Raw genomic sequence first — 111,757 nt, 5'->3', positions numbered from 1 at the left:
TCGAGGAGTACGAGGTCGACGCCCGCGACACCAAGCTCGGCAAGGAGGAGATCACCCGCGATCTCCCCAACGTCAGCCCGGAGCTCCTGGCCGACCTCGACGAGCGCGGCATCATCCGCATCGGCGCCGAGGTCCGCCCCGGCGACATCCTCGTCGGCAAGGTCACGCCCAAGGGCGAGACCGAGCTCTCGGCCGAGGAGCGCCTGCTCCGCGCGATCTTCAACGAGAAGAGCCGCGAGGTCCGCGACACGTCGCTGAAGGTGCCCCACGGCGAGCAGGGCACGATCATCGGCGTCAAGGTGTTCGACGCGCAGGACGGCGACGACGAGCTCGGCTCGGGCGTCAACCAGCGCGTGGTCGTCTACATCGCCCAGAAGCGCAAGATCACCGAGGGCGACAAGCTCGCCGGCCGCCACGGCAACAAGGGCGTCATCTCGAAGATCCTGCCGGTCGAGGACATGCCGTTCCTCGCCGACGGCACCCCCGTCGACATCGTCCTCAACCCGCTCGGCGTCCCCGGCCGCATGAACTTCGGCCAGGTCCTCGAGATCCACCTCGGGTGGATCGCGAAGCAGGGCTGGAAGGTCGAGGGTCAGCCCGAGTGGGCCGCACGCCTGCCCGAGCACGCCCGCGAGGCGGCGCCCGGCACCAAGGTCGCGACCCCCGTCTTCGACGGCGCGGCGGAGGAGGAGCTCGCAGGGCTCCTCGACTCCACCACGCCGACCCGCGACGGCGAGCGCCTGATCGGGTCCTCCGGCAAGACGCAGCTGTTCGACGGCCGCTCGGGAGAGCCCTTCCCGGACCCGGTCTCGGTCGGCTACATGTACATCCTGAAGCTGCACCACCTCGTCGACGACAAGATCCACGCGCGCTCGACGGGTCCGTACTCGATGATCACCCAGCAGCCGCTCGGTGGTAAGGCGCAGTTCGGCGGACAGCGCTTCGGCGAGATGGAGGTGTGGGCCCTCGAGGCCTACGGCGCCGCCTACGCCCTGCAGGAGCTCCTCACCATCAAGTCCGACGACATCCTCGGCCGCGTGAAGGTCTACGAGGCCATCGTCAAGGGCGAGAACATCCAGGAGCCGGGCATCCCGGAGTCCTTCAAGGTGCTCATCAAGGAGATGCAGTCCCTGTGCCTGAACGTCGAGGTCCTCTCGGCCGACGGCACTGCGGTCAGCCTGCGCGACACCGATGACGAGGTCTACCGCGCCGCGGAAGAGCTCGGCATCAACATCTCCTCCCGGTTCGAGTCGTCCTCGGTCGACGACATCTGATCCGCGCCTGCATCTGACGACCTCCCGTCTCTGACGAGACACCCTGTTTTCCGACAAGGAGAAAACATTGCTCGACGTAACAACTTTTGACGAGCTGCGCATCGGCCTCGCGACGGCCGATGACATCCGTCGCTGGTCGCACGGTGAAGTGAAGAAGCCCGAGACCATCAACTACCGCACCCTCAAGCCCGAGAAGGACGGTCTGTTCGGCGAGCAGATCTTCGGACCCTCGCGCGACTGGGAGTGCTCCTGCGGCAAGTACAAGCGAGTGCGCTTCAAGGGCATCGTCTGCGAGCGCTGCGGCGTCGAGGTCACTAAGTCCTCGGTCCGCCGCGAGCGGATGGGCCACATCGAGCTCGCCGCCCCCGTCACGCACATCTGGTACTTCAAGGGCGTCCCCTCGCGCCTCGGATACCTGCTGGACATGGCGCCGAAGGACCTCGAGAAGGTCATCTACTTCGCGGCGTACATGATCATCGATGTCGACGACGACGGCCGTCACGCCGACATGCCCGGTCTCGAGAACGAGCTCCGGCTCGAGATCAAGACCTTGTCCGACCAGCGCGACTCCCGCATCGCGGACCGTCTGGCACGCCTCGAGACCGACCTCGCCGCCCTCGAGGCGGAGGGCGCGAAGAGCGACCAGAAGCGCCGCACCAAGGACGGCGCCGAGAAGGAGATGGGCCAGATCCGCAAGTCCTTCGACGAGGACATCGCGCGGCTCGAGAGCGTGTGGGAGCAGTTCCGCACCCTCAAGGTCGGCGACCTCAAGCCCGAGGACGCGGTCTTCAACGAGCTCGTCGACCGGTACGGCGTCTACTTCGAGGCCTACATGGGTGCCGAGGCGATCAAGAAGCGCCTCGAGCAGTTCGACCTCCAGGCCGAGGCCGAGACCCTGCACCTGCAGATCGCCGAGGGCAAGGGTCAGAAGAAGATCCGCGCCATCAAGCGCCTGCGCGTCGTCAACTCGTTCCTCGCCACCGGCAACTCGCCGGCAGCGATGGTCCTCGACGTGGTCCCGGTCATCCCGCCGGAGCTTCGCCCGATGGTCCAGCTCGACGGTGGCCGCTTCGCCACCTCCGACCTGAACGACCTCTACCGTCGCGTGATCAACCGCAACAACCGTCTCCGCCGCCTGCTCGACCTCGGTGCCCCCGAGATCATCGTGAACAACGAGAAGCGCATGCTCCAGGAGGCGGTCGACGCCCTCTTCGACAACGGCCGCCGCGGTCGTCCCGTCACCGGTACCGGCAACCGCGCCCTCAAGTCCCTGAGCGACATGCTCAAGGGAAAGCAGGGTCGCTTCCGCCAGAACCTGCTCGGCAAGCGCGTCGACTACTCCGGCCGCTCGGTCATCATCGTCGGCCCGCAGCTCAAGCTGCACCAGTGCGGTCTGCCCAAGCAGATGGCGCTGGAGCTGTTCAAGCCGTTCGTCATCAAGCGCCTGATCGACCTGTCGCACGCGCAGAACATCAAGGCCGCCAAGCGCATGGTCGAGCGTTCGCGCCCGCAGGTGTGGGACGTGCTCGAGGAGATCATCCGCGAGCGCCCCGTCCTGCTGAACCGCGCCCCCACCCTGCACCGACTCGGCATCCAGGCCTTCGAGCCCCAGCTGGTCGAGGGCAAGGCGATCCAGCTGCACCCGCTCGTCTGCGCCGCGTTCAACGCGGACTTCGACGGCGACCAGATGGCCGTGCACCTGCCGCTGTCCGTCGAGGCCCAGGCCGAGGCGCGCATCCTGATGCTCGCGTCGAACAACATCCTCAAGCCCTCCGACGGCCGTCCGGTCACCCTGCCCACGCAGGACATGATCATCGGCCTCCACCACCTGACGACCATCCGCGAGGGTGGCGCCGGTGAGGGACGCGCGTTCTCCTCGGTCTCCGAGGCGATCCTCGCGAAGGACCAGGGCTCGCTGCACCTGAACTCCAAGGTGCGCATCCGGATGTCCGAGGTGTTCTTCGCCCAGGGTCAGGCGCCCGAGGGCGTCGAGATCGACGAGACCGGCAAGGTCACCGCGCCGGTCCTGCTCGACACGACGCTCGGCCGCGCCCTCTTCAACGAGGCGCTGCCGGTCGACTACCCGTACTTCGAGCAGGTCGCCGACAAGACGACCATCTCCGGGATCGTCAACGACCTCGCGGAGCGCTACCCCAAGGTCGAGGTCGCCGCCTCGCTCGACCGGATCAAGGACGCCGGTTTCTACTGGGCCACCCGGTCCGGAGTCACTGTCGCGCTCTCCGACATCCTCACGCCTCCGTCGAAGCCGCAGATCATCGCGGGCTACGAGAAGCGCGCGGCCAAGGTCGAGTCGGAGTTCGAGAAGGGTCTCATCACCCAGCCCGAGCGCCGCCAGGAGCTCGTGAAGGTGTGGACCGAGGCGACCGACGAGGTCGCCAAGGCCATGCGCGCGAACTTCCCGGTCGACAACACCATCAACCGCATGGTCACCTCCGGTGCCCGAGGCAACTGGCTGCAGGTGCGCAACATCGCCGGCATGCGCGGCCTGGTGAACAACCCGAAGGGCGAGATCATCGCCCGACCGATCATCTCCTCGTACCGCGAGGGCCTGTCGGTCGCCGAGTACTTCATCGCCACGCACGGCGCCCGCAAGGGTCTGGCCGACACCGCGCTCCGCACGGCGGACTCCGGCTACCTGACGCGTCGACTCGTCGACGTCTCGCAGGACGTCATCATCCGTGAGGACGACTGCGGCACCTCGAAGGGCCTCGAACTGCCGATCATGCTCCAGGACGCCACCGGCGCCTGGTCGCAGGACTCGAACGTCGAGAACTCGGTCTACGCCCGTTCGCTCGCCACCGCGGCGACGAACGAGGCCGGCGAGGTCATCGCCGAGGCCGGCGAGGACGTGGGTGACGTGCTCATCGAGAAGCTCGTCGGAGCCGAGGTGCGCCACATCAAGGTGCGCTCGGTCCTGACCTGCGAGTCCGCCGTCGGCGTCTGCGCGGCCTGCTACGGCCGCTCGCTCGCCACCGGCAAGCTCGTCGACATCGGAGAGGCCGTCGGCATCATCGCGGCCCAGTCGATCGGCGAGCCCGGCACGCAGCTCACGATGCGCACCTTCCACACCGGTGGATCGGCCTCGGCCGACGACATCACGCAGGGTCTTCCCCGCGTGCAGGAGCTCTTCGAGGCCCGCACCCCCAAGGGTGCGTCGCCGATCGCGGAGGCCGCCGGTCGCATCACGATCGAGGATACCGACCGTGCCCGCCGCGTCATCCTCCAGCCCGACAACGGCGACGAGGCGGTCATCTACCCGGTGCTCAAGCGCTCGCAGCTCCTCGTCGAGGACGGCCAGTCGGTCACCCTCGGCCAGCAGCTGCACGTCGGAACGGTCGACCCCAAGGAGGTCCTGCGCGTGCTGGGCGTCCGCGAGGTCCAGAAGCACCTGGTCGGAGGCGTCCAGGGCGTCTACCGCTCGCAGGGTGTGCCGATCCACGACAAGCACATCGAGGTCATCGTCCGTCAGATGCTCCGCAAGGTCACCGTCGTCGACCACGGCGACACCGACCTGCTCCCCGGTGAGCTCGTCGACCGCTCGCGCTACAGCGACGTGAACCGCGCCGCTCTGACCGAGGGCAAGCGCACCGCGTCGGCCCGCCAGGAGGTCATGGGAATCACCAAGGCGTCGCTGGCGACCGAGTCGTGGCTGTCGGCCGCGTCCTTCCAGGAGACCACCCGCGTCCTGACGCAGGCGGCCATGGAGGGCAAGCGCGACCCGCTGCTGGGCCTGAAGGAGAACGTGATCATCGGAAAGCTGATCCCGGCCGGTACCGGTCTCCCGAAGTACCGCAACGTGTCGGTCGAGGCGACGGAGGAGGCGAAGGCCGAGCGGTACCCCAACCGCATCTTCGCCGACGACGCCGCGTTCAGCGACGCCGACCTGTCGTTCGTCGACTTCGACTCGTTCTCGAGCGACGGCTACGAGCCGGGCAACTACAGCTAGGCACCGTCCACCACGGTGACGAGGGGCTCCTCGGACTTCGGTCCGGGGAGCCCCTCGTCGTCTCCGCGCCTGCGTCGTCCGAGGACGAGTGAGGGCTCCCTTACTGGGGGTGATCGAATCGTGATGTATGCTCCCAGCGCAGTCGTGCGGATGCTTGACTCGTCAGGCGCTCGCCGGGCCGGTACCCGTCCGTCCCGCCGGAATCGCAGCGGTGAGGAAACGCGCGGATGAGATTCGTGGTCGTCGTGCTGGCCGCCCTTCTCGCGGTGGTCGGTGCCGTCGTCGTGCCCGCGACCCCCGCCGAGGCTCTGACCGCGTCGCCTCCGGCCTCCTGCGGTGTCGCTCAGCTCGCCCCCGTGCTCGAGGGAGACGAGGTCGACCCGGCCCCCGCCGCCTCGGTCGTGCCGATCATCCTGCTGCACGGGTGGCTCGGCACAGCGACGCACGACGACTCCCGAACGGGCGCGTTCTCGCACCTGGTCGATCTCATCGCCCCGAACGGAGTCGACGAGCCCGTCACCACCTCGCAGCGCTCGATGATCGGGATGCTGCAGGAGATCGAGGGCACCGCCGTCTACACCTTCGACTACCGCGACCTGGCGGCCCGCTGGGTCACCGACCCGGGGATCGCCGACGCGCTCGCCTCCGCGCTCGACTGCGTCACCCGGGCGACCGGCAACCGGGCGATCGTCGTGGCGCACTCGATGGGCGGCCTGGCCGCCCGGCAGGCCCTGAGTCAGAGCGTCGACGGTGTCCCGGTCGAGTCGATGGTGTCGGACGTCATCACCTTCGGCACGCCGAACACCGGGTCCGACCTCGCGGCCCGGCTCGGCGAGATCATCGACTCCACCGGAGCGGTCAGCCCCGCGGTGGTCGCGGGGCTCGAGCCGCAGAGCCGCCTCGGGATCTCGGCCCTGCTCGCCTCGTGCGGCGAGGACGCCTCCGAGGACGCCTCGAAGGCGGGGGAGTGCACCGGCATGCCGATGATCGACGCGCTCTCGTCGCAGGCGGGCATCGCGATGCGCACGGGGTCGATCGAGCTCGGCGACCTCCCGCCCTGGCCCGCGGGCATCCACGTCGTCGCGCTCGCGGGCGACATCAAAGTGACGGTCGCGGCCGTGCTGGGCACCCGCGTCGGCGTGGTCGATCTGGGCGACATCATCGTCGGGAACCAGTCGGCCGAGGCGGGCGTCGACGAGTACTACGTCTCGACCTGCCGCTACACCCTCCTGTCGATGCCGGACGTGCCCGCGGTGATGGCCGAGCTGAACCCGCTCGCCCGCCTCGGAGACGCCCTCCGCTTCTCGGCGATGGTGGTCGCGATCGACGCGAGCCCGTGCCACCACGCCAAGCTGATGCGCAACGTCGAGCTGACTGAGCGGGCGGGCGCCGAAGCCGCCTCCGCCGTCGCTGCCACCCTCGCGCAGCCCCGGCCGGGTGCGGCGGAGGTGCCGACGCTGCGGCATGCTCCCGTAGCGGACGACGCGCGCCGACGGATGCTGCGCTGACCTTCACGCGACATGATGTCTCGAACTTTGACCTCGAGCACGATCCGTCCTACGGTCGAAGTGGCCGATGGGGCGGCCGCCTGGGGGACAGGCAGCGCGGCCCGCGCGGCTCTCGAGCCGGACGCGGGCCGCGCCCGTCACCGGTCCATCGCGCTCGCCGCTACGCTCCAAGGGACGAGGCCGCGCCGATCCGGCCTCCGCGCACCTTCCGGCGGAGACCGCATGAGCCAGAGCACCGAGCCCACCGACACTCCTCGGCGCCCGTCGCGCCTCAGTCGGGAGGAGGTCAGGACCCGGCTCCTCGACACCGCACTGGGCGTCGTCCGGTCCGAGGGCCTCCGAGTGGGCGTCTCGCACCTCGCCCTCGAGGACGTGATCCGCATGGCGGACGTCCCGCGGAGCACCGTCTACAGGATCTGGCCGACCCGGCAGGCCTTCTACGACGAGCTCGTGGCCGTCATCCCCGAGAGGATCCTCTCGACCCGGCTCGATCAGCCCGCGCTCGTCGTCGGCGACTCCTATCTGCATCGCCACGTCGAGGGGCCGCTCTCGCCCGAGAAGCAGCGCTCGATCCTCGTCGAGTCGGTCAGCGTGGCCATCAGTGCCAACTACGAGAACACGTTCGCGTCGCAGCACTGGCGCAACTTCGTCGCTCTCGCGGGTTCCGTCACGGCCTACGAGGAGCCGGCCCGCACCGCGATCTCGGAGGCGCTCCACAAGCGCCAGGTCCACTTCATCGACAACATGGCCAAGTACTACGAGCACACGTTCTCCGAGCTGGATCTGCGCGTCCGTCCCGGCCTGGGCGGCTACGCCGTGCTCGCCTCCGCGATCTCGTCGTACATCGAGGGCCTCTGCGTGGCACGGATCGCCGCTCCCGAGCTCGTCACCGGCCCCCTCGGCGGGGAGGGCTCGCCGTCGCTGGTCGTCGCGGGTGTCCTGATGCTGATCGACGGCTTCACCGAGCCGGTCCCGGCGAGCTAGTCGGCGACCGGCTCGAGCATCCCCTCGACGATCGAGCGGATCGTGTAGGCCGCGAGGTGCCACGGCACCGGCTCACCGTCGAGGCCCGGCGCGAGCACGACCGAGTCGAGCTCGTCGCCGAGCAGCCTGCCGCGATGGGCCAGCCCGTCGATCACGACCGAGGTCAGGTGGGCGAGCTGCAGGGTCGAGAATCCCGGTCGGAGGGTACCGCCGAAGGTCTCGAGCATCTCCGAGTAGAAGCCCTGCATGCGGTGCGTCAGCATCGTCTCGATCCGTCGGGCCGTCGCCTGCACGGCCTCGCGGGCCGGCCCCTCCTCCATCGAGAACGTGCAGGCCAGAAGTGCGTTGTACGACGCCCAGTCGACCGAGCTGCGCAGGGCCTCGATGTTCGAGTTCGCGCCGATCCGGATCATCTCCCAGACCACGGCGCGGCGTCCCGTCGCCGTCGCGAGTCGGTCGGAGTGGCGCTCGTGCACGTCGCGCATCACCGCCATCGCATCCGGATCCGCCCCGTCCGCGTAGCGGTCCCGCACGAACACCTCGCCGATGAGGTCGGCGACGAACTCCTCGCGGGTGGCCCAGATCCGGTAGACCGAGCTGCGCGGCACCTCGGCGAGGCGGATGTACTCCTCCATCGGCAGGTGGGCGAAGCCGACGGTGAGCCCGTTCGCGGCGATCACCTCGCTGGCGGCCGCGATCATGCGGGCGCGGACCTGGTCGGCGGGGATCCTCTTGGCGCGCGGGAGTCGGTCGTCTTCGTCCATGGTGAGAAGGAGACTATGCCTCCACCGAGGGCCCCGCACCGGTACCGTCGTGCGACCGCGTCGCCGGTACACCGGGGCTACGGGACTTAATGTCCTGAATTCCCCCATCGCGGCCGAGGGTCCGATATCTTCCCAACGGATGCGGACCCGAACCGCGTCCACGAGGGGTCACCGTGCCGGACAACGAGCGGTTCGCTCTGGCCGTCGTCGACGGCCTCTCCATCGAGCGCGCGGCCCTGCTCGCGCTGCTCGCCGCCGCGCTCCCGGAGTTCCCGGCGGTCGATCCGGCGATCGAGCCGCCGATCCCGGACGGCGAGACCGTCGCCCTCCTCGACCTCGATCGCGTCCCGCCCGACGAGCTGACCGCGACCCTGGCCGGACTCACCGGCCGCTACCGAGGAGTCGTCGCCCTCTCGTCGTCGAACGCGCTGGAGTCGATCAGGGCGGTGCTGCGCGTGGACCGCGCGGCCTTCGTCTGGAAGGGCGACGATCCCGGCGAGCTCGTCGCCGCGATCGTCTCGGTCGGCTCGGGGCGGCCGTGGATCTCGGAGGCGGCCCGCCGCCGCTTCCTGTCGGCCGGGGCCGACCGCCGTCCGATCCTCAGTCCGCAGGAGAGCCGGGTCATGCGCTCCTACGGGGCGGGCGCAGCCGTGAAGGCCGTCGCGGTCGAGATGCGCATCGCCGAGCACACCGTCCGCACCTACATCAAGCGGATCAAGACGAAGTACCTCGAGGCAGGCGTGACCCTCGACTCACGGGTCGACTTCTACCGCAACCTCGACGGTCACGACGTCGCGCGCAGGAACGGCGGCGACCGGGTGCGGTCCCGCGCGCAGCAGCCGGTCGGCCACCTCGGCGGCGATCCCACCGCGTGACGCCAGCAGGATCGCGTTGCCGGCGCTGCGGTGCTCCGCGAACGAGGCCGCTCCGACGGCGGCGGTGACCGGCAGCACCCGCAGGAGCGCCTCTCGGAGGCGGTCGAGCCGTCGGTGGTCGGCGTCATCGGCCACGTTCACCGCGAGGAGCCCGTCGGCGGCGACGCGCTCGGCGACGCGCCCGAGGACCTCGGTCCGGTAGAACGCCTCCGGGATCTCGTCGCCGTCGTAGACGTCGAGGACGACGAGGTCTGCGAGCAGCCCGGGAATCGGCGATGCGGCGTCGGCGGTGATCACCCCGAGCCGGGCGCCGCCGGGAAGAGGTGCGTGCGCGAGCACGAAGTCGACGAGGCCGGTCGCGATCTCGACGACCGTCTGCTCGGAGCCGGGTCGCGTCCACTCGGTGTACCGCGCGAGCGAGAGCGCCCCCGCGCCCAGGTGCAGGAGGCGGACGGGGACGCCGGCCGGTGCGATCGCGTCGACGACGCCGCCGAGCCTCGCCATGTACTCGAGATCGAGGGAGTCCGGAGTCCGCGGATCGATCAGCGACTGCTCCGCGCCGTCGATCGCGAGCACGAGCACACCCGGTCGGAGGGTGTCGGCCTCGAGCGACACGAGCCGTCCGTCGGGCAGGCGGGCGGAGGGCGGCATCCCGCCACGCTAGCGTCCGCCGCGCTGCTCCCGCCTCGCAGAGCCCGGGAGCCGCCGCTACGGTGGCAGGCATGGCCGCGCTCATCCTCCTCGACGTCGACGGCGTCCTGAATCCGACCGTCACGAGCGATCGCCAGAGCGGCGGTCATCGGCTCGGGCTCGATCCCGAGCGCGAAGCCCTCGTGCTGCGCCTCGCCGCCGTCGGGACCATCGTCTGGGCGACGACCTGGCCGCCCAAGCTCACCTCCGTCCTCGCGCGCGACCTCGGACTCCCGGAGGAGACGGAGGCGATCGTCTTCAGCGGGGGACTGCCGCGCGATCCGCGCTTCCCCGGCCAGACGGGCAAACTGCAGCCGGTCGCGGCCTGGCTCGAAGCGGCCCGCGAGCGGACGGAGATCGACGCAGTCGTCTGGATCGACGACAACCTGCGCGAGGACGCCTACGCGTGGGCGCGCGAGCAGGAGACGCCGTTCCACCTCGTCCGTCCCGACGCGGCGGCCGGCCTCACCTCCGACGAGGTGGGCGGCGCGGAGGACTTCCTCGCGGACTTCCCGGCGTCACGCGGCGACATCCGGGAATAGCGGCCACCCCCGTTCTGGTTGTCGTCACGGCGGGCCGATCTCGCGGCGCAGCCGTGGACGCGCCCGGACGACCTGCGGCGCCGCCCCCGGCGCCCTCCCTGCTCCGTGATGCACCGAAGGAAAGACACCGTGACGTACCTCCCCGCCCGCACCTCCCTGCGCCTGCTGTTGGGCACGACGGCGGCCGCCGCCGCGCTGGTCCTCGCCGGCTGCGCGCCCGCCTCCACCGACGACGTCGTGTCGGGTTCGAGCGACGCCGCGAGCACCGCGGCGAACTCCGGGCTGACGCTGGCCGAAGTCACGGAGTCGGGGAAGCTCACCATCGGCACCGAGGGCACCTACCAGCCCTTCTCCTACCACGCCGACGGCGGAACGGGCGATCTCACCGGCTACGACGTCGATGTGATCACCGCGGTGGCCGAGAAGCTCGGCGTCGAGCCGGAGTTCGAGGAGACCCAGTGGGACGCGATGTTCGCGGGCCTGGACGGCGACCGCTTCGATGTCATCGCGAACCAGGTCTCGATCAACGACGAGCGCAGCGCCAAGTACGACTTCTCCGAGCCGTACGCCGTGAGCCCCGGCGTCGTGGTCGTCCCCGCCGCCGACACCTCCATCACCTCGCTCGACTCGCTGTCGGGCAAGACCACCGCGCAGTCGCTCTCGAGCAACTGGTACACGCTCGCCCAGGACAGCGGCGCCACTGTCGAGGGAGTCGAGGGCTGGGCCCAGGCCGTCGCGCTCGTCGAGCAGGGTCGCGTGGACGCGACCATCAACGACCGCCTCACCTGGCTCGACTGGTCGACGACCTACCCCGACCAGGCCGCCGGCCTCAAGGTCGCGGTGACGACCGACGACTCGTCCTCGAGCGCCTTCACCTTCCCGAAGGGCTCCGACGACCTGGTCGCCGCGGTCGACGACGCTCTCGACGAGCTCCGCGCCGACGGCACCCTGGCCTCGATCTCGGAGCGCTACTTCGGCGCCGACGTCTCCCAGTAGCCCCACCGGGGGAAATGCGACCCTCGGAGCGCCCTCGCGCAAGACCTGAGCGATTCCTCGACATGCGTGTCAGCATGTCGAGGGACGCGGGCGTGACCCGCTCTGCTCATCGCGACCATTCACGACAGCCGACCGCGGTCTTTCCCGCCCCGGCGGGAAAGACGAGATGGACACCGATCTTCTCCTCCGGTCGTTCTGGCCGATCCTCTCCGGGGGGATCGTCGGCACGATCCCGCTGGCGCTCTCGAGCTTCGTACTCGGTCTCGCGCTGGCGCTCGCCGTCGCTCTGATGCGGCTGTCGCGCGTGCGCGTGCTGGCCTGGATCGCCCGGATCTACATCTCGGTGATCCGCGGCACCCCGCTCCTGGTGCAGCTCTTCGTGATCTTCTACGGCCTCCCCAGCCTGGGCATCAAGATCGACCCGTGGCCGAGCGCGATCATCGCCTTCGCCCTCAATGTCGGCGGCTACGCGGCGGAGGTGATCCGCGCAGCGATCCTGAGCGTCCCGAAGGGTCAGTGGGAGGCGGCGCACACCATCGGCATGAGCCGCTCCCTGGCGTTGCGGCGCATCATCCTCCCGCAGGCCGCCCGCGTCTCGGTGCCGCCGCTGTCGAACACCTTCATCTCGCTGGTCAAGGACACCTCGCTCGCATCGCTGATCCTCGTGACCGAGCTGTTCCGCCAGGCGCAGAAGATCGCCACCGCCTCGAGCGAGTTCATGCTCCTCTACCTCGAGGCCGCCCTGATCTACTGGCTGATCTGCCTGGTCCTCTCCAGCGGGCAGAGCCTCCTCGAGAAGCGATTGGACCGCTATGTCGCCCACTGACGCCCGGGAGACCGACGCCCCGACCGCCCGCCCGGTCCTGTCCGCCACGGGTCTGCGCAAGTCGTTCTCGGGCGTGGAGGTGCTCCGAGGCATCGATCTCGAGATCCGGCGCGGTGAGGTCATCGCCCTGGTCGGCCCGTCCGGGTCTGGCAAGACGACCGTCCTGCGCTCGCTCAACAGCCTCGAGATCCCCGACGGCGGAGTCGTGTCGCTGGCCGACGGGACGACGCTCGACTTCTCGGCCGGCGTCGGCAAGCGTGCTCTGACGACCCTGCGCGACCGCTCCGCGATGGTGTTCCAGCACTTCAACCTCTTCCCGCACCTCACCGTGCTCGAGAACGTCACCGAGGGCCCGCTCCGCGTGCAGCGCCGCACGGCGGCAGAGGTCGTCCCGGAGGCGGAGGCGCTGCTCGCGCGCGTGGGTCTCGGCGGTCGCGGCGGCGCCTACCCGTTCGAGCTCTCCGGGGGTCAGCAGCAGCGCGTCGGCATCGTCCGCGCCCTCGCGCTCCGGCCCGATCTCCTGCTGTTCGACGAGCCCACGTCGGCCCTCGATCCCGAGCTCGTCGGTGACGTGCTGTCGCTGATGCGCGAGCTGGCCGGGGAGGGCTGGACGATGCTCGTCGTCACGCACGAGCTCGAGTTCGCCCGGCAGGTCGCTTCCGAGGTCGTCTTCATGGCCGACGGCGTGGTGGTCGAGCGGGGCGCGCCGGCGCAGATCCTCCGGGAGCCGCGCGAGGCTCGCACCCAGCAGTTCCTCCGCCGCCTCCTGCACCCGCTGGAGTGACGTCCGGCTCGGGGCTCTTCTGCGTGGCCCCCTTCTGCGGGAGCCGCGCGCCGCACCCGGACTGCTGCGGAGGCGTGCTTATGCTGACGAAGTGACCTGGAACAGCGAAGCCGAGACCACGCGGATGCCCGCCGAGCCGACGGGTGGCACCGGACCCCAGCCGACCCGCGAGTACGTCTGGCCCGAGCCGCAGCCCGGTGGATCGCCTTCCACCGCCGAGACCAGGGTGGTGCCGGCCGCGGCTCCCACGGCGATCGGATCGGTCGAGCCCGACCCGGAGCCCGTGCGCCGGAAGGGGAACCGCCTCGCCGGCCTCGCCATCGCCCTCCTGGCGACCGCCGTCTTCGCCGCGCTGCTGTTGATCGCTCTCACCGCGATCCGGATCCTCCTCGACGAGGTCGCCGGAGACCCGCTCGCGATCGCTCTCGACCAGGGCCCGACGGCGGTCTTCCTCGCCCCGGTCGCGGCCTTCTTCCTGGGGCTCGCCCTGATCGTGCTCGCCGTCAATCGTGCGGGCTGGTGGGCGTATGTGCTCGGCGGCTTCTTCGTCGCCCTCCTCGCCGGTGCCGCCGCGCTGGTGGGCGCCTGGCTCCCCGTCGGAGGCGCCGCCGTCCCGTCCGACCGCACGCAGCTGATCGAGTTCCTCCGCGACCCGGCCGTGCTCGCCTCCGTGCTCGCGGCCGCGGTGCTCGCCCGCGAGGTGAGCGTCTGGGGCGGAGCCCTGATCGCCGGTCGCGCCCGTGGCGTCAAGCGCCGCAACGCCGAGCGCGAGGCGGCCGCGAAGTCGTGACCGCCGCGGGCGCGCCGGGGGAGCAGGGGCGGGCCTCCGGGCTCGGCTACGGGATCGCGCTGGCGGCGTTCGCCGCCTTCCTCTACCTCGCCCTGGTGGTCTGCGCTTTCGGAGTCCTCAGCCTCATGCTCGACGAGGACGTCGTGCCCGAGCGCGATGCCGGGCCCCTGCTCGGCCCGGTCTCGGTCGCGGTGTGCGTGCTGGCCGTCCTCCTCGTCATGATCACTCTCGCCGCCCGTGCGAGGGTGACCCGCGTGCTCGGGCCGTCGCTCCTGGCGGGGATCGCCGTCTACGTGCTGTTCCTGCTGACCGGAGGCGCGCTCTACGGACTCGGCGTCGGCGATCCGGCCGGGATCCTCGGCTACGTCCTCGACCACGCGGGCACGGTGTTCGCGCTCGCCACCGGCGTGCTGGCGGCCGCCGTCGTGGCGCTGTTTCTCCTGATGCTCGCCCGGCGCGACGCCGGCGGCTCCTCGCCGCACTGGGGCTGGGAGGGCGACGAGCGCGAGTGAGGCGTGCTCGGTGCAGTCGCCGCGCGGCTCCCGCTCCACTCGTCCCTGTGCGCGGACCCGCCTCGGTTGACCGGCCCCGTCACTCCCCGTAATATTGCCGAGGTGTGCGCTTTGGCGCGCGCTTGCGTCGTGCCTCCGGGTCCTCGCTCGCGCCGCGCCTCGCTCCACCGGGTCCGAGAGGGTCCGAGGGTTCGTCCGATCGGGCGGCCCCCACGGCATACCCGTCCTCCTCCCCAGCGCGTCGCTCGTCGGCGTGCGGGGTGCGTCGGGTCCAGACGAACTCGGCCGCGTCCGGCGACGGACAGGCCGAATGTCGACCATCGATCCGCTGTCACCGTGCAGCATTCAAGGAGCAAATCAGTGCCAACGATTCAGCAGTTGGTCCGCAAGGGACGCTCGCCCAAGGTCACCAAGACCAAGGCGCCCGCCCTGAAGGCCAACCCCCAGCAGCGCGGCGTGTGCACGCGCGTCTACACGACCACGCCCAAGAAGCCCAACTCGGCCCTCCGCAAGGTGGCTCGCGTGAAGCTCTCCAACGGCACCGAGGTCACCGCCTACATCCCCGGCGAGGGCCACAACCTGCAGGAGCACTCGATGGTGCTCGTGCGCGGCGGTCGCGTGAAGGACCTCCCCGGTGTCCGCTACAAGATCGTTCGCGGCGCCCTGGACACCCAGGCCGTCAAGAACCGCAAGCAGGCTCGCAGCCGGTACGGCGCGAAGATGGAGAAGAAGTAATGCCTCGTAAGGGCCCAGCTCCCAAGCGCCCCGTCGTCGCAGACCCCGTCTACGGCGCTCCGGTCGTCAGCCAGCTCGTCAACAAGATCCTCCTGGACGGCAAGAAGGGTCTCGCCGAGCGCATCGTCTACGGCGCGCTCGAAGGCGTGTCCACGAAGAACGGCCAGGACGCGGTCGTGACCCTCAAGAAGGCGCTCGACAACGTCCGTCCGACCCTCGAGGTCCGCAGCCGCCGCGTCGGCGGCTCGACCTACCAGGTCCCGGTCGAGGTCAAGCCCCACCGCGCCAACACCCTCGCGCTCCGCTGGCTCACCAGCTACGCGAAGGCCCGTCGCGAGAAGACGATGACCGAGCGTCTCATGAACGAGATCCTCGACGCGTCGAACGGACTCGGCGCCGCTGTCAAGCGTCGCGAGGACACCCACAAGATGGCCGAGTCGAACAAGGCCTTCGCGCACTACCGCTGGTAGCGCACCCCGCGGCCGCTCCCGAGCGACCGCGAACCCCCGGCCGGCAGTCCTCGCGCTGCCGGCCGGGGCCCGGCGGCGGATCGCCCGATCCACGCGGTCGGGCGACCGCCACCACCAGACCCAGCCGATCGGCCATGAACCCGTTGCGCTGGCTCCATCACCTATCGGAGGAACTCCGTGGCACAAGATGTGCTCACCGACCTGAACAAGGTCCGCAACATCGGCATCATGGCCCACATCGATGCCGGCAAGACCACCACCACCGAGCGCATCCTGTTCTACACGGGTATCACGCACAAGATCGGTGAGGTCCACGACGGCGCCGCCACGATGGACTGGATGGCGCAGGAGCAGGAGCGCGGCATCACGATCACGTCGGCCGCGACGACCTGCTTCTGGAACAAGAACCAGATCAACATCATCGACACCCCGGGTCACGTCGACTTCACGGTCGAGGTCGAGCGCTCGCTGCGCGTGCTCGACGGCGCGGTCGCCGTCTTCGACGGCAAGGAGGGCGTCGAGCCCCAGTCCGAGACCGTCTGGCGTCAGGCCGACAAGTACGACGTCCCGCGCATCTGCTTCGTCAACAAGATGGACAAGCTCGGCGCCGACTTCTACTACACGGTCGACACGATCATCAAGCGCCTCGGTGCGAAGCCGCTGGTCATCCAGCTGCCGATCGGTGCCGAGTCCAACTTCGAGGGCGTCGTCGACCTGGTCGAGATGCGCGCGCTCACGTGGCGCGGCGACTCCAAGGGAGACGTCGCGCTGGGCGCGAAGTACGAGATCGAGGAGATCCCCGCCGACCTCGCCGAGAAGGCCGCCGAGTACCGCCACAAGCTGCTCGAGACCGTCGCCGAGACGTCCGACGAGCTGCTCGAGAAGTACTTCGGCGGTGAGGAGCTGACCGTCGCCGAGATCAAGGCGGCGATCCGCAAGCTGACCGTCAACTCGGACATCTACCCCGTGCTCTGCGGCTCCGCGTTCAAGAACCGCGGTGTCCAGCCGATGCTCGACGCGGTCGTCGACTACCTCCCCTCCCCGCTCGACGTCCCGGCCATCGAGGCTCACGACGTCCGCGACGAGGAGAAGGTCATCATGCGCCACGCCGACTCGACCGAGCCCTTCTCGGCGCTCGCGTTCAAGGTCGCCGTGCACCCGTTCTTCGGTCGCCTGACCTACGTGCGCGTCTACTCGGGCAAGCTCGACTCCGGCGCTCAGGTCATCAACTCGACCAAGGGCAAGAAGGAGCGCATCGGCAAGATCTTCCAGATGCACTCCAACAAGGAGAACCCGGTCGACTCGGTCACCGCCGGTCACATCTACGCGGTCATCGGCCTCAAGGACACCACCACCGGTGACACCCTGAGCGACCCCAACGCGCAGGTGGTGCTCGAGTCCATGACGTTCCCCGAGCCCGTCATCGAGGTCGCCATCGAGCCCAAGACCAAGGCCGACCAGGAGAAGCTGGGCACCGCGATCCAGAAGCTCGCGGAGGAGGACCCCACCTTCCGCACCGAGCAGAACCAGGAGACCGGTCAGACGGTCATCAAGGGAATGGGCGAGCTGCACCTCGACATCCTGGTGGACCGCATGAAGCGCGAGTTCAACGTCGAGGCGAACGTCGGCAAGCCGCAGGTGGCGTACCGCGAGACCATCCGTCGCGCGGTCGAGAAGTACGACTACACCCACAAGAAGCAGACGGGTGGCTCCGGCCAGTTCGCGAAGGTCCAGATCACCATCGAGCCGATGGAGGTCGAGGCCGACAAGACCTACGAGTTCGTCAACGGCGTCTCGGGTGGACGCGTTCCCCGCGAGTACATCCCGTCGGTCGACGCGGGCATCCGCGACGCCATGCAGGTGGGCACGCTCGCCGGCTACCCCATGGTGGGCGTCAAGGCGACCCTGACCGACGGTGCGGCGCACGACGTCGACTCGTCCGAGATGGCGTTCAAGATCGCCGGCTCGATCGCGTTCAAGGAGGCGTCGCGCAAGGCGCAGCCCGTCCTCCTCGAGCCGCTCATGGCCGTCGAGGTCCGCACTCCCGAGGAGTACATGGGCGACGTCATCGGCGACCTCAACTCGCGTCGCGGGATGATCCAGTCGATGGAGGACGCCACCGGCATCAAGGTCATCCGCGCCAACGTGCCGCTGTCCGAGATGTTCGGCTACATCGGCGACCTGCGCTCGAAGACCTCGGGCCGCGCGGTCTACTCGATGACCTTCGAGTCCTACTCCGAGGTCCCCAAGGCCGTCGCCGAGGAGATCATCCAGAAGAACAAGGGCGAGTAACCCAGCCCTCCCACCCCCGCCGTCCGCGTGGACGGCGGGGGCCTGGTAGTGTCGTGCGGGTTTGCTGCGGTACTCGCGTCGAAACCCTCACGACCACTGCCGGTAACATAAGTACACAAAACCCCCGCAAGCCCTCTGTCCTCGTGCCGCCCCGTGCGGCGTCGGATGCGGATGCTTGCACCTAAGTCCTGAGGAGGACCCACAGTGGCTAAGGCCAAGTTCGAGCGGACCAAGCCGCACGTCAACATCGGAACCATCGGTCACGTCGACCACGGAAAGACCACGCTGACCGCGGCGATCTCCAAGGTTCTCGCTGACAAGTTCCCGTCCGCGACCAACGTTCAGCGCGACTTCGCGTCGATCGACTCCGCTCCCGAGGAGCGCCAGCGCGGCATCACGATCAACATCTCGCACGTCGAGTACGAGACGCCGAAGCGCCACTACGCGCACGTCGACGCCCCGGGTCACGCCGACTACATCAAGAACATGATCACCGGCGCGGCTCAGATGGACGGCGCGATCCTCGTGGTCGCCGCCACCGACGGCCCGATGGCTCAGACCCGTGAGCACGTCCTCCTCGCCAAGCAGGTCGGCGTCCCCTACCTGCTCGTCGCCCTGAACAAGGCCGACATGGTCGACGACGAGGAGATCCTGGAGCTCGTCGAGCTCGAGGTCCGCGAGCTGCTCGCTTCGCAGGGCTTCGACGGAGACAACGCTCCCGTCGTCCGCGTCTCGGGCCTCAAGGCCCTCGAGGGCGACGAGGCGTGGACCCAGTCCATCCTCGACCTCATGGACGCCGTCGACGAGTCCATCCCGGACCCGATCCGCGACAAGGACAAGCCGTTCCTCATGCCGATCGAGGACGTCTTCACGATCACCGGTCGTGGAACCGTCGTCACCGGCCGTGCGGAGCGCGGAACCCTCGCTCTGAACTCCGAGGTCGAGATCGTCGGCATCCGCCCGACGCAGAAGACCACGGTCACCGGAATCGAGATGTTCCACAAGCAGCTCGACGAGGCCTGGGCCGGCGAGAACTGCGGTCTGCTCCTCCGCGGCACCAAGCGCGAGGACGTCGAGCGCGGCCAGGTCGTCGTCAAGCCGGGTTCGGTCACGCCGCACACCGACTTCGAGGGCACCGCGTACATCCTGTCCAAGGATGAGGGTGGGCGTCACAACCCGTTCTACGCGAACTACCGCCCGCAGTTCTACTTCCGCACCACCGACGTCACCGGCGTCATCACGCTGCCCGAGGGCACCGAGATGGTCATGCCCGGCGACACCACCGACATGACGGTCGCGCTGATCCAGCCGATCGCCATGGAGGAGGGCCTCGGCTTCGCCATCCGTGAGGGTGGACGCACCGTGGGCGCCGGAACGGTCACCAAGATCGTCAAGTAGGTCTCCTGCTGATCTCCGAGAGGGGTCGTCCGCTTCGTGCGGACGGCCCCTTTCGGCGTTCCCGGCCCAGGGCGTGTCGAACACGATCCCGCGTGCTCCGCTCGGTCTGAGCGCACGGTCTGCGGCGTCGGTGATCTCGACCACTGCCCCGCAGTGGCCTTCGATCCCCTCCTTGCAGCCCGCACGACCAGACCGTGCTCGCGACGGCGATCTCCTGTCCGACAGGCCCTAACGTCGTGGTCATGACCTTCACGAAGAGCGATCCATCGGGGCAGCCCCGCTTCTTCGAGTGGGAGGCCGCGGGGCTCGACTGGCTGCGCGCCGCAGAGCCGAGTGGTGGCGCGCGGTGTGTGAGCGTCGTCGAGGTGGGTGTCGGGAGGATCGTGCTGGAGGACGTGCCGCAGGTCTGCCCGTCGACCGAGGCCGCCCGCGGGTTCGGCCGCGCACTGGCCCGGACCCATGTGGAAGGCGCGCGGGCATTCGGCTCACCGCCGGAGGGCTGGGACGGCCCCGCCTACATCGGCCGCCGGTCGATGCCCTGCCGGCCGGAGGACTCCTGGGGCCGCTTCTACGCCGAGCAGCGGGTGCGGCCGTTCCTCGAGACCGCTGTCGCCGCGGGCAATCTCCGATCCGATGACGCGCGACTCGTCGAGCGGGCTCTGGACCCGATCGCGTCGGGTGTGCTCGACGACGACGAGCCGCCCGCGCGCCTGCACGGCGACCTCTGGACCGGCAACGTGCTCTGGTCCGCGGAGGGCGCGGTTCTGATCGATCCGGCGGCGCACGGCGGGCACCGCGAGACCGATCTGGCGATGCTGGCACTCTTCGGGGCTCCCCACCTGGACGAGATCCTCCGCGGGTACGGCGAGGTGCATCCCCTCCGTGACGGCGCGGGGGACCGGGTGGCGCTGCACCAGCTGCACCCGCTCGCCGTGCACGCCGCCGGGCACGGTCCCGCGTACGGGCGAGCGCTGGCGGAGGCGGCGCAGCGCGTCCTCGATCTCGTCGGCTGAGGATCGCCCCGCATGGTTCGTCCAGCCGGAGCCGCGACACTGGGGCGCGCTCGAGCCGAGCGCGCCGATCAAGGAGGAGTCATGGTGGATCTCGGGAAGCTCGGACGTCAGGCGGGCGATCTGCTGAACAGCCGGAAGGCGCAGGAGGTGCTGCGCAGCGAGAAGGCCGAGGGGGTCTCGGATCAGGTGCTCGAGAAGTCGGGTGAGATCGCGAGCCGGTTGACGGGCGGCAAGTACGACGAGCGCATCGAGGATCTCAAGCGCCAGGCCGAGAAGCGCCTGGGCAACGAGTAGCGACCGACGCGGGGCGGTTCGTCAAGCCCGTGCCGGGCGCGACGGCCCCGCCCTAGCGTCGGAACGATGGCTGACGCACGCGAACGACGACTCCGCAGGACCGATTCGAGCGGCCGCGGCTACACGCGGGTCCGCGCGGGCTCCGGCTTCAGCTACCGCGACCCCCGTGGCGTCACCGTCACCGACCAGGAGCTGCGCGCCCGGTTCGACGGCCTCGGGATACCCCCGGCCTGGAAGGACGTCTGGATCGCGCCGTACCCGAACGGGCACATCCAGGCCATGGGCGTCGACGCCGCGGGCCGGCGGCAGTACATCTACCACCCGACCTGGCGCGAGCAGAAGGACCGGATCAAGTTCGACCGGGCGCTGCGCCTCGCGGAGTCGCTGCCCTCGGCCCGTCGCGGCGTCACGATCGATCTGCGTGGCCAGGGCGCGACCCGCGAGCGTGCACTCGCGACGGCGTTCCGGATGCTCGACACCGGGTCCCTCCGCGTCGGCAGCGAGCGCTACGCCAAGGAGCACGGCAGCATCGGGCTCTCGACGCTGCTCTGCGCGCACGCGACCACGCACGGCGACCGGGTGGCGCTCGCGTTCCCGGGCAAGAGCCACCAGGCGTGGACGAGCGAGATCCTCGACAAGGACCTCGCTCGCGTGATCCGTCTGATGAAGCGGCGCGGCCCCCACGCGCGCCTGCTCGCCTGGAAGGACGGTCGCCAGTGGCGACCGGTCTCGGCACCGGAGATCAACGACTACGTCCGGGAGCGCGCGGGCGACGACTTCACGGCGAAGGACTTCCGTACCCTGCACGGCACGGTGGCCGCCGCCCTCAGCCTCGCGAAGACCGGCCCCCAGGCCACCCAGCGCTCGCGCAATGCGGCGATCGCGCAGGCCATGCGGGACGCCTCCTCCGTCCTCGGCAACACCCCGACCGTCGCGCGCGCGAGCTACGTCGACCCGCGCGTCCTCGACCACTACCGGGCGGGGGAGACGATCGACCCGTCGCGCCCGAACTCCGCCGAGACCACCCTCCGCGCGCTGCTCTTCGAGTAGGCGCCGACCGTCGCGGAGCATCGCCGAAACCCGCGGAATCGCGCCCTGGGGGAGGAGCCCTGAGGGCGACACGCCCGGGTTGCACGGACGGCTCTTCTGTGGGAGACTCTCCTAGTTCAAATTTTCCGCCCGGCAGCGTGCTGCAGTGGGTGGGACACTGCCAGGCAGTGCCGAGACGGCGCCGCAGCGGCTCGACCCGAGAGGGCGGCCCCGCGGATGCGTCGTCGAGGCGGCGGGTAGCAGAACGAAACAACCGACAACTCAACGGGCTCTCCGTGCGTCGTGCGTTCTGCACGTCGCCGCAGCGCCCCGAGTGCGGTGCTTTTGACAGAAGAACACTGGTGCACTTCCCCGGTTCGCCGGAGTTCCTTCGCGAGCGCGTCCAATGCGAGGCGAGGCCGACAGGCCCGTCGCGTACGACGCAATAACAAGAGAGTGAGAGATCACACATGGCGGGACAGAAGATCCGCATCCGACTGAAGTCGTACGACCACGAGGTCATCGACACGTCGGCGCGCAAGATCGTCGACACGGTCACCCGTGCCGGAGCAACGGTCGTCGGCCCCGTGCCGCTTCCGACCGAGAAGAACGTGGTCTGCGTGATCCGTTCGCCTCACAAGTACAAGGACAGCCGCGAGCACTTCGAGATGCGTACCCACAAGCGCCTCATCGACATCATCGACCCGACGCCGAAGGCCGTCGACTCGCTCATGCGTCTCGACCTCCCCGCCGACGTCAACATCGAGATCAAGCTCTAAGGAGGAGTGCCACCATGTCTGTCACTGTTTCCCCCACGCTGAAGACCAGCAAGGGCCTCCTGGGCACCAAGCTCGGCATGACCCAGGTCTGGGACGAGAACAACAAGCTCGTCCCCGTCACCGTCATCGAGATCAGCCCCAACGTCGTGACCCAGGTCCGCACGGAGGAGAAGGACGGCTACACCGCCGTCCAGATCGCCGCCGGCGCCATCGACCCGCGCAAGGTGAACAAGCCCTCCGCCGGTCACTTCGACGCCGCGGGTGTCACCCCCCGCCGCCACCTCACCGAGGTCCGCACCTCCGACGCCGCCGACTACTCGGCCGGCCAGGAGCTGACCGTGGACGCCGTCTTCGAAGCCGGCACCAAGGTCGACGTCGTCGGCACCAGCAAGGGCAAGGGCTTCGCCGGTGTGATGAAGCGTCACAACTTCAAGGGCGTCTCGTCCTCGCACGGTTCGCACCGCAACCACCGCAAGCCGGGCTCCATCGGCGCCTCCTCGACCCCCAGCCGTGTCTTCAAGGGCATGCGCATGGCGGGCCGCATGGGTGGCGAGCGCGTCACCGTGCTCAACCTCAAGGTGCACTCCGTCGACGCCGAGAAGGGTCTGCTGCTCGTCAAGGGCGCCGTCCCCGGTGCCCGCGGTCGCCTCGTGTTCGTTCGCAACGCCGTGAAGGGAGCGTAGTTCCATGGCTACCTCTATCGACATCTTCGACGTCCAGGGCCAGAAGTCGGGCTCTTTCGAGCTCCCCGCCGAGCTCTTCGACGTCGAGACCAACGTCCCGCTGATCCACCAGGTCGTCGTGGCCCAGCTCGCCGCCGCGCGTCAGGGGACCCACTCCACGAAGAACCGTGGCGAGGTCTCGGGTGCCGGCCGCAAGCCGTTCAAGCAGAAGGGAACCGGTCGCGCTCGTCAGGGCTCGATCCGCGCCCCGCACATGACCGGTGGTGGCATCGTCCACGGACCGACCCCGCGCAACTACGCGCAGCGCACCCCGAAGAAGATGATCGCCGCGGCTCTGCTCGGCGCTCTCTCGGACCGCGCTCGTGGAGCCCGCCTCCACGTGGTCGAGTCGCTCGCCCTCGGCGACACCCCGAAGACCAAGGACGTCCTCGTCCTGCTCGACGCCCTCTCGGTGTCGCGCAACGTCCTCGTGGTCCTCGAGCGCGACGACTTCATCGCCGAGCTCTCCCTCCGCAACGTGCCGTTCGTGCACATCCTGCCGGTCGACCAGCTCAACGCCTACGACGTGCTCGTCTCGGACGACATCGTCTTCTCGAAGGGTGCGATCGAGGCGTTCGTCGCCCTCAAGTCCAAGAAGGAAGAGGTGAACGCATGAGCCAGTCCGCCGCGTTCAACAAGGACCCCCGCGACGTCATCATCTCCCCGGTGGTCTCGGAGAAGTCCTACAGCCTGATCGACGAGGGCAAGTACACCTTCGTCGTCGACCCGCGCTCGAACAAGACCGAGATCAAGCTCGCCATCGAGAAGATCTTCGGAGTCGAGGTCGCGTCGATCAACACCCTGAACCGTCAGGGCAAGACCCGCCGCACCAAGATCGGCACCGGCAAGCGCAAGGACACCAAGCGCGCGATCGTCACGCTGAAGTCCGGCTCCATCGACATCTTCACGAACGTCGGCTGAGCCGAAGAAGCGTAGAGGAAAACAGACAATGGCTATTCGCAAGTACAAGCCCACGACCCCTGGTCGCCGCGGCTCCAGCGTCGCCGACTTCGCCGAGATCACCCGATCGACGCCCGAGAAGTCGCTCCTTCGCCCGCTGTCCAAGACCGGTGGCCGCAACAACTCCGGCCGCATCACGACGCGTCACATCGGTGGTGGCCACAAGCGCCAGTACCGCCTGATCGACTTCCGTCGCAACGACAAGGACGGCGTCAACGCCAAGGTCGCTCACATCGAGTACGACCCCAACCGCACCGCGCGCATCGCGCTGCTCCACTTCGTGGACGGCACCAAGCGCTACATCCTGGCTCCGAACAAGCTCTCGCAGGGCGACATCGTCGAGTCCGGATCGGGCGCCGACATCAAGCCCGGCAACAACCTGCCGCTGCGCAACATCCCGACCGGTACGGTCATCCACGCGATCGAGATCAAGCCCGGCGGCGGCGCGAAGCTCGCCCGCTCGGCCGGGACCTCGGTCCGCCTCGTCGCCAAGGACGGCCCCTACGCGCAGCTCCGCCTGCCGTCGGGCGAGATCCGCAACGTCGACGCGCGCTGCCGCGCCACCATCGGCGAGGTCGGCAACGCCGAGCAGTCGAACATCAACTGGGGCAAGGCCGGCCGCATGCGCTGGAAGGGCGTCCGCCCGACCGTCCGCGGTGTCGCGATGAACCCGGTCGACCACCCGCACGGTGGTGGAGAGGGCAAGACCTCCGGTGGTCGCCACCCGGTCAGCCCCTGGGGACAGTCCGAGGGACGCACCCGTCGCCCCAACAAGGAGAGCGACAAGCTCATCGTTCGCCGCCGCACCGCCGGTAAGAAGCGCAAGTAGGAGTTGTAGAAGATGCCTCGCAGTCTCAAGAAGGGCCCCTTCGTCGATGACCACCTGCTCCGCAAGGTGTTCACCGCTAACGAAGCCGGCAACAAGAACGTCATCAAGACCTGGTCGCGCCGCTCGATGATCATCCCGGCGATGCTGGGCCACACCATCGCGGTCCACGACGGACGCAAGCACATCCCCGTGTTCGTGACCGAGACCATGGTCGGCCACAAGCTCGGCGAGTTCGCCCCCACTCGGACCTTCCGCGGTCACGAGAAGGACGACAAGAAGGGCCGTCGCCGCTGACGCGGCGACGAGAAGGAGGAGAGAAATGGTGGAGTCGATCGCACGCGTGCGACACATCCGCGTCACCCCCCAGAAGGCTCGCCGTGTCGTGAACCTGATCCGCGGCAAGCAGGCTCAGGAGGCCCTGGCCATCCTGAAGTTCGCCGAGCAGGGAGCTTCCGAGCCCGTCTACAAGCTCGTCGCCTCGGCGATGGCCAACGCTCGCGTCAAGGCCGATGCCTCGAACGAGTACCTCGACGACCAGGACCTGTTCGTGTCCCGCGCCTTCGTCGATGAGGGAACCACCCTCAAGCGATTCCAGCCCCGTGCCCAGGGTCGTGCCTTCCGCATCAACAAGCGCACCAGCCACATCACCGTCGTGCTGGCCACTCCTGAGGAGGGGACCAAGTAATGGGTCAGAAAGTAAACCCCTACGGTTTCCGTCTGGGAATCACCACCGACCACGTGTCGCGCTGGTTCTCCGACAGCACCAAGAAGGGCCAGCGGTACAGCGACTTCCTCGCTGAGGACGTCAAGATCCGCCGTCTCCTCGCCACGCAGCTCGACCGGGCCGGCGTCGCCCGCATCGAGATCGAGCGCACCCGTGACCGCGTCCGCGTCGACATCCACACCGCCCGTCCGGGCATCGTGATCGGTCGCCGTGGCGCCGAGGCCGAGCGCATCCGCGCCGACCTCGAGAAGCTCACCGCCAAGCAGATCCAGCTGAACATCCTCGAGGTCAAGAACCCCGAGGCCGAGGCTCAGCTGGTCGCCCAGGGCATCGCCGAGCAGCTCTCCGCCCGCGTGGCCTTCCGCCGCGCGATGCGCAAGGGTCTGCAGGGTGCTCAGCGCGCCGGCGCCAAGGGCGTCCGCATCCAGGTCTCCGGCCGCCTCGGCGGCGCCGAGATGAGCCGCTCGGAGTTCTACCGCGAGGGTCGCGTGCCGCTGCACACCCTGCGCGCGAACATCGACTACGGCTTCTACGAGGCGAAGACCACCTTCGGCCGCATCGGCGTGAAGGTCTGGATCTACAAGGGCGACATCACCAACAAGGAGCTCGCCCGCGAGCAGGCGAACAGCAAGTCGTCGCGCCCCGAGCGCAGCGACCGACCGCGTCGCGCCCCCCGCCAGCAGAGCGAGGCGCCCGTCGCAGCAGGAGTTGAGGCATAACCATGTTGATTCCCCGTCGAGTCAAGCACCGCAAGCAGCACCACCCGGGCCGCTCGGGCCAGGCCACCGGTGGCACCAAGGTGTCGTTCGGTGAGTTCGGCATCCAGGCCCTCACCCCCGCCTACGTGACCAACCGTCAGATCGAGTCCGCTCGTATCGCGATGACGCGTCACATCAAGCGCGGTGGAAAGGTGTGGATCAACATCTACCCCGACCGCCCGCTGACCAAGAAGCCCGCCGAGACCCGCATGGGTTCCGGTAAGGGCTCGCCGGAGTGGTGGGTCGCCAACGTCAAGCCGGGCCGTGTCCTCTTCGAGGTCGCCGGCGTCGAGGAGAAGCTCGCTCGCGAAGCTATGACTCGTGCCATCCACAAGCTGCCCCTGAAGGCACGCATCATCAAGCGCGAGGAGGGAGACGCGTAATGGCGATCGGATCCAAGGAGCTCGTCCCCACCGAGCTCGACACCTTCGAGGACGAGCGTCTCGTCACGGAGCTGAAGAAGGCCAAGGAGGAGCTGTTCAACCTCCGCTTCCAGTCGGCCACCGGCCAGCTGGACACCAACGGCCGCCTGCGTGCCGTCAAGCGCGACATCGCCCGCATCTACACGGTCATCCGTGAGCGCGAGCTGGGCATCCGCGCCACCCCCGCACCCGTCGAGGCTCCGGCCAAGGCGGAGAAGAAGCCGAAGACCAAGAAGGCCGCCAAGGCCGAGGTCGAGGCGACCGAGTCGAACGAGGAGGCCAAGTAATGGCAACCGTCAATGACAGCGCCGGCCACGAGTCGGCCGCCCACGACGTCAAGCAGGAGGGCGCTCGCGGCTACCGCAAGACGCGCCGCGGCTACGTGACCAGCGACAAGATGGACAAGACCATCGTCGTCGAGGTCGAGGACCGGGTGAAGCACCCGCTGTACGGCAAGGTCATCCGCCGTACGTCCAAGGTCAAGGTCCACGACGAGCTCAACTCCGCCGGTATCGGCGACTCGGTCGTCATCAGCGAGACCCGTCCCCTCAGCGCCACGAAGCGCTGGCGCCTGGTCGAGATCCTCGAGAAGGCCAAGTAGGCCGCGGCCTACTTGAGTTAGCAGGAGAGACACATGCTTCAGCAAGAATCCCGAGTCAAGGTCGCCGACAACACCGGCGCCAAGATGCTCCTCACCATCCGCGTCCTCGGCGGCTCCGGCCGCCGCTACGCCGGCCTCGGCGACATCATCGTCGCGACCGTCAAGGACGCGATCCCCGGCGGCAACGTCAAGAAGGGCGACGTCGTCAAGGCGGTCATCGTCCGCACCATCAAGCAGACCCGTCGTCCCGACGGCTCGTACATCAAGTTCGACGAGAACGCCGCCGTGATCCTGAAGAACGACGGGGACCCCCGCGGCACCCGCATCTTCGGACCGGTCGGTCGCGAGCTCCGTGACAAGAAGTTCATGAAGATCGTCTCGCTGGCACCGGAGGTTATCTAGTCATGGCCAAGATCAAGAAGGGTGACCTCGTCCAGGTCATCTCGGGCGCTACCCAGGCCCGCGGCGGAGACCGCGGCAAGCAGGGCAAGGTCCTCGAGGTCCTGGTCGAGCGCAACCGTGTCGTCGTCGAGGGTGTGAACTTCGTCAAGAAGCACAACCGCGTCGGCCAGTCGCAGCGCGGCTCGAAGGAGGGCGGAATCGAGACCATCGAGGCCCCCCTCCACATCTCGAACGTCGCGGTCGTCGACCCGAAGACCAAGAAGCCGACCCGGGTCGGCCACCGCAACGTGGCCGTCACCAAGGACGGCGTGACCAAGACCGTTCGCGTGCGCTACGCGAAGGCGTCGGGTGAGGAACTGTAATGACTGACACCACCGCAGTGGCTGCGAAGGTTCAGCCGCGGCTCAAGGCCAAGTACCAGGCCGAGATCATCAGCACGCTCAAGGAGCAGTTCGGCTTCACGAACGTCCACCAGGTCCCCGGACTGGTCAAGGTCGTCGTGAACACCGGAGTCGGAGAGGCTGCCCGCGACGGCAAGATCATCGACGGCGCTATCAAGGACCTCACGGCCATCACCGGCCAGAAGCCGCAGGTCACCAAGGCCCGCAAGTCCATCGCGCAGTTCAAGCTGCGCGAGGGTCAGGCCATCGGCGCGCACGTCACCCTCCGCGGTGACCGCGCGTGGGAGTTCCTCGACCGCCTGCTCTCGGTGGCGCTGCCCCGCATCCGCGACTTCCGCGGACTGTCGGACCGCCAGTTCGACGGCAACGGCAACTACACCTTCGGCATCACGGAGCAGTCGATCTTCCACGAGATCGACCAGGACCGCATCGACCGCGTCCGCGGCTTCGACGTGACCGTCGTGACCACCGCGAAGACCGACGACGAGGGTCGCGCGCTGCTCAAGCAGCTCGGGTTCCCGTTCAAGTCGGCGGACAACGCGTAGCAAGAACCCTGAGCCGGGGAGTGGTGAGAACCGCTCCCCGGCTGTTCTGTTCCCGCCGGGCAGGGCACGTCGTGCCTGACCGGCGGAGAATCGGTCCTCGACCGCAGACCCTCTGCCATGTACCATGGTTCGTTGGCCTGCGCACGCGCGGCCACATGGGCGTCGACGTCGTCGGCGCCGTCCCACACCACAGGTCGTCACTCTTGTAAAGGGTGCCGAAACCAGGCGAGAAAGGCACCATCAGCCATGACCATGACTGATCCGGTCGCAGATCTGCTGACCAGAATCCGTAACGCGAACTCCGCGCACCACGACTCCATCGCCCTCCCCGGCTCGAAGCTCAAGGCGCACATCGCCGAGATCCTCAAGCGCGAGGGCTACATCGCCGACTGGAAGGTCGAGGAGGCGCGCGTCGGCACGACGCTCTCCATCTCCCTCAAGTACGGCCCGAACCGCGAGCGCTCGATCGCCGGCATCAAGCGGGTCTCGAAGCCGGGTCTCCGCGTCTACGCGAAGTCCTCCGAGATCCCCACCGTCCTCGGCGGACTCGGCGTCGCGATCCTGTCCACGTCGAGCGGTCTGCTGACCGACCGCCAGGCCGAGAAGAAGGGCGTGGGTGGGGAAGTCCTCGCCTACGTGTGGTAATCCCTCATGTCGCGTATTGGAAGACTCCCCATCGAGATCCCGGCGGGCGTCGACGTCTCCGTCGCCGGATCCGTCGTGACCGTCAAGGGCCCCAAGGGTGAACTGACCGTCTCGATCGCCAGCCCCATCCAGGTGTCCGTCGAGGGCACCCAGGTGCTCGTCTCGCGTCCCGACGACGAGCGCGAGTCGCGCTCGCTCCACGGCCTGACCCGCACCCTCATCGCGAACGACATCATCGGTGTCACGCAGGGCTACTCCAAGGGCCTCGAGGTCGTCGGCACCGGTTACCGCGTGCTGGCCAAGGGCTCGGACATCGAGTTCGCGCTCGGCTTCTCGCACCCGGTCGTCGTCACCGCGCCCGCGGGCATCTCGTTCACGGTGGAGGGCAACAACAAGCTCACCGTGCACGGCATCTCGAAGCAGGCCGTCGGTGAAGTGGCCGCCAACATTCGTAAGATCCGCAAGCCCGAGCCCTACAAGGGCAAGGGCGTGCGCTACGCCGGCGAGGTCGTTCGCCGCAAGGCCGGAAAGAGCGGTAAGTGATCATGGGACTCGGAACCAGAGGAAAGAGCAAGTCCGCTGCGCGCGGTCGTCGTCACGACCGCCTGCGCAAGAAGGTCGTCGGATCCGCCGAGCGCCCCCGCCTCGTCGTCAACCGCTCGGCCCGCCACGTCTTCGTGCAGGTCGTCGACGACGCGCAGGGTCGTACCCTCGCGTCCGCGTCGACCCTCGAGGCCGACCTCCGCGTGTTCGACGGTGACAAGACCGCCAAGGCCCGCAAGGTCGGCGAGCTCGTCGCCGAGCGCGCCAAGAACGCCGGTGTCGAGGCGGTCGTCTTCGACCGCGGAGGCAACAAGTACGCCGGTCGCGTCGCCGCGATCGCCGATGGAGCACGAGAGGCAGGGCTCAACCTGTGAGCGCGGCAGAGAACAAGGAACCCGAGGTCGCCGCTGTGTCGGAGGCCCCCGTCGAGACCGCTGCGTCCACGCAGCCGCAGCAGGAGGCTCGCGAGCCTCGCCGCGGCGGCCGTGACCGCAACCAGGGCGGCCGTGACCGTGGAGGGCGCGACTCCGAGAAGAGCCAGTTCCTCGAGCGCGTCGTCACCATCAACCGCGTGTCGAAGGTCGTCAAGGGTGGTCGTCGCTTCAGCTTCACCGCTCTCGTCGTCGTCGGCGACGGCAACGGACTGGTGGGCGTCGGCTACGGCAAGGCCCGCGAGGTCCCGACCGCGATCTCGAAGGGCGTCGAGGAGGCGAAGAAGAACTTCTTCCGCGTTCCCCGCGTCGGCTCGACCATCCCGCACCCCGTCCAGGGTGAGGCCGCTGCCGGTGTCGTCCTCCTGCGCCCCGCGTCGTCGGGTACCGGTGTCATCGCCGGCGGTCCCGTCCGCGCCGTGCTCGAGTGCGCCGGCATCCACGACGTCCTGAGCAAGTCGCTCGGCTCGTCGAACACCATCAACATCGTCCACGCGACCGTGACTGCTCTGCAGCAGCTCGAGGAGCCGCGCGCCGTCGCCGCTCGTCGTGGTCTCGACTTCGACCAGGTCGCCCCGCCGCGCCTGGTTCGTGCCGAGGCCGATGCACTCGCCGCCGCGTCCAGCGCGAAGGCAGGTTCCTGATGGCCCAGCTCAAGGTGACCCAGGTCAAGTCGAAGGTCAGCGAGAAGCAGTACCAGCGCGACACGCTGCGCTCGCTCGGCCTCAGGAAGATCGGTCAGAGCGTCGTCCGCGAGGACAACTCTCAGAACCGCGGATACGTGAAGACCGTCGCCCACCTGGTGAAGGTCGAGGAGATTGACTAATGGCTGACAAGAACCAGGCCGTCGCGGAGTCCACGACTCCCGCGCAGGCCTCCACGAAGAAGGGTGCCTCCGAGGCGCCCGCCACCCGCGAGCAGGTGCTCAAGGTCCACCACCTCCGTCCCGCCGTCGGCGCGAAGAAGGCGAAGACCCGAGTCGGCCGCGGTGAGGGCTCCAAGGGCAAGACCGCCGGTCGCGGCACCAAGGGCACCAAGGCCCGCTACCAGGTGCGCGTCGGCTTCGAGGGTGGGCAGATGCCGCTGCACATGCGCACCCCGAAGCTGCGCGGGTTCAAGAACCCGTTCCGCGTCGAGTACCAGGTCGTCAACCTCGCCGCTCTCGCGGAGCTGTACCCCCAGGGCGGTGACGTCACCATCGGTGACCTCGTCGCCAAGGGTGCCGTTCGCAAGAACGAAAAGGTGAAGGTCCTCGGCGACGGCGACATTGCGGTTAAGCTGAACGTCGCGGTCGACAAGGTCTCCAGCTCCGCTGAGCAGAAGATCGTCGCTGCGGGCGGATCCATCAAGTAGCACCAGCAGCTTGTCGGTCGAGCTTGCCACTGCGACTCCCCCCGGGTCATTTCCTCCGGGGGAGCGCGTGGCAAGCTCGACCTGTATCCCGCACCAAGAACTGAGCAGGAGACCTTAGGTAGTGTTTGGCGCCGTTGCGCGGATCTTCCGCACCCCCGACCTCCGCCGCAAGATCGGCTTCACTCTCGCGATCGTGGCGATCTTCCGGCTGGGATCCTTCATCCCTGCTCCGTTCGTCGACTTCGAGGCCGTCCAGGCCTGTCTCGCCGGCAACCAGGGCACCTCCGGTCTCTACGAGCTCGTGAACCTCTTCAGCGGTGGAGCCCTGCTCCAGCTGTCGATCTTCGCGCTCGGGATCATGCCCTACATCACGGCGTCGATCATCGTGCAGCTTCTGCGTGTGGTGATCCCGCACTTCGAGACCCTCTACAAGGAGGGTCAGTCCGGCCAGGCGAAGCTGACGCAGTACACGCGCTACCTCACCATCGCGCTCGGCGTCCTGCAGTCGACCACCCTGATCACGGTCGCCCGCTCCGGCGCCCTGTTCGGCAACTCCGGCGTTCCCGAGTGCTCGGCGCTCATCATCACGGACGAGTGGTACTCGATCCTCCTCATGGTCATCACCATGACGGCGGGTACCGGCATCATCATGTGGATGGGCGAGCTCATCACCGAGCGCGGCATCGGCAACGGCATGTCGCTGCTGATCTTCACCTCGATCGCAGCCCAGTTCCCCACCTCGCTCTGGTCGATCGCACAGTCGCGCGGCTTCGAGACCTTCCTCCTGGTACTCGGGATCGGCCTGGTGCTCGTCGTCGCGGTCGTCTTCGTCGAGCAGTCGCAGCGGCGCATCCCGGTGCAGTACGCCAAGCGGATGGTCGGACGGCGCACCTACGGCGGCAACAACACCTACATTCCGATCAAGGTGAACATGGCGGGCGTCGTGCCCGTCATCTTCGCCTCGTCGCTGCTCTATCTGCCCGCGCTGATCGCGCAGTTCAACCAGCCCGCGGCCGGACAGGAAGCGCCCGCCTGGGTCACCTGGATCACGAACTACCTGACGCAGGGCGACCACCCGCTCTACATGGCGCTGTACTTCCTGCTGATCGTCGGGTTCACCTACTTCTACGTCGCGATCACCTTCAACCCCGACGAGGTCGCCGACAACATGAAGCGCTACGGCGGCTTCATCCCCGGCATCCGCGCCGGACGACCCACCGCCGAGTACCTGAACTACGTCCTGACCCGGGTCACGCTGCCCGGCTCGATCTACCTCGGTCTCATCGCCCTCGTGCCGCTCGTCGCCCTCGCGCTCGTCGGCGCGAACCAGAACTTCCCCTTCGGCGGCACGTCCATCCTGATCATCGTCGGAGTCGGACTCGAGACGGTGAAGCAGATCGACTCGCAGCTCCAGCAGCGCCACTACGAAGGGCTCCTCCGATGATCTCGAACCCGGTGGGCTTCCGGCTCCTGCTGATCGGCCCTCCCGGAGCCGGCAAGGGAACCCAGGCCTCCCGGCTCTGCGAGATCCTCGAGGTGCCGGCCATCTCGACCGGCGACATCTTCCGGATGAACGTCGCGAACGAGACCGAGCTCGGCCTGCAGGCCAAGGCCTACCTCGACGCGGGCAAGTACGTCCCCGACGAGCTGACGAACGCGATCGTGCACGACCGTCTCCAGGAGGCGGACGCCTCGACCGGCTTCCTGCTCGACGGCTACCCGCGGACGACCGAGCAGGTCGACGAGCTCGACCGCATCCTCGCCGCCGACGGCAATCGTCTCGACGCCGTGGTGCAGCTCACGGCCGACCCCGACGAGGTCGTCGGTCGCCTGCTCAAGCGCTCCTCGGAGCAAGGCCGCAGCGACGACACCGAGGACGTCATTCGTCGCCGCCTCGCCCTGTACGAGGAGCAGACCGCGCCGCTCATCGATGTCTACGCCGCCCGCGGGCTGGTCGTGGTCGTCGACGGTCTCGGACCGGTCGACGAGGTGACCGACCGCATCGTGACGGCCCTCGAGGGCCACCGCGTCGGCGGACTGGTCGACGACCCCTCGGCCGCCTGAGCCGTGGCACTGCGCTCCTCGCTCTACAAGACCCCTGACCAGCTGCGGTCGATGCTCGCCCCCGGGCTGGCCACCGCCGCGTCGCTCGACGCCGTCCGTGCGATCATCCGGCCGGGAGTGACCACTCTCGAGCTCGATGCCGCAGCTGAGGCGGCGATCGTCGCCCTGGGCGGGCACTCGAACTTCAAGCTCGTGCCGGGTTACCGGCACACGATCTGCGCGTCGGTCGACGACGAGGTCGTGCACGGGATCCCGGGGGAGCGCGTGCTTCGAGCCGGCGACATCGTCTCGATCGACAGCGGCGCCGAGATCGACGGCTGGAACGGCGACTCGGCGATGACGATCGTCCTGGACGACCCCGATCGCCCCGACGAGGTCGCCGCGCGCACCGAGCTCTCGCGGGTGACCGAGGGGTCGCTCTGGCGCGGGATCGCGGCCCTCGCCTCCGCCCGCCACCTCAACGAGGTCGGCGCGGCGATCGAGGAGTACGTGGAGGACGAGGCCGAGAGGACCGGTCGCGTGTACGGGATCCTCACCGACTACATCGGCCACGGGATCGGCCGTACGATGCACGAGGCCCCGCCCGTCTTCAACTACCGCGTGCGTCAGCGCGGCCCCGAGGTGAAGCCCGGTCTCGTCGTCGCCATCGAACCGATGGTCACGGCGGGCAGTGCCGAGACCCTCGTGCACGACGACGAGTGGACGGTCGCCACCGTCGACGGCAGCATGGCGGCGCACTGGGAGCACTCGGTCGCCGTCCACCGCGATGGCATCTGGGTCACCACGCTCGCCGATGGCGGAGCGGCGGGTCTCGCGCCCTACGGGATCACGCCGACCCCCTTCGCCTGACCTCCGGGTCGCACACCGCTCCTCCAGATCGCATCCGACCCGCTGACTGTCCAAGCGGTGGCGGCGCCGGGACGGCGACCGGAACGGGCGGGGTGCCTCGTCACGGCTCCCTCCCGAGCGCCTGCGGCGCTCCCGCCAGACCCGAGCCAGGAGCCGCGACGAGGCACCCCACCCGCTCCTCGAGTTCAGTGGGGGAGCGGCACTGGAGGGGGGCGGAGCGGATCCCGGCTGAAGCGGAGGGAGCGTGCTGTCGTCTCCGCACGCCTGGCTCGGGTCTGGCGGGCGCCCGAAGGGCGCGGGATGGCGGGCGGAGACGACAGCACCCTCCCGATCCCCCGCAGGAGGAGGAGCGTGAGCGGTCAGCTGTCGAAGACGCGGACCAGCTCTTCGATGAAGCTGGTGAAGTCGGTGGAGCGGCGGATCAGGCGCTGCACCTCGGCGCGCTCGGCGAAGACCTCGACGAACTGGTCGAAGACCGACTGGAAGGTGCTGCGGCCGGCCGAGGCGAACGCGATCATCGCGATCACGTTGACGCGCTGCTCGCCCCACTCCATGGGCACGTCGTTCACGACGATCGCGATCGAGGTGCGCTCGGCGCTCATCGCCATCGCGTGCGGGACGGCGAGGTTGTCGGTGAACGCCGTGGAGCTCATACGCTCGCGCTCGATGGCACCGTCGACGTAGTCCTCGTCGATGATGCCCTGGGCGATCATCCGCTCGCCGAGGAGGCGGATCATGGCCGACTCGTCGCGCGCGTGCAGGTTGCGGAAGAACAGAGCCCCGTCGAAGAACTGCAGCAGCTCGTCCTTGATCTGGGCGCGGCGGCGGTGACGGCGGACGCGGGCGATGGCACGGCGCACCGCCTCCACATCGTGATCGGTGAGGAACGGCTGCACGACGACGACCTCGTCGGAGTAGGTCCGCTCGTCGATGGTCGTGATGACGATGTCGGCGGTGAGGCGGTCCCAGTCGACGTCGCTCCGCGTGATGAGCGAGCGCACCTCGACCTCGGTGCCGAGCGAGCGCTCGACCCGCAGGCGGAGCATGTGCGCGAGGTCGTAGTAGTTCGGGCAGACGATCACGCACGAGAGGCGCTCCTCGCGGCGCGAGACCCGCTCGAGGAACGAGCCGACGTGCAGAGCGATGTAGGCGATCTCGTCCTCGTTGACCACGATGCCGCGGCGACGCTGCAGCCCGCTCGCGAGGAACACGGCGATCTCGTAGGTCATCGGGAAGCTGGTCTTGATGGAGCGGGTCAGCGGGTTGCGGGAGTAACCGCCCTCGGACGCGCGAGCGATCAGGTTGCGCACGTGCAGGGCGAGGCGGACGATGAAGCCCTCGTCGTCGAGGTCGACGAGGTACTCGCTGTTCACCTCGGCGACGAGCTCGCGCACGACGGCGAGGTCGGCGGGGTCGACGTAGTTCTCGACGACGGTGGCGACGGGCTCGTTCTGTCCCGGAGTAGCGACGCGGGTCGTCATCAGGATCGCGAGCTGCGCCAGCTCCGCATCGGTCAGGCGGGTGGCGAAGTGCCGCTCGACCAGCTCGGCCAGCACGGCTGCGAGCTCGCCGTGGACGGCGGGGGAGGGGCGGGCGCCCGAGGGGTCGCCGATGCCGCGCGAGACGCGGTCGACGGCGATGGCGATGTGCAGGAGCACGCTGTTCACGCCGTAGTCGTTGATGTAGTAGCCGCGCGTCTCGAGCGCCGCGAGCAGCTCGGTCTTGAAGGCGCCCAGCCCGGGCGAGGCGAACTCGCGTTGCACGTCGTCGAGGGTGAAGACACCCTGGGCGCTCTCGTCGCGGAACATCCGCGAGATGAGCCTCCGGCGTGCTTCTTCGCTGCCCTCGAGACGCACGGAGGAGGCACGACGCGCGAGGGCGAGGCCTGCCTCGTCGGCGAGGGTCTTCACGCGGCGCAGATCCGCCTCGACCGTCGACTCGCTGACCGACAGCGCCGCGGCAAGCGCGACCACGTCGAGTCCGTCGTCGGAGTCGACCAGGCGCCGGACGATGCTGTAAAGCCGGTCGCGGGGGGTGTCGGGCTCGACCTCGCGCAGGCGCTGGGCCTCGACGAACGCCGCGTAGGCGTCGCGAGCGAGCCGGTAGCCGTTCGCCGAGGACTCGACGGGCTCGAGCGGGGCGGCCTGCGCCTTGACCGCGGTGACGTAGCTGCGGACGCTCCTCGTGGTCACTCCGAGCCGGTCGGCGAGCTCGTGCGCCGTCACCCAGCCGTCCGCGCGCGAGAGGTACTCGAGCAGGCGTTCGCGGTTGTCAGGCATCCAGAGCTCCAGGCGTGCGGATCGGTTCGTCGCGAGAAGCGCCACCGCCCCGCTCCTCGCAGGATCCGCGAGTCGTCGTCCCCGCAGTCAATCATCTCGGCGCGGCGCGGGGGACCCCCGCGCCGACGGCGGGGAATCCGTGCTTCCTGCCCCGCGGAAGATTGTCTGCGGGGCGGGTGGCCGCCACCTTCGTGATGCTTCAATGAAGACGTTGTGCAGTGAGGCAGGCCCGGGCGCGAGGAGGCGGACGTGGTGCAGAAGATTCTGATCGTCTGCGGCGCAGGCGCGTCGAGCACGTTCCTGGCCCACCGGCTGCGAGCGGGCGCGAAGGAGCGGGGCATCACCGCCTCGTTCCGGTCCGAGAGCCTCCCGGGGCTGGCGGACTCCCTCCCGGGATCCGATCTGCTCCTCGTGGGTCCTCATCTCGAGTCCCGGTTCGACGAGCTCCGCCACCAGGCGGCGCGCGTGGGAGTCGGGGCGGCTCTCCTCCCACACGACGTCTTCGGAGGGCACGGTGCCGATGCCGTGCTCGATACCCTCCCGATCCTCCTGTCCGCTCGCGCGGTCGCGGCGGAATCGGGCGGGGACACCTCCGTCCAGACGGCACTCCCGGGTGCCGAGCCCGACTCCGGGCACCACTGACGCGGTCACGGCGACCGCAGATTCCAAGGAGACACGTTCATGGTCGAGCGCACGATTCAGGTCGCATCCTCGAAGGGCCTCCACGCCCGCCCCGCCTCGCTGTTCAGCCAGGCCGCGGCGAAATCGGGCCAGAAGGTCCTCGTCAAGAAGGGCGAGTCGACCGCGGTCAACGCCGCCTCGATCCTCGGGATCATCTCGCTCGGCATCGAGCACGGTGACGACCTCACCCTCACCGTCGAGGGCGACAACGAGCAGGCCGTGCTGGACGAGCTGGCTGAGTTCCTCACCACCGACCACGACGCCTGAGTCCCGGCGCTGAGGATGTCAGCGCCACTCCCGGTCGCGTGCGACCACCCCCACTCGACACCCCGCTCCCCGTCTCATTGACGAGACCGAACGACAGGAACCGAGCACTCATGACGCTGTCCACTCCCTCGACCGCCTACGCCTCCGCGAAGCTGCAGGGCACCGGTGTCGGGCGCGGCCTGGCCCTCGGGCCCATCCTGCGCATGCCCGACCCGCTGCCCGAGCCCGAGGACGTCACGAGCACGCGCTCGGCCGTCCAGGAGGAGGAGCGCGCGGTCTCGTCGCTGTCGGCGACCGCCGCGACCATCCGCCACCGCGGTGAGCGCGCGGGCGGCTCGGCGAAGGACGTCCTCGACGCCCAGGCACTGATGGCCGAGGACCCGTCGCTGGCCGACGATGTCAAGGCGCGGATCGCCGGCGGCAAGACCGCCGAGCGCGCGGTGCACGAGGCGTTCGCGGGCTTCCGTGACCTGCTCGTGGCGATGGGCGGCTACATGGCCGAGCGCGCCACCGACCTCGACGACGTGTCGCAGCGGGTCGTGGCGCACCTCCGCGGCGTCGCCGCTCCGGGTGTCCCGGAGTCGGACGAGCCGTTCGTGCTCGTCGCCCGCGATCTCGCTCCGGCCGACACCGCGCTGCTCGACCTCGACAAGGTCCTCGGGCTCATCACGAGCGACGGAGGCCCGACCTCCCACACCGCGATCCTCGCCCGCGAGAAGTCGATCACCGCCATCGTCGGCACGAGCGGCGCGCTCGATCTGCGCGACGGCCAGCTCGTGATCCTCGACGCCTCCTCCGGTGTCGTGACCGTGAACCCCTCCGACTCCGAGATCGGCGAGGCCAAGTCGACCATCGCGCAGCGCGCCGAGATGCTCGCCGCCCCGGTCGTCCCCGGGGCGCTCGCCGACGGCCACGCCGTCCCCTTGCTCGCGAACCTCGGCTCGGCCGACGGCGCGGAGCAGGCCGTCGAGCTGGGAGCGGAGGGTGTCGGCCTCTTCCGCACCGAGTTCCTCTTCCTCGACGCGAAGGAGGCGCCGACGGTCGCCGAGCAGCAGGAGCAGTACACGCGACTGCTCGCCGCGTTCCCCGGCCGCAAGGTCGTGGTCCGCGCGCTCGACGCCGGCGCCGACAAGCCGCTCGCGTTCCTCAACGACAACCACGAGGAGAACCCGGCGCTCGGTCTGCGCGGCCTCCGTGCGCTCCGCGCCAGCGAGCAGATCCTCCGCGACCAGCTGACCGCCCTCGCACAGGCCGATGCGGCGACCGACGCCGACCTCTGGGTCATGGCGCCGATGGTGGCGACCGTCGACGAGACCCGCTACTTCACGGCGATGGCGAAGGAGCTCGGCATCCGCACCGCCGGCGTCATGGTCGAGGTACCCTCCTCGGCGCTGCTCGCCGACCGGATCCTCGGAGTCGCCGACTTCGCGTCGATCGGCACCAACGACCTGACCCAGTACACCCTCGCGGCCGACCGGATGCTCGGCACCGTGTCGGCGTACCAGGACCCGTGGCACCCCGCCGTCCTCCGCCTCGTCGGCGAGGTCGGCCGCGCGGGCGCCGCGCTGGGCAAGCCCGTCGGCATCTGCGGCGAGGCCGCGGCGGATCCGCTGCTCGCCGTCGTGCTCGTCGGTCTCGGCGCGACGAGCCTCTCGATGTCGCCGTCCGCTCTCGCCGACGTGCGCGCTGAGCTGGCCGAGCACACCCTCGACGACGCGAAGCGCTTCGCCGAGCTCGCGCTCGCGGCCGACAGCGCCGCCGCCGCCCGGTCCGCCGTGACCGAGGCGATCGCTTCCTCCTAGACCACGGTCCCCCGGGACCGTCCCCCGAAGACAGCACCACCCCCCACAGCACCACCCCCCACAGCACCACCACCCTTCACGTCCCGCGGGACCCGGCGGCCTCAGGAGCCACCGGACTCCCACCCCAAGAAATCGGAGAACACACCACATGACAACGACGTCAGCGACGGCGACGCGCGGTGGAGCGCGCGTCCACGTCCAGCGCTTCGGCACCTTCCTCTCGGGGATGGTCATGCCGAACATCGCGGCCTTCATCGCGTGGGGTCTCATCACCTCGCTCTTCATCGCCGCGGGCTGGCTGCCCAACGGCATCCTCGGCGGCTTCGGCGACCAGGCCCAGATCGGCTGGGAGGGTGCCCGCACCACCCTCGCCGCAGGCGAGGACGGCGCCACCTTCCAGCAGTACATCGGCCTCGTCGGCCCGATGATCACCTACCTGCTGCCCCTGCTCATCGCGAACACCGGCGGCCGCATGGTCTACGGCGCTCGCGGAGGAGTGGTCGCCTCGATCGCCACCATGGGTGTCATCGTCGGCGCCACCATCCCGATGTTCCTCGGCGCCATGATCGTCGGCCCGCTGTCCGCGTGGCTGATGAAGAAGGTCGACGCGATCTGGGACGGCAAGATCAAGCCCGGCTTCGAGATGCTGGTCAACAACTTCTCGGCCGGAATCCTGGGCATGCTGCTCTCGCTCGGAGCGTTCTTCGGCATCGCGCCGATCATCTCGTTCCTCACCGCGGTCCTCGGCAACGGCGTCGACTTCCTCGTCAACGCAGGCCTTCTGCCGCTCACCTCGATCTTCATCGAGCCGGCCAAGATCCTGTTCCTCAACAACGCCATCAACCAGGGCGTCCTCACCCCGCTCGGCACCGTCATGGCGCAGGAGACGGGCAAGTCGTACCTGTTCCTCCTCGAGGCGAACCCCGGCCCCGGCATGGGCGTCCTGCTGGCCTTCGCGATCTTCGGAGTCGGCATCGCCCGCGGTTCCGCCCCCGGCGCCGCACTGATCCACTTCGTCGGCGGCATCCACGAGATCTACTTCCCCTACGTGCTGATGAAGCCCGCGCTGGTCGCGGCCGTCATCCTCGGCGGCATGACCGGAGTCGCGACCAACGTCGCCTTCGATTCGGGTCTCGTCGCTCCTGCCTCGCCCGGATCGATCATCGCGGTGCTCCTGCAGACGTCGCGCGACAGCTATCTCGGAGTCATCCTCTCGGTGCTCCTGTCGATGGCCGTGTCGTTCCTGGTCGCCTCCTTCATCATCCGGGGCAGCCGCAAGCGCGACCTCGAGGCGATGGAGGCCGGCGACGACAAGCTCGCCGCCGCCGTGGCCGCCAACTCGTCCAACAAGGGCAAGGACAGCGCCGTCGCTGGTCTCCTCGGCCAGAGCGGGGCGACCGGCCAGGACGGCGCCTCGGCGACGACCACCGCGACCCAGGTGCGCAACATCGTGTTCGCCTGCGACGCCGGCATGGGCTCCTCCGCGATGGGCGCCTCGGTCCTCCGCAACAAGATGAAGAAGGCGGGCTTCGAGGACGTCACGGTCACCAACAAGGCGATCGCCTCCCTCGAGGACGACGTCGACCTGGTGATCACCCAGGCCGAGCTCACCGAGCGCGCCCGCCAGCGCACCCCGGGCGCGATCCACGTCTCCGTCGACAACTTCATGAACTCGCCGAAGTACGACGAGGTCGTCTCGCTGGTCGCGGAGCAGCACGGCAAGTAGTACGGACTCCACTCCGAGGGAACCCGTAGGGTGCGACAGGGCGAAAGCTCGGCCCTGCGGGTTCCCTCGCCGTTTTCCACCCCCTCGGAAGGACAGAAGACATGAGCGACGTGCTCACCATCGGACAGATCAACGCCTCCGGCACCGCGACCAGCAAGGAGACCGCCATCAAGGAGGCGGCCGACATGCTCGTCGGCGTCGGAGCGGTCACCCCCGCGTACCACGAGGCGATGCTCGCCCGTGAGGCCACCGTCTCGACCTACATGGGCAACCTGCTCGCCATCCCGCACGGCACGAACGACGCGAAGGACGAGATCCGCTCCTCCGCGCTGTCCTTCGTCCGCTATGCGCAGCCGATCGACTGGGACGGCAACGAGGTGCGCTTCGTCGTCGGCATCGCCGGCGTGAACAACGAGCACCTCGAGATCCTCTCGAAGATCGCGATCATCTTCTCGGAGGAGGACGAGGTGCAGAAGCTCCTCGACGCCCCCGACGCGCAGGCTCTCTACAGCCTGCTGGGCGAGGTCAACTCCTGATGCCGACCGCCGTCCACTTCGGAGCGGGAAACATCGGTCGCGGCTTCGTCGGACTGATCCTGCACGGCGCCGGATACGAGCTCGTCTTCGCCGACGTCAACGCCGGACTCATCGGCCAGCTCGCGGCCGCCGACAGCTACGAGGTGCACGAGGTGGGGGAGGAGGCGACGACGCACGTGGTCGACCGCTTCCGCGCGATCGACTCGGCCGCCGACGAGGAGGCGCTCGTGCGCGAGATCGCCTCGGCGGACATCGTCACGACGGCCGTCGGCCCGAACATCCTGCGCTTCGTGGCGCCCGTCATCGCCAAGGGCCTCGCCGCCCGTGCGGAGTCGGCACCGCGCCTCGCGGTGATGGCGTGCGAGAACGCGATCAACGCGACGCGGCTGCTGCAGACCGAGGTCGCGGCGAGCCTCGGCGCCGACGAGTGGGAGCGCCTGCGCTCGCGCGCCGTCTTCGCCGACACCGCGGTCGACCGCATCGTCCCCAACCAGGAGGCGGGTCAGGGCCTCGATGTCACCGTCGAGAGCTTCTTCGAGTGGGTCATCGACCGCACGCCCTTCGAGGGCGGCGAGCCGACCCTGCCCGGAGCGACCTGGGTCGACGACCTCGAGCCGTTCATCGAGCGCAAGCTCTTCACGGTGAATACGGGGCACGCCACCGCGGCGTACGTCGGCTTCGCCGCCGGGGCGCACAAGCTCTCCGACGCGCTCGCGCTGCCCGAGGTCCACGACGCGGTGAAGGCCGCCCTGGAGGACACCAAGACGCTGATCGTCGAGAAGCACGGCTTCAGCGACGCCGAGCAGCAGGCCTACCTCGAGAAGACGCTGAAGCGCTTCGCCAACCCGTACTTGACCGACACGGTCGACCGGGTCGGGCGCCAGCCGCTGCGCAAGCTCTCGCGGCACGAGCGCTTCATCGGCCCCGCGGCCGAGCTCGCCGAGCGCGGGAGCACTCCGTCGGGCCTGCTCGCGGCCATCGGAGCAGCGCTCCGGTTCGACGTGCCGGAGGACCCGCAGAGCGTGGAGCTGAAGGAGAAGCTGGCGACCCTCTCACCGGAGGAGTTCGTCGCCGAGGTGACCGGCCTCGCCGCGGAGCACCCGCTGTTCCCGCAGGTCGTCGCGGTCGTGCGCGGCTGAGCCGCCCGCACCGCACCGGAGAACGGACGCGCTCGATCGCCACGGCGACGAGCTCGTCCGTTCTCTGCGTTCGGCGGCTCTCAGAACAGGCGCCAGCGGGTGAGCGGCCAGGCGACCGCGAAGACCCGGCCGACGACGCGCTCGAGCGGCACCGTCTTGACGCACGAGTCGATGGGGCCGGGAGCGCCGCGGCAGCTGCCCATCGAGTCGTTCGAGTTCGAGCGGTGATCGCCCATCACGAAGAGCGTGTCCTCGGGGACGGTGTACTCCTGGAAGCACCGCGTCGACGCGGGCTCGGTCGTGCAGTCGAGCGATCCGGGCCCGAAGGGGAAGTCCTCGAAGACGTAGGGCTCGTCCACCGGCTGCCCGTCGACGAGCACGTGCCCCTCGGCGTCGCAGCACGAGACGGTCTGGCCGCCCACGGCGATCACGCGCTTGACGAGGAACTCCTCGTGCGAGGGACCGATGCTCGTGACGTCGCCGAAGTACTTGACCGCCTCCGACAGCGGGTTGCCGGCCACGTCGGTCGCACCCCACTGCTCGTCGCGGGAGAAGACGACGATCTGGCCCGACTCCGGCTCGCTCTGGAGGGCCAGGGTGCGGTCGACCAGGATCCGGTCGCCGAAGAAGCCGCCGCCCTGCAGGGTGTTCTCCATCGACCCGGTGGGCACGGTGTACACCTTCACGAAGAACGTCTGCACGAGGGCGATCACGACGATCGCGACGACCACCGTGACCAGCGGATGGGAGTACCACCGGCGCTCGCTCGGTGCCGACTTCTTCGTGCGGGCCATGCGCACTCCCTCCGTGTGACGGGGAAAGCCTAGGCGGCGCCGGGGCGGCCCCCGACGGAGGCGCGGTTCGCACGGCGGTGCTCCCGGTGCTCACCCCTGCGGCGACACGCCCGAGCTGGCGGAGAGGCGGGTCTTCGCGTAGTATCGACCCTTGGTGTTTTGCGTGTGCTTCGGCACGCCCGCGCACCGCGTCCTGGGCACTCGCCCGGGGGTGGATCGTCGCGGAAACATTCGCACGACCAGTACACACACTACTTCCGAACGACAGTGAGGCTATGGCCAAAAAAGACGGTGTCATCGAAATCGAAGGTGCGGTTGTCGAGGCGCTCCCCAACGCGATGTTCCGCGTGGAGCTGACCAACGGACACAAAGTTCTCGCCCATATCTCGGGCAAGATGCGTCAGCACTACATCCGGATCCTCCCCGAGGACCGGGTGATCGTGGAGCTGAGCCCCTACGACCTGACCCGCGGCCGGATCGTCTACCGCTACAAGTAGACGTTCGCTCCGCTGAAGTTCGCCCAGTGCGTGTTCTGTAAGGAACGGCCCCGGCATCCGCCGGGAGCACGAGGCCAGCGAAATCAAGGACAAGAACAATGAAGGTCAAGCCCAGCGTCAAGCGCATCTGCGACCACTGCAAGATCATCCGCCGCCACGGCAACGTGATGGTCATCTGCAGCAGCAACCCCCGCCACAAGCAGCGCCAGGGCTGATCCCACCGGGATCGATCTGCCGCTCCGGTAGGAGCGCAGGGGCGGTCCGCCGCCCCGAGAGCACGACAGCACCACACATCGCAACGTCAGAAATCGCGCAGCATCCCCGCGACGGGGATGGACGGCGAGGACACCTTCGGTCGGAGGCCGAGGCACCGACGTTGCATCACACCTCCACTCACTCACAGGAGAAGCCACAATGGCACGTCTGGCAGGAGTAGACATCCCGCGCGAGAAGCGCGTGGAGGTCGCACTGACCTACATCTACGGTGTCGGCCGCACGAGCGCGCTGAAGACGCTGAGCGACACCGGGATCGACGGCAACATCCGCGTCAAGGATCTCACCGACGACCAGCTCGTCGCGCTCCGCGATTACATCGAGGGCAACTACAAGGTGGAGGGAGACCTCCGCCGCGAGGTCGCCGCCGACATCCGCCGCAAGGTCGAGATCGGCTCGTACGAGGGCATCCGCCACCGTCGCGGCCTCCCGGTCCGTGGACAGCGCACCAAGACGAACGCTCGCACCCGCAAGGGTCCCAAGCGCACCGTCGCCGGCAAGAAGAAGGCCGGCCGCAAGTAACGCGGGCGACACGGACCTAGAGGAGATAAAGAATTGGCTACCCCCAAGTCGGCCGCGCGCAAGCCGCGCCGCAAGGAGAAGAAGAACATCGCAGTGGGCCAGGCCCACATCAAGTCGACGTTCAACAACACCATCGTCTCGATCACCGACCCCGCAGGGGCCGTCATCAGCTGGGCCTCGTCCGGTGGAGTCGGCTTCAAGGGCTCGCGCAAGTCGACCCCCTTCGCCGCCCAGCTCGCCGCCGAGTCGGCTGCGCGTCAGGCGCAGGAGCACGGCATGAAGAAGGTCGACGTCTTCGTCAAGGGACCGGGTTCCGGTCGTGAGACCGCGATCCGCTCGCTCCAGGCCGCAGGCCTCGAGGTCGGCTCGATCAACGACGTCACTCCGCAGGCGCACAACGGGTGCCGCCCGCCGAAGCGTCGTCGCGTCTAGCACCAGCACTCGCAGCCGTCGGTCGGCCGCACGAACCGCCCTCGGGCGGGGAGTGGGGCCGGCCGGCGGATCGCGCATTTCTTTCACAACTTCATACCTCGCACACGCACGTGTCATATAGCGGACACGTGACGGAAAGGAATCATCAGTGCTTATCGCACAGCGCCCGACGCTCACCGAGGAGAACATCTCGGAGTTCCGTTCCCGCTTCGTCATCGAGCCCCTCGAGCCCGGCTTCGGCTACACGCTCGGCAACTCGCTGCGTCGCACCCTGCTGTCCTCCATCCCCGGCGCCGCTGTCACCAGCATCCGGATCGACGGAGTGCTGCACGAGTTCACGACGGTCCCGGGTGTCCGCGAGGACGTCACCGAGATCATCCTGAACATCAAGGGACTCGTCGTCTCGTCCGAGCACGACGAGCCGATCACCGCCTACCTGCGCAAGCAGGGCGCCGGTCAGGTCACCGCCGCCGACATCTCGGCTCCGGCCGGTGTCGAGATCCACAACCCGGAGCTCGTCATCGCCACGCTGAACGACAAGGCGAAGTTCGAGCTCGAGCTCACCATCGAGCGCGGCCGCGGATACGTCTCGGCGACCCAGAACCGCAGCGAGTTCTCCGAGGCCGGCCAGATCCCGGTCGACTCGATCTACTCGCCCGTGCTCAAGGTCACCTACCGCGTCGAGGCCACTCGTGCCGGTGAGCGCACCGACTTCGACCGTCTCGTCGTCGACGTCGAGTCGAAGCCGGCGATCACGCCCCGCGACGCCATCGCATCGGCCGGTCGCACGCTGACCGAGCTGTTCGGTCTCGCCCGCGAGCTGAACAACGCGGCCGAGGGCATCGAGATCGGCCCCGCGCCGGTCGACGCCGTCCTCTCGACCGAGCTGTCGATGCCCATCGAGGATCTCGACCTCTCGGTGCGCAGCTACAACTGCCTCAAGCGCGAGGGCATCAACAACGTCAACGAGCTCGTCGCCCTATCGGAGACGCAGCTCATGAACATCCGCAACTTCGGACAGAAGTCGGTGGATGAGGTCAAGGAGAAGCTGACCGAGCTGGGCCTGTCGCTGAAGGACTCGGTTCCCGGGTTCGACGGTGCCCACTTCTACAGCTACGACGACGAGAGCATCTAGGTCTCCGCAACCGGAGCCTGCGGCTCTTCGCGATCGACCTGCTGACACCCCTTTAGTACTGGAGTAAACCCATGCCCAAGCCCACGAAGGGCCCCCGCCTCGGAGGCGGTCCCGCACACGAGCGTCTGATGCTCGCGAACCTGGCCGCGGCCCTGTTCACGCACAAGAGCATCAAGACGACCGAGACGAAGGCCAAGCGCCTGCGTCCCCTCGCCGAGCGTCTCGTCACGTTCGCCAAGCGCGGCGACCTGCACGCTCGTCGTCGCGTCCTCGCGACGATCGGCGACAAGTCGGTCGTTCACGAGCTCTTCACCGAGATCGCGCCGCTGGTCGCCGAGCGTGAGGGCGGCTACACCCGCATCACGAAGATCGGCCCGCGCAAGGGCGACAACGCGCCGATGGCCGTCATCGAGCTCGTCCTCGAGCCCGTGACCCCGAAGGCGAAGAAGTCGCGCACCGGCTCGGCGGCGCCCGTCGCCGCCCCGGTCGACGACGCTCCTGCTGAGGACACCACGGTCGACGAGACCGCGACCGATGAGACGGCCGTCCAGGACGCGCCCGTCGAGGACGCGCCCGTTCAGGACGCTCCCGCCGAGGAGACCGGCACCGAGACCAAGTAGTCCCGCGCCCTCCTCGAGAGCCCCTCGTTCCCACCGGGACGGGGGGCTCTCGTCGTCTCCGGAGTGGCGCGAGACGTCACCTAAGCTGGCGTGAACGTTGCCCTTCGGCAATCGCGATCGCGTCACGACCGGCGCTCCCGGGGCCGCCGCCTCGTCGATCCCTGAAGGGGCTCCGTGCGCCTGCGTCTCCCGGTTCTCGTCTCCGCCGTCGTCCTGCTGCTGAGCGGATGCGCGTCTGCTGCGGTGATCGACGTGCCGGACTCGGCGGGATCGGCCCCGGCGTCCTCGACATCGGCTGCTGCACCGCCGGCGACGCCCGCCGCGTCCGCGACGCCCACTGCTGTCGCGCCGGCCGCGCTCGACTGCGACGCGGCACTTCCGGCCGGCACGGTCGAGGACCGCGTCGGACTCCCGCGCGGCACCGCCACCCCGGCGGTCGTGGACGGCGACTGCACGTACTCGATCGCGGGCAACCCCTCCGCGGTGGTCGTGTCCTTGACGCCGGCGCGGCTCACCGACACCTTCACGGGGGAGGGCGACTCCCGCGGAGCCGTGTCCGTCCCGCTCGGCACGGCCGGGTACTGGGTGCAGGGCAGCGCGGCGACTCCGTCCGAGTTCGCCGTCGTCGCGGGCGGGCAGGAGCTGCACATCGTCTCGTTCGTGGGGGACCAGGGCGCCCTGATCGACTGGGCGGTCTCGGTGCTCGCCTCTGTCGGCGTCGACCTCCCGGTCGCCTGAGGGTCCCGACCCGACGACCTAGACTCGACGGATGCTTCACCGCGTCCGCCTCGATCTGGCCTACGACGGCACGCACTTCGCGGGATGGGCCAAGCAGCCCGGCCTGCGGACGGTGCAGGGGGTCCTCGAGGACGCCCTCGCGGTGCTCCTGCGATCGGAGGAGCGGCCCGTCGTCACCGTCGCCGGCAGGACCGACGCCGGAGTGCACGCGAGCGCGCAGGTGGCGCACCTCGACCTGACGGACGAGCAGTGGCAGCGGCTCAGCGGGCCGCGTCGAGCCACCGACGAGACCCTCCTGCCCGCGGCGGCGCTGGAGCGACGTCTGCGTGGGTACCTGGGGCAGTACTCCGATGTCTCGGTGCACCGGATCTCGTCGGCGCCGGAGGGGTTCGACGCCCGCTTCTCCGCGCGGTGGCGCCGCTACGAGTACCGCCTCGCGGATGCCTCCTCGATGCGGCACCCGCTCGAGCGGACCTTCACCACCTGGATCACCGAGTCGCTCGACGAGGGGGAGATGGCCCGCGCGGCGCAGTCGCTGCTCGGGCTTCACGACTACGCCTCGTTCTGCCGGGCGCGAGTGGGAGCGACGACGATCCGCAGCCTCCTCGACTTCGAGTGGGAGCGCGACGTGGACGGGGTGCTGCACGCGCACCTGCGTGCCGACGCCTTCTGCCACAGCATGGTGCGCGCCCTGGTGGGCGCTTGCGTGGCGGTGGGCCTGGGCAAGCTCGACGCCTCCGAGGTCACGGGGCTGCGCGACGCCGCCGCCCGGACGAACGCCTTCGGGGTGATGCCCGCCCGCGGCCTCATCCTGCGCGAGGTCGACTACCCCGACGACGACTTCCTCGCAGAGCGCGCCGTGACCACCCGCGCGAAGCGCTCGGTGGCTACGGTCGAGACCGATGGGAAGGACCTCGCATGATCCGCATCCTCCGCACCGCCGTCCCGATCGTGGTGCTGGCCGCCGCTCTCGCAGGATGCTCGTCGTCGACGATCGACATCCCCGAGGGCGCGCAGGTCACTCCCGCGCCGGTCGCGACTCCGGCCGTCACGGCCGCGGTCGAACCGGCTCCCGAGGCGACCGTGCCCATCGAGACCGTGCCCGTCGAGACGACTCCCGCCACCGCCTCGCGGGCGCTCGAGTGCACCGCGGTCCTCCCCGTCGAGACGATCGAGACCGCGCTCGGGCTCCCCGCCGGTTTCGTCACCGCCTCGGAGCAGACCGACGGCTGTGCCTGGGCGATGGCGGGCAACCCGTCGGCGCTCACGCTGCAGGCGCTGACCGGAGCGACGGAGGACACGGTCGCGCAGCAGGAGGCGTCCGGCTCCGCCGCCTCGAGCACGCTCGGTGATCGTGCGTTCTACCGCGGCGCAGACGCGGCGGCGGATCCGGCCGCGACCCTGGTCGTGCTGGTCGGCGACGAGATGATCACCGTGCGCTCCTACGTCGGCGACCAGGCGTCGCTCGAGGAGCTCGCGAGCGACGCGCTGACCGCGCTGGAGCTGGACCCGTCCTGACGGCGACTCGCGCGCACAGGCAGGGAACCGCGCTTCCGCTGATGAGCTCCGTGCTGTAATGTCGACCCTTGGTGTTTTCGGCCGTGTGCCGAGCGCCCGAAGTTGAGCCCTCCACCGGTTCGGTTCGCCCGCCTCGCGGGTCGAACGGCCACGGAGCGGGATTCACGAACACCTCACTCCGACCAGAAAGCAGCACTCACGTGACTCGCACTTTTTCTCCGAAGCCGGCTGATGTCCAGCACGACTGGATCGTCATCGACGCATCCGACGTCGTGCTCGGCCGTCTGGCCACCCACGCCGCGGCGCTCCTGCGCGGCAAGCACAAGGCGACCTTCGCGCCGCACATGGACATGGGCGACTTCGTCATCATCGTCAACGCCGAGAAGGTGGCCCTCACCGGTCAGAAGCTCCTCCAGAAGAAGGCCTACCGCCACTCCGGCTACCCGGGCGGCCTCACGGCCACCACGTACGCCGAGCTCCTCGAGAAGAACCCGGCTCGCGCGGTCGAGAAGGCCATCCGCGGCATGCTCCCCAAGAACTCCCTCGGTCGTGCGCAGCTGCGCAAGCTGAAGGTCTACACGGGCTCCGAGCACCCCCACGCGGCGCAGCAGCCCCAGGCGTACGTTTTCAACCAGGTCGCCCAGTAGGCTCCGGCCCTCCCCGACACCTCAGACTTCGAAGACAAAGGATCACCTACACCGTGGCGAAGATCGCAGACCAGCTCGACGTGGCTCCCGAGAGCTACTCCACCGAAAGCACGGCTCCCGAGGCGTCCTCGACGCCCCGCGCCGTCCTCAACGTCTCCGGCGCAGCCGTGGGCCGACGCAAGCAGGCCATCGCCCGCGTGCGCCTCGTGCCCGGCTCCGGCGGACTGACCGTCAATGCCCGCGAGTTCGCGGAGTACTTCCCCAACAAGCTGCACCAGCAGCTCATCACCGACCCGTTCAAGGTCCTCGACCTGATCGGCTCCTACGATGTGGTCGCCAAGATCACCGGTGGCGGCCCCTCCGGTCAGGCCGGTGCGCTCCGCCTCGCGATCGCGCGTGCGCTGAACGAGATCGACCGCGAGAACAACCGCGCCATCCTGAAGAAGGCCGGCTTCCTCACCCGCGACGCTCGCGTCATCGAGCGCAAGAAGGCCGGCCTCAAGAAGGCCCGCAAGGCGTCCCAGTTCTCGAAGCGCTAGTCGCGGCGGCCTCTGTGCCGCTCGACCAGTAGCTCGAGAAGTGGTCTGCGCTATGCCGCGCCTTTTCGGAACCGACGGCGTCCGTGGCCTCGCGAATCGCGATGTCACGGCCGACCTGGCTCTCGGCCTCGCCCAGGCGGCCGCCCGTGTACTCGGAGCGGCCGCCCGGGCCGACGGTCGACGGCCCGTCGCCGTCCTCGCCCGCGATCCCCGCATCTCCGGTCAGTTCATCGGAGCGGCGGTCGCCGCGGGTCTCGCCAGCGCGGGAGTCGACGTGCTGGACGCGGGCGTCATCCCGACGCCCGCCACCGCGTACCTCATCGCCGACGAGCGCGCCGACTTCGGCGTGATGATCTCGGCCTCGCACAACCCCGCCGCCGACAACGGCATCAAGTTCTTCGCAGCGGGCGGCCGCAAGCTCCCCGACGAGCTCGAGAACCGCATCGAGGCGGCTCTCGGCGTCCCGCCGCTCACACCGACCGGGGCCGACGTCGGCCGTATCCGCCGCTTCGCCGACGCCGAGGACCGCTACGTGGTCCACCTCCTCGGCTCCCTCGGCAGCACCCGGCTCGACGGGCTGCACGTCGTCATCGACTGCGCCCACGGCGCGGCGGCCGGCATCTCGCCCGACGTCTTCACCGACGCGGGCGCGACCGTCACGGTGATCGGCAATGATCCCGACGGTCTCAACATCAACGACGGAGTGGGCTCGACCCACCTCGACAACGTCGCGGAGGCGGTCCGCGCGGCGGGCGCCGACATCGGCATCGCACACGACGGCGACGCCGACCGCTGCCTCGCGGTCGACGCCGACGGCCGCGTCGTCGACGGCGACCAGATCATGGCGATCCTCGCGACGTCGATGGCCCGGCGCGGAGTCCTCCGTGACAACGTCCTCGTCGCGACGGTCATGAGCAACCTCGGGCTGAAGCTCGCGATGGCGGAGGCGGGCATCCGCGTCATCCAGACCGGCGTCGGCGACCGCTACGTCCTTGAGGCGATGAACGAGGGCGAGTACTCGCTCGGCGGCGAGCAGTCGGGCCACGTCATCATGAGCCGCTACGCCACGACCGGCGACGGTGTCCTCACCGGCCTGCAGCTGGCCGCCGAGATGGCGCGCACGGGGAGGACGCTCGCCGAGCTGGCCTCGGTCATGAGCGTGTTCCCGCAGACCCTGGTCAACGTCCGCGGAGTCGACCGCGAGGGCGTGCACGACGACGAGGTCATCGCCGCCGCGATCGCCGAGGCGTCGGCCGAGCTCGGCACCGACGGCCGGGTGCTGCTGCGCCCCTCCGGCACCGAGCCGATGGTGCGCGTGATGGTAGAGGCGAAGACGCAGGAGACGGCCGACCGGCTCGCGGAGTCACTGGCCGCCGTCGTCCTCGCTCAACTGCGGTCCGCCTAGGACGTCTCTCTCCTCCTGAAACGGCGACTCGACCTGCAGCCTGCCGGGCCTCCCCGCCGGCGGTCGCTGCCGCCCCCGCGTCAGATCTTGCGGAGGAGGACCGAGGAGACGGAGTGGTCGGGCTGCTTGCGCAGGACGAGGCTCGCGCGGGAGCGGGTCGGGCGCACGTTCTGCACGAGGTTCGGCTCGTTGATGGTCGACCAGATGCCGCGGGCGCGATCGCGCGCCTCGTCCGGGGTCAGCGCGGCGTAGCGGTGGAAGTACGAGTTCGGATTCGCGAACGCGCCCTGCTGCAGCGCGAGGAAGCGCTCCTCGTACCAGCGCGCGATGTCGCTCGTGCGCGCGTCGACGTACACGGTGAAGTCGAAGAGGTCGCTCACCGCGAGGCCGTGGCCGGGCACCGGCGGCTGGAGGACGTTCAGCCCCTCCACGATGAGCACGTCCGGCCGCCGCACCACGATCTCGGCGTCCGGCACGATGTCGTACGACAGGTGCGAGTAGAACGGCGCGCGCACCTCCGCGGCGCCGCCCTTCACCTCCGAGACGAAGCGCAGCAGCGCCCGGCGGTCGTACGACTCCGGGAACCCCTTGCGGGCCATCAGCCCGCGGCGCTCGAGCTCGCGGTTGGGCAGCAGGAAGCCGTCGGTGGTGACCAGCTCGACCCGCGGAGTGTCGTCCCACCGCGCGAGCAGCTCGCGCAGCAGCCGCGCGATCGTCGACTTGCCCACCGCGACCGAGCCGGCGACTCCGATCACGAACGGCGTCGCCTGCGCGCGCTCACCGAGGAACGTGCTCGTCGCCCGGTGCAGCTGCCGCGCGCCGCCCGCGTACAGCGTGAGCAGGCGCGACAGGGGCAGGTACACCTCGGCGACCTCGGTGAGACTCAGCCGGTCGCCGAGTCCGCGCAGCTGCACGACCTCGGTCTCGGTCAACGGGAGCTCGGTGCTGCGGGCCAGCTCCGCCCAGTCGGATCGGGAGATCTCGACGAACGGAGAGGGGTGCGCCTCGCGCCCGGGATCACGAGCTGACGACGGCATGACCCCCGATCCTACTGTCCGCGGCGGCCGGACCCGACGGGATCGAGCCCCTGCCGGATTCCGGATCGACCGCCGTTTAGGATCGAGCACATGTGTGGAATCGTGGGATACGTCGGTGAGCGGGACAGCCTGGCCGTGCTGCTCGGGGGCCTGAAGCGTCTGGAGTACCGCGGCTACGACTCCGCGGGTGTCGCCGTGATCGACGCCGACGGGCAGCTCGACAGCCGCAAGCGCTCGGGGAAGCTCAGCGTCCTCGTCGACGACCTCGCGGCGCGTCCGCTGGCCGAGGGCACGACCGGCATCGGGCACACCCGCTGGGCCACCCACGGCGGGCCCACCGACCGCAATGCGCACCCGCACCTCGCCGACGACGGCAAGCTGGCCGTGATTCACAACGGCATCATCGAGAACTTCCAGCCGCTCAAGGAGGAGCTCGAGGCCGAGGGCGCCGTCTTCGAGAGCGAGACCGACACCGAGGTAGCGGCGCACCTGATCGCCCGCGAGTACCGCCGCACCGGCGATCTCGTCCTCGCGTTCCAGGCGATCGTCGCCCGTCTCGAGGGCGCCTTCACGCTCCTCGCCCTGCATCAGGATCAGCCAGGAGTCGTCGTCGGCGCGCGCCGCAACTCGCCGCTCGTGATCGGTCTCGGCGACGGCGAGAACTTCCTCGGCTCCGACGTCGCCGCGTTCGTCGAGTTCACCCGCCGCGCGGTCGCGATCGGCCAGGACCAGATCGTCACGATCACCCCCGAGCTCGTCACCGTCACCGACTTCTTCGGCAACCCTGTCGAGACGGAGCCGTTCGAGATCGCGTGGGACGCCTCCGCCTCCGAGAAGGGCGGCTGGTCGAGCTTCATGGCGAAGGAGATCACCGAGGGCCCGGAGGCGGTCGCCAACACGCTGCGCGGCCGCATCCACGACGGCGTGATCACCCTGCCCGAGCTCGAGAGCCTCGACGGGATCCTCACCGAGATCGACCGCATCACCGTGATCGCCTGCGGCACCGCCGCCTACTCGGGCATGGTCGCGAAGTACGCGATCGAGAAGTGGGCACGCGTGCCCGTCGAGGTCGAGCTGAGCCACGAGTTCCGCTACCGCGACCCGGTACTCTCGCCGCGCACGCTCGTGATCTCGATCAGCCAGTCCGGCGAGACCATGGACACGCTGATGGCGGTCAAGTACGCCCGCGAGAAGGGCGCCAAGACGCTCTCGGTCTGCAACACGCAGGGCGCGACCATCCCGCGCGAGTCCGACGCCGTCCTCTACACGCACGCGGGGCCGGAGGTGGCTGTCGCCTCGACGAAGGCGTTCGTCGCCCAGATCGCGGCGCTCTACCTCTTCGGACTGCACCTCGCGACGGTGCGCGGCGCCGCCTCCGCGGAGCTCGTCGCCTCGCAGGCCGCTCAGCTGGCCGCGATCCCCGAGAAGCTCTCGCGGGTGCTGGACGCCTCCGAGGACATCGCGCAGCTCGCCGGCTGGATGGCCGACACGCGCGCCGTGCTCTTCCTCGGTCGCCACGTCGGCTACCCGGTCGCGCTCGAGGGCGCGCTCAAGCTCAAGGAGCTGGCGTACATCCACGCCGAGGGCTTCGCCGCGGGCGAGCTCAAGCACGGACCGATCGCGCTGATCGAGCCCGGGCAGGTCGTGTTCGTGATCGTGCCCAGCCCGAGCGAGTCGTACGAGCTGCAGCGCAAGGTGATCTCGAACATCCAGGAGATCAAGGCGCGCGGAGCGCGTGTCATCGCGATCGCGGAGCAGGGCGACACCGCCGCGATCCAGATCGCCGACGAGGTCGTGCCGATCCCGCTGGCCGATCCGCTCTTCGAGCCGCTGCTCGCGGTCACGCCGCTGCAGATGTTCGCGATGGAGCTCGCCGCGGCGAAGGGTCTCGACGTCGACCAGCCGCGCAACCTGGCGAAGTCCGTCACGGTCGAGTGACCGCGTCGTGATCGTGGGGATCGGCGTAGACGTGGTCGACCTCGCGCGCTTCGAGCGGGCGATCGCCCGCACCCCGCGTCTCCGCGATCGCCTGTTCGCCGAGAGCGAACGTGATCTGCCGGTGGCTTCTCTCGCAGGACGCTTCGCGGCCAAGGAGGCGCTCATCAAGGCCCTCGGCGACTCGGTCGGCGCTCGCTGGCACGACATGGTCGTGGTGCGCGACGAGCACGGCAATCCGTCGTTCGCGCTGCACGGGCCGGCCCGCGCCGCCGCCGAGGCCCGGGGGATCGCGCGCTTCCACCTCTCGATGACGCACGATGCCGGCATCGCCTGCGCGTTCGTGGTGGCCGAGTCGTGATCGCCCCGCTCTCGTTCCGCGAGGCCCTGATCGACACCGATGCGATCGCCGCGAACGTCGCGCGCCTGCGCGAGCTGACGGGTGCCCGGCGCCTGATGGCCGTCGTGAAGGCGAACGCCTACGGACACGGAGCACTGGTCGCCGCGGAGTCCGCGCTCGCCGGCGGGGCCGATGCGCTCGGCACCGCGGATCTGGCGGAGGCGGTCGCCCTGCGGGAGGCGGGCGTTCTCGCGCCGATCCTCTGCTGGCTGCACGACCCGGGTGAGGACTTCGACCGCGCCGTCGAGCACGGCATCGATGTCGCCGTCTCGTCGCAGGTGCAGCTCGACGCGCTCGCGCAGGCGGCGGAGGACCGCGGGGTCCGTGCCGCCGTGCAGCTCAAGGTCGACACCGGTCTCAGCCGCAACGGCGCTCCGGAGCAGGAGTGGGAGTCGATCGCGCTGGCGCTCGCCCGGCACACCGCGCGCGGCGTCCTGCAGCTCACCGGGCTGCTCTCGCACCTCTCGAACACCTCGCGCGACGACGACCTGGCCCAGCTCGTCGTCCTGCAGCGCGCCGGAGCACTGCTCGGTCGCCACGGCCTCGCCGGCCCGACCGTGCATCTCGCGGCCACCGCCGGTGCGCTGCGGCTGCCCGAGACCCGGCTCGACCTCGTCCGCACCGGGATCGGCGTCTACGGCCTCTCCCCGTTCGAGGACGAGACCTCTCTCGAGCTCGGGCTCACCCCCGCGATGACCCTGCAGGGCCGCGTCGCAGGAGTGCGCCGGGTGGCCGCCGGCACCGGGGTCAGCTACGACTACGCCTACCGCGCCTCGGGTGAGACGACCCTCGCGCTCGTCCCGTTCGGCTACGCCGACGGGATCCCGCGCAGCGCCTCCGGCGTCGCGGAGGTCTCCATCGGCGGGCGCCGGCACCGCATCGCCGGGCGCGTCGCGATGGACCAGTTCGTGGTCGACGTGGGCGACGCCTCCGTCGCGGTCGGCGACCAGGTGGTCCTCTGGGGCGACCCGACGGCGGGTGGCGTGCCCTCGGTCGACGAGTGGGCGCGCTGGTGCGGCACGATCAACTACGAGCTCGTCACCCGGATCGGACCGAGGGTGCAGCGCCGGGCCGTGGGCGGATCGGGCGGGACCCGTGCCTGAGCGCGAGTGGTTCGCCGACCGTGCCGTCGAGGTCGCGGACCCGGAGGCGATGGAGGAGCTCGGCCGCTCGCTCGGCCGGGTGCTCCGGGCGGGCGACCTCCTGGTGCTCACCGGCCCGCTCGGCGCCGGCAAGACGACCTTCACGCGGGGCCTCGGCGAGGGTCTGGACGTCCGGGGGCCCGTGACGAGCCCCACCTTCGTGATCGCGCGGACGCATCCGCCCCTCCACGACGGGCCGCCGCTCGTGCACGTCGACGCCTACCGCGTGGGGTCGCCGGTCGAGCTCGACGACCTCGACCTCGACCTCGAGCACTCGGTCGTGGTCGTGGAGTGGGGGGCGGGGATGCTCGACGGGGTCGCGGAGTCGTGGCTCGACATCGTCATCGAGCGCCCGACCGCGGGATCCGACGCCGAGGAGGGCGAGGAGCCGATCGAGCCCCGCTCCGTCCGCTTCCACGGCACCCGCTGGGTCTGAGACCGGCGGGTACCCTGTCAGGGTGCTGCTCGCGATCGACACCTCCTCCGGTACCTCTGTCGCCGTCGTCGACGAGAACGGCGAGGTCCGGTCGGAGCGCACCGAGACCGACACGATGAGGCACGCCGAGGTCGTCGGCTCCCTCCTCCGCGATGCGCTCGAGGCCGCCGGAGTATCTCCCGCCGCGATCGAGGCCGTCGCGGTCGGCATGGGTCCCGGCCCCTTCACCGGCCTCCGGGTCGGGATCGCCGCCGCCCGCGCCTTCGCCTTCGGCCGCGGGATCCCCACCGTCCCCGTCGTCTCGCACGACGCGGTCGCCCTCGAGGCGCTCCGTCACGGCCGTAGCGGCGGCTTCCTCGTCGTCACCGACGCGCGTCGCCGCGAGCTCTACTGGAGCGCGTACGCCGGGCTCGACGCCGCCGGGATCCCCGAGCGCCTCGCCGGCCCCGGGCTCGACAAGCCGCCCGCGCTGCCGTTCCCCGACCTCCCGAGGCTCGAGGCCGCGACCGTGTCGGCCGCCGAGCTCGGAGTCGTCGCGGTGCGCACCCGAGCCGCCGGCCGCCCGCTCGCCGCCGACGAGCCGCTCTACCTCCGCTCGCCCGATGTCACGCTCTCGGCCGGACCGAAGCGCGTGACCGGATGACCGAGGCCGCGATCCGCGAGGCCGCGGCCTCGGACCTCGACGCGATCATGGCGATCGAGGAGTCGGAGTTCACCAGCGACGCCTGGTCGCGCTCGATGATGGCCGCGGAGATCCGGAGCCGGCACACCCGCTACCTCGTCGCCGAGCTCGGCGGTGCGGTCGTCGGCTACGCGGGTCTGCTCTGCCCGGTCGGAGCGCACGAGGGCGACGTCCAGACGATCGCCGTCGTCGCCTCCGCTCGCGGCGCAGGGCTCGGTCGCCGCCTCCTGCGGCACCTCCTCGAGACGGCGTCCGAGCGCGGCGCCCGCGAGGTGTTCCTCGAGGTGCGCGCCGACAATCCGGTTGCACAGGCGCTCTACCTCTCGGAGGGCTTCGTCGAGATCGCCGTCCGCCCCGCCTACTACCAGCCCGACGGAGTGGACGCTCTCGTGATGCGCCTGCCCCTCGCTCCCCAGGAGACGCCATGACCACCGGCCCGCTCGTGCTCGGCATCGAGACCAGCTGCGACGAGACGGGGATCGGCATCGTCCGCGGCACGACCCTGCTCGCGAACACGATCGCCTCGTCGATGGACGAGCACGCGCGCTACGGCGGAGTCGTGCCCGAGGTCGCCGCCCGTGCCCACCTCGAGGCCCTCGAGCCGACCCTGCGCACCGCGCTCGCGGAGGCGGGGGTGACACTCGATGAGCTCGATGCGATCGCGGTCACCTGCGGCCCCGGACTCTCGGGCGCGCTGATGGTCGGCGTGGGGGCGGCCAAGGCGCTCGCCGTCTCGCTCCAGAAGCCGCTGTACGCGGTGAACCACCTCGTCGGGCACGTCGGAGCGGACGTCCTCCGTGCCGACGGCACTGCCGGCAGTCCCGTGGAAGTGCCGACGATCGCGCTGCTGGTCTCGGGGGGTCACACCTCCCTCCTGCACGTGCGCGATCTGGTCTCGGACGTCGAGCTGCTCGGTGAGACGATCGACGACGCGGCGGGGGAGGCGTTCGACAAGGTCGCGCGCGTGCTCGGACTGCCCTACCCCGGAGGCCCGCAGATCGACCGCGTCGCCGCCGAGGGCGATCCGAGGGCGATCCGCTTCCCGCGCGGGCTGACCCTGCCCAAGGACAGGGAGAAGCACCGCTACGACTTCTCGTTCTCGGGGTTGAAGACCGCCGTGGCCCGCTGGGTCGAGAAGCGCCAGGACGCGGGCGAGGAGGTGCCGATCGCCGACGTCGCGGCGAGCTTCCGGGAGGCTGTGGCCGACGTGCTCCTGACCAAGGCGGTCGCGGCGTGCGTCGACCGCGGGGTGCCGCGGCTGCTGCTCGGCGGCGGAGTCGTCGCGAATGCCAGGGTGCGGGCGCTCGCCGAGGAGCGCTGCGCCGCGGCGGGCATCGCGCTGCGCATCCCTCCGCTCTCGCTCTGCACCGACAACGGCGCGATGATCGCCGCGCTCGGGGCTCAGCTCATCGAGGCCGGACACGCACCGTCGAGCCTCTCTTTCGGCGCCGACTCGACGCTCCCGGTCACGGAGATCCAGGTGCGCTGAGTCCCTACCCGGATTCCGTATCGAGCCACAAGTGGCACCCAGGCTTTTGACAGTCGGTCGAGCCTCCTGGCACCCTGATCGCATCCGCTCGTTCCTGATCAAGGGGGATCCCATGACCACTCCGTACACTCCGACCACCGATCGCTACAACGTCCTGGCGATCATCGGCTTCATCGCCTCGTTCTTCGTCTCGATCGTCGGCATCGTGCTGGGCTTCATCGCCCTGTCGCAGATCAAGCGCACCGGAGAGAAGGGGCGCGGCCTCGCGATCGCCGCGATCATCATCGGCTTCGCGGCCATCATCATCACGATCTTCCTGTTCATCGGACTGTTCGCCGTGGCCGCGACGGTCCCCACGACCGGGTACTGATCCTGCTGCGCCCCCTCCGATCCCGGAGGGGGCTCCGATCCTCGAGGGAGACATCGTGAGCGACACGAGCGAGCCGGCTCCGGCGTACGCCGCGCCCTCCGGAGCGCCGGCGGCGCTGTACCCGCCGCCCTCCGAGCCCTCCGGCTCCGCGCCGGTCCCCGTCCGCCCGCCGCTCAACGGACTCGCCGTCGCGGCGCTGATCTGCGGACTGCTCGGGCTCGCCCCCGCGGCGATCGTCCTCGGCCACGTCGGCTTCGCGCAGGCCGGGCGCTCCGGTCAGCGCGGCCGAGGGATCGCCGTCGCCGGTCTCGTGCTCGGGTACCTGGTCGTGGTCCTCGCCGTCGCGGGGTGGTTCGCCTACACGGCGTTCGTCGGCGCCCTCCGGACCGGCGGGTACCTCCCCGCCTGAGCGTCGCGCACGCCCTAAGCTCGGCGGCATGAGCGACAGCACCCAGCCCGGCTCCGACGACCGACCCGGCTCCGTCCCCGTCCCGCCCGCGCCCCCGGCGCCTCCTGTCCCGCCCGCGCCCCCGGCGGCGACGCAGCCTCCCGCGACGCAGGCTCCCACCGCGCCGCAGGCACCGTCGTCGTACGCCGCCGACGTCCCGCCGGCGCCGCCCGCCTACGGCGCCCCGGCCTACGGCTCGCCGGCCGGCGCGGTCCCGCCGGGCTACGCCTACGCTCCCGCGCCCGCCGCCCCGCCGCGCACCCTCAGCCTCATCGGGATGATCCTCGGCATCGCGGGCCTCGCGATCACGATCTTCGCCTGGGGCTTCGGCTTCATCCTCTCGGCGCCCGCCGTCGTGCTCGGATTCCTCGGGCGCCGCCGCGAGCCCGCCGCGCGCGGCTTCGCGCTCACGGCGATCATCACCGGGTTCGCCGGGATCGCCGTCTCGCTGATCTACCTCGCGATCACCATCGTGATCTTCGCGGTCGCGCTGGGCGCCGCGGGTTCCTCCTCCGGATACTGACCCGGCTCAGGCGGCGCGCTCGGCCAGCAGAGCGCGGTGCCGGCCCTGTACGCGCGTGAGGATCAGGACGGCGCTGCCGGTGCCCTTGAGGGCCAGCTTCCTGCGGAAGAGCGCCGGATCGACATCGACTCCGCGCTTCTTGATCTCGAGCACGCCGATCCCGCGGCCCTTCAGCTCGCGGGCGAGGGTGCGCTCGTCGAGGGGCAGCTCGGCGAGCACACGGAAGCTGCGCAGGAACGGCGTCGTCGACGGCTCGTCGCCGGTGAGGTAGGCGATGCCGGGGGAGAGCATCCGCGACCCGCTCGAGCGGGCGAGCTCTCCGAGCAGGCGGGCCCGGATGGCCGAGCCGTCGGGCTCGTGCACGAAGGCGCCCAGCTCGCCGACCTCCTCGTCCTCGCTGTCCGCTGCGGCGACGAGCTCCGAGGCGCCGCCGGAGCCGAGCAGCAGCGCCGACCGGCGGACGCCGGGGCGGGCCAGGGCGCCGAACCACAGGCCCGTCTCGACCAGTTCGCCGTCGACCGAGACCCACTGCGCCTCCGCGTCGGCCGGGATGCGCTCGCGATCGAAGCCCGGACCGAGCTTGATGCCGGTCGGCCGGTGCTCGGCCAGCCCGAAGGCGAACTCGAGCGACGGGGAGTAGTCGTCGGGATCCTCCAGCCTCCGGGTCTCGCGATGCCCCGCTGTCCGCCGCGCCGGGTCGAGGTAGACGGCGTCGAAGCCGTCGAGGCTGAAGGTCTCGGCGTCGGCGTGCACGGCGCGGGCCGAGGGGAACGGGGCGAGGTTGAAGCTCGCGAGGGTGGCGGTGATCTCGTCGGCGTCGACCGCCGTCACCTCGAGGTCGATGGCGGCCAGAGCGAGCGCGTCACCGCCGATGCCGCTCCCGAGGTCCGCGATGCGCGTGAGTCCGGCCGACGCGAACCGCCCGGCGTGCAGCGCGGCGACGCGGAGTCGCGTGGCCTGCTCGAGCCCCGCATCGGTGAAGAGCATCGAGCGAGCGAACTCACCGAACTTCGAGGCGGCGCGGGCACGAAGGCGCGCCTGCGTGAGGACGGCCGCGACGAGTCCCGGGGAGTGCCCTGCGGCACGGAGCGACGCGACGGCGCGCACGAGGTCGTCGGAGCGGTAGCCGTCGAGACCGTCGAGGAGCCGGAGGCCCTCGGGGGAGAGGAGCTCGACCAGCTCGTCGCGTTGCATCCGGCCATGCTAGGCCACTGGTTCACCGAGCTCCGCCGCCCGTCTTGGCACTCTGATTGCACGAGTGCCAGCCTTGCCTCTACAGTGGATCTAGCACTCTCGGAGCGTGTCTGCCAATGACCGCGCTCCGTCCCAACGTCGTCAAGAAAGAGGTCAACCGTGTCGGTGTCCATCAAGCCGCTCGAAGATCGCATCGTCATCAAGCAGGTCGAGGCGGAGCAGGTGACCGCTTCCGGTCTCGTCATCCCCGACACCGCCAAGGAGAAGCCGCAGGAGGGCGAAGTCGTCGCCGTCGGCCCCGGTCGCATCGACGACAAGGGCAACCGCGTCCCCCTCGACATCGCCGTGGGTGACAAGGTCATCTACTCCAAGTACGGCGGAACCGAGGTCAAGTTCTCGGGCGAGGACCTCCTGGTCCTCTCCGCGCGCGACGTCCTCGCGGTCGTCGTCCGCTAGGACGGAACTCGCGAAGGGCCCGGTGACTGCGGTCGCCGGGCCCTTCGTCGTCCCCGGGGCGGTCCTCCTCGAGACCGGTGGCCTGATCCGGGTGACGAGTGGCCGTTCCGAGCCGTTCGGCGTCGGAGCGCCTGCGTAGCATCGGAGGAGTGTCCGCCTCCCGCACCCCGCCCGACTCCCTCGAGCCCTCCACCGCCGGTGTCCCGGTCGGCGAGGGCGTGGAGGCGCTCGCCGACGATCGTGCCTCCGGCGCCATGTCGTCGACCGGTCTGTGGTTCGGTTTCGGCGCGTACCTGCTGTGGGGCGCGATGCCGCTCTACTTCATCGCGATGGCGCCCGCGTCCCCGTTCGAGATCGTCGCCTTCCGGGTGCTGTTCTCCCTCGTCTTCTGCGTCGTGCTGCTGACCGTCGCGCGCAGCTGGCCCGGCTTCCTCGGCCTGTTCCGCGAGCCGCGTCTGCTGGCGGTGATGGCCCTCGCCGGGGCGCTCATCTACGTCAACTGGCAGGTCTACGTCATCGCGACGACGACCGGACACGTGATCGAGGCGGCCCTCGGCTACTTCATGAACCCGCTGGTCACCGTGCTGCTGGGCGTGATCGTGCTGCGCGAGCGCCTCCGGACGGCCCAGTGGGTCGCGATGGCGATCAGTGCCGTGGCCGTGCTCGTCATCGCCATCGGCTACGGATCCTTCCCGTGGGTGTCCCTCGCCCTCGCGTTCTCGTTCGGTCTCTACGGCCTCGTCAAGAGCCGGGTCGGCGGGCGGGTCGACGCGGTCGGCGGCCTCACTCTCGAGACGCTGTGGCTGACTCCGCTCGCTGTCGTGCAGCTCGCCGTCGTCGGCTCGCTGGTCGGGCTGACCTTCGGCACGGAGGGGACGGGCCACGCCCTCATCCTCGCCTCGGCGGGCATCGTGACAGCCGTGCCGCTGCTGCTGTTCGCCGGTGCCGCGCGCCGGCTGCCGCTCTCCATCGTCGGGTTCATCCAGTACCTGACGCCGATCCTGCAGTTCCTCGTCGGAGCCTTCGTGCTGCAGGAGGCGATGCCGCCGGAGCGCTGGGTCGGCTTCGCTCTCGTCTGGGCCGCCCTGGTGATCTTCTCAGTCGACCTGGTCGCGGCGGAGCGTCGGAGGCGCCGAACGGCGGCGTGAACTGCGGATCACGTTGCAGAGAGCGGTTCCCGCTGTCGAAAGTAACGATCGGGTCGCGAAACCCGTTCGTAACACCGCCGTATTGTTCACGGCTGCTCCGAAGGTTACGTTTGCCCAGCGGTTGCCTCCGGCGCCGCTCTGACGACAACCACATCTCAAGGAGCAACATGGGCGTATACGCGAAGGCCGGTTCGGCCTCACGCGCGCGGACCCTCCGGGCAACCCTCGGCGGAGTCGCCATCCTCGGCGCCAGCGCACTCGTCCTGGCCGGCTGTGCCGGCGGCGGCGACAGCGGCGATTCGGGCAGCGACGGCGGAGCCTCCGGCGACCTGTCCCTGAAGATCGGCACGATCCTGCCGCAGACGGGCACCCTCGCCGTCCTCGGCCCGCCCGAGATCGCGGGCGTCGACCTCGCTGTCGCCGACATCAACGAGGCCGCTGCCGGCATCTCGATCGATGTCGAGCAGAAGGACTCCGGCGACACCTCGACCGACATCGCGACGCAGTCCGCGACCTCCCTCATCGCCGACGGCGTGTCGGCGATCGTCGGCGCGGCCTCCTCGGGTGTCTCGAAGACCTTCATCGACCAGGTGACCCAGGCGGGCGTCATCCAGATCTCGCCGGCGAACACCTCGCCCGACTTCACCACCTACGAGGACGACGGCTTCTACTGGCGCACCGCTCCCTCGGACGTGCTGCAGGGCCGCATCCTCGGCAACAAGATCCTGGGCGACGGCAAGACCAACGTCTCGATCCTGTACATGAACGACGCCTACGGCACCGGCCTCGAGTCGAACATCAAGGAGACCCTCGAGGCGGGCGGCGCGACCGTCGCCGCCGAGGAGATCTTCGAGCCGGCCTCGACCGACTTCAACTCGGCGCTCACCACGGTGCTCGCACCGAACCCCGACGCGCTCGTGGTGATCTCGTTCGACGAGATCAAGACCATCGCCGAGCAGCTCGCGGCGAAGGGCTTCGACTTCTCGAAGCTCTACGGCACGGACGGCAACTACGGAGTCATCGGCGAGGCCGACACCAACGTCGACATCGCGGGTGCTCAGTTCACCAACCCGGGTGTGCAGGCGTCGGACGACTTCCAGTCGAAGCTCCAGGCTCTCGTCACCGAGCAGGGCAACGACGAGCTGACGGTGTTCAGCTACGCCCCCGAGTCCTACGACGCCACCGTCCTGCTCGCCCTCGCGGCGCTGCAGGGTGGAGCGACGGACGGCGCGACCATCCGCGACAACCTCGAGACGGTCTCGAAGGACGGCACCGAGTGCACGACCTTCGCCGACTGCGCGGCGCTGCTCGCTGACGGCACCGACATCGACTACAACGGTCTCTCCGGCCCGATCTCGTTCGACGAGAACGGCGACCCGAGCGAGGCCTCGGTGTCGATCTACAAGTACTCGGCCGGCAACGTCACCTCGTTCGAGGAGACCGTCGACGGCTCGCTCGAGTAGCGATCACGTGACACGACCTCGGTCGTGACACCAGGGGCTCGGTCTTCGGACCGGGCCCCTTCGTCGTCCTACGGCTGTACGGTGCGACGGTCGCTGCGACCGGGCACGACGAAGCCCCGCCGGACCAGGGGGTCGGCGGGGCTTCAAGGGTCGTATGCGACAGCGCAGGCGGCGCGAGGGGGCGTCGGCCGCCCGGACCGGTCTAGGAGGCGCGGAGCAGTTCCGCCTCCTGCGCGAGGCGGTAGGTGACGAACGAGCGGCTGTAGTTGCGGCGCTTGCCCCCGGTGGTCTCGGCGATGACGACCTGCGCGTAGACCCCGACGACCGTCCAGCGGTCGTAGTCGCCGATCGCACCCGTTCCGAAGGTCGCACCGAGGTCGACGGGGGCGGGGGTGTAGCTCTTCATGGCGGCTCCTTCGAGGGCGTGCGGCGCCGGGCGCTCTGCGCGCCCGCTGTCTGACCGATCCGCCTCCCCGTGCAGTGGCGATTCCGCCTCCGATCAGGAGGAAAAGGCCCGCGCAGCCTGCCGGGAGCGACGTCTCGTGTCACCAAAATTACGGCAAACCGGCACCGACCCTGTCCCTCGCAAGCGGGACGCAGAGCCGGAGAGTTCCTCGGCTCGATCCGGTCACCACCGGCAGTAGCCGGCGGCGATGTAGTCGTACAGCGCTCCGCGCACGGCATCGCTCACGCCGATCGGGACGATTCCGGAGGCGCCGTCGGCGACCCCGACCGAGACCGGCAGGAAGGTGCCGCGCTTGTCCTCCGAGACCGTGTGCGTGTTGCAGTTGTTCGGCACGATCGCCAGATCAAGGACGACCGGCGCGGACGCCGCGTCGAGGCGGACGCCGGCGGGCCAGGAGTCGGCGCCCGAGGCGGGGCGCAGCAGGATCGTCCGCGCGATGCCGTCGATGCTCACCGCTCCGGGCCCTCCGGTCGGAGTGAGCGTGAGGGTCAGGTGAGCGACGGCCTCGCCGTTCTCCTGCCCGACGACGACCGCGTCGCCCGGCACGATGTCGACCACGTCGGCCACTCGCGCTGCGAGGCAGTCCTCGTCGTGGATCCGCGCGACACTGCCGAACGGATCGTCGGGGGTGAGGGAGACGGTGCCGGAGACGGCCCCCTGCGTGAAGGCGAGGCGCACGGCGGCATCGGGCTCGCCCGAGCAGTCGGGCGGGGGCAGCTGGAGGCGCAGCGCGGTCGTCGCCCCCGCGCGGATGGTCGTCGGCTCGGCCGTCACGACGGCCTCCGTGAAGGCGGAGGAGTCGAACCGCGCCTCCCAGACATCGAGCGGCGCGGCAGTGTCGTTCCGGACCAGCACCTCCAGGCGCCGGGGGCCGTAGTCGTCCCGGTTCTGCCGGATGCCGACGCTCACGCCCTCGGGCATCTCCGTCACCGGTCCGGGGCCGCAGCCGGCCAGGAGCGTCGCCAGGACGGCGGGCACGAGCACTGACGCGATGCGGCGCATCCGGCCCTCCTGAGGGACGCAGAGGGTCCGCCGCCGCCTCACGGCGGACGACGGGCCCCGGACGGTGCGGTGGACTCAGCCGCCGACGGTGGGCGTGCTCGTGGTGACCTCGTTGGTCGTCGCGAGCGTGCCCAGGTAGAGCTCGATCACCTTGGGGTCGTTCATGAGCTCGCGCCCCTTGCCCTCGTAGGCGTCACGGCCCTGGTCGAGCACGTAGCCGCGGTCGCAGATCTGCAGAGCGCGGCGGGCGTTCTGCTCGACGATCATGATCGAGACTCCGGCCCGGTTGATCCGCTGGACGTTGACGAACGTCTCGTCCTGGCGCATCGGCGAGAGACCGGCACTCGGCTCGTCGAGCAGCAGCATCGACGGGTCCATCATCAGGGCCCGCGACATCGCCACCATCTGGCGCTCTCCGCCCGAGAGCGATCCGGAACGCTGCTTGAGGCGCTTGGACAGCTCGGGGAAGAGCTCGGTCACGAACTCGAGTCGCTGACGGTAGGTCTTCGGCTTCTGGTAGACGCCCATCTCGAGGTTCTCCTCGATGGTGAGCGACGGGAAGACGTTGTTGTTCTGCGGCACGAAGCCGACGCCCTTCGAGACCAGCTTGTCGGCCTTCTGCCCGGTGATGTCCTCGCCGTTCAGGATGACCGTGCCCTGGCGGATGTTCACCAGCCCGAACATCGCCTTCAGGAGCGTCGACTTGCCGGCGCCGTTGGGACCGATGATGCCGACGAGCTCGCCCTTCTTCACGTAGACGTTCGAGCCGTTGAGGATGTTCACCCCCGGCACGTACCCCGCGTGGAGGTCGTGGGTCTCGAGGGTGTTGGGCGTGTCGACGCTCATTCCTTGTCCTTCCCGAAGTCGACCGTCGGCGAGGCCGGCGCCGCGGTGGGCGGCGCGATGCCGGCCTCCGCCGCCTGCCTCTCGACGTCCTCGCGCACGAGGTCCGACTCCATCTCCTCGGCGATCTCGAGCTGCCCTTCGACGGTGCCGAGATCGGTGTCGTGGTGGGCGCCCAGGTAGGCGTCGATGACGGCCTGGTCGTTCATGACGGTGGAGGGCGGACCCTCCGCGACGACCTTGCCCTCGGCCATCACGATCACCCAGTCGGCGATGGTGTTGACCATGTGCATGTCGTGCTCGACGAAGAGGACGGTCATGCCCTCGTCCTTCAGATTCACGATGTGACCCAGGAGCGACTGCGTCAGGGCCGGGTTCACGCCCGCCATCGGCTCGTCGAGCATGACCAGCTCGGGCTCCGACATCAGTGCCCGCGCCATCTCGAGCAGCTTCTTCTGCCCGCCCGAGAGGCTCGAGGCGTAGTCGTCCTTCTTCGTGTCGAGCTTGAACTTCTCGAGCAGGCGGATCGCGCGCTCCTCGATCGACTCCTCCTCCTTCGACCACAGCGGGCGGATGAGCGAGGTGAAGATGTTCTCGCCCTTCTGCCCCTTGGCCCCGAGGAGCATGTTCTCGAGCACCGTCATGCCGCCGAGGGCCTTGGTGAGCTGGAACGTGCGGACCATGCCCATCCGCGACACCTTGTAGGCCGGGACGTTGGCGAGGTTCTTCCCCTTGAAGTTCCAGCGGCCCGTGTTGGGCTTGTCGAAGCCCGTCAGCAGGTTGAAGAACGTCGTCTTGCCGGCGCCGTTCGGGCCGATCAGGGCCGTGATGGAGCCGCGGGGGATCTCGACGTGGGCGACGTCGACCGCGGTCAGGCCGCCGAAGCGCCGGCTGACGCTGTCGGCGACGACGATGGGGTCCTTCTTCTTGACCCCGGGGACGATCTCGTCCTCGGTGATGTCCGAGACAGGCGTTTTAGGCAAAGTGGAGATCCTTCTTCTTGCCGAAGATCCCCTGGGGTCTGAAGATCACCAGGAGCATGAGCGCGACCCCCACCACGATGAACCGGATCGGGCCGGTCTGCACGGTGGTGAGGCGGATGAGGTCGTTGTTGAGGACCCCGGTGTCGATCCCGAGCGTGAGGAGACCGTCGGTCAGGCCCAGCACGACCCAGAAGATGATCGAGCCGACGACCGGTCCGAAGACCGTCGCAGCACCGCCCAGCAGCATGATCGTGTAGAGGAAGAACGTGAGCTGGGTGCCGTAGTTGTCGGGCTGCAGCGAGCGGGGCAGGATGAACAGCGCTCCGGCCAGGCCGCCCAGCACGCCACCGAGGATCAGCGCCTGGATCTTGTACGAGAAGACGTTCTTGCCGAGCGAGCGAACGGCGTCCTCGTCCTCGCGGATGCCCTTGATGACGCGTCCCCAGGGGCTGCGCATCAGGAGGAACACCAGGAGGCAGGCGAGCAGGACGAGGGTCCAGCCGACGATGCGCACCCACCACTGGTCCTGGCTGTAGGTCAGGACGCCGATGCCCCAGCGCCCCTCCGGGAGCGGGTTGAGGTCGTTGAAGGCGCGGGCGGCGCCGTTGATGCCCTCCGAGCCTCCGGTGACGGCCGAGAACTCGGGTGTCTTGACCGAGAGCCGGATGATCTCGGCCGCCGCGATGGTCACGATCGACAGGTAGTCGGCGCGCAACCGCAGTGTCGGGATGCCCAGGATCAGTGCGAACACCGTCGCCGCGACGATGGTCGCGAGGAGGGAGCCCCAGACGGGCCACTCGAACTTGACCGACGTGATGGCGAAGGCGTAGCCGCCCACCGCCATGAAGCCGGCCTGTCCGAAGTTGAGGAGACCGGTGAATCCGAAGTGGATGACCAGGCCGATCGTCGCGAGGGCGTAGGCGGCGACGGTGGGGTCGACGATCTGCCCGATCGCCAGCCAGATGAAGTTGAGGTTCATGGTGTCAGCCGATCCGTTCCTTGCGACCGAGGATGCCCTGCGGCCTGACCAGCAGGATGATGATCATGAGGACCAGCGGAGCCACGTACTTGAGGTTCTCCGGGATCCAGATCGTCGAGATGTTCATCATCAGGCCGATGATGAGCGAGCCGACCAGTGCGCCGTAGGCCGAGCCGAGCCCGCCGAGCGTGATCGCCGCGAAGATCAGCAGCAGGATCGATGCTCCGGTGTCCCAGCGCAGCGACTGGTAGTAGCCGATGTAGACGCCTGCGAGTGCGGCGAGCGCACCCGACATGACCCAGACGACGCGGATGACGCGCTCGACGTTGATGCCCGAGGCGGAGGCGAGTGCGCGGTTGTCGGAGACGGCGCGCATCGCCTTGCCGATCTTCGTCTTCGTCAGCACGAAGGCGACACCCACGATGCAGATGACACCGATGACCGCACCGACGAGGTCGGTGAACTTCAGGCTGATCCCGAGCTCGGGGACCGTGAAGAACGGAGCGGTGCTGTTGGGGAGCGAGAGTCGGTCGGCGCCGAAGAAGAACACGAACGTGTAGCGCAGCGCGAGGGACAGGCCGATCGTGACGATCATCAGCGGGATGAGCTGGATGCCCTTCTTGCGCAGCGGCTTCCAGAGCAGGCCGTCCTGCGCGAAGCCGAAGGCGCCTCCGAGGATCACCGCTATCGGGATCGCGAGCAGCGCCGGCAGCCCGAAGACCCCGGAGAAGAGGTAGGCCATCAGGGCGCCGAAGGTGACGAGCTCGCCGTGCGCGAAGTTGTTCAGCCCCGTCACGCCGTAGATCAGCGAGGCGCCGATCGCCGCGAGGGCGATCAGGAGTCCGAAGATCAGGCCGGTGACGACCTTGGGCCAGAAGATGATCCAGAAGGTGTCGGCCGACACCGGCGGGGTGATCGCGTTCGACGTGCCGTCGGGGTTGGTCGCGCCGTTGCCGGTCGTGCCCTCGGTGGCGGGAGTCGTCGGAGCAGCGGAGTCGGAGGGGACCGGAGCCGTTGCTCCGGAGCCGATCGGATTCGCCGTCGAGACGATGAAGTTCACGATCTGGTTCTGCGAGGCGACGATCTTCACCTCCTTCGGGTTCTGCCCGGCGGCCGGGTAGCCCTTGTCGGCGGGGAGCGTCTGCTCGTCGACGGTCACGGTGTACGTGCCGGCGGCGTCGAGCGGGAAGGTGGCCCGGCCGTCGTCGCCGGTGGTCACCGTCGCGGTGGCGTCACCCGCGATCTCGACACTCACTCCCGCGAGGTTCTCGTTCGTGCCCTGGACGCGGACCCAGGCGATGATCGACTGGTCGGCGCTGGTCGCGGCGAGGGCTGCCGGCGCGGCGGCGGCGATCCCCGTGAGGGTCGCGGCGAGGAGGCCGAGCGCGAGCAGGCGGTCGCGGAGACGAGCGGATCTCGGAGGCCTCCTATCCACGGGGTGCCTCCCGGTCCGTCGGATGCAGGGTCGTCGCGCGCTTGTGGCGCGTCGAACGGCTGGCTGTGAGCAAGACGTCTACCTCTCGTCAGGGTGCACAGACGGATGGGGTCCTCGAGCAGGCCCGAACGGGCAGGCGCGAGTCGCCGTCGTCAAACAACGTTGGTTGACCATACGTTCCGCATGTGTCGGCGGTGTTTCCCCGTCGGCACGTGTGCGTGACGACATTATGCGGGGCGTGGAGCGCTCCCGCGCGCTCCCGGCGCAGTGCTTGCGCTCCGACCGCCCCGTCCGGACGGAATAGACGGCCCGCCCCGACGCTTAAGATTGAGCATCCGGGCACTCGGGACCGGACGCCCTCCCTCCACTCTCCCGGGCACCCGCAGTCGACAATGTAAAAGGGGCCTTGATGGACCAGCCGGATCCCTTCGGATTCCTCGGACTCACCTACGACGACGTCATGCTCCTCCCCGGGCACACCGACGTCATCCCGAGCGAGGCCGACACGACCTCCCGGCTGACCAAGCGCATCACCGTCGCGACCCCGCTGCTCTCGGCGGCGATGGACACGGTGACCGAGGCGCGGATGGCGATCGCCATGGCCCGCCAGGGCGGCATCGGCATCCTGCACCGCAACCTCTCGATCGCCGACCAGTCCGATCAGGTCGACCGCGTCAAGCGCAGTGAATCCGGGATGGTCTCGAACCCCGTCACCACGACTCCCGACGCCACCGTCGCCCAGGTCGACGACCTCTGCGGGCAGTACCGCATCAGCGGACTCCCCGTCGTCGACTCGACCGGTGTCCTCGTCGGCATCATCACCAACCGCGACATGCGCTTCGTCTCGCCGTTCGAGAAGGCGTCGACCCTCGTCCGCGACGTGATGACCAGCTCCGGCCTGATCACCGGCCGCGTCGGCATCCCCGACAGCGAGGTCATCGCGCTGTTCGCGCAGCACAAGATCGAGAAGCTCCCGCTCGTCGACGAGCAGGGCAAGCTCGCCGGGCTCATCACGGTCAAGGACTTCGACAAGTCGGAGCAGTACCCCAACGCGACCAAGGACGCCTCCGGGCGCCTGCGGGTCGGGGCGGCCATCGGCTTCTTCGGCGACGCCTGGCAGCGCGCCACCGCGCTCCTCGAGGCCGGAGTCGACGTGATCGTCGTCGACACCGCCAACGGCGACTCCGCCGGCGTGCTCGACATCATCCGCCGCCTCAAGTCCGACCCCGCGTTCGCCGGAGTGGACGTCATCGGCGGCAACGTCGCCACCCGCTCCGGCGCCCAGGCGCTCGTCGACGCCGGAGCCGACGCCATCAAGGTCGGAGTCGGACCCGGCTCGATCTGCACCACCCGCGTCGTCGCCGGCGTCGGAGTGCCCCAGGTCACCGCTGTCTACGAGGCATCCCTCGCCGCCCGCGAAGCCGGCGTCCCGGTCATCGCCGACGGCGGACTCCAGTACTCCGGAGACATCGCCAAGGCCCTCGTCGCCGGCGCCGACACGGTCATGCTCGGCTCGCTCCTCGCCGGTTGCGAGGAGAGCCCCGGCGACCTCGTCTTCCAGAACGGCAAGCAGTACAAGAACTACCGCGGCATGGGATCGCTCGGGGCGCTCCAGACGCGCGGCGAGCGCACCTCCTACTCGAAGGACCGCTACTTCCAGTCGGACGTGCCCTCGGACGACAAGCTGATCGCCGAAGGCATCGAGGGGCAGGTCCCGTACCGCGGGCCGCTCGCGAACGTGGCCTACCAGCTCGCGGGCGGGCTGCGGCAGTCGATGTTCTACGTGGGGGCGCGGACGATCTCGGAGCTCAAGGAGCGGGGGAGGTTCGTGCGGATCACGCCGGCGGGGTTGAAGGAGTCGCATCCGCATGATGTGCAGATGGTGGTGGAGGCGCCGAACTACCGGCGCTGAGTCGTCGGTCGTCCGGTGAGGGCCGGCACCGGATCGTGATGGTGCCCCCTCTGCCCGATGGGCCTGCGGCCCATACGCCCACCACGCCGGAGGGGGCACCATCACGATCCGGCGCCTCTCGAGGCAGCACAGCAGTCTCTGGTGGCCGAGCGACGCAGCGCGAGCGGGCTTCGCCCACCGCGACTGCGCCTTCGCCTACGTGCAGACTCATGCGCGGGCGGCTTCGACGCTGCGACCTCGTGAGGGGGGAGCGGTGATCGGCGATCCGCGTTCGAGCGGATCGTCGTGCCGCGGGCGGCGGGACGCTTTCTGAGACGCAACCGCCCTGCCTGGCCGACTGCGGCCGTGCGACGAGCGCAGCGAGGAGCGCGGCTCGAGAGCACCGTGCGGATCGTTGTGGCGCGGACGCGGGACGCTCTCTGAGAAGCGACCAGCTGCCGGGGCCGACTGCGGCCGAGCGACGAGCGAAGCGAGGAGCGAGGCTCAAGTAAACTGCTGCCCATGGAGATCGAGATCGGGCGTGCCAAGCGCGCGCGCCGTGCCTATGCCTTCGACGACATCGCTGTCGTCCCGAGCCGGCGCACGCGCGACCCCGAAGTGGTGTCGGTGAAGTGGGCGATCGACGCCTACCAGTTCGCGACGCCGATCCTGGCGGCGCCGATGGACTCGGTGGTGTCGCCGACGACGGCGATCACGCTGGGCAGGCTGGGAGCGCTCGGCGTGCTCGACCTCGAGGGGCTGTGGACGCGATACGAGGACCCAGAACCGCTGCTGGCCGAGATCCGCGAACTGCCCGCCGAGCGGGCGACGCAGCGCATGCAGGAGATCTACTCGGAGCCGATCAAGCCGGAGCTGGTGACGGCGCGGCTCAACGAGATCCGTGCCGCAGGCGTGACGGTCGCCGGGGCGCTCTCGCCGCAGCGCACGGCCGAGCTCTACCAGACGGTCGTCGATGCAGGAGTCGATGTGTTCGTCATCCGCGGCACCACCGTCTCGGCCGAGCACGTGTCGCGCGACACGGAGCCGCTCAACCTCAAGAAGTTCATCTACGAGCTCGACGTCCCGGTCATCGTCGGCGGGGCCTCGACCTACACGGCCGCCCTGCACCTGATGCGCACGGGCGCTGCGGGCGTCCTGGTCGGCTTCGGAGGCGGCGCCGCCTCGACCACGCGCGCCACCCTCGGCATCCAGGCTCCGATGGCCACCGCGGTCGCCGATGTCGCCGGCGCTCGCCGCGACTACCTCGACGAGTCGGGCGGACGCTACGTGCACGTCATCGCCGACGGCGGCCTCGGCACCTCGGGCGACATCGTCAAGGCGATCGCCGTCGGCGCCGACGCCGTGATGCTCGGCTCCGCGCTCGCCCGCGCGACCGACGCGCCGGGCGGCGGCTGGCACTGGGGTCAGGAGGCGCACCACCCGCAGCTGCCCCGCGGACGCCGCGTGCAGGTCGGCACCGTCGGCACCCTCGAGCAGGTCCTCAACGGCCCCGCGACCGACGCGAACGGCACCGCCAACCTGATCGGTGCTCTCCGCCGCTCGATGGCCACCACCGGCTACTCCGACCTCAAGGAGTTCCAGCGCGTCGAGGTCGTCGTCGCCCCGTACCAGCCCAGCTGAGCCTCACCGAACCGGGGTTCCCTCGGCGTTCCCCTCCGGCGAACGGCCGCAGGGGCGAGGTGCGGCGCACCTAAGCTGGGAGGGTCCCCCGAGGTAGGAGCGCCGTCCGGCGCGGATGGAGCACGCATGGTCGAGGTCCGCAGGGTGAAGCTGCCCGGAGTCGGGGTACTGCACACGTTCCTGACGGCCGACGGCGGCAAGGTCGGCGTCATCGCCCACCGCTCCGGTCACAGCGACCTGATCACGTTCGCCGAGGGCGACCAGGACGGCGCGAAGGTCTCCCTCCGTCTCAGCGACGACGAGGCGCACACGCTGGCCGAGCTGCTCGGCGGCACCCAGATCACCGAGTCGCTCACCGCGCTCGACCAGATCCCCGGCCTCTCGATCGACTGGTTCACGGTCGACTACGACGACCACATCGCCGGGCAGCAGCTCGGCAAGCCCGCCGACCGCGGCATCGTCGGCCTGACGGTCGTCGCCGTCGTGCGGGGGGACGCGGCCAACCCGGCACCCGCCCCCGACTTCCGTGTGTTCCCCGGCGACACCCTCGTCGTCGCGGGCAGCCCGGAGAAGGTCGCGAAGGCGTTCTCCTTCTTCCGCTCCGGCGTGTTCGCCAAGGCCCCCGAGACGCCGCCCGGAGTCTGAGGATGCACCACGGCGAAGACCTCATCGTCCTGGGCATCCTGTTCGTCGTCGCCTACGTCCTCGGCCGCCTGGGGCGGACGATCGGACTCCCGGCGATCCCCATATACATGGTCGTCGGGCTGCTCGCGAGCCCGAACTTCCACTGGTTCCCGCTCGACTTCGACTCCACCTACATCGAGCTGACGGCCGTCTTCGGCCTGATCCTGCTGCTGTTCAACCTCGGTCTCGAGTTCGACCAGGACGAGTTCTTCGGCAACGCAGGCCGGCTCATCCTGTCGGGCGGCACGTACATCGGCGTCAACATGGCGGCGGGGCTCGGCTTCGGCTTCCTGCTGGGCTGGGGGAGCCAGGAGGCGCTCGTCGTGGCGGGCATCACGGCCACCAGCTCGAGCGCCATCGTCACGAAGCTGCTGATCGAGCTCAAGCGGCTGGCGAACCCCGAGACGCCGATGATCCTGGGCGTCACGGTCGTCGAGGACATCTTCATCGCCGTCTACCTGGCCATCGTGTCGGTCGTACTCTCGGGCGAGACCGAGCCGTGGCCGGTGATCCTCAAGCTGCTGATCGCGTTCGCGTTCCTGGTCGTGATGTTCTCGGTGGCGCGCTGGGGCGGGCGAGTCGTCTCGCGGCTGTTCCGCACCCGCGACGACGAGCTCTTCACCATCCTCTTCTTCGGGCTGGCGCTCCTCTTCGGCGGCATCGGCGAAGTGCTCGGAGTGACCGACGCGATCGGCGCGTTCCTGATCGGGCTCGTGATCGGGGCGACGCGGTTCCGCTCGCGGGTCGAGCACATCGCCATCCCGCTCCGCGACGTCTTCGGCGCGTTCTTCTTCGTGAACTTCGGCCTCGGGCTCGATCCGAGTGCGTTCCCGGCTGTCGTGGTGCCCGTGATCGCCGCCTCCGCGATGACCATCGTGCTGAACCTCGGCGCCGGTCAGTTCGTCGCATGGCTCAACAAGCTCGGGCCGAGGGCGGGGCTCAACGCGGCGTTCATCCTGCACAACCGCGGCGAGTTCGCACTGATCCTGGCGACGCTGTCGCTCTCGGCCGGGCTCGACGAGCGGATCCAGCCGTTCGCCGGTCTCTACGTGCTCGTCATGGCGATCATCGGGCCGATCCTCGCGTCGCGCTCCGAGAGCATCGGTCTCTTCCTCTCGCGCCGTCGCCACCGGCCCGCCCCCGCCGCGCGCGCCGCGATGGCGGAGGAGGACTTCGCTCTCGTCGAGGCGGCGATGGCGGCGCCCGCTCTGCAGGAGGACACCGACACCTCCGGCACGTCGATCACCCCGGTACCGAAACGGCCCGTCGAGCGGGACGAGCTCGACGACGAGTTCCCTGATCCGATGCGCCAGGCCCTGATCGATCAGGCGATGCAGCAGTCCGACGGTGTCGGGTCGGACCGCCCGCGCCGCCCCGTCGAGCCCGACTACTGATCCCCGGGAGCTCTCACCCTCACGGGCTAGGCTCGTCGGGTCCGCGCTCCGGTGCGGATTCCGGTACGAACGAGGGACGCATGGCGCAGAGCACGGTCTGGCAGATCGCTCGGCGTCCGCGCTGGATCGGCGCCCTGCTCCTGGCGCTCCTGATCGCCGCGCTCTTCGCCGCGCTCGGCCAGTGGCAGATCGGGCGGGCGGTCGACGCCGCGGCTCCCGACTCCGGAGTCTCCGAGTCGGTCCTGCCCCTCGACCAGGTCGCGAGCGCCTCGAGGCCGATCTCGGCGACCGCCGACGGTCAGCGGGTCGAGGCGTCCTCGACGCTCGTCCCCGGCGGGGCCGAGGTGGTCGGCGGACGCCTGAACCGCGGCGACGAGGGCTGGTGGGTGATCGCGCGCACGCGCACCGACTCCGCCGACCTGGTCGTCGCCTACGGGTGGACGCAGGACGAGGGAACGGCTCGCGACGTCGCCGACCGACTGAACAGCGGGAGCGAGGCGGCGCCCACGTCGTTCGAGGGCCGCCTGGTCGCGAACGAGGCGGCCGAGGCGCCCGCCGCGGGCGTGGATCCGATGACCCTCACCGCCGTGTCGATCCCCGCGCTGATCAACCGCTGGCCCGATCCTCCGCAGGACGTGTACCAGGGCTACGTCGTCGTCGACCAGCCGGTCGAGGGACTCGAGGCCATCGACTCGCCGGCCCGGCAGACCGATGTCTCGCTCAACTGGCTCAACGTCTTCTACGCGATCGAGTGGGTGGTCTTCGCGGGCTTCGCGCTCTACCTCTGGTACCGCCTGGTGCGGGACGCCTGGGAGCGCGAGATCGAGGAGGCCCTCGACGCCGAGGAGCTCGCCCGCGCCGCCGCCCCCTCCTCCGCGTCGTAAACTGGACCCCATGCCCCTCGAGCCCAAGCCCGCGCAGTTCCCTGCGATCCGGAGCGCGCTGCGCTTCTACCGGGTGACCTCGATCATCACCGGCGTCATGCTCCTCCTGCTCTGCGCCGAGATGCTGCTGAAGTACGTGTTCCACCTCGAGCTGTTCGCCTTCGGCCAGCAGGGTGTGCTGCACTTCGCGCCGATGTACGAGGTGCCCGGAGGCGAGTTCAAGTCGAGCGGCACGGGCGCGAACGTGTCGACCGGCATCCTCATCGCGCACGGCTGGTTCTACGTCGTGTACCTCTTCTCGGACTTCCGCCTGTGGAGTCTGATGCGCTGGCCGTTCAGCCGCTTCATCCTGATCGCGCTCGGCGGAGTGATCCCGACGCTGTCCTTCTTCGTCGAGGGGCGCATCGCGCGCGAGGTCGAGCAGTACCTGGCCCGCCGCAGCGCCGACCCGAAGACACCCCGTACCCCGACCGACTCCGTGGAGGCCCCCCATCAGTGAGCAGCAGTCCGGCCCCGAGGCGGCGTCGCCGCATCTCGCCGCCCAGCCCGTCCTCGTCGTCGACTTCGGCGCCCAGTACGCGCAGCTGATCGCGCGGCGCGTCCGCGAGGCGAACGTCTACTCCGAGATCGTCCCGTCGAACACCACGGCCGCCGAGATCGCGGCGAAGTCGCCCGTGGGCATCATCCTCTCCGGAGGCCCCTCCAGCGTCTACGAGGACGGGGCGCCGCAGCTCGACCCCGCGATCTTCGACCTCGGCATCCCCGTTCTCGGCATCTGCTACGGCTTCCAGGTGATGGCGAAGACCCTCGGCGGCGAGGTCGCGAACACGGGCCTCCGCGAGTACGGCGCGACCGACGCCGCGCTGTCGACCGAGGGTGGCGTGCTGCTCGGCGATCAGCCGGCCGACCAGACCGTGTGGATGAGCCACGGCGACTCCGTCGCGAAGGCACCGGAGGGCTTCGAGGTCCTCGCGTCGACGACGTCGACCCCGGTGGCGGCGTTCGGCAGCGACGAGCGGCGCCTCTACGGCGTGCAGTGGCACCCCGAGGTGAAGCACTCGGCCTACGGCCAGGCCGTCATCGAGAACTTCCTCCACCGCGCGGCGGGCATCCCCGCCGACTGGAACTCGTCGAACGTCATCGACGATCAGGTCGCGCTGATCCAGGAGCAGGTCGGCTCGGGCCGCGTCATCTGCGGTCTCTCCGGAGGCGTCGACTCGGCCGTCGCGGCCGCGATCGTGCACCGTGCGGTCGGCGACCAGCTGACGTGCGTCTTCGTCGACCACGGCCTCCTGCGCAAGGACGAGCGCCGCCAGGTCGAGGAGGACTACGTCGCCGCGACGGGCGTCCGCCTCGTCACCGTCGACGCTCGCGAGCAGTTCCTCGACGCCCTCGCGGGAGTCAGCGACCCCGAGCAGAAGCGCAAGATCATCGGCCGCGAGTTCATCCGCAGCTTCGAGGGTGCCGCCGAGGCGCTCGTCCTCGAGGCGCAGGGCGACGGCGCGTCGATCGACTTCCTCGTGCAGGGCACGCTCTACCCCGACGTCGTCGAGTCGGGCGGAGGCACCGGCACCGCGAACATCAAGTCGCACCACAACGTCGGCGGCCTGCCGGAGGACCTGCAGTTCGCGCTCGTCGAGCCGCTGCGCACCCTCTTCAAGGACGAGGTGCGCGCCATCGGCCGCGAGCTCGGGCTGCCCGAGACGATCGTCGGGCGCCAGCCCTTCCCCGGCCCCGGCCTCGGCATCCGCATCGTCGGCGAGGTGACGCAGGAGCGACTCGACCTGCTCCAGGAGGCCGACGCGATCGTCCGCGCAGAGCTGACCGCCGCGGGCCTCGACTCCGAGATCTGGCAGTGCCCGGTCGTGTTGCTGGCCGACGTCCGCTCAGTCGGAGTGCAGGGCGACGGACGCACCTACGGGCACCCGATCGTGCTGCGACCCGTCTCCTCCGAGGACGCGATGACGGCCGACTGGACGCGGCTCCCCTACGACCTGCTGGCGCGGATCTCCAACCGCATCACCAACGAGGTGAGCGGGGTGAACCGCGTGGTCCTCGACGTCACGTCGAAGCCCCCGGGCACCATCGAGTGGGAGTAGCGGCGGCGACGCTGCGCTGACGGACGGGCCTCTTCGCGGGGCCCGTTCTGCGTTGCGGAGTGGTGCCGGTGCGATCTGCAGGAGATCGCTGTCGAGAGGGGCGTTCTGCCGCACGTTCTGGTCCGGATGACCCGCAACTCCTGCGAACCGCACGTGGTCCTGCGAACCGCACGTGGTCCCGCGAACCGCACGTGGTCCTGCGAACCGCACCGGGTCTTGAAGGTTGCTTGGCGTCGCGGTGCGATCTGCAGGAGATCTCTGCCGGGAGGGGCGTTCTGCCGCATGTTCTGGTCCAGGGCCACCCTCAGCTCCTGCGAACCGCACCGGCTCCTGCAGATCGCACCTGAACCGGAGAGTCGGGCTCCGGCCCTCAGACGGGGGTGTCGAGGACGCCGACGAAGCGCGTGCCGATGCCGTCGTACTCGTCGCGGCGGTGCGCCTCGGGGTGGTGCGGCCACTCGTCGGGGGAGTGGTCCTCGCAGACGAGGAAGGTGAAGTCGGGCCACCACTTCTTGGGCCGCGCGGCTTCCGAGCGGCCGCAGACGGCGCAGTCCAGTGTCACCCACACGGGCCGCCTGCCCGTGCGGTTCTCACGCGACTGCACGAGCCAGGGTGGCGGCTCCTGCTCGAGGGCGGCGAATTCCTCCTCGGAGAGGCGGTTCGGCAGCCCGTGACGCGTCGCCATCTCGACGGGGATGTCGAGGCGCTGAGCGGCCTCGCGTCGCGTGATCATCGAGCCACCCTAGCCCAGCGCTCCTGCGACGACGGGGCGCGGGGGCGGAGGGACGCTCGCGCCAGCAGCCACTCGAGAGGTCCCTGCCCGACGAAGCGGCGCCAGAGCAGCGCGAAGACGACCGAGCAGACCACGAAGGACGCGAGGAGGCTCCAGCTGCGCCACGCGTCGAAGTCGAACGGCTCGTAGGGCAGCAGGTAGACCGCGAGCGCGACGAGCTGCACCGAGTAGATCGTCAGCGGCATGGCGCCGACAGCCGCGAGGGGAGCAGTGATGGTGCGGAGCGCGGCGACCCGAGCCGTGAGGGCCGTGAGCGAGCCGATGGCCACCGCCGCGACTCCGCCGGCCCCGAGGATCTCGGCGGTGGTGCTCGAGTGGGCCTCGACGCTCTCGGGGCCGCCGAGGGCGACGCCGACGCCGTAGCCGAGGACGGCGGCCGCGAAGCCGCCGAGGACCAGCCAGCGCTGCGTCAGAGGCGAGCGGATGTCGCAGCGGGCGACCAGCAGGCCCAGCACGACGTACGCGAGCCAGGAGGGCACCGGGTAGTACTGCGTCAGCCAGGTGAGCGGCGTCGCGGCGAGGAGCGCCTGATCCGGAGTCAGACCGCTGACCCAGGCGCCTCCCGAGACGGTGAGCTCGTCGACGACGACGGGGCCGATGACGGCGAAGAGCACGACGAGGGCCGCGAGGGCGGCGCGGGGGAGGAAGAGGAGCAGCGCGGCGACCGCGAACATCACTCCGTAGTGCGGCAGGATCACGGCGATCGGCGTGCCGAGCAGGGTCAGCAGGACGCCGATGACCAGCAGGTAGAGACCCCGCAGCAGGATGGACGCGGTGTCGCGGAGGCGATGCGAGGAGCGGCCGGCGCCCCCGGTCATCAGGCCGATGGAGACTCCGGCAAGAACCGCGAACAGCACGGAGCTCCGGCCGTCCCACGGCATCTCGCGGCTCGAGGGCGCGAGATGAGCGGCGAACATCCCCAGCACCGCGAGTCCGCGCGCGACGTCGAGACCGACGATGCGGGAGGGGGACGCGGTGGCGGTCACGGGTTCCATGGTCTCAGGTGCTCCTGGCATCGGGGGGGAACGACGACGGGCGCCCGACCCGGAGGTCGAGCGCCCGTCGGACGTGGAGCGGAGGACTACTCGCGGAAGATCGCGACGAGTCGCAGGATCTCGAGGTACATCCACACGACGGTGACGAGGATGCCGTAGGCGCCCGTCCAGCCGTAGATGCGCGGGGCGCGGTTGCGCACGCCCTGCTGGATGAACTCGAAGTCCATCACGAGCGAGTAGGTCGCCAGCGCGATGGCGATGAGGCCGATCACGATGCCGATGAAGCCGGTGCGGAGACCGAAGCCGCCGCCGACTCCGAAGAGGCCGAGCCCCAGGTTGACCAGCGAGAAGACCGCGTAGCTGATCATCCCGATGAAGAAGATCTTGTTCAGCTTCGGCGAGGTGCGGATCTTGCCGTTCATGAACAGCGCCAGGGTCACGCCGATCACGATGACCGTCGCGAGGAGGGCCTGGACGACAGCGCCCTCGTAGACGTTCTCGAAGATGCCCGAGATGGCGCCGACCGCGATGCCCTGCGTCGCGGCGTAGCCGAGGATCAGGGCGGGCGAGGGCACCTTCTTGAAGGCGTTGACGATGCCGAGGACGAGCGCGACGAGCACGGCCGGGAGCATGAGGCCCGGGATGAACCAGCCGACAGCCGCACCCGCGAGGAGCACGACGAAGGCGAGGGCCGTCTTCGCCAGGGTGTCCTCGACGGTCATCCGGTCGGTCTCGACCGAGCTGGCGGCCGGACGGTTGTACATCTGGTCGAGAGCGTCGGGCGAGACGTCCGGGACGTCCTGCACGCGGCCGGCGTAGCCGCGGTTGCTGAACTCCGGGCGTCCGAACGCCGGGTTGCTGCTTGCCATGGTTCCTCTTCTCTCAGGTGCGCTTGTGTGAGGCGGACTGGGTGTGATCGATCGGCCCGACGGAACTCGCGGTTCTGAGTCGCTGTGTGTACGGGATCCGCCGGTTCCCTCTCGGGACCTCCGACGGTGGGTCAACAGTATCTGAGAACCTCTCTCAGAGTCTGGCTATTCCCCAAGAGGGAACCTCGCCTTCGCCCGGAGTCGCGCGGCACCGCCCGTAGGATCGCCGCATGCCCGCGCGTCGCACTCCGCTCGTCATCGGCCACCGCGGAGCGAGCGGCTATCGGCCCGAGCACACCCGCTCCGCCTACGACCTCGCGCTCGCCCTCGGAGCCGACGCGGTCGAGCCCGATCTCGTTGCCACCCGCGACGGCGTGCTGGTGCTGCGGCACGAGAACGAGATCTCGGGGACCACGGACATCGAGCGGCGGCCGGAGTTCGCCGACCGCCGGACGACCAAGCGGATCGAGGGCGCGGACGTCACCGGCTGGTTCACCGAGGACTTCACCTGGGCCGAGCTGTCGGAGCTGCGCGCCCGTGAGCGGCTCGCGACGGTACGCCCCGCGAGCGCCACCTTCGACGGGCAGTTCCCGCTGCTGCGCTTCAGCGACCTGCTGGCTCTGCTCGACCGGGCCGCCGAGGACGCGGAGGAGGCGCCCCCGGGGCTCGTCGCCGAGATCAAGCACGCCGACTACTTCGACTCGATCGGCTTGCCGCTCGACGTGCTGGTGCAGCAGGAGCTCGCCGCGGCCGGCTGGGGTCCGCGCGACCCGCGCCTCACGATCGAGAGCTTCGAGAAGACCGTGCTCGAGCGCCTCGCGGTGCGGGGTGTCGGCACGCGGAGGGTGTTCCTGATCGAGTCGCGCGGGTCCCCGCCCGATCTGGTCGCGGCGCACGGCTCGCGGGCGACTCCGTACGCCGACTTCGTCACTCCGGCGGGCCTGCGCGGACTCGGCCGGACGGTGGATGGCGTGAGCGTCGACAAGAGCATGCTCTTCGCGCGCGACGGCGCCGGGCGCGCGACGGGGACGAACTCGCTGGTCGCCGACGCCCACGCGGTCGGCCTCGAGGTCTACTGCTGGACCCTGCGCGCCGAGAACCGCTTCCTCGAGAAGGTGCACCGCCGCGGCAAGGACGGGGCCGCGTTCGGAGACTGGCAGGACGAGTTCCGCGCGATCCTCCGCACCGGCGTCGACGGCGTCTTCGCCGATCAGCCGGATCTCGCGCTCGAGATCCGCGCCTCCGAGGACGGCGCCTGGGGCTGATCGGCCCGGTCCCGGCGCTGATCGGCCGCCTCGCGGCGCGTGCGGAGGCAACGGGGAGGCTCCGCTGGCATCATCGGGCCGACTGCGTCGCCGGCGCAGCCACACGAGGGAGAGGAGCCCGCCCGTGACGACCCGTGCGCGCATCACCCGTCGGTGGATCACCTTCGCCGTCCTCGCGGCCCTGGGAGTCGCGGCCGTCTACTGGCTCGCCGTCCTCACACCGCAGGGCCAGGCGGCCGAGAACTCCGGGCTGCGCGGCGCCGATCTCGTCTTCGGTCGCGCGACGGGCACCGCGGCGGGTGCGCTCGCCGACGTCACTCCCGCTTCCATGCTCGGCGGCGCGGTCCTGGTGGCCGCGATCGCTCTGATCCGGAGGCGCCCCGCGCTCGCACTGGCCTCCGTCGCCTCCATCGTGCTCACGGCGGGCCTCACGCAGCTCCTCAAGAACGTGGTTCTCGACCGGCCGATCCTGGTCGAGACGGACGCCTGGTACACCGGCGGCAGCTTCCCGAGCGGGCACACCGCCGCCGCGATCTCGGTGGTGTTCGCGCTGGCGATGGTGGTGCCGGCCCGTGCACGCACGGTGGTCCTCCTCCTCGGCGGGGCCGTCGTGGTGCTCGTCGGGAACCTGACGATGGCTGCGTCGTGGCACCGCGCGAGCGATGTCCTCGGGGCCGATCTGGTGGCGCTGGCGTCCGCCTCCGTCGCGTGCGCCTGGCTCTCGGGGCGGGCGCAGGTGGGCCGGGCCCCTCGGCGCTCGACCCGGCGCGGGGTGAACCGGCTGCTCGTCGTCTGCTCGGTCGTCGTCGTGCTCGTGCTCGGTGCGCTCGCCGTCCAGGGGATCCAGTACTACCCGGATGACACCAAGGATCTGACCGCGTTCGCGCTTCTCCAGCTGCTCGCGGTGTCGACCTCGACGGTCGCCGTCGTCGGCTTCTCGGTCGCCTGGCGCGGGATCGACGTGGGCGGGTCGCTGACGGCCCCGATCACGCGCCCGCGGTCGGCCTGACGCCGCCTCCGGTGTCGGAGGTCCGATCTACACTCGAAGGGCCATGAGCTTCCTCTTCGATCCGAGCGATTCCCGCGCCACCCCCGTCGTCGTCGGCGTCCCCGCGCGCCGCGAGGGCGACGCTCCGCGCACCGACCCCGCTCACGAGAAGCTCGTCGCGGGGCTCAACCCGCAGCAGCGCGAGGCGGTCGAGTACCGCGGCGACGCGCTCCTGATCGTGGCCGGCGCGGGGTCGGGCAAGACCAGCGTGCTCACCCGGCGCATCGCGAGCCTCCTCGGCAATGCGGAGGCGTGGCCGAGCCAGATCCTCGCGATCACCTTCACCAACAAGGCCGCCGCCGAGATGCGCGAGCGCGTCGAGAAGCTGGTCGGCGCGAGCGCCGAGGGGATGTGGATCTCGACCTTCCACTCCGCGTGCGTGCGGATCCTGCGCCGCGAGGCAGAGAACTTCGGAATGACCTCGTCGTTCACCATCTACGACTCCGGCGATCAGCGTGCGCTGCTCAAGCGCATCGTGAAGGACCTCGAGGCCGACTCTCTCGGGATCACCGTCGCGAGCGCCTCCGCCAAGATCTCGAAGCTCAAGAACGAGCTCGCCGATGTCGACTCGTACGCGCGCACCGCCAACATGAGCGACCCCAACGAGGAGATGTTCCTCCAGGTCTTCCGCGCCTACTCGCGTGCCCTCGAGAGCGCGAACGCGTTCGACTTCGACGACCTGATCGCGCAGACCGTCTACCTGTTCCGCGCCTTCCCGCACGTCGCGGCCAAGTACCAGCGGCGCTTCCGCCACGTGCTGGTCGACGAGTACCAGGACACCAATCACGCGCAGTACTCGCTCATCCACGAGCTCACCCGGCCGGTGCCGCGGGCGACGATGGACGCCGCGCAGTTCGACCGCCCGTACCGCGGCCCGGTGACGGCCGACGGCTCGATCCCGGGAGCCTCGCTCACGGTCGTGGGCGACTCCGACCAGTCGATCTACGCGTTCCGCGGCGCCGACATCCGCAACATCGTCGAATTCGAGCGCGACTTCCCCGGGTGCCGGGTGATCCTGCTCGAGCAGAACTACCGCTCGACCCAGAACATCCTCTCGGCGGCCAACGCCGTGATCTCGAACAACTTCGACCGCCGTGCCAAGAACCTCTGGTCGGCCAGCGGCGACGGCGAGAAGATCATCGGCTACACGGGCTACTCCGGGCACGACGAGGCCCAGTTCGTCGTCGACGAGATCGCGCGGATCCACGCGGCCGGCACCGGCTACGACGAGATCGCGGTGTTCTACCGCACCAACGCTCAGACCCGTGCGCTGGAGGAGATCTTCATCCGCTCGGCGCTGCCCTACCGGATCCTCGGCGGCACCAAGTTCTACGAGCGCGCCGAGATCAAGGACGCGCTCGCCTACCTGATCACCGTCGCGAACCCGGCCGACGTGCTGGCGCTGCGGCGCATCATGAACACGCCCAAGCGGGGCATCGGGCCGGCGACGGAGGCGCAGCTGCAGTCGTTCGCCGACACCAACGCGGTCACGCTGCGCGAGGCGATGCGCAACGCCGGCTCGCTGGGCATGGGTCCGAAGGTGACGAAGGCGATCGTCGACCTGGCGACCCTCCTCGACGAGTGCGCGCTGATGCTCGACCCCTCGCGGCCCGAGGGTGAGGCGAAGGTGCACGAGGTGCTCTCGTCGCTGCTCAGCCGCAGCGGCTACATCGACATGCTGCGCGCCAGCCGCGACCCGCAGGACGAGGCGCGGGCCGAGAACGTGGACGAGCTCATCGCCGTGACCAAGGAGTTCGCGCGCAACAACCCCGATGGCGGTCTGGTCGACTTCCTGACCGAGGTGTCGCTCGTCGCGGCGGCCGACGATCTCGACGACGACTCCGGCACCGTGTCGCTGATGACCCTGCACACGGCCAAGGGCCTCGAGTACGACGCCGTGTTCCTCACCGGGATCGAGGAGGACCTGCTGCCGCACCGCATCTCGGCGAACGAGCCGGGTGGCCCGGCAGAGGAGCGGCGGCTCTTCTACGTGGGCATCACGCGGGCGCGCAAGCGCCTCTACCTCTCGCTCGCGATGACGCGTGCGCAGTACGGCGAGACGTCCGTCGCGATGCCGAGCCGGTTCCTGCAGGAGATCCCGGCCGAGCTGATCCAGTGGCGGCAGTCCCCGGGGGCGGCGACGTCGCGCGGCGGGACCCAGCCGCGGGCGCTCAACGCGCAGCGGCCCGGGTTCGGCAAGTCGCGCTCGAACGCCGAGTTCCGCGAGGCGCTCGCCGCGGCCCCCAAGGCCAAGGGCGAGTTCCCCAACCGCATCACCGGGATGGTCCGCGACAACGGAGATCTCGAGCTGATCGCGGGCGACCGCATCCGCCACACCGACTTCGGCGAGGGCCGCGTGAACGCGGTGACCGGTGAGGGCAGCAAGCGGGTCGCTCACGTGCTGTTCGACCAGGTCGGTGCGAAGAAGCTGCTGATCAAGGTCGCGCCGATCGAGAAGCTCTGAGTTCGCGAGAGGCTCTGAGCTCCCGAGAAGCTCTGAGCTCCCGAGAAGGTCGGAGCCCGTGGTCGTGCCGCCGATGAGCGGTGACACCCGCGGGCCGCTCGCGGCGCGGATCGCGACGGAGGTGTTCGCGCCGCCGGTGCTGGCCGTGCTCGTGCCGGTCGTCGTCGGTGCCAGGGTGGCGGATCCTCCGCTGCTCGGCGTTGCGTGGGGCGCGCTCGCCGCCCTGTTCGTGGGGGTGCTGCCCTACCTCGTGATCCGGCTGCTGATGCGCACGGGCCGGATCCGCGGCGACCACCACGTGCCCGACCGGCGCGAGCGCGCGCTGCCGATCGGCCTCGCGCTGGTCTCGATCGCCGCCGGGCTGGTGCTGCTCGCCGCGCTCGGCGCGCCTCCGGCGGTGACGACGTTCGGTCTCGTGACCGTCGCGGTGGTCGTGGCCGTGGGAGTCGTCAACCTGGCCTGGAAGCTCTCGGGCCACGCCGCCGTCGTCGCGACCTGCGGGGTAGTGGTGCTGATCGCCTACGGACCCTGGTCGCTGCTCGTCACCGTGCCGATCGCGCTGTGGACGGGCTGGTCGCGCGTGCGCCTCGGTGCGCACACGCCCGCTCAGGTCGTGGCGGGCGGTCTCGTCGGGGTGGTGCTCGCCTCCGTCGTCTGGTCGCTGCTGGGCTGATCCTCGGCGCGAGTCTCCACTCGGGCGCGCGGCGCTGCGGGTAGTGGGTACCCGCTCAGATACTCGCGGAGGCGCGGGTCAGGAGTCGCAGGCGATGGTGTCGTCGTCGCGATTGAGGTCGTAGACGTCGGGGCCGATGACGGTGACCGGGCCCTGCACGTACGAAGGGCCGTTGCCCGAGCCTCCAGCGCAGTCGACATCGGTGTCGATCGGGACGCAAGCGCCGGTGTAGCTCGAGTGGCAGCCGGAAGCGGTGTCGGGCTCCGGCGCGGGCGGAGGCGGGGGAACACGGGTGCCCACTCGCGTGACGTCATCGACCGCGGCAGTGGTCACCGCCTCCGAGATCGGGGAGCGGGAGACCTCGGTGCCGTCGTGCTTGACGACCTCGAACGTGCGAGTGAGCACACCGTCGGCACCGACCGCGACGGTGCTCGTACCCTGATCGGCGTTCGGGTCGTCCTCCGTGCGGGCCGCGCGAGGGATGACGGCCGTCTCGACGACGGTCTCGGTGGTGACGACCACCGTCGGGGTGGGCGTCGGAGTGGCGATGGGCGTCGATACAGGTCGCTGACTCTCGGCTGCGAGGGCGGCCGCCGGCGCGTCCGGAGCCGGCTCGCCTGAGGAGCAGGCTGAAACGCTCAGCAGCAGACCGACGGCGAGGACTCCCCTCGTCGCGAACGAGCGACGACCAGGACGGACGGAGTGCACGGAGGCGACGGCGAGCGAAGTGCGACGGTGCACGGGGAGAGGGATGGCGGTCTGCTTTCGTCGGAGAGTCGCCTCAGCATGGGCGTGCCCCGCCGTTTCGCCCTCCCCCCTTTCGGGGCCGTGGATCAACCGCAGGGCTCAGGAATAGCGCGCCACCAGTTCGCGCTTCAGGACCTTGCCGCTCGGGCCGAGCGGCAGCGCCTCGACGAACTCGATGCGGCGCGGGTACTTGAAGGCGGCGAGGTGCTCGTTCGCGTAGGCGATCAGCTCCTCGGCGCTCGCGGAGGCGGAGGAGCCGAGCACCACGGCCGCCAGGATCTCCTGGCCGTGGGTGTCGTGCGGGATGCCGAAGACGGCGGCGTTCGCGACGGCGGGATGCCCGATCAGAACCTCCTCGACCTCGCGCGGGTACACGTTGTAGCCGTTGCGGATGATCATGTCCTTCGTGCGGTCGAGGATCCGGATGTAGTCCTCCTCGTCCTTCGTGCCGAGATCGCCGGTGCGGAACCAGCCGTCGACGACCGCCTCCGCCGTCGCCGCCGCATTGCCGAGGTACCCCTTCATCAGGTTGTGCCCGCGGATGACGATCTCGCCGAGCTCGCCGCGGGGGAGCAGTTCCACCCGGTCGGTCACCTCAGGCCGTGCGACCTCGACGTCGACGCCCCAGATCGGCGTGCCGACGGTGCCGGCCCGCGGCGGGACTCCGACGTGGTTGAAGGTCGCGACCGGGGAGGTCTCGGTGAGCCCGTAACCCTCGTAGATCTCGACGCCGAACACCTCGCGGAACCGCTCGATGACTGCGACGGGCAGCGCCGCGCCTCCGGACACCGCGTAGCGCAGCGGCGGGCGGTCGGCGCGCCGGGTCGCCGCGTCGAGGAGCGCGACGTACATCGTGGGGACGCCCTCGAACACGGTGCAGCCGTGCGCGATCATCGCCTCGAGCGCCGCATCGCCGTCGAACCTGGGCACGAGCACCACGGTCGCCGCGGTGCGGAACGCCGTGTTCATCGCGCAGACCTGGCCGAAGGTGTGGAAGAGCGGCAGGGCGCCCAGCACCACGTCGCCCTGGTGCAGGTCGAAGGTGTTCATCAGCAGCACGTCCGACTGCGAGACGATCGCGAAGTGCGTCCCCTCGGCTCCCTTGGGGCGCCCGGTCGTGCCGCTGGTGTAGAGGATCGTGGCGGTGTCGAACGGCGAGCGCGGCACGTAGCCCGCGATCGGCTCGGCCTCGGCGGCGAGATCCTCGAGGCGCGTGAACGGGGTGCCCGCGTCGTCCGGAACCATGACGCTCAGCACCGGGATGTCGGCCAGAGCCGCACCGGCGGCGCCTTCGCTCAGCAGCGGTGCGGCGCAGATCAGCGCCTTCGCTCCGGAGTCGCGCAGCACGTACGCGATCTCGTCGTGCTTGAGCAGTGCGTGGACCGGAACGACGACCGCGCCGAGCGCGAGCACGGCGAAGTAGCCGCGCGGGAAGTCGGGGACGTTCGGGATCAGGAGGGCGACGCGATCGCCCGGGCCGATGCCCTGGGCGCGGAGCGCTCCGGCGTAGGCGCAGGTCTGATCCCAGAGGGTGGCGTAGTCGAGGGCGAGGGGGCCGACGCGGACCGCGATCGTGGTCGGGGTGCGGCGCGCAGCCTCCGAGAGGATCGCCGCGACCGAGACCGAGCCGAACCCGGTCGAGGGCGGGGGAACGACGGGAGCCTCGGCGGATCGGGGTTCGGTGATGCTCATGGTGGCTCCAGTCGTCGTCGACGTGCGCGGTCCTTCACGGTAGATCCGGCCCCCGCGCCGTTCAAGCGCTGCGCATCGGATGCTCAGCGAGTGAGCGAGCGGTGCCGGAGGATCACGAGAGGCCCCGGGACCGTCAGCGCCAGGCTGTGGCTGACCGAGCCGAGCAGCAGGCGGAGGAACGCGCCGCGCCCGTGACTCCCCACCACGAGCAGGCGGCTCGACGCGGCGAGAGCCGTCATCCGCTCGACCGGGTCGCCGCGGACGAGCATCGGCCGCACCTCGAGGTCGGGACACGTGTCGCGGAGGCCGACCAGCGACTCGGCGAGCACCAGGTTCTCGTCCTCCTCTATCGCGTCGATGACGATCCTCTCGACCGGCACCGAGTCGGCCCACGCGCCGGGCAGCTGCCACGCGTGCAGAGCGAGGAGCGGCTCGCCGAGGCGGTCGGCCTCGATCGCGGCGAGCCGGATCGCCTCCAGCGAGACCTCGGAGCCGTCGACTCCGACCGCGACGCCGACCCGGGGCTCCGCCGTCGGGCCGGGGACGAGCGCGACGGCCGAGCGCGAGGCCGCGGCCACGCGGACGGCGATCGGAGCGCTGACCGCCCCTCCACGTCGAGCGAGCGGGTGAGCGCCGAGCACCAGCAGTGCGCCCGCGGGAGCGGCGTCGGCCAGCACGTGAACCGGGTCGCCCTCGAGCAGCCGCACCCGCGCGCGCACCTCGGGGAACTCGGCGGCGGCGAGGACGCGGGCCTCCTCGAGGACGTCGCCGGCCCGACGCCGGTGCTCCGCATCCGCACCGGAGAGCCGAGCCCGCACCGGCTCGACCACCGCGACCAGATCGGCGGGCGACCGATGCGCGCGGGCGAAGTCGAGTGCCCAGCGCAGGGCGTCGACGCTCCGATCCGAACCGCTGACTCCGATCACGACCGCGTCCATGCTGCGCCTCCTCATCGAGTGCCACGTCGCTGTCATCCTCCTCTTCTCAGCGGCTCAGCGGGAGTGCTTCTCAGCGGCTCAGCGGGAGTGCTTCTCGGCGGCTCTGCGGGAGTGCGACGTACAGTCGGAGCATGGGTGACGACGGGCGGCACTGGGGTGAGGCGGCGCTGTACACGGACGCGGTGGTGACGGCTCCGTTCGCGCTCGCGATCATCGCCGAGGCGACCGGATCACGCGTCGTGGGCGGTCGGACGGCCGGTGCGCACGTCCCCCTCTACAGCGGCCCGACCACCGCTCGCGTCTCGGTCGCGGGCTTCGGTGACAGCGTGCCGATCACGGTGGACGTCCGCGATGAGCGCGGTCAGAAGGAGGCTCGCGCGGCGGCTCAGGCGCTCGGGCTCGAGCTCTCCGCGTACGCGGGCTGGAGGGTCACGCCCGGCTTCTGAGCGACTCGGCGCGCACGCGAGCCAGGTAGTAGCGGCTCGGCGCCGTGCGGACGGCGGCGGGCAGGAGCCGGTAGACCGCGAAGGTGCGGGCGAGCGCCCGGTCGAACCGCGCCTCCTGGAGCGGCGACCAGCGGAAGCCGAAGCCCGCGCGGACGGTCGGGGGCAGGAGCCCCGCCGTCATCAGGCGGAGATAGGGGCCGACCGGGCGCAGCCACCAGGCCGCGATGCCGCCGCCGAGCAGGTCGCGCGCGACCCTCCTCGCTGCGGGGGTGACCTCGAGCCGACCGACCTCCGCCTCCCAGTAGTCGTCGAAGTCGGCGCGGGAGGCGGGCCACAGCTCCTCGGGCATCTGCAGCGCCGTGCCCACGACCCGCGAGCGGTGCACGATCTCGTCGGCCTCTTCCGTGGTCAACCGCCCGAACGCGCCCTCGTAGAGCTGCAGCATCGACTGCGTGATCGTCGCGGCGACCCAGCGCTGCAGCTCGGGGTCGAAGGCGGTGTAGCGAGCGCCTCGGACCGGGACGTGCGCGCGGTTCACGCGCCTTCGCACCGTCCGCACGTCCTCCTCCGAGCCGTACTGCAGCGCGTAGAGGTAGCTGAGGGTGCCGTGCAGGCGGCCGAGGGCGCGGTGCACGAAGTCGGAGTGCTCGGCGACGCCGGCGCCGACCGACGGGTGCGCGACCTGGAGCAGGATCGCCCGCGCCCCCGCGACGAGGAACACGCCCTCGCGGAAGACGTCGCGCTGTGCGGAGGGACGGGCGGGGGAGGGCACGCTCCCACGCTACGCCGCGCGGGAACCGCTCGGAGAGGGCGGAGTAGACTCGGCGCGGCCCAGGACCGTGCCGTCACGTGCGGCGATCCGGGCCACCTCCGGACTCGAAACGCAAGCGCGCTCGGCGCGGAATGGGAATGCAGCGTGGATCTCTTCGAATACCAGGCCCGTGATCTGTTCGAGAAGTACGGCGTCCCCGTGCTCCCGGGCATCGTCGCCGATACGCCCGAGGAGGTGCGCGCGGCCGCGGAGAAGCTCGGCGGCGTCACCGTCGTCAAGGCGCAGGTGAAGATCGGCGGCCGCGGCAAGGCCGGCGGCGTCAAGGTCGCGAAGACCGCCGACGACGCGTTCGCGGCGGCGCAGTCGATCCTCGGACTCGACATCAAGGGCCACATCGTCAAGCGCGTGATGGTCGCGGGCGGCGCTCGCATCGACCGCGAGTTCTACTTCTCGGTCCTGCTCGACCGGGCCAACCGCTCCTACCTCTCGCTCACCTCCTACGAGGGCGGCATGGAGATCGAGCAGCTCGCCGTCGAGCGCCCCGACGCCCTCGCGCGCGTCGAGGTCGTCCCCGGCCAGGGCATCGACCTCGCCAAGGCCGAGGAGATCGCCCGTGCGGCGAAGTTCCCGGAGGAGCTGATCGCCAAGGTCGCTCCCGTGCTCGTCACGCTCTACGACGTCTACACCGGCGAGGACGCGACCCTCGTCGAGGTGAACCCGCTCGTCCTCACCGAGGAGGGCGACATCGTCGCGCTCGACGGCAAGGTCTCGCTCGACGAGAACGCCGGCTTCCGCCACCCCGAGCACGCTGCTCTCGAGGACAAGGACGCCGCCGACCCGCTCGAGGCGAAGGCCAAGGAGAACGACCTCAACTACGTGAAGCTCGACGGCGAGGTCGGCATCATCGGCAACGGCGCGGGGCTCGTCATGTCGACGCTCGACGTCGTCGCCTACGCGGGCGAGCGCCACGGCGGCGTGAAGCCGGCCAACTTCCTCGACATCGGCGGCGGAGCCTCCGCCCAGGTGATGGCGAACGGCCTCGACGTGATCCTCGGCGACGAGCAGGTCAAGAGCGTCTTCGTCAATGTCTTCGGAGGCATCACCGCCTGCGACGCCGTCGCCAACGGCATCCTGCAGGCCCTCGAGATCCTCGGCGACTCGGCGACCAAGCCGCTCGTCGTGCGCCTCGACGGCAACAAGGTCGAGGAGGGCCGCGCGATCCTCGAGGCCGCCGCGAACCCGCTCATCACCCTGGCCGCGACGATGGACGAGGGCGCCGACAAGGCCGCCGCACTCGCCGCCGCGTAACGATCCCGACGACTCAAGGAATCAGAGAACAAGCATGTCGATCTTCCTCAACAAGGACTCCAAGGTCATCGTCCAGGGCATCACCGGCGGCGAGGGCACCAAGCACACCGCGCTGATGCTCAAGGCCGGCACGAACGTGGTCGGGGGCGTGAACGCCCGCAAGGCCGGCACCACCGTCACCCACGGCGACGTCGAGCTCCCCGTCTTCGGCACCGTGAAGGAGGCCATCGAGGCCACCGGCGCCGACGTCTCCATCGCGTTCGTCCCGCCCGCCTTCTCGAAGGACGCCGTCATCGAGGCGATCGACGCCGAGATCGGCCTCCTCGTCGTGATCACCGAGGGCATCCCGGTGCAGGACTCGGCCGAGTTCTGGGCGTACGCGCAGGAGAAGGGCAACAAGACCCGCATCATCGGGCCGAACTGCCCGGGCATCATCACCCCGGGGGAGTCGCTCGTCGGCATCACCCCCGCGACGATCACCGGCAAGGGACCGATCGGCCTCGTGTCGAAGTCGGGCACCCTGACCTACCAGATGATGTACGAGCTGCGCGATCTGGGCTTCTCGACCGCGATCGGCATCGGCGGCGACCCGATCATCGGGACGACGCACATCGACGCGCTCGCCGCGTTCGAGGCCGACCCCGAGACCAAGGCGATCGTGATGATCGGCGAGATCGGCGGAGACGCCGAGGAGCGCGCCGCCGACTTCATCAAGGCCAACGTCACGAAGCCGGTCGTCGGCTACGTCGCGGGCTTCACCGCCCCCGAGGGCAAGACGATGGGCCACGCCGGCGCGATCGTCTCCGGCTCGGCGGGCACCGCTCAGGCCAAGAAGGAGGCCCTCGAGGCCGCGGGCGTCAAGGTCGGCAAGACGCCGTCCGAGACGGCCGACCTGCTGCGCGAGGTCTTCGCCACGCTGTAAGCACTCCTCCGCTCGAATCGGTCGAGGTCCTCTGCTGCGGCAGCGGGCCCCGGCCGATTCGTCGTTCGCGGGAGGCGCGGTAGCGTCATCGGGTGACCCTCGGACTCGACTTCCTCACCTTCGTGCCGTACCCGGACGGCCCCGAGAAGCCGGGGGACGCCGCTCGCAGCCTCGAGGACGGCCTCGCGCTGTTCGAGCTCGCGGAGGAGCTCGGCTACGACACCGGCTGGGTGCGGGTGCGGCACTTCGAGCGCTTCCTGGCCTCGCCGATGACCTTCTTCGCGGCCGCCTCGCAGCGCACGCGCCGCCTCCGCCTGGGCACTGCCGTGATCGGCGCGCGCTACGAGTCGCCCGTTCGGCTGGCCGAGGACGCGGCGACCGTCGACCTGCTCTCGGGCGGCCGGCTCGACCTCGGTGTGAGCGGCGGCTTCGCGCACCTCTCCTCGGTCTTCGACGGCGTGTTCGGCCAGGCCGACCGCGAGTTCCGGGCCGAGGCGCAGGAGCGGATCGAGCGCCTCCGCGACGCCCTCTCGGGTGCGACGCTCGGCATCGCGGAGTCGGCGCTGATGTCGGTGCCCGTCGGAGACCCCCTCATCCAGCAGCCGCACGCCCCCGGGCTCGCCGACCGCCTCTGGTACGGCGCCGGCACCACCGCGTCGGCGGTACGCGCGGGCGAGCAGGGCATGCACCTCCAGGTCTCGACGCTCAACACGGAGGAGACGGGTCTGCCGTTCGCGGAGCAGCAGGCCGCGCAGATCCGCGCCTACCGCGAGGCCTTCGCCGCCGCGCACCCTGGTCGGACCTCCCGGGTGACCGCCGGGCGCATCGTGCTCCCGCTGCTCGACGCGGCCGACGAGGAGGCGCACCGCCCCTTCATCGACGGCTACCTCGCCCGCATGGACGACGACGGCCGCCCCCGGACCGCCGACCGTTCGATCATCGCGGCGCCGATGCGCTTCAGCCCGCTCCACCTCGGCGGCGTCGACGAGATCGTCGCCTCGTTGAACGCCGATCCGGCGCTCGCAGAAGCGGACGCACTCACGATCACCCTGCCCGCGGTCGGCGGAGTCGAATCGCACCGGAGGATCCTCCGCACGGTCGCGGAGCGCATCGCTCCCCGCCTCGGCTAGCGCTCGCCTCGGCGGGCGGCCAGGAACCACAGCGGCCTCTGCAGCGTGAGCAGGAGCAGCCACCACAGCCCGATCGCAGGCAGGAGCAGTGCCAGCGCCAGAGCGAGCGAGAGCAGTCCGAAGGGGACGAGCGCCCTCGTCAGCCGGACCGGACCGACTCCGTCGCGCAGCAGCCCCGGCCGTCGCAGCAGGTGCCGCTCGATCAGCACCAGCGCTCCGCTCATCACCACCATGGTGCCGATGTAGAGCGCGATGGTCGCGCGCGAGTCGGGCAGCTGCGCGAGCGCGCTGGTCGTGAAGGGGAAGAACGCGATCGAGGCGAGCCAGAGCAGATCGAGCCAGACGAGACCGGCGTCGTAGTCGCCCGCGAGCTCGAAGACGCGGTGGTGCGGAACCCAGAACACGGCGATCAGCGTGAACGACAGGGCGAAGGCGAGCAGCGAGTCCACGTGCTCGTCGAGGAGCGCACCGATGCCTCCGCCGTCGCTCGCGATCTCGGGGGCGAGCTGGACGAGCGGCAGCACGAGGATCGTGATCGCGATGGCGACCGTGGCGTCCGAGAAGTTCACGAGGCGGTCGAGTCCGCGCTCCGTGCGGACCTGCCGGAGCGACGCCCGTGACCGGCGCCGGTGCACGATCCGCTCGATCGGGCCGGAGAGCAGCAGCAGGAGCAGCGCGAACATGTTCACCGCCGGCACCGTCACCGCGAGGACCAGGGCGGCGGTGAGGAGTGCGATCACGATCACGGAGCGGGAGGCGGAGCGCAGCGGGTCCACACCCGGAGCGAGCAGCTCGGGGTCGCGACGGAGGATCAGCTGCATCGCGAGGGTCGCCGTGCTCGCGACGATCATCGTCCCGATGTAGAGCGCGAAGACCGACGGATCCGTCTCGAATACGTTCGAGAGCAGGTTCGCGGCGAAGGGGAGCAGCACGATCGCCGCCATCCAGACGAAGTTCGCCGTCACGAGCGCGGGGGAGTAGCGGGCGACTCCCTCGAACACCGCGTGGTGCACCAGCCACAGGCGGCCGATCACCGCGAAGGTGATGAAGAACGCCGTCAGCGTGCCGTAGTGACCCGACAGCAGGGCCCCCAGGTCGGCCGAGCCGCCTTCCTCGACCACATCGACGAGCGGGAGAATGAGGAAGGTGATCGCGATGGCGACCGTCGCGTCGGTGAAGTTCACGAGCCGGTCGAGCCCGCGCTCCGTCCTCAGGCCGTCCGATGCGCTCGTCATGCAGTGACCGTATAGGACACGGGCGCGCCCCGGAGCGTCCGCAGGTGACCCCGCCGCTAGGCTCGTCAGGCCCATGAACCGGATCACCGTCGCCCTCCTCGCCGCCTTCGACGCCGCGCTCTCGGCGCTGATCGGGATCGTGATCCCGCTCGTCCCGCTGACCGTCCTCTGGGCGGTGCAGTACGACACCGCGATCGACTGGGGCGTCTTCTGGCGCATCGCGGCCGACTCCTGGCTGCTGGGTCACGGGGCCGACCTGCGGGCGGGCTTCGCGGCCGATTCACCGCTCGCGCTCGGGCTGCCGGGGGGCTCGGAGGCGTTCACCGTCACGATCGCGCCGCTCGCCTTCGCTCTCCTCACCGTCCTCCTCGGCGCGCGCACCGGTCGTCGCGCCCAGGAGTCGCCGTTCCGCTTCATCGGCTTCGTCGTCGCGATCGGCACCTTCCTCCTGCTCTCGTTCCTCGTGACCGTCGGTTCCGCGACGGAGGTCGCCTCCGTCGATGCCGTGCAGGGGACGGTGCTGCCCGCGCTGGTGTTCACCCTCGGCGTCGCACTCGGCGCCGTGACGCACTCGGCCCGGAGCGGCGAGCCCGACCGACTGGGCGAGCTGGCCCGCGACACCCTCGATCGGGTGCCCGCCCCGGGGCCGTCGCTGGTGCTGGCCTCGCTGCGCGGTGGGGCGCTCGCCGCAGCCGCCGTGATCGGGGTGGCCGGAGTGGTCGTGGCGGTCCTCCTCGTCGTGAACTACTCGTCGATCGTCGCGCTCTACGAGGGACTGGGGGGCGAGGCGCTCGGCGGGCTGGCGCTGACTCTGGGCCAGCTGGCGTTCCTCCCGAACCTGGTGATCTGGGCGGCGAGCTGGCTGATCGGGCCCGGCTTCGCGATCGGAGCCGGCTCGTCGGTCGGCCCGGCGGGCACGCTCCTCGGGCCGGTGCCGTCGATCCCGATGCTCGCCGCGCTGCCGCAGGGCGAGCTCGCGTTCGGCTTCCTCGGTGTGCTCGTGCCCCTGCTGGCGGGCTTCGTCGCGGGCTGGCGCCTCCGCCGCGTCGTGATCGAGGGGCTCGACGGCCGGTCGCTTCTTCGCTGGGGCGCGGCTGCGGCGGCCGGCATCGGAGTGGTCGGCGGTCTGCTGCTCGGCCTGCTCGCCTGGTTCTCGGCAGGGTCGGCAGGGCCAGGGCGGCTCGTGCAGGTGGGGCCGGATCCACTCCTGGTGGGTGCGATCGCGGCGCTCGAACTGGCCGTCGCGGCAGGTCTGGGGCTCGCCTCCGGACGCTCGTCGCGCGACTGACCCCCGGCCTGCGGGCCTCCCCTAGACTTGCGCAGTGCTGAAGTTGGTCGTACTCATCTCCGGCGGAGGCTCCAACCTCCGCGCACTCCTGGAGGCCGCGACCGACGCCCACTTCCCGGCCCGCGTCGTCGCCGTCGGCAGCGACACCGAGGCCGACGGCCTGCGTCACGCCGAAGCGTTCGACATCCCCACCTTCCTGGTGTCTCCGCACGCGTTCCCCTCCCGGGCCGCCTGGGGCGAGGAGCTCCTCGCCTGCATCCGCGAGTGGGAGCCCGACCTCGTCGTCTGCGCCGGGTTCATGCGCATCCTGCCGCCCGGAGTGGTCGACGCCCTCAGCCCGCGGGTGATCAACACGCACCCGGCCCTCCTGCCGCTCTTCCCCGGTGCGCACGCCGTCCGCGACGCGCTGGCCGCCGGTGCCGTGGAGACCGGAGTCACCGTGCACGTCATCGACACCGGAGTCGACACGGGCCCGGTCATCGCGCAGGAGAGCCTCGCCGTGCTCCCCGGCGAGAGCGAGCACGCGCTGCACGAGCGCATCAAGACCATCGAGCGTCGCCTGCTGGTGCAGACGGTGCTCGACATCGCCCACGGAACCGTCGATCTCGAGGACCTCTCCCGCGCATGAGCATCACCGCACACGACCCCAGCAGCTACGACGACCGCGATGTCGTCCCCGTCCGCCGAGCCCTGATCTCGGTCAGCGACAAGACCGGCCTCCTCGAGCTCGCGGCGGCGCTCGCCGGCTCGGGCGTCGAGCTGGTGTCGACCGGATCGACCGCCGGGACCATCCGGGAGGCGGGTCTCGACGTCACCGACGTCTCGGCCGTCACCGGGTTCCCGGAGTCGCTCGACGGCCGGGTGAAGACGCTGCACCCCGCCGTGCACGCCGGCATCCTCGCCGACCTGCGCCTCGCCTCGCACCGCGAGCAGCTCGAGCAGCTGGACATCGCCGCGTTCGAGCTCGTCGTCGTCAACCTGTACCCGTTCCGCGAGACGGTCGCGGGCGGAGCCGACGCGGCGACCGTGGTCGAGAACATCGACATCGGCGGCCCGGCCCTCGTCCGCGCCTCGGCCAAGAACCACGCGAACGTGGCGATCGTCGTCGACCCGGCCGACTACTCCGGCGTCATCGCCGCGCTCGGCACGGGAGGCACCACCCTCGCCGCCCGGCGCACCCTCGCCGCGCGCGCCTTCGCGCACACGGCGTCCTACGACTCCGCCGTCGCCGCGTGGTTCGCGGGCCAGGAGGCGGAGGGCGCCGGGTTCCCGGGCTCCGTCGAGATCCGCGGCACCCTGCAGCAGGTCCTCCGCTACGGCGAGAACTCGCACCAGAAGGCGGCGCTCTACGTCTCGCCGGACGGCACGGGCATCGCGCAGGCGACGCAGCTGCACGGCAAGGAGATGTCCTACAACAACTACGTCGACGCCGACGCGGCCGTGCGCGCCGCCTACGACTTCGTGCTGCCCGCCGTCGCGATCATCAAGCATGCCAACCCGTGCGGCATCGCGATCGCCGGCAGCAAGGCGATCGACCCCATCGCCTCCGCGCACCGCCGCGCCCACGAGTGCGATCCGGTCTCGGCCTTCGGAGGCGTCATCGCCGCCAACCGGCCCGTCACGCTCGCGATGGCCGAGACGGTGAAGGAGATCTTCACCGAGGTGCTCGTCGCCCCCTCGTTCGAGCCGGAGGCGCTCGAGGTGCTCAAGACGAAGAAGAACCTGCGCCTGCTGCAGCTCCCCGACTACTACGCGCCCGTCGAGACCGAGTTCAAGCAGATCTCGGGCGGCGTGCTGCTGCAGGAGCCCGACCGCTTCACCGGCGGCCCGGGCGAGGTCAGCTCGGGCTGGACCCTCGTCGCCGGCGAGGCCGCCGACGCCGACACGCTCCTCGACCTCGAGTTCGCGTGGAAGGCCTGCCGCGCCGTGAAGTCGAACGCGATCCTGCTCGCCAAGGCCGGCGCCTCCGTCGGCGTCGGCATGGGACAGGTCAACCGCGTCGACTCCTGCCACCTCGCCGTGACCCGCGCCGGCGACCGAGCACCCGGATCGGTCGCCGCCTCCGACGCCTTCTTCCCGTTCGCCGACGGCCTCGAGGTGCTCCTCGCCGCCGGAGTGAAGGCGGTCGTGCAGCCCGGAGGCTCCGTCCGCGACGCCGAGGTCATCGACGCGGCCCGTCGTGCGGGCATCACGATGTACACGACAGGGGAGAGGCACTTCTTCCACTGAGCGCCGGGGGCGCTCAGTGGGTGCCCTCTTCCACGCCGCTCCCTGCGCGGTGTGGCGCGGTCGGCTGGCGCAGGTGGTCGCGTTCTGCGGAGCGTGTTGCGTCGGCTGCCGCGGGAATCGCTGGCACGCGATTCCCGCTGAGCGGCCTCTGCCGGGTGCCTTCTTCCACGCCGCTCCCTGCGCGGTGTGGCGCGGCCGCGGTGGCAGGAGGCGAGAGTCCAGAAGTTGTCGTACTCGGTGCTCGAGTACGACAACTCTCGAGGAGTCGATCGAGCGGCGAAGAGGCACGCGCTCACAGGGGGCGGCAAGGTCGCAGCAAGCGGGCGCCCTGGTCGGACCGCGTAGGGTCGCCGGGTGCCCTCCGACTCGACACTCGCCTCCGCGCCCGCCCCCACGCTCGGCCGCCGCCTCCTGACCGCCCTCGCAGCGGCGGCGGCGACGGCGCTCGCCGCCCACCTCGCCAACCTGCTCGCGTTCTTCATCGGCAACCAGCTGGCCGCCTCGTCGCTGCCGCAGGTGAACGCCTACTTCCTCCTCTCGAGCGCGCTCGCCTTCGTCGTCGTCTTCGCGCTCGCCGTCGCGGGGTTGCTCAACCGGGCCTGGACCGCGGCGATCGCCGGCCTCGTCGCCGGCCTCGTCGGCGCGACCTTCGGCACCCTCGTGCAGGCCAGCGCGAGCGGCACTGCGATCACCGGTGAGGTCTGGGCGTCGATCGTCGAGACCTTCGGCGGCCTGAACCTCGTCTTCCTCCTCGCTTTCACGCTGACGGCCGCGACACTCGGTCACCGCATCGCGCGCGCGACCGCGCCGAAGGCCCCCGCGGCCGCGAGCCCCCGCGCCCGCCGCATCGCCCTCGTGCGCGCTCCTGCCCTCAACCTCGACGCCGGAGAGCTCACCCACCTCGAGCGCGTCCCCGTCGACCAGGAGAAGGCGCAGCAGCAGTGGGAGGCCTACGTCGACACCCTCGACGAGGCCGGATGGGAGACCGTCGAGGTCGCCTCGGCTCAGGCGATGGCCGACTCCGTCTTCCTCGAGGACGCGGTCGTCGTCTTCGGCGACCACGCGGTCCTCACGCGTCCAGGCGCGGAGTCGCGACGCGGCGAGATCGCAGCGGCGGAGGAGGCGGCGCTCGCGCTCGACCTCACCCTGCATCGCATCGAGGCGCCCGGCACCCTCGAGGGCGGCGACGTCCTCAAGGTCGGCTCGACGGTCTACGTCGGGCGCGGCGGGCGCACGAACGCCGAGGGCATCGCCCAGCTCCGTGCGCTCCTCCGTCCGCTCGGACTCACCGTCGTCGCCGTCCCCCTCACCCGCGCCCTGCACCTCAAGAGCGCCGTCACCGCGCTGCCCGACGGCACCGTCATCGGCTGGGAGCCGGTCGTCGACGAGCCCCGTCTGTTCCCGTCGTTCCTGCCGATGCCGGAGGAGCCCGGCGCCCACGTCGTCGTCCTCGATCCCGACACGCTGCTGATGGCGGCCTCGGCGCCGAGGAGCGCTGCGCTGCTCCGCGATCTCGGCTACACCGTGGTGACCGTCGACGTCTCGGAGTTCGAGAAGCTCGAGGGCTGCGTGACCTGCCTCTCGGTGCGCGTGCGCTGAGGAGCGCGCGAAGAGGAGACCTCGCGACACGGTGGACGCGACGCATAGCCGGGGTATAGCCTTCAAGGCTGCGCAGCGCCCGGACGGGCCCGTGGCGATCCCACCCGCCCTCCTCCTCGCGAAAGCTCTGCATCGTGTCCGCACACACCCCACCGATCGACGGCCGTCAGGTCGAGCCGAAGCGCCTCAGCACCGTCCGCACGCTGCTGCGGCTGCTCCCGTTCGTCGGCGACTCCCTGCCGCGGCTGAGCACCGGGATCGCGGTGGCCCTCGTGGCGAGCCTCGTCTCGCTGGCGATCCCGATCGTCCTGCAGCAGCTCGTCGACGGGCCGCTGGGCGACGGCGCCACCGCGGCCGGCTCGGGTGACCTCGGTCCGCTGATCGGCCCGGTGGGGATCGTGCTGGCCCTCGGCGTCCTCGAGGCCGTCGCGATCGCGCTGCGCCGCCGCATGGTGCTCACCCCGAGCACGCACATCGAGGCCAGGATGCGCGGCGCCCTCTACCGTCAGCTGCAGGATCTGCCCGTGTCGTTCCACGACCGGTGGCAGAGCGGGCAGCTGCTGTCCCGCGCGATGAGCGACCTGAGCCTCATCCGCCGCTGGATCGCCTTCGGCTTCGTGCTGCTCGTCGTCAACACCCTGACGATAATCGTCGGCTTCGGCGTGCTGGTCTACTGGAACCCGATCCTCGGCGTGCTCTTCATCGTCTGCTCGATCCCGGTCTGGATCTACGGCTTCGCGTTCGAGAAGCGCTACTCGAGCATCGCCCGCCGGAGCCAGGACCAGGCCGGCGACCTCGCGACCACGGTCGAGCAGTCGGTTCACGGCATCCGCGTGCTCAAGGCCTTCGGGCGGCACAAGCACGCGCTGGCGGGCTTCGCCGACCAGGCGGAGCAGCTGCGCGGCACCGAGATCGCCAAGGCCAAGGCCATCGCGGGCATCTGGCTCGTCCTGCTCCTCGTGCCCGACATCGCCTTCGCGCTCTGCCTGCTCGGCGGTGTCTGGCTCGCCGCCGACGGCCAGCTGAGCGTCGGCGAGCTGTTCGCGTTCTTCGCCACGGCGACCGTGCTGCGCTGGCCCGTCGAGTCGATCGGCTTCCTGCTCTCGATGACCTTCGACACGCGCACCGCCGTCGACCGCTACTTCGAGGTGATGGACAGCACGAACTCGATCACCGATCCGGAGTCGCCCGAGACCATCGAGCGCCCCCTCGGCCGCGTGCGGTTCCGGGACGTGCACTTCCGCTACCAGGACGCCCCCGAGCGCTTCGCCGATCTGCTCGACGGAGTCGACCTCGAGGTCGAGCCCGGCGAGACCATGGCGCTCGTCGGCGTCACCGGCTCCGGCAAGACGACCCTCACCGCCCTGCTGCCGCGCCTGTACGACGTGACCGCCGGGGCGATCGAGATCGACGGAGTCGACGTGCGGCGGATGCGCCGCACCGAGCTGCGCTCCCACGTCGGCATGGCCTTCGAGGACGCGACGCTCTTCTCGACCTCCGTTCGCGAGAACGTGCTGCTCGGGCGCCCCGACGCGAGCGAGGAGGAGCTGCTCGAGGCCCTCGAGATTGCGCAGGCCGGCTTCGTGCACTCGCTGCCGAACGGGCTCGACACCACGGTCGGCGAGGAGGGGATGAGCCTCTCGGGCGGCCAGCGGCAGCGGCTCGCGCTCGCCCGCGTGATCGCGTCGCGTCCCTCCGTCCTCGTGCTCGACGACCCGCTGTCGGCGCTCGACGTCGACACGGAGGCTCGGGTCGAGGCGGGGCTGCGCCGGGTCCTCGGCGACACCACAGCGCTGATCGTCGCGCACCGGCCCTCGACCGTCGCCCTCGCCGACAGGGTCGCGCTTCTCGAGGAGGGGCGTGTCACGGCCGTCGGCACCCACAGCGAGCTGCTCGCCAGCAGCCCGCACTACCGCTTCGTCATCTCGAGTCTCGAGGAGGACGAGCTGAGCCGCCCGCCCGGCACCGAGCGCGTCGGCTCCCGCCCGAGCGGCGACGCCGCAGCCACCATCGACCAGGAGACCCGATCATGAGCACGCTCGGTTCGACCGAAGAGCGCGACGACCTGACGCGCGCCGAGTCCGCGCAGATGCGCCGTCGCTCGCTGCGGCTGCTCGGGACGCTGCTGCGACCCCTCCGCCTGCGCCTCGTCCTCACGGCGATCGTCGTCGTCGTCTCGACCGCCGCGCAGGTGGCGGGGCCCGCCCTGATCGCTCTGGGCATCGACAACGGGCTGCCGGCGGTGCTCGACGGCGATGCGACTCCGCTCGCCCTCACGGTCGGCGCGTACGTGCTGACCGGAGTGATCGGCGCCGCGCTGGTCGCCTGGTACACCGTGCTGTCGGCGCGGGTGAGCCAGGCGATCCTGATCGACCTGCGCAAGCGCGTCTTCCTGCACACGCAGAAGCTGAGCCTCGAGTTCCACGAGAACTACACCTCGGGCCGGATCATCTCGCGCCAGACGAGCGACCTCGACTCGATCCGCGAGCTGCTCGACTCCGGGATCAACCAGCTCGTGCAGGGGGCGCTCTACATGGGCTTCGTCGCGATCGCGCTCGTGAGCGTCGACGGTGTGAGCGGGATCGTGCTCGCCTGCTCCCTCGTGCCGCTCGCGATCCTGACCCGCTGGTTCCAGAAGAAGTCGCAGGCTCTGTTCCGCGGCACCCGAGTCGCCTCGTCCCGCCTGATCGTGCAGTTCGTCGAGACGATGACCGGAATCAGGGCCGTGCAGACCTTCCGCGCCGAGAAGCGCAACGAGGAGGTGTTCGGCGGCGTCGTCGAGAAGTACCGGGTGGCCTACAAGAAGGTCTTCGGAGTCTTCGGCACCTTCGATCCCGGCCTCGTGCTCATCGGCAACGTGACGGTCGCCGTCGTGCTCTTCGTCGGAGGAGTCCGCGTGCTCGACGGCGGACTCGAGATCGGCGCACTGCTCGCCGTCCTCCTCTACACCCGGCGCTTCTTCGACCCGGTGCAGGAGATGGCGATGTTCTACAACTCCTACCAGTCGGCGGCGGCCGCGCTCGAGAAGATCTCGGGCGTGCTCGCGGAGGAGCCGAGCGTGCCCGATCCCGCGCACCCGACCGATCTGCGGCAGGCGCGCGGCCGTCTCGGCTTCGAGGGCGTGCGCTTCGCGTACACCGCCGACCGCGAGATCCTGCCGCGCTTCGACCTCGACATCCCGGCCGGTCAGACGATCGCCCTCGTCGGATCGACCGGTGCGGGCAAGACGACCCTCGCCAAGCTCATCTCGCGGTTCTACGACCCGAGTGACGGCGTGGTGACCCTCGACGGCGTGAGCCTGCGCCAGCTGCACCCGAAGGACCTGCGCCGCGCGATCGTGATGGTGACCCAGGAGGCGTACCTCTTCTCGGGCTCGGTCGCCGACAACATCGCGATCGGGCGACCGTCGGCGTCGTACGACGAGATCGTCGCCGCGGCGAAGGCGGTGGGTGCGCACGAGTTCATCCAGGCGCTGCCGGACGGCTACGACACCGACGTGAACAAGCGCGGTGGTCGTGTCTCGGCGGGCCAGCGCCAGCTGATCTCGTTCGCGCGCGCGTTCCTCGCGGATCCGGCGGTGCTCATCCTCGACGAGGCGACGTCCTCGCTCGACATCCCGAGCGAGCGACTCGTGCAGCAGGGTCTGCAGACGCTGCTCGCCGACCGCACCGCGGTGATCATCGCGCACCGCCTCTCGACGGTGGCGATCGCCGACCGCGTGCTGGTGATGGAGCACGGCCGCATCGTCGAGGACGGCACTCCGGAGGCGCTCATCGCCGGCGAGGGCCGGTTCGCGACGCTGCACGCGGCCTGGCGCGACTCCCTGGTGTGACGCCGCGAGCGGCGTGCTGACGGCTCAGGGCCGCCAGCGCGCCGCCCGCACGTCGACGCGGTAGCCGGTCGGAGTCGTCACCAGCGGTGTGCCCTCGCGCTCGTACTCGCGGCGCGCGCGGTCCTCGTGACCGATCGGGGGAGCGCCTCCCGAGCGGACCACGCGCCACCAGGCGACGTCGGAGCCGTAGCGCGCCATGACCGTGCCGACCGCGCGCGCCGCACGGGTGCCGAGGACGGCGGCGATCTCTCCGTAGGCCATCACGTGCCCCGAGGGGATGTCGTCGACGACGGCCAGCACGGCGGAGACGAAATCGGGGGAGTCGGGGTGCGAAGGCCCGGTCGAGTCGGAGCTCAGAGCTTCAGCGCCCCGATGTTCTCGCCGTACTGCGTCTCGCCGGTGACCTCGAAGCCGATCCAGCGGAAGAACTGCTCGGGGCCCTCCTCGCCCGACTCCCAGATGACGGTGAGGGTGTCGAAGCCGCGGGCACGCGCCTCGTCGGCCGCCGCGCGGACCGCGAACGTCCCGACTCCGCGGCCCTGCTTCGACGCGTCGATGTTGATGCGCCAGATGCAGCTGCGGAACTCCTCGGCAGCGTCCTGATCGAAGTGCGCGTGGATGAAGCCGACGAGCTCGTCACCGTCGAGGATCGCGCGCTGCCAGGCGGCCCCGGGGTCGATCACGGCGGCGGCGGCCGAGTACGAGACCGGCGCGATGAACTGCTCCTGCCCGGGTTTGAGGCTCAGCCCGTTCACGGCGGAGATGTTCGAGGCCGACAGCTCTTCCAGGCGGAGTGCACTCATGCGGCCAATCTAGCGGCCCGGCTCCGGGCCGTCATCCGCCGCCAGGACGACCGCGCCCGGTGCGGCGACGCTCGACCGGGCCTGATCGCCGAACTCTCTCGACATCGAGACAGTTCGGCCCTCGGGTAGGCTGGTCGAGGCCATCCGGAGCGGCCGCGAAGCCGCTCGTCCCGCGCAGGCGCGGGGTTGCATCGAGACCATGGGAGAGCAATGTCCAAGATCAAGGTTGAGGGAACAGTCGTCGAGCTCGACGGCGACGAGATGACGCGGATCATCTGGCAGAAGATCAAGGACACCCTCATCCACCCGTACCTCGACGTGAACCTCGAGTACTACGACCTCGGCATGGAGTACCGCGACCAGACCGACGACCAGGTCACGATCGACGCGGCGCACGCCATCCAGAAGCACGGCGTCGGCGTCAAGTGCGCGACGATCACGCCCGACGAGGCGCGCGTCGAGGAGTTCGGCCTCAAGAAGATGTGGAAGTCGCCCAACGGCACGATCCGCAACATCCTCGGCGGCGTCATCTTCCGCGAGCCGATCATCATCTCGAACATCCCGCGCCTGGTGCCCGGCTGGAACAAGCCGATCATCATCGGCCGCCACGCGTTCGGCGACCAGTACCGCGCCACCGACTTCGTCTTCAAGGGCAAGGGCACGCTCAGCGTCGAGTTCACTCCCGACGACGGCTCGGAGCCGATGAAGTTCGAGGTCTACAAGGCCCCCGACGACGGCATCGCGCAGGTCCAGTACAACCAGGACGCGTCGATCCGCGACTTCGCCCGGTCCTCGCTCAACTACGGCCTGACCCGCAACTACCCGGTCTACCTCTCGACGAAGAACACGATCCTCAAGGCCTACGACGGCCGGTTCAAGGACATCTTCGAGGAGATCTTCGAGACCGAGTTCAAGGAGCGCTTCGACGCCGCGGGCCTCACCTACGAGCACCGCCTGATCGACGACATGGTCGCCTCCGCCATGAAGTGGGAGGGCGGCTACGTCTGGGCCTGCAAGAACTACGACGGCGACGTGCAGTCCGACACCGTCGCGCAGGGCTTCGGCTCGCTCGGCCTGATGACCTCGGTCCTCTCGACCCCCGACGGCAGCGTCGTCGAGGCGGAGGCGGCGCACGGCACCGTCACGCGCCACTACCGCCAGCACCAGGCGGGCAAGCCCACCTCGACCAACCCGATCGCCTCGATCTACGCCTGGACGCGCGGCCTCGCGCACCGCGGCAAGCTCGACGGCAACCAGGAGCTGATCGACTTCTCGCTCGCGCTCGAGGACGTCGTCATCAAGACGGTCGAGTCCGGCAGCATGACGAAGGACCTCGCGCTCCTCGTCGGCCCCGACCAGCCGTGGCAGACGACCGAGGAGTTCCTCGCGACGCTCGACGAGAACCTCAAGGCGCGCATGTCGGCCTGACCTCCGGCTCGCCAGAACGCCTCCGGCTCGCGGGGATCCTCGGATTCCGCGAGCCGGAGGCGTTTCTGCGAGCCGCAGTCGTTCTGCAGGCGCGAGCAGGGCCCGGAGGGCTCAGAGCACCCGGGCGAGCGATTCCATCGCGGCGCCGGCGTCTGCGCCCGCGGGGATCAGTACGACGCTCGAGGCGCCTGCCGCGTGCAGCTCGCCGATCCGGGCCCGAGCCGCGTCCGGCGTGCCGACGACCGCCAGCTGATCGACCCACTCGTCCGGCAGATCCCGGGCGAAGGAGGCGCGGTCGGAACTCCGCTCGCGCAGGCGCGCGAACTCGTCGGCGAAGGGCAGCGGAGCGATGTGCGGCGCCCAGTCGGGGTCGCCGATCCACTCGAGGCCCGGGCGCACCAGGGCTCGCGCGGCGGCGGGGTCGTCGTCGACCGCCGCGGCGTTGTACGCCACCACGCGGCCGGGAGTCGCCATCAGCGCGCGGGACTGCGTCAGGTACTCCGGAGTGACGGGCTCGGCCAGGACGACGCCGTCCGCGATCCGGCCGGCCAGCTCCAGGGATCTCGGTCCGCGCACGCCCGCGAGCAGGGGAGGCACGACGGCGGGCGGAGACTCCAGCCGGAGGCCGTCGACCTTCACGTAGCGCCCGTCGCGGGTGGTCTCGTCGCCTGAGAGCAGCGAGCGCAGGGCGTCGAACTGCTCCGCGAGGAGGGTCAGCGGGCTCTTCGGCCAGACGCCGAGTCCGCGCATCCAGTTCGGCATGCCGTGCCCGATGCCGGCGTGGACACGGCCGGGGAACAGCTCGGCGAGCGTGCCGAGCTCCATCGCGGTGAAAGCCGCAGTCCGTGCTGCAGCGGGGAGGATGCCGATCCCGACCACGATCCGCTCGGTCACCGCGAGCACGGCCGCTGCCTGCGCGACGCCTCCGCGGAAGCCCAGATCCTCGATCACCCACAGCTCGTCGAAGCCGAGCGCCTCGGCGCGTCGGGCGTAAGAGAGGATCTCGGCGGCGGGGAGGTCGCGGGGCAGCAGGATTCCGACAGCGGAGTCGGGTGTGGAGGCGCGCATTCCTCCAACATAGAGCCCTGCGTCGCGGGGCGATCCGCCCGGACACTACGGTGGGCCCACCCGATGACCGGAGCCCGCCATGACGCTCGCCGTGCTGTCCAACGACCGACTCGACCCCTGGATCAACTGGACGACCCTCGGGCCGCCGCTCCTCGAGCCGCTCGCGGCGCTCGGCGGCCGGCTGGTGTCGCCGCCCCCGGAGCCTCGCGCCTGGCCGCGGCTCGCCCGGACGATGCGCGGCGCGACGTCGGTGTTCTGGATGCAGCAGAGTGCGCGCCCCGAGTGGCCCCTGGTCGCCGCCTCCCTCGCGGCGGGGCGGGCCGCGCGCTCGGCCTTCGTGGTCGATCCGTGGCTCGTCGATCTGCCGAGGATCGCCCTCGCGGCGCGGCTGCAGCGCCTCGATCCGCTGTTCGTCCCGTTCAGCGAGGGGGCGCAGGAGCTCGTGCGGCGGCACCCGCGCGGCCGCTTCGAGTGGCTGCCCTTCGGCGTCGACACCGAGGTCTTCGCGCCGGGCGACGGTGAGCGCGACGTGTTCGCCTTCTGGATGGGCCGGCGGCACGAGCCGCTGCACCGGGCATTGCTCGAGTACTGCGAGGCGCGCGGGCTGCGCTACGAGTACCGGCGCGAGGGCCTCCTCCTCACCCCGGAGGAGCTCGGCGAGCTCGCGGGGCGCTCCCGCTACTTCGTGGTGACGCCTCCGCTGGCCGAGGACCGCGCTCGGACGGGCGGCTACAGCCCGCTGGTCATGCGCTACCTCGAGGGGCTCGCAGCGGGCGCGCGCCTTGTCGGCGTGCTGCCGGGGAGCGGGGAGTACGAGCGGCTGCTGCCGCTCGACGCGATCCTCCAGGTGGATGTCGACGGCCGGGATCTGGCGGAGCGGCTCGACGCGGATGCGGAGAGCGCCGGCGCGACGGCTCGCGCGAGTGCCCACGTGCGGACCCACCACTCCTGGGCGCGGCGGGCGGAGCAGATCCACGAGCGCCTGGTCACCGGTCGTCCGATCGTGCAGCCGCCGCCTCCGCTCTGACGCGGGAACGACGCGGGAACGACGCAGGGCCCGCCGCCGGGGAAGCGGGCGGGCCCTGCGTCGGCCGGATCACTCGGAGCGGGACTCGCTGAGCTGCACCTGCTCGGGCCTCGCGCTCGAGACGACCTCGATCCTCCGCGACTTCGCCTTCTCGCTCACGGGGATGGTGACCGAGAGCACACCGTTGTCGTAGGACGCCGAGATGCGCTCGGTGTCGACGCCCTGGCCGAGGCTGAGCTGGCGGACGAAGGTCGCGGACTGGCGCTCGCGCGTGATCCAGGTGACGTCGTCGCCGCTCGCGACCGTGCGCTGGGCGCGGATGGTCAGCAGCTGACCGTCGACGTCGACGTCGACCGAGCCGGGATCGATCCCGGGCAGATCGGCGGTGAGGACGTAGTGGTCGCCGTCGCGGTAGAGGTCGATCGGCATGCGGCGCGGGCCCTGGCCGGAGCCGAGGAGGGCGGAGGCGACGCGGTCGAGTTCGCGGATGGGGTCGTAGGTCACGGCCATGATGATCACTCCATTCAGTCGAGCAACGAAGGACTTCTCAGAGTTGAGCCTCATCGACTCAACTGCAACGAATTTAGCACTCGACCCCGGAGAGTGCCAAGTGCGACCGTCCCGAATCCGACTACTTCGTAATCTGTTGGAAACAGAGCCGGGCGATCGAGTTCGTAGGGTCGTCAGTACTGATTCAGAGCTGAACCGGATCCGGTTCACAGTGAGCGTGAGTAAGGACATCGATTGCCGATCCACCCGTCCCACCGTCCACCTGCCCGCCGCGCCGACCGGCGCATCCTCGCGGGCCTCGCCGTCATCGGAGTCGCCGCCTCCGCCGCCTTCGCGGCCACCGGCGCCTCCGCCGCCCCTGTCGTCGGGAGCGCCTCGCTCGTCGGCGGCCTCTCGGCGCTGCAGAGCTTCGACGACGGCGACTACGTCGTCACCCTGATCGAGCCGGCCGCGGCGACCTACAAGGGCACTGACGCCCGCTTCGCCCGCACCGCTCCCGATGCCGGCTCGCAGCTCCAGGCGCGATCCGCTCCCGTCGAGGACTACTCGGCCCACCTCGAGCAGCGCCAGGACGACGTCGCCGCCGCTGTCGACGCCGAGATCGGCTACCACTACACGGTCACCCTCAACGGCTTCTCGGCCGAGCTGACCGGTGCGCAGGCGAGCCGCCTCGCGAACCGCAAGGACGTCGCCCAGGTGCGCGAGATCGAGGACCTCACCCTCGACCGCGCGGCCCAGCCGACGACCCTGAAGGCACCTGCCGCCGCCGGGATCCCCGTCCCCGACACCGGGCAGGAGCCCTCGACGAGCTTCCTCGGGCTCGACGGCGCCGACGGCGTCTGGAACGAGCTCGGCGGCATCGACAAGGCCGGCGAGGGCGTCGTGGTCGGCGTCATCGACTCCGGCATCGCTCCCGAGAACCCGTCCTTCGCGGGCGCACCGCTCGCCACGAGCCCTGGAGCCGCTCCGTACACGAACGGCACCACGGTCACCTACCCGAAGTCCGACGGCAGCGACTTCGTCGGTGCCTGCGTGAGCGGTGCCGACGCGTCCCAGCAGTGGTCCGGCGACGAGTGCAACCAGAAGCTGATCGGCGCCCGCTGGTTCCTCGGCGAGTCCGAGCCGGCCGGATCGCCCGACAACCCCGAGTACCTCTCGCCGCGCGACGCGGACGGCCACGGCTCGCACACCGCCTCGACGGCCGCCGGCAACGCGGGCGTCGACGCGAGTGTCGACGGCTACGACTACGGACTGATCTCGGGTGTCGCTCCGGCGGCCAAGGTCGCTGCGTACAAGGTCTGCTGGAACGGCGACGTCGACGGAACCGATGA

Annotated in this window: 119 protein-coding genes (2 of these 119 running past the window's edge); 96 read left to right on the top strand and 23 right to left on the bottom strand. The window is 70.1% G+C overall.

The window, feature by feature from the left end; genetic code table 11:
* The 4 genes from rpoB to ASG06_RS01155 form a co-directional block, all read left to right on the top strand.
* Positions 1-1,274, top strand: partial view of a DNA-directed RNA polymerase subunit beta gene (rpoB, locus tag ASG06_RS01170; RefSeq protein WP_056037388.1) — the final stretch only. It extends 2,218 nt beyond the left edge of the window; 1,274 of the gene's 3,492 nt are visible here — the last part of the coding sequence; its start codon lies beyond the left edge, outside the window; it ends in the stop codon at positions 1,272-1,274.
* A gap of 67 nt (positions 1,275-1,341) precedes the next feature.
* Positions 1,342-5,241 (top strand): DNA-directed RNA polymerase subunit beta', encoded by a 3,900-nt coding sequence (locus ASG06_RS01165; protein WP_056037384.1) that lies wholly within the window; start codon positions 1,342-1,344, stop codon positions 5,239-5,241.
* Between the two features lie 227 nt (positions 5,242-5,468).
* Complete coding sequence (locus ASG06_RS01160; protein WP_056037383.1) at positions 5,469-6,749, top strand: esterase/lipase family protein; 1,281 nt, start codon at positions 5,469-5,471, stop codon at positions 6,747-6,749.
* Positions 6,750-6,971: 222 nt separating this feature from the next.
* On the top strand, positions 6,972-7,733 hold the full coding sequence (locus ASG06_RS01155) for a TetR/AcrR family transcriptional regulator (protein ID WP_056037379.1): 762 nt from the start codon (positions 6,972-6,974) through the stop codon (positions 7,731-7,733).
* Here the strand turns inward: ASG06_RS01155 and ASG06_RS01150 are convergent.
* Positions 7,730-8,497, bottom strand: a complete 768-nt coding sequence (locus ASG06_RS01150; protein WP_056037377.1) for a hypothetical protein — start codon at positions 8,495-8,497, stop codon at positions 7,730-7,732. The two genes, ASG06_RS01155 and ASG06_RS01150, sit on opposite strands and share 4 nt — an antisense overlap.
* Before the next feature lie 173 nt (positions 8,498-8,670).
* Between ASG06_RS01150 and ASG06_RS19340 the strand changes: the two genes are divergently transcribed.
* The 37 genes from ASG06_RS19340 to map all read left to right on the top strand — a co-directional run bounded on the left by ASG06_RS19340 (position 8,671) and on the right by map (position 34,771).
* A complete protein-coding gene (locus ASG06_RS19340) occupies positions 8,671-9,372 on the top strand; it encodes a LuxR C-terminal-related transcriptional regulator (RefSeq protein ID WP_082498848.1) in 702 nt (233 codons plus the stop codon).
* A 722-nt stretch (positions 9,373-10,094) separates the two neighbouring features.
* On the top strand, positions 10,095-10,604 hold the full coding sequence (locus ASG06_RS01140; protein WP_056037371.1) for an HAD domain-containing protein: 510 nt from the start codon (positions 10,095-10,097) through the stop codon (positions 10,602-10,604).
* Between the two features lie 129 nt (positions 10,605-10,733).
* Positions 10,734-11,600, top strand: coding sequence for an amino acid ABC transporter substrate-binding protein (locus tag ASG06_RS01135; RefSeq protein WP_442965593.1), 867 nt, complete (start codon positions 10,734-10,736; stop codon positions 11,598-11,600).
* A gap of 166 nt (positions 11,601-11,766) precedes the next feature.
* Positions 11,767-12,426, top strand: a complete 660-nt coding sequence (locus tag ASG06_RS01130) for an amino acid ABC transporter permease (RefSeq protein ID WP_056037368.1) — start codon at positions 11,767-11,769, stop codon at positions 12,424-12,426.
* Positions 12,413-13,210, top strand: a complete 798-nt coding sequence (locus ASG06_RS01125) for an amino acid ABC transporter ATP-binding protein (protein WP_056037365.1) — start codon at positions 12,413-12,415, stop codon at positions 13,208-13,210. The genes ASG06_RS01130 and ASG06_RS01125 overlap by 14 nt, the downstream gene beginning before the upstream one ends.
* Positions 13,211-13,301: 91 nt before the next feature.
* Complete coding sequence (locus ASG06_RS01120; protein ID WP_056037362.1) at positions 13,302-14,000, top strand: hypothetical protein; 699 nt, start codon at positions 13,302-13,304, stop codon at positions 13,998-14,000.
* Positions 13,997-14,512, top strand: coding sequence for a DUF6121 family protein (locus ASG06_RS01115; protein ID WP_056037359.1), 516 nt, complete (start codon positions 13,997-13,999; stop codon positions 14,510-14,512). The genes ASG06_RS01120 and ASG06_RS01115 overlap by 4 nt, the downstream gene beginning before the upstream one ends.
* A gap of 360 nt (positions 14,513-14,872) precedes the next feature.
* Positions 14,873-15,247, top strand: coding sequence for a 30S ribosomal protein S12 (rpsL, locus tag ASG06_RS01110; protein ID WP_055787040.1), 375 nt, complete (start codon positions 14,873-14,875; stop codon positions 15,245-15,247).
* Positions 15,247-15,717 (top strand): 30S ribosomal protein S7, encoded by a 471-nt coding sequence (gene rpsG / locus ASG06_RS01105; protein WP_056037355.1) that lies wholly within the window; start codon positions 15,247-15,249, stop codon positions 15,715-15,717. The genes rpsL and rpsG overlap by 1 nt, the downstream gene beginning before the upstream one ends.
* 177 nt (positions 15,718-15,894) lie before the next feature.
* On the top strand, positions 15,895-18,009 hold the full coding sequence (gene fusA, locus ASG06_RS01100) for an elongation factor G (protein WP_056037351.1): 2,115 nt from the start codon (positions 15,895-15,897) through the stop codon (positions 18,007-18,009).
* A gap of 204 nt (positions 18,010-18,213) precedes the next feature.
* Positions 18,214-19,407 carry an elongation factor Tu gene (gene tuf / locus ASG06_RS01095; protein WP_056037348.1) on the top strand — a complete coding sequence of 398 codons (1,194 nt, stop codon included), beginning with the start codon at positions 18,214-18,216 and terminating at the stop codon, positions 19,405-19,407.
* 242 nt (positions 19,408-19,649) lie between these two features.
* Positions 19,650-20,420, top strand: a complete 771-nt coding sequence (locus ASG06_RS01090) for a fructosamine kinase family protein (RefSeq protein WP_056040319.1) — start codon at positions 19,650-19,652, stop codon at positions 20,418-20,420.
* An 81-nt stretch (positions 20,421-20,501) separates the two neighbouring features.
* Positions 20,502-20,714 (top strand): antitoxin, encoded by a 213-nt coding sequence (locus tag ASG06_RS01085; RefSeq protein ID WP_056037345.1) that lies wholly within the window; start codon positions 20,502-20,504, stop codon positions 20,712-20,714.
* A 66-nt stretch (positions 20,715-20,780) separates the two neighbouring features.
* Positions 20,781-21,764: a DNA topoisomerase IB gene (locus ASG06_RS01080; protein WP_056037343.1), complete on the top strand. Its 984-nt coding sequence runs from the start codon at positions 20,781-20,783 to the stop codon at positions 21,762-21,764.
* Positions 21,765-22,213: 449 nt separating this feature from the next.
* On the top strand, positions 22,214-22,522 hold the full coding sequence (gene rpsJ, locus ASG06_RS01075; protein WP_005050520.1) for a 30S ribosomal protein S10: 309 nt from the start codon (positions 22,214-22,216) through the stop codon (positions 22,520-22,522).
* 14 nt (positions 22,523-22,536) lie between these two features.
* Positions 22,537-23,205, top strand: a complete 669-nt coding sequence (gene rplC / locus ASG06_RS01070) for a 50S ribosomal protein L3 (RefSeq protein WP_056037339.1) — start codon at positions 22,537-22,539, stop codon at positions 23,203-23,205.
* A gap of 4 nt (positions 23,206-23,209) precedes the next feature.
* Entirely contained in the window at positions 23,210-23,860 is a 651-nt protein-coding gene (gene rplD, locus ASG06_RS01065; protein WP_056037336.1) for a 50S ribosomal protein L4, read from the top strand.
* Positions 23,857-24,165 (top strand): 50S ribosomal protein L23, encoded by a 309-nt coding sequence (gene rplW, locus ASG06_RS01060; RefSeq protein WP_056037333.1) that lies wholly within the window; start codon positions 23,857-23,859, stop codon positions 24,163-24,165. The genes rplD and rplW overlap by 4 nt, the downstream gene beginning before the upstream one ends.
* A 28-nt stretch (positions 24,166-24,193) precedes the next feature.
* Positions 24,194-25,033: a 50S ribosomal protein L2 gene (rplB, locus tag ASG06_RS01055; RefSeq protein ID WP_056037330.1), complete on the top strand. Its 840-nt coding sequence runs from the start codon at positions 24,194-24,196 to the stop codon at positions 25,031-25,033.
* A 12-nt stretch (positions 25,034-25,045) separates the two neighbouring features.
* Positions 25,046-25,327, top strand: coding sequence for a 30S ribosomal protein S19 (rpsS, locus tag ASG06_RS01050; protein WP_055787078.1), 282 nt, complete (start codon positions 25,046-25,048; stop codon positions 25,325-25,327).
* A 25-nt stretch (positions 25,328-25,352) separates the two neighbouring features.
* Positions 25,353-25,718 carry a 50S ribosomal protein L22 gene (gene rplV / locus ASG06_RS01045; RefSeq protein ID WP_082498847.1) on the top strand — a complete coding sequence of 122 codons (366 nt, stop codon included), beginning with the start codon at positions 25,353-25,355 and terminating at the stop codon, positions 25,716-25,718.
* Positions 25,718-26,476 carry a 30S ribosomal protein S3 gene (gene rpsC / locus ASG06_RS01040; protein WP_056037327.1) on the top strand — a complete coding sequence of 253 codons (759 nt, stop codon included), beginning with the start codon at positions 25,718-25,720 and terminating at the stop codon, positions 26,474-26,476. The genes rplV and rpsC overlap by 1 nt, the downstream gene beginning before the upstream one ends.
* A 2-nt stretch (positions 26,477-26,478) precedes the next feature.
* Positions 26,479-26,898, top strand: a complete 420-nt coding sequence (gene rplP, locus ASG06_RS01035; RefSeq protein WP_056037324.1) for a 50S ribosomal protein L16 — start codon at positions 26,479-26,481, stop codon at positions 26,896-26,898.
* A complete protein-coding gene (gene rpmC / locus ASG06_RS01030) occupies positions 26,898-27,224 on the top strand; it encodes a 50S ribosomal protein L29 (protein WP_056037322.1) in 327 nt (108 codons plus the stop codon). Before rplP ends, rpmC begins: the two co-directional genes overlap by 1 nt.
* On the top strand, positions 27,224-27,538 hold the full coding sequence (rpsQ, locus tag ASG06_RS01025) for a 30S ribosomal protein S17 (protein WP_056037319.1): 315 nt from the start codon (positions 27,224-27,226) through the stop codon (positions 27,536-27,538). The genes rpmC and rpsQ overlap by 1 nt, the downstream gene beginning before the upstream one ends.
* A 33-nt stretch (positions 27,539-27,571) precedes the next feature.
* Positions 27,572-27,940, top strand: coding sequence for a 50S ribosomal protein L14 (rplN, locus tag ASG06_RS01020; RefSeq protein ID WP_056037314.1), 369 nt, complete (start codon positions 27,572-27,574; stop codon positions 27,938-27,940).
* A gap of 2 nt (positions 27,941-27,942) precedes the next feature.
* Complete coding sequence (rplX, locus tag ASG06_RS01015; protein ID WP_056037311.1) at positions 27,943-28,302, top strand: 50S ribosomal protein L24; 360 nt, start codon at positions 27,943-27,945, stop codon at positions 28,300-28,302.
* Positions 28,302-28,886: a 50S ribosomal protein L5 gene (rplE, locus tag ASG06_RS01010; protein WP_056037308.1), complete on the top strand. Its 585-nt coding sequence runs from the start codon at positions 28,302-28,304 to the stop codon at positions 28,884-28,886. Before rplX ends, rplE begins: the two co-directional genes overlap by 1 nt.
* Positions 28,887-29,132: 246 nt before the next feature.
* Positions 29,133-29,531: a 30S ribosomal protein S8 gene (gene rpsH / locus ASG06_RS01005; RefSeq protein ID WP_056037305.1), complete on the top strand. Its 399-nt coding sequence runs from the start codon at positions 29,133-29,135 to the stop codon at positions 29,529-29,531.
* Positions 29,532-29,537: 6 nt separating this feature from the next.
* Entirely contained in the window at positions 29,538-30,074 is a 537-nt protein-coding gene (rplF, locus tag ASG06_RS01000; RefSeq protein WP_056037299.1) for a 50S ribosomal protein L6, read from the top strand.
* A 2-nt stretch (positions 30,075-30,076) separates the two neighbouring features.
* A complete protein-coding gene (gene rplR / locus ASG06_RS00995; protein WP_056037296.1) occupies positions 30,077-30,448 on the top strand; it encodes a 50S ribosomal protein L18 in 372 nt (123 codons plus the stop codon).
* The gene (gene rpsE / locus ASG06_RS00990) at positions 30,445-31,149 is read left to right on the top strand and encodes a 30S ribosomal protein S5 (protein WP_056037292.1); all 705 of its coding nucleotides are present in this window, start codon (positions 30,445-30,447) and stop codon (positions 31,147-31,149) included. Before rplR ends, rpsE begins: the two co-directional genes overlap by 4 nt.
* Positions 31,149-31,331: a 50S ribosomal protein L30 gene (rpmD, locus tag ASG06_RS00985; protein WP_197409337.1), complete on the top strand. Its 183-nt coding sequence runs from the start codon at positions 31,149-31,151 to the stop codon at positions 31,329-31,331. The genes rpsE and rpmD overlap by 1 nt, the downstream gene beginning before the upstream one ends.
* Positions 31,331-31,858 (top strand): 50S ribosomal protein L15, encoded by a 528-nt coding sequence (gene rplO / locus ASG06_RS00980; protein WP_082498846.1) that lies wholly within the window; start codon positions 31,331-31,333, stop codon positions 31,856-31,858. Before rpmD ends, rplO begins: the two co-directional genes overlap by 1 nt.
* A 121-nt stretch (positions 31,859-31,979) precedes the next feature.
* Positions 31,980-33,302: a preprotein translocase subunit SecY gene (gene secY, locus ASG06_RS00975; protein ID WP_056037289.1), complete on the top strand. Its 1,323-nt coding sequence runs from the start codon at positions 31,980-31,982 to the stop codon at positions 33,300-33,302.
* Complete coding sequence (locus ASG06_RS00970; protein WP_056037285.1) at positions 33,299-33,922, top strand: adenylate kinase; 624 nt, start codon at positions 33,299-33,301, stop codon at positions 33,920-33,922. Before secY ends, ASG06_RS00970 begins: the two co-directional genes overlap by 4 nt.
* A 3-nt stretch (positions 33,923-33,925) precedes the next feature.
* Positions 33,926-34,771, top strand: a complete 846-nt coding sequence (map, locus tag ASG06_RS00965) for a type I methionyl aminopeptidase (protein ID WP_082498845.1) — start codon at positions 33,926-33,928, stop codon at positions 34,769-34,771.
* Positions 34,772-35,130: 359 nt separating this feature from the next.
* Here map and ASG06_RS00960 read toward each other — a convergent pair whose 3' ends face one another.
* Positions 35,131-37,050 (bottom strand): BglG family transcription antiterminator, encoded by a 1,920-nt coding sequence (locus ASG06_RS00960; RefSeq protein WP_056040308.1) that lies wholly within the window; start codon positions 37,048-37,050, stop codon positions 35,131-35,133.
* A gap of 249 nt (positions 37,051-37,299) precedes the next feature.
* Here ASG06_RS00960 and ASG06_RS00955 point away from each other — a divergent pair, with 249 nt between their 5' ends.
* The 6 genes from ASG06_RS00955 (at position 37,300) to ASG06_RS00930 (ending at position 43,201) form a co-directional block, all read left to right on the top strand.
* Positions 37,300-37,692, top strand: coding sequence for a PTS sugar transporter subunit IIB (locus tag ASG06_RS00955; protein WP_056037282.1), 393 nt, complete (start codon positions 37,300-37,302; stop codon positions 37,690-37,692).
* Between the two features lie 39 nt (positions 37,693-37,731).
* Positions 37,732-37,998, top strand: a complete 267-nt coding sequence (locus tag ASG06_RS00950) for an HPr family phosphocarrier protein (RefSeq protein ID WP_056037277.1) — start codon at positions 37,732-37,734, stop codon at positions 37,996-37,998.
* Between the two features lie 203 nt (positions 37,999-38,201).
* The gene (gene ptsP, locus ASG06_RS00945; protein WP_056040305.1) at positions 38,202-39,800 is read left to right on the top strand and encodes a phosphoenolpyruvate--protein phosphotransferase; all 1,599 of its coding nucleotides are present in this window, start codon (positions 38,202-38,204) and stop codon (positions 39,798-39,800) included.
* 148 nt (positions 39,801-39,948) lie between these two features.
* A complete protein-coding gene (locus ASG06_RS00940) occupies positions 39,949-41,526 on the top strand; it encodes a PTS mannitol transporter subunit IICB (protein WP_056037274.1) in 1,578 nt (525 codons plus the stop codon).
* Positions 41,527-41,627: 101 nt separating this feature from the next.
* Positions 41,628-42,062: a PTS sugar transporter subunit IIA gene (locus ASG06_RS00935; protein WP_056037270.1), complete on the top strand. Its 435-nt coding sequence runs from the start codon at positions 41,628-41,630 to the stop codon at positions 42,060-42,062.
* Complete coding sequence (locus tag ASG06_RS00930) at positions 42,062-43,201, top strand: mannitol-1-phosphate 5-dehydrogenase (RefSeq protein ID WP_056037267.1); 1,140 nt, start codon at positions 42,062-42,064, stop codon at positions 43,199-43,201. Before ASG06_RS00935 ends, ASG06_RS00930 begins: the two co-directional genes overlap by 1 nt.
* 80 nt (positions 43,202-43,281) lie before the next feature.
* Here ASG06_RS00930 and lepB read toward each other — a convergent pair whose 3' ends face one another.
* Positions 43,282-43,995, bottom strand: a complete 714-nt coding sequence (lepB, locus tag ASG06_RS00925) for a signal peptidase I (protein WP_056037264.1) — start codon at positions 43,993-43,995, stop codon at positions 43,282-43,284.
* 275 nt (positions 43,996-44,270) lie between these two features.
* On the opposite strand from lepB, the gene infA reads away from it, so the two are divergent.
* The 12 genes from infA (at position 44,271) to glmM (ending at position 52,321) form a co-directional block, all read left to right on the top strand.
* Positions 44,271-44,492, top strand: a complete 222-nt coding sequence (infA, locus tag ASG06_RS00920) for a translation initiation factor IF-1 (protein WP_022883252.1) — start codon at positions 44,271-44,273, stop codon at positions 44,490-44,492.
* Between the two features lie 98 nt (positions 44,493-44,590).
* Positions 44,591-44,707, top strand: coding sequence for a 50S ribosomal protein L36 (gene rpmJ, locus ASG06_RS00915; protein ID WP_056037261.1), 117 nt, complete (start codon positions 44,591-44,593; stop codon positions 44,705-44,707).
* Positions 44,708-44,906: 199 nt separating this feature from the next.
* Entirely contained in the window at positions 44,907-45,287 is a 381-nt protein-coding gene (gene rpsM, locus ASG06_RS00910) for a 30S ribosomal protein S13 (RefSeq protein ID WP_056037260.1), read from the top strand.
* A gap of 33 nt (positions 45,288-45,320) precedes the next feature.
* Positions 45,321-45,719 carry a 30S ribosomal protein S11 gene (rpsK, locus tag ASG06_RS00905; protein WP_056037257.1) on the top strand — a complete coding sequence of 133 codons (399 nt, stop codon included), beginning with the start codon at positions 45,321-45,323 and terminating at the stop codon, positions 45,717-45,719.
* Positions 45,720-45,867: 148 nt separating this feature from the next.
* Positions 45,868-46,854 (top strand): DNA-directed RNA polymerase subunit alpha, encoded by a 987-nt coding sequence (locus ASG06_RS00900; protein ID WP_055787173.1) that lies wholly within the window; start codon positions 45,868-45,870, stop codon positions 46,852-46,854.
* Between the two features lie 71 nt (positions 46,855-46,925).
* Positions 46,926-47,474 (top strand): 50S ribosomal protein L17, encoded by a 549-nt coding sequence (gene rplQ / locus ASG06_RS00895; protein ID WP_056037254.1) that lies wholly within the window; start codon positions 46,926-46,928, stop codon positions 47,472-47,474.
* Positions 47,475-47,648: 174 nt separating this feature from the next.
* Entirely contained in the window at positions 47,649-48,212 is a 564-nt protein-coding gene (locus tag ASG06_RS00890; RefSeq protein ID WP_056037249.1) for a hypothetical protein, read from the top strand.
* A 31-nt stretch (positions 48,213-48,243) separates the two neighbouring features.
* Complete coding sequence (gene truA / locus ASG06_RS00885; RefSeq protein ID WP_056037246.1) at positions 48,244-49,134, top strand: tRNA pseudouridine(38-40) synthase TruA; 891 nt, start codon at positions 48,244-48,246, stop codon at positions 49,132-49,134.
* A complete protein-coding gene (locus ASG06_RS00880) occupies positions 49,131-49,730 on the top strand; it encodes a hypothetical protein (RefSeq protein ID WP_056037244.1) in 600 nt (199 codons plus the stop codon). The genes truA and ASG06_RS00880 overlap by 4 nt, the downstream gene beginning before the upstream one ends.
* A gap of 200 nt (positions 49,731-49,930) precedes the next feature.
* A complete protein-coding gene (gene rplM / locus ASG06_RS00875) occupies positions 49,931-50,377 on the top strand; it encodes a 50S ribosomal protein L13 (protein WP_056037241.1) in 447 nt (148 codons plus the stop codon).
* 53 nt (positions 50,378-50,430) lie between these two features.
* Positions 50,431-50,916 carry a 30S ribosomal protein S9 gene (gene rpsI / locus ASG06_RS00870; RefSeq protein WP_056037238.1) on the top strand — a complete coding sequence of 162 codons (486 nt, stop codon included), beginning with the start codon at positions 50,431-50,433 and terminating at the stop codon, positions 50,914-50,916.
* A 52-nt stretch (positions 50,917-50,968) separates the two neighbouring features.
* Complete coding sequence (gene glmM, locus ASG06_RS00865) at positions 50,969-52,321, top strand: phosphoglucosamine mutase (protein WP_056037235.1); 1,353 nt, start codon at positions 50,969-50,971, stop codon at positions 52,319-52,321.
* Positions 52,322-52,401: 80 nt separating this feature from the next.
* Here the strand turns inward: glmM and coaA are convergent, their stop codons facing one another.
* Entirely contained in the window at positions 52,402-53,358 is a 957-nt protein-coding gene (gene coaA / locus ASG06_RS00860) for a type I pantothenate kinase (RefSeq protein ID WP_056037233.1), read from the bottom strand.
* 90 nt (positions 53,359-53,448) lie between these two features.
* Here coaA and glmS point away from each other — a divergent pair, with 90 nt between their 5' ends.
* The 10 genes from glmS (at position 53,449) to ASG06_RS00810 (ending at position 60,783) form a co-directional block, all read left to right on the top strand.
* Positions 53,449-55,296, top strand: a complete 1,848-nt coding sequence (gene glmS, locus ASG06_RS00855; RefSeq protein WP_056037230.1) for a glutamine--fructose-6-phosphate transaminase (isomerizing) — start codon at positions 53,449-53,451, stop codon at positions 55,294-55,296.
* A gap of 7 nt (positions 55,297-55,303) precedes the next feature.
* Complete coding sequence (locus tag ASG06_RS00850) at positions 55,304-55,654, top strand: holo-ACP synthase (protein ID WP_056037227.1); 351 nt, start codon at positions 55,304-55,306, stop codon at positions 55,652-55,654.
* Positions 55,651-56,796, top strand: a complete 1,146-nt coding sequence (gene alr, locus ASG06_RS00845) for an alanine racemase (RefSeq protein ID WP_056037224.1) — start codon at positions 55,651-55,653, stop codon at positions 56,794-56,796. The genes ASG06_RS00850 and alr overlap by 4 nt, the downstream gene beginning before the upstream one ends.
* 49 nt (positions 56,797-56,845) lie before the next feature.
* Positions 56,846-57,271, top strand: a complete 426-nt coding sequence (gene tsaE / locus ASG06_RS00840; RefSeq protein ID WP_056040302.1) for a tRNA (adenosine(37)-N6)-threonylcarbamoyltransferase complex ATPase subunit type 1 TsaE — start codon at positions 56,846-56,848, stop codon at positions 57,269-57,271.
* Positions 57,272-57,293: 22 nt separating this feature from the next.
* Entirely contained in the window at positions 57,294-57,914 is a 621-nt protein-coding gene (gene tsaB, locus ASG06_RS00835) for a tRNA (adenosine(37)-N6)-threonylcarbamoyltransferase complex dimerization subunit type 1 TsaB (RefSeq protein ID WP_056037221.1), read from the top strand.
* Entirely contained in the window at positions 57,911-58,381 is a 471-nt protein-coding gene (rimI, locus tag ASG06_RS00830; protein WP_056037216.1) for a ribosomal protein S18-alanine N-acetyltransferase, read from the top strand. The genes tsaB and rimI overlap by 4 nt, the downstream gene beginning before the upstream one ends.
* The gene (gene tsaD / locus ASG06_RS00825) at positions 58,378-59,442 is read left to right on the top strand and encodes a tRNA (adenosine(37)-N6)-threonylcarbamoyltransferase complex transferase subunit TsaD (protein WP_056037213.1); all 1,065 of its coding nucleotides are present in this window, start codon (positions 58,378-58,380) and stop codon (positions 59,440-59,442) included. Before rimI ends, tsaD begins: the two co-directional genes overlap by 4 nt.
* 112 nt (positions 59,443-59,554) lie before the next feature.
* A complete protein-coding gene (locus ASG06_RS00820) occupies positions 59,555-59,812 on the top strand; it encodes a DUF4190 domain-containing protein (protein ID WP_056040301.1) in 258 nt (85 codons plus the stop codon).
* Positions 59,813-59,867: 55 nt separating this feature from the next.
* The gene (locus tag ASG06_RS00815; RefSeq protein ID WP_056037209.1) at positions 59,868-60,221 is read left to right on the top strand and encodes a DUF4190 domain-containing protein; all 354 of its coding nucleotides are present in this window, start codon (positions 59,868-59,870) and stop codon (positions 60,219-60,221) included.
* A gap of 28 nt (positions 60,222-60,249) precedes the next feature.
* Positions 60,250-60,783 (top strand): DUF4190 domain-containing protein, encoded by a 534-nt coding sequence (locus tag ASG06_RS00810; protein ID WP_056037206.1) that lies wholly within the window; start codon positions 60,250-60,252, stop codon positions 60,781-60,783.
* 6 nt (positions 60,784-60,789) lie between these two features.
* Here ASG06_RS00810 and ASG06_RS00805 read toward each other — a convergent pair whose 3' ends face one another.
* Positions 60,790-61,977, bottom strand: coding sequence for a class I SAM-dependent methyltransferase (locus ASG06_RS00805; protein WP_056037203.1), 1,188 nt, complete (start codon positions 61,975-61,977; stop codon positions 60,790-60,792).
* Positions 61,978-62,136: 159 nt separating this feature from the next.
* Here ASG06_RS00805 and groES point away from each other — a divergent pair, with 159 nt between their 5' ends.
* From groES to ASG06_RS00790, 3 genes are all read left to right on the top strand, one after another.
* Complete coding sequence (groES, locus tag ASG06_RS00800; protein WP_056037201.1) at positions 62,137-62,433, top strand: co-chaperone GroES; 297 nt, start codon at positions 62,137-62,139, stop codon at positions 62,431-62,433.
* Between the two features lie 254 nt (positions 62,434-62,687).
* Positions 62,688-63,581, top strand: a complete 894-nt coding sequence (gene rarD / locus ASG06_RS00795) for an EamA family transporter RarD (RefSeq protein ID WP_056040299.1) — start codon at positions 62,688-62,690, stop codon at positions 63,579-63,581.
* Positions 63,582-63,748: 167 nt separating this feature from the next.
* A complete protein-coding gene (locus ASG06_RS00790) occupies positions 63,749-65,044 on the top strand; it encodes an ABC transporter substrate-binding protein (protein ID WP_056037199.1) in 1,296 nt (431 codons plus the stop codon).
* A gap of 202 nt (positions 65,045-65,246) precedes the next feature.
* Here the strand turns inward: ASG06_RS00790 and ASG06_RS00785 are convergent, their stop codons facing one another.
* The 6 genes from ASG06_RS00785 to ASG06_RS00760 all read right to left on the bottom strand — a co-directional run bounded on the left by ASG06_RS00785 (position 65,247) and on the right by ASG06_RS00760 (position 70,752).
* On the bottom strand, positions 65,247-65,450 hold the full coding sequence (locus tag ASG06_RS00785; protein ID WP_056037195.1) for a hypothetical protein: 204 nt from the start codon (positions 65,448-65,450) through the stop codon (positions 65,247-65,249).
* A gap of 222 nt (positions 65,451-65,672) precedes the next feature.
* The gene (locus ASG06_RS00780; protein WP_056037191.1) at positions 65,673-66,512 is read right to left on the bottom strand and encodes a hypothetical protein; all 840 of its coding nucleotides are present in this window, start codon (positions 66,510-66,512) and stop codon (positions 65,673-65,675) included.
* A 75-nt stretch (positions 66,513-66,587) separates the two neighbouring features.
* Positions 66,588-67,358: an ABC transporter ATP-binding protein gene (locus tag ASG06_RS00775; protein WP_056037188.1), complete on the bottom strand. Its 771-nt coding sequence runs from the start codon at positions 67,356-67,358 to the stop codon at positions 66,588-66,590.
* Positions 67,355-68,338: an ABC transporter ATP-binding protein gene (locus tag ASG06_RS00770; RefSeq protein WP_056037186.1), complete on the bottom strand. Its 984-nt coding sequence runs from the start codon at positions 68,336-68,338 to the stop codon at positions 67,355-67,357. The genes ASG06_RS00775 and ASG06_RS00770 overlap by 4 nt, the downstream gene beginning before the upstream one ends.
* Complete coding sequence (locus ASG06_RS00765; RefSeq protein ID WP_056037184.1) at positions 68,331-69,317, bottom strand: branched-chain amino acid ABC transporter permease; 987 nt, start codon at positions 69,315-69,317, stop codon at positions 68,331-68,333. Before ASG06_RS00765 ends, ASG06_RS00770 begins: the two co-directional genes overlap by 8 nt.
* Positions 69,318-69,321: 4 nt before the next feature.
* Entirely contained in the window at positions 69,322-70,752 is a 1,431-nt protein-coding gene (locus tag ASG06_RS00760) for an ABC transporter permease subunit (protein ID WP_056037181.1), read from the bottom strand.
* A gap of 409 nt (positions 70,753-71,161) precedes the next feature.
* Between ASG06_RS00760 and guaB the strand changes: the two genes are divergently transcribed.
* The 7 genes from guaB (at position 71,162) to guaA (ending at position 79,345) form a co-directional block, all read left to right on the top strand.
* Positions 71,162-72,664, top strand: coding sequence for an IMP dehydrogenase (gene guaB, locus ASG06_RS00755; protein ID WP_056037178.1), 1,503 nt, complete (start codon positions 71,162-71,164; stop codon positions 72,662-72,664).
* A 501-nt stretch (positions 72,665-73,165) separates the two neighbouring features.
* Positions 73,166-74,284 carry a GuaB3 family IMP dehydrogenase-related protein gene (locus tag ASG06_RS00750; protein WP_056037175.1) on the top strand — a complete coding sequence of 373 codons (1,119 nt, stop codon included), beginning with the start codon at positions 73,166-73,168 and terminating at the stop codon, positions 74,282-74,284.
* Positions 74,285-74,410: 126 nt separating this feature from the next.
* Positions 74,411-74,929 (top strand): cation:proton antiporter regulatory subunit, encoded by a 519-nt coding sequence (locus ASG06_RS00745; protein WP_056037171.1) that lies wholly within the window; start codon positions 74,411-74,413, stop codon positions 74,927-74,929.
* 2 nt (positions 74,930-74,931) lie between these two features.
* Positions 74,932-76,362 carry a cation:proton antiporter gene (locus tag ASG06_RS00740; RefSeq protein ID WP_056037168.1) on the top strand — a complete coding sequence of 477 codons (1,431 nt, stop codon included), beginning with the start codon at positions 74,932-74,934 and terminating at the stop codon, positions 76,360-76,362.
* 80 nt (positions 76,363-76,442) lie between these two features.
* Positions 76,443-77,246: an SURF1 family cytochrome oxidase biogenesis protein gene (locus ASG06_RS00735; protein WP_056037166.1), complete on the top strand. Its 804-nt coding sequence runs from the start codon at positions 76,443-76,445 to the stop codon at positions 77,244-77,246.
* Between the two features lie 10 nt (positions 77,247-77,256).
* On the top strand, positions 77,257-77,745 hold the full coding sequence (locus ASG06_RS00730) for a DUF3817 domain-containing protein (RefSeq protein WP_056037163.1): 489 nt from the start codon (positions 77,257-77,259) through the stop codon (positions 77,743-77,745).
* Positions 77,738-79,345, top strand: coding sequence for a glutamine-hydrolyzing GMP synthase (gene guaA / locus ASG06_RS00725; RefSeq protein ID WP_056037159.1), 1,608 nt, complete (start codon positions 77,738-77,740; stop codon positions 79,343-79,345). The genes ASG06_RS00730 and guaA overlap by 8 nt, the downstream gene beginning before the upstream one ends.
* Before the next feature lie 370 nt (positions 79,346-79,715).
* Here the strand turns inward: guaA and ASG06_RS00720 are convergent, their stop codons facing one another.
* The 3 genes from ASG06_RS00720 to ASG06_RS00710 form a co-directional block, all read right to left on the bottom strand.
* The gene (locus ASG06_RS00720) at positions 79,716-80,078 is read right to left on the bottom strand and encodes a hypothetical protein (RefSeq protein ID WP_056037155.1); all 363 of its coding nucleotides are present in this window, start codon (positions 80,076-80,078) and stop codon (positions 79,716-79,718) included.
* Entirely contained in the window at positions 80,075-81,124 is a 1,050-nt protein-coding gene (locus ASG06_RS00715) for a DUF418 domain-containing protein (protein ID WP_162238988.1), read from the bottom strand. Before ASG06_RS00715 ends, ASG06_RS00720 begins: the two co-directional genes overlap by 4 nt.
* A gap of 95 nt (positions 81,125-81,219) precedes the next feature.
* Positions 81,220-82,002 carry a Bax inhibitor-1/YccA family protein gene (locus ASG06_RS00710; RefSeq protein WP_056037151.1) on the bottom strand — a complete coding sequence of 261 codons (783 nt, stop codon included), beginning with the start codon at positions 82,000-82,002 and terminating at the stop codon, positions 81,220-81,222.
* A 230-nt stretch (positions 82,003-82,232) separates the two neighbouring features.
* Between ASG06_RS00710 and ASG06_RS00705 the strand changes: the two genes are divergently transcribed.
* The 4 genes from ASG06_RS00705 to ASG06_RS00690 all read left to right on the top strand — a co-directional run bounded on the left by ASG06_RS00705 (position 82,233) and on the right by ASG06_RS00690 (position 87,452).
* On the top strand, positions 82,233-83,267 hold the full coding sequence (locus ASG06_RS00705; protein WP_056037149.1) for a glycerophosphodiester phosphodiesterase family protein: 1,035 nt from the start codon (positions 82,233-82,235) through the stop codon (positions 83,265-83,267).
* A 124-nt stretch (positions 83,268-83,391) separates the two neighbouring features.
* Positions 83,392-84,276, top strand: a complete 885-nt coding sequence (locus ASG06_RS00700) for a phosphatase PAP2 family protein (RefSeq protein ID WP_056037146.1) — start codon at positions 83,392-83,394, stop codon at positions 84,274-84,276.
* A 43-nt stretch (positions 84,277-84,319) separates the two neighbouring features.
* On the top strand, positions 84,320-86,779 hold the full coding sequence (locus ASG06_RS00695; protein WP_056037143.1) for an ATP-dependent helicase: 2,460 nt from the start codon (positions 84,320-84,322) through the stop codon (positions 86,777-86,779).
* Positions 86,780-86,852: 73 nt separating this feature from the next.
* Positions 86,853-87,452: a phosphatase PAP2 family protein gene (locus ASG06_RS00690; RefSeq protein ID WP_156465816.1), complete on the top strand. Its 600-nt coding sequence runs from the start codon at positions 86,853-86,855 to the stop codon at positions 87,450-87,452.
* A gap of 78 nt (positions 87,453-87,530) precedes the next feature.
* Here ASG06_RS00690 and ASG06_RS19335 read toward each other — a convergent pair whose 3' ends face one another.
* The 3 genes from ASG06_RS19335 to ASG06_RS00675 form a co-directional block, all read right to left on the bottom strand.
* On the bottom strand, positions 87,531-88,193 hold the full coding sequence (locus tag ASG06_RS19335) for a G5 domain-containing protein (protein WP_231727574.1): 663 nt from the start codon (positions 88,191-88,193) through the stop codon (positions 87,531-87,533).
* Positions 88,194-88,298: 105 nt separating this feature from the next.
* Positions 88,299-89,891, bottom strand: a complete 1,593-nt coding sequence (locus tag ASG06_RS00680) for a long-chain-fatty-acid--CoA ligase (RefSeq protein ID WP_056037138.1) — start codon at positions 89,889-89,891, stop codon at positions 88,299-88,301.
* Positions 89,892-89,974: 83 nt separating this feature from the next.
* Entirely contained in the window at positions 89,975-90,829 is an 855-nt protein-coding gene (locus ASG06_RS00675) for a universal stress protein (RefSeq protein ID WP_056037136.1), read from the bottom strand.
* Positions 90,830-90,960: 131 nt separating this feature from the next.
* Here ASG06_RS00675 and ASG06_RS00670 point away from each other — a divergent pair, with 131 nt between their 5' ends.
* Positions 90,961-91,275 carry a hypothetical protein gene (locus tag ASG06_RS00670; RefSeq protein WP_056037133.1) on the top strand — a complete coding sequence of 105 codons (315 nt, stop codon included), beginning with the start codon at positions 90,961-90,963 and terminating at the stop codon, positions 91,273-91,275.
* Here the strand turns inward: ASG06_RS00670 and ASG06_RS00665 are convergent.
* Positions 91,259-92,047, bottom strand: a complete 789-nt coding sequence (locus tag ASG06_RS00665; protein WP_056037131.1) for an oxygenase MpaB family protein — start codon at positions 92,045-92,047, stop codon at positions 91,259-91,261. The genes ASG06_RS00670 and ASG06_RS00665 overlap by 17 nt on opposite strands.
* 144 nt (positions 92,048-92,191) lie before the next feature.
* Between ASG06_RS00665 and sucC the strand changes: the two genes are divergently transcribed.
* The 3 genes from sucC to ASG06_RS00650 all read left to right on the top strand — a co-directional run bounded on the left by sucC (position 92,192) and on the right by ASG06_RS00650 (position 95,407).
* Positions 92,192-93,355 carry an ADP-forming succinate--CoA ligase subunit beta gene (gene sucC, locus ASG06_RS00660; protein WP_056037128.1) on the top strand — a complete coding sequence of 388 codons (1,164 nt, stop codon included), beginning with the start codon at positions 92,192-92,194 and terminating at the stop codon, positions 93,353-93,355.
* Between the two features lie 34 nt (positions 93,356-93,389).
* Positions 93,390-94,277, top strand: a complete 888-nt coding sequence (sucD, locus tag ASG06_RS00655; RefSeq protein WP_056037124.1) for a succinate--CoA ligase subunit alpha — start codon at positions 93,390-93,392, stop codon at positions 94,275-94,277.
* A gap of 92 nt (positions 94,278-94,369) precedes the next feature.
* Complete coding sequence (locus tag ASG06_RS00650; protein WP_056037121.1) at positions 94,370-95,407, top strand: LLM class flavin-dependent oxidoreductase; 1,038 nt, start codon at positions 94,370-94,372, stop codon at positions 95,405-95,407.
* On the opposite strand, the gene ASG06_RS19330 is transcribed toward ASG06_RS00650, so the two are convergent.
* Complete coding sequence (locus tag ASG06_RS19330) at positions 95,404-96,642, bottom strand: TMEM175 family protein (protein ID WP_162238987.1); 1,239 nt, start codon at positions 96,640-96,642, stop codon at positions 95,404-95,406. The two genes, ASG06_RS00650 and ASG06_RS19330, sit on opposite strands and share 4 nt — an antisense overlap.
* Positions 96,643-96,715: 73 nt before the next feature.
* Between ASG06_RS19330 and ASG06_RS00640 the strand changes: the two genes are divergently transcribed.
* The 6 genes from ASG06_RS00640 (at position 96,716) to ASG06_RS00615 (ending at position 105,590) form a co-directional block, all read left to right on the top strand.
* Entirely contained in the window at positions 96,716-97,930 is a 1,215-nt protein-coding gene (locus tag ASG06_RS00640) for a cell division protein PerM (RefSeq protein ID WP_056037118.1), read from the top strand.
* Between the two features lie 34 nt (positions 97,931-97,964).
* Complete coding sequence (gene purN, locus ASG06_RS00635) at positions 97,965-98,558, top strand: phosphoribosylglycinamide formyltransferase (protein ID WP_056037116.1); 594 nt, start codon at positions 97,965-97,967, stop codon at positions 98,556-98,558.
* Positions 98,555-100,159, top strand: a complete 1,605-nt coding sequence (gene purH, locus ASG06_RS00630) for a bifunctional phosphoribosylaminoimidazolecarboxamide formyltransferase/IMP cyclohydrolase (RefSeq protein WP_056037113.1) — start codon at positions 98,555-98,557, stop codon at positions 100,157-100,159. The genes purN and purH overlap by 4 nt, the downstream gene beginning before the upstream one ends.
* 354 nt (positions 100,160-100,513) lie before the next feature.
* Positions 100,514-101,758, top strand: a complete 1,245-nt coding sequence (gene ddaH / locus ASG06_RS00625; RefSeq protein ID WP_056037111.1) for a dimethylargininase — start codon at positions 100,514-100,516, stop codon at positions 101,756-101,758.
* A 131-nt stretch (positions 101,759-101,889) separates the two neighbouring features.
* On the top strand, positions 101,890-103,791 hold the full coding sequence (locus ASG06_RS00620; protein ID WP_082498840.1) for an ABC transporter ATP-binding protein: 1,902 nt from the start codon (positions 101,890-101,892) through the stop codon (positions 103,789-103,791).
* Positions 103,788-105,590 carry an ABC transporter ATP-binding protein gene (locus tag ASG06_RS00615; RefSeq protein WP_056037108.1) on the top strand — a complete coding sequence of 601 codons (1,803 nt, stop codon included), beginning with the start codon at positions 103,788-103,790 and terminating at the stop codon, positions 105,588-105,590. The genes ASG06_RS00620 and ASG06_RS00615 overlap by 4 nt, the downstream gene beginning before the upstream one ends.
* Before the next feature lie 24 nt (positions 105,591-105,614).
* Here ASG06_RS00615 and ASG06_RS00610 read toward each other — a convergent pair whose 3' ends face one another.
* Positions 105,615-105,890, bottom strand: coding sequence for an MGMT family protein (locus ASG06_RS00610; RefSeq protein ID WP_231727572.1), 276 nt, complete (start codon positions 105,888-105,890; stop codon positions 105,615-105,617).
* Between the two features lie 53 nt (positions 105,891-105,943).
* Entirely contained in the window at positions 105,944-106,393 is a 450-nt protein-coding gene (locus ASG06_RS00605) for a GNAT family N-acetyltransferase (protein WP_056037102.1), read from the bottom strand.
* Positions 106,394-106,603: 210 nt separating this feature from the next.
* Here ASG06_RS00605 and ASG06_RS00600 point away from each other — a divergent pair, with 210 nt between their 5' ends.
* Entirely contained in the window at positions 106,604-107,821 is a 1,218-nt protein-coding gene (locus ASG06_RS00600; protein ID WP_056037099.1) for an NADP-dependent isocitrate dehydrogenase, read from the top strand.
* A 111-nt stretch (positions 107,822-107,932) separates the two neighbouring features.
* On the opposite strand, the gene ASG06_RS00595 is transcribed toward ASG06_RS00600, so the two are convergent.
* On the bottom strand, positions 107,933-108,889 hold the full coding sequence (locus ASG06_RS00595; protein ID WP_056037097.1) for an LLM class flavin-dependent oxidoreductase: 957 nt from the start codon (positions 108,887-108,889) through the stop codon (positions 107,933-107,935).
* Positions 108,890-108,968: 79 nt separating this feature from the next.
* Here ASG06_RS00595 and ASG06_RS00590 point away from each other — a divergent pair, with 79 nt between their 5' ends.
* Entirely contained in the window at positions 108,969-109,916 is a 948-nt protein-coding gene (locus tag ASG06_RS00590) for a glycosyltransferase family protein (protein ID WP_056037092.1), read from the top strand.
* Between the two features lie 69 nt (positions 109,917-109,985).
* On the opposite strand, the gene ASG06_RS00585 is transcribed toward ASG06_RS00590, so the two are convergent.
* Entirely contained in the window at positions 109,986-110,426 is a 441-nt protein-coding gene (locus tag ASG06_RS00585) for an Hsp20/alpha crystallin family protein (protein ID WP_056040292.1), read from the bottom strand.
* A gap of 234 nt (positions 110,427-110,660) precedes the next feature.
* Between ASG06_RS00585 and ASG06_RS00580 the strand changes: the two genes are divergently transcribed.
* Positions 110,661-111,757 carry the beginning of a S8 family serine peptidase gene (locus ASG06_RS00580; RefSeq protein WP_056037088.1) on the top strand. 2,368 nt of this gene lie beyond the right edge of the window, so the window shows 1,097 of its 3,465 coding nt (coding positions 1-1,097); its start codon is at positions 110,661-110,663; its stop codon lies off the right edge, out of view.

This window comes from Rathayibacter sp. Leaf185, from assembly GCF_001423885.1.
Classification (GTDB): Bacteria; Actinomycetota; Actinomycetes; order Actinomycetales; family Microbacteriaceae; genus Rathayibacter.
The sequence above is the reverse complement of the archived record's forward strand: the minus strand, read 5'-3'. Positions and strand labels throughout refer to the sequence as shown.

Excerpts from the sequence above, each read along its gene's own strand:
- ASG06_RS01160 (WP_056037383.1), top strand. The coding sequence starts at position 5,469 with ATGAGATTCGTGGTCGTCGTGCTGGCCGCCCTTCTCGCGGTGGTCGGT.
- ASG06_RS01155 (WP_056037379.1), top strand. The coding sequence starts at position 6,972 with ATGAGCCAGAGCACCGAGCCCACCGACACTCCTCGGCGCCCGTCGCGC.
- ASG06_RS01150 (WP_056037377.1), bottom strand. The coding sequence starts at position 8,497 with ATGGACGAAGACGACCGACTCCCGCGCGCCAAGAGGATCCCCGCCGAC.
- ASG06_RS01140 (WP_056037371.1), top strand. The coding sequence starts at position 10,095 with ATGGCCGCGCTCATCCTCCTCGACGTCGACGGCGTCCTGAATCCGACC.
- ASG06_RS01130 (WP_056037368.1), top strand. The coding sequence starts at position 11,767 with ATGGACACCGATCTTCTCCTCCGGTCGTTCTGGCCGATCCTCTCCGGG.
- ASG06_RS01125 (WP_056037365.1), top strand. The coding sequence starts at position 12,413 with ATGTCGCCCACTGACGCCCGGGAGACCGACGCCCCGACCGCCCGCCCG.
- rpsG (WP_056037355.1), top strand. The coding sequence starts at position 15,247 with ATGCCTCGTAAGGGCCCAGCTCCCAAGCGCCCCGTCGTCGCAGACCCC.
- ASG06_RS01090 (WP_056040319.1), top strand. The coding sequence starts at position 19,650 with ATGACCTTCACGAAGAGCGATCCATCGGGGCAGCCCCGCTTCTTCGAG.
- ASG06_RS01085 (WP_056037345.1), top strand. The coding sequence starts at position 20,502 with ATGGTGGATCTCGGGAAGCTCGGACGTCAGGCGGGCGATCTGCTGAAC.
- ASG06_RS01080 (WP_056037343.1), top strand. The coding sequence starts at position 20,781 with ATGGCTGACGCACGCGAACGACGACTCCGCAGGACCGATTCGAGCGGC.
- rpsJ (WP_005050520.1), top strand. The coding sequence starts at position 22,214 with ATGGCGGGACAGAAGATCCGCATCCGACTGAAGTCGTACGACCACGAG.
- rplC (WP_056037339.1), top strand. The coding sequence starts at position 22,537 with ATGTCTGTCACTGTTTCCCCCACGCTGAAGACCAGCAAGGGCCTCCTG.
- rplD (WP_056037336.1), top strand. The coding sequence starts at position 23,210 with ATGGCTACCTCTATCGACATCTTCGACGTCCAGGGCCAGAAGTCGGGC.
- rplW (WP_056037333.1), top strand. The coding sequence starts at position 23,857 with ATGAGCCAGTCCGCCGCGTTCAACAAGGACCCCCGCGACGTCATCATC.
- rplB (WP_056037330.1), top strand. The coding sequence starts at position 24,194 with ATGGCTATTCGCAAGTACAAGCCCACGACCCCTGGTCGCCGCGGCTCC.
- rpsS (WP_055787078.1), top strand. The coding sequence starts at position 25,046 with ATGCCTCGCAGTCTCAAGAAGGGCCCCTTCGTCGATGACCACCTGCTC.
- rplV (WP_082498847.1), top strand. The coding sequence starts at position 25,353 with ATGGTGGAGTCGATCGCACGCGTGCGACACATCCGCGTCACCCCCCAG.
- rpsC (WP_056037327.1), top strand. The coding sequence starts at position 25,718 with ATGGGTCAGAAAGTAAACCCCTACGGTTTCCGTCTGGGAATCACCACC.
- rplP (WP_056037324.1), top strand. The coding sequence starts at position 26,479 with ATGTTGATTCCCCGTCGAGTCAAGCACCGCAAGCAGCACCACCCGGGC.
- rpmC (WP_056037322.1), top strand. The coding sequence starts at position 26,898 with ATGGCGATCGGATCCAAGGAGCTCGTCCCCACCGAGCTCGACACCTTC.
- rpsQ (WP_056037319.1), top strand. The coding sequence starts at position 27,224 with ATGGCAACCGTCAATGACAGCGCCGGCCACGAGTCGGCCGCCCACGAC.
- rplN (WP_056037314.1), top strand. The coding sequence starts at position 27,572 with ATGCTTCAGCAAGAATCCCGAGTCAAGGTCGCCGACAACACCGGCGCC.
- rplX (WP_056037311.1), top strand. The coding sequence starts at position 27,943 with ATGGCCAAGATCAAGAAGGGTGACCTCGTCCAGGTCATCTCGGGCGCT.
- rplE (WP_056037308.1), top strand. The coding sequence starts at position 28,302 with ATGACTGACACCACCGCAGTGGCTGCGAAGGTTCAGCCGCGGCTCAAG.
- rpsH (WP_056037305.1), top strand. The coding sequence starts at position 29,133 with ATGACCATGACTGATCCGGTCGCAGATCTGCTGACCAGAATCCGTAAC.
- rplF (WP_056037299.1), top strand. The coding sequence starts at position 29,538 with ATGTCGCGTATTGGAAGACTCCCCATCGAGATCCCGGCGGGCGTCGAC.
- rplR (WP_056037296.1), top strand. The coding sequence starts at position 30,077 with ATGGGACTCGGAACCAGAGGAAAGAGCAAGTCCGCTGCGCGCGGTCGT.
- rpmD (WP_197409337.1), top strand. The coding sequence starts at position 31,149 with ATGGCCCAGCTCAAGGTGACCCAGGTCAAGTCGAAGGTCAGCGAGAAG.
- rplO (WP_082498846.1), top strand. The coding sequence starts at position 31,331 with ATGGCTGACAAGAACCAGGCCGTCGCGGAGTCCACGACTCCCGCGCAG.
- ASG06_RS00970 (WP_056037285.1), top strand. The coding sequence starts at position 33,299 with ATGATCTCGAACCCGGTGGGCTTCCGGCTCCTGCTGATCGGCCCTCCC.
- ASG06_RS00960 (WP_056040308.1), bottom strand. The coding sequence starts at position 37,050 with ATGCCTGACAACCGCGAACGCCTGCTCGAGTACCTCTCGCGCGCGGAC.
- ASG06_RS00950 (WP_056037277.1), top strand. The coding sequence starts at position 37,732 with ATGGTCGAGCGCACGATTCAGGTCGCATCCTCGAAGGGCCTCCACGCC.
- ptsP (WP_056040305.1), top strand. The coding sequence starts at position 38,202 with ATGCCCGACCCGCTGCCCGAGCCCGAGGACGTCACGAGCACGCGCTCG.
- ASG06_RS00940 (WP_056037274.1), top strand. The coding sequence starts at position 39,949 with ATGACAACGACGTCAGCGACGGCGACGCGCGGTGGAGCGCGCGTCCAC.
- ASG06_RS00935 (WP_056037270.1), top strand. The coding sequence starts at position 41,628 with ATGAGCGACGTGCTCACCATCGGACAGATCAACGCCTCCGGCACCGCG.
- ASG06_RS00930 (WP_056037267.1), top strand. The coding sequence starts at position 42,062 with ATGCCGACCGCCGTCCACTTCGGAGCGGGAAACATCGGTCGCGGCTTC.
- lepB (WP_056037264.1), bottom strand. The coding sequence starts at position 43,995 with ATGGCCCGCACGAAGAAGTCGGCACCGAGCGAGCGCCGGTGGTACTCC.
- infA (WP_022883252.1), top strand. The coding sequence starts at position 44,271 with ATGGCCAAAAAAGACGGTGTCATCGAAATCGAAGGTGCGGTTGTCGAG.
- rpmJ (WP_056037261.1), top strand. The coding sequence starts at position 44,591 with ATGAAGGTCAAGCCCAGCGTCAAGCGCATCTGCGACCACTGCAAGATC.
- rpsM (WP_056037260.1), top strand. The coding sequence starts at position 44,907 with ATGGCACGTCTGGCAGGAGTAGACATCCCGCGCGAGAAGCGCGTGGAG.
- rplQ (WP_056037254.1), top strand. The coding sequence starts at position 46,926 with ATGCCCAAGCCCACGAAGGGCCCCCGCCTCGGAGGCGGTCCCGCACAC.
- truA (WP_056037246.1), top strand. The coding sequence starts at position 48,244 with ATGCTTCACCGCGTCCGCCTCGATCTGGCCTACGACGGCACGCACTTC.
- ASG06_RS00880 (WP_056037244.1), top strand. The coding sequence starts at position 49,131 with ATGATCCGCATCCTCCGCACCGCCGTCCCGATCGTGGTGCTGGCCGCC.
- glmM (WP_056037235.1), top strand. The coding sequence starts at position 50,969 with ATGCCGCGCCTTTTCGGAACCGACGGCGTCCGTGGCCTCGCGAATCGC.
- coaA (WP_056037233.1), bottom strand. The coding sequence starts at position 53,358 with ATGCCGTCGTCAGCTCGTGATCCCGGGCGCGAGGCGCACCCCTCTCCG.
- glmS (WP_056037230.1), top strand. The coding sequence starts at position 53,449 with ATGTGTGGAATCGTGGGATACGTCGGTGAGCGGGACAGCCTGGCCGTG.
- tsaE (WP_056040302.1), top strand. The coding sequence starts at position 56,846 with ATGGAGGAGCTCGGCCGCTCGCTCGGCCGGGTGCTCCGGGCGGGCGAC.
- rimI (WP_056037216.1), top strand. The coding sequence starts at position 57,911 with ATGACCGAGGCCGCGATCCGCGAGGCCGCGGCCTCGGACCTCGACGCG.
- tsaD (WP_056037213.1), top strand. The coding sequence starts at position 58,378 with ATGACCACCGGCCCGCTCGTGCTCGGCATCGAGACCAGCTGCGACGAG.
- ASG06_RS00820 (WP_056040301.1), top strand. The coding sequence starts at position 59,555 with ATGACCACTCCGTACACTCCGACCACCGATCGCTACAACGTCCTGGCG.
- ASG06_RS00810 (WP_056037206.1), top strand. The coding sequence starts at position 60,250 with ATGAGCGACAGCACCCAGCCCGGCTCCGACGACCGACCCGGCTCCGTC.
- ASG06_RS00805 (WP_056037203.1), bottom strand. The coding sequence starts at position 61,977 with ATGCAACGCGACGAGCTGGTCGAGCTCCTCTCCCCCGAGGGCCTCCGG.
- rarD (WP_056040299.1), top strand. The coding sequence starts at position 62,688 with ATGTCGTCGACCGGTCTGTGGTTCGGTTTCGGCGCGTACCTGCTGTGG.
- ASG06_RS00790 (WP_056037199.1), top strand. The coding sequence starts at position 63,749 with ATGGGCGTATACGCGAAGGCCGGTTCGGCCTCACGCGCGCGGACCCTC.
- ASG06_RS00785 (WP_056037195.1), bottom strand. The coding sequence starts at position 65,450 with ATGAAGAGCTACACCCCCGCCCCCGTCGACCTCGGTGCGACCTTCGGA.
- ASG06_RS00780 (WP_056037191.1), bottom strand. The coding sequence starts at position 66,512 with ATGCGCCGCATCGCGTCAGTGCTCGTGCCCGCCGTCCTGGCGACGCTC.
- ASG06_RS00775 (WP_056037188.1), bottom strand. The coding sequence starts at position 67,358 with ATGAGCGTCGACACGCCCAACACCCTCGAGACCCACGACCTCCACGCG.
- ASG06_RS00765 (WP_056037184.1), bottom strand. The coding sequence starts at position 69,317 with ATGAACCTCAACTTCATCTGGCTGGCGATCGGGCAGATCGTCGACCCC.
- guaB (WP_056037178.1), top strand. The coding sequence starts at position 71,162 with ATGGACCAGCCGGATCCCTTCGGATTCCTCGGACTCACCTACGACGAC.
- ASG06_RS00750 (WP_056037175.1), top strand. The coding sequence starts at position 73,166 with ATGGAGATCGAGATCGGGCGTGCCAAGCGCGCGCGCCGTGCCTATGCC.
- ASG06_RS00745 (WP_056037171.1), top strand. The coding sequence starts at position 74,411 with ATGGTCGAGGTCCGCAGGGTGAAGCTGCCCGGAGTCGGGGTACTGCAC.
- ASG06_RS00740 (WP_056037168.1), top strand. The coding sequence starts at position 74,932 with ATGCACCACGGCGAAGACCTCATCGTCCTGGGCATCCTGTTCGTCGTC.
- ASG06_RS00735 (WP_056037166.1), top strand. The coding sequence starts at position 76,443 with ATGGCGCAGAGCACGGTCTGGCAGATCGCTCGGCGTCCGCGCTGGATC.
- ASG06_RS00730 (WP_056037163.1), top strand. The coding sequence starts at position 77,257 with ATGCCCCTCGAGCCCAAGCCCGCGCAGTTCCCTGCGATCCGGAGCGCG.
- ASG06_RS00720 (WP_056037155.1), bottom strand. The coding sequence starts at position 80,078 with ATGATCACGCGACGCGAGGCCGCTCAGCGCCTCGACATCCCCGTCGAG.
- ASG06_RS00710 (WP_056037151.1), bottom strand. The coding sequence starts at position 82,002 with ATGGCAAGCAGCAACCCGGCGTTCGGACGCCCGGAGTTCAGCAACCGC.
- ASG06_RS00705 (WP_056037149.1), top strand. The coding sequence starts at position 82,233 with ATGCCCGCGCGTCGCACTCCGCTCGTCATCGGCCACCGCGGAGCGAGC.
- ASG06_RS00695 (WP_056037143.1), top strand. The coding sequence starts at position 84,320 with ATGAGCTTCCTCTTCGATCCGAGCGATTCCCGCGCCACCCCCGTCGTC.
- ASG06_RS00690 (WP_156465816.1), top strand. The coding sequence starts at position 86,853 with ATGAGCGGTGACACCCGCGGGCCGCTCGCGGCGCGGATCGCGACGGAG.
- ASG06_RS00680 (WP_056037138.1), bottom strand. The coding sequence starts at position 89,891 with ATGAGCATCACCGAACCCCGATCCGCCGAGGCTCCCGTCGTTCCCCCG.
- ASG06_RS00675 (WP_056037136.1), bottom strand. The coding sequence starts at position 90,829 with ATGGACGCGGTCGTGATCGGAGTCAGCGGTTCGGATCGGAGCGTCGAC.
- ASG06_RS00670 (WP_056037133.1), top strand. The coding sequence starts at position 90,961 with ATGGGTGACGACGGGCGGCACTGGGGTGAGGCGGCGCTGTACACGGAC.
- sucD (WP_056037124.1), top strand. The coding sequence starts at position 93,390 with ATGTCGATCTTCCTCAACAAGGACTCCAAGGTCATCGTCCAGGGCATC.
- ASG06_RS19330 (WP_162238987.1), bottom strand. The coding sequence starts at position 96,642 with ATGACGAGCGCATCGGACGGCCTGAGGACGGAGCGCGGGCTCGACCGG.
- ASG06_RS00640 (WP_056037118.1), top strand. The coding sequence starts at position 96,716 with ATGAACCGGATCACCGTCGCCCTCCTCGCCGCCTTCGACGCCGCGCTC.
- purH (WP_056037113.1), top strand. The coding sequence starts at position 98,555 with ATGAGCATCACCGCACACGACCCCAGCAGCTACGACGACCGCGATGTC.
- ASG06_RS00615 (WP_056037108.1), top strand. The coding sequence starts at position 103,788 with ATGAGCACGCTCGGTTCGACCGAAGAGCGCGACGACCTGACGCGCGCC.
- ASG06_RS00605 (WP_056037102.1), bottom strand. The coding sequence starts at position 106,393 with ATGAGTGCACTCCGCCTGGAAGAGCTGTCGGCCTCGAACATCTCCGCC.
- ASG06_RS00600 (WP_056037099.1), top strand. The coding sequence starts at position 106,604 with ATGTCCAAGATCAAGGTTGAGGGAACAGTCGTCGAGCTCGACGGCGAC.
- ASG06_RS00595 (WP_056037097.1), bottom strand. The coding sequence starts at position 108,889 with ATGCGCGCCTCCACACCCGACTCCGCTGTCGGAATCCTGCTGCCCCGC.
- ASG06_RS00590 (WP_056037092.1), top strand. The coding sequence starts at position 108,969 with ATGACGCTCGCCGTGCTGTCCAACGACCGACTCGACCCCTGGATCAAC.
- ASG06_RS00585 (WP_056040292.1), bottom strand. The coding sequence starts at position 110,426 with ATGGCCGTGACCTACGACCCCATCCGCGAACTCGACCGCGTCGCCTCC.